This window comes from Haloferula helveola, from assembly GCF_037076345.1.
GTDB lineage: Bacteria > Verrucomicrobiota > Verrucomicrobiia > Verrucomicrobiales > Akkermansiaceae > Haloferula > Haloferula helveola.
The window spans coordinates 4,317,390-4,432,732 of the sequence record NZ_AP024702.1 but is presented as its reverse complement, the minus strand read 5'-3'; the positions used below and the strand labels follow the sequence as shown (position 1 = coordinate 4,432,732).

The 115,343-nt window shown below is 63.5% G+C and carries 74 protein-coding genes, 1 tRNA gene and 1 pseudogene (2 of these 76 cut by a window edge); 38 read left to right on the top strand and 38 right to left on the bottom strand.

Annotated elements, in window-relative coordinates; translation table 11 throughout:
• Positions 1 to 504: the beginning of a TMEM43 family protein gene (locus tag HAHE_RS16680; protein WP_338686015.1), read on the bottom strand. Its footprint begins 657 nt before the window's first position; the window shows 504 of its 1,161 coding nt (coding positions 1–504); the start codon lies at positions 502 to 504; its stop codon lies off the left edge, out of view.
• A 165-nt stretch (positions 505 to 669) separates the two neighbouring features.
• On the bottom strand, positions 670 to 3,024 hold the full coding sequence (ftsH, locus tag HAHE_RS16675; protein WP_338686013.1) for an ATP-dependent zinc metalloprotease FtsH: 2,355 nt from the start codon (positions 3,022 to 3,024) through the stop codon (positions 670 to 672).
• A gap of 162 nt (positions 3,025 to 3,186) precedes the next feature.
• On the opposite strand from ftsH, the gene HAHE_RS16670 reads away from it, so the two are divergent.
• Positions 3,187 to 6,693: an ATP-binding cassette domain-containing protein gene (locus HAHE_RS16670; protein WP_338686012.1), complete on the top strand. Its 3,507-nt coding sequence runs from the start codon at positions 3,187 to 3,189 to the stop codon at positions 6,691 to 6,693.
• A 2-nt stretch (positions 6,694 to 6,695) separates the two neighbouring features.
• Here the strand turns inward: HAHE_RS16670 and HAHE_RS16665 are convergent, their stop codons facing one another.
• Positions 6,696 to 7,325, bottom strand: coding sequence for a hypothetical protein (locus HAHE_RS16665; RefSeq protein ID WP_338686010.1), 630 nt, complete (start codon positions 7,323 to 7,325; stop codon positions 6,696 to 6,698).
• A 4-nt stretch (positions 7,326 to 7,329) separates the two neighbouring features.
• Entirely contained in the window at positions 7,330 to 8,118 is a 789-nt protein-coding gene (locus tag HAHE_RS16660; protein ID WP_338686008.1) for a ParA family protein, read from the bottom strand.
• Positions 8,119 to 8,238: 120 nt separating this feature from the next.
• Here HAHE_RS16660 and HAHE_RS16655 point away from each other — a divergent pair, with 120 nt between their 5' ends.
• From HAHE_RS16655 to hisH, 4 genes are all read left to right on the top strand, one after another.
• Positions 8,239 to 10,380 carry a DUF255 domain-containing protein gene (locus tag HAHE_RS16655; protein ID WP_338686007.1) on the top strand — a complete coding sequence of 714 codons (2,142 nt, stop codon included), beginning with the start codon at positions 8,239 to 8,241 and terminating at the stop codon, positions 10,378 to 10,380.
• Positions 10,381 to 10,428: 48 nt separating this feature from the next.
• Positions 10,429 to 11,472, top strand: a complete 1,044-nt coding sequence (locus HAHE_RS16650; RefSeq protein WP_338686005.1) for a PTPDL family protein — start codon at positions 10,429 to 10,431, stop codon at positions 11,470 to 11,472.
• A gap of 61 nt (positions 11,473 to 11,533) precedes the next feature.
• A complete protein-coding gene (gene hisB, locus HAHE_RS16645; protein ID WP_338686003.1) occupies positions 11,534 to 12,124 on the top strand; it encodes an imidazoleglycerol-phosphate dehydratase HisB in 591 nt (196 codons plus the stop codon).
• Between the two features lie 19 nt (positions 12,125 to 12,143).
• Positions 12,144 to 12,752, top strand: coding sequence for an imidazole glycerol phosphate synthase subunit HisH (hisH, locus tag HAHE_RS16640; protein WP_338686002.1), 609 nt, complete (start codon positions 12,144 to 12,146; stop codon positions 12,750 to 12,752).
• Positions 12,753 to 13,146: 394 nt separating this feature from the next.
• Here hisH and HAHE_RS16635 read toward each other — a convergent pair whose 3' ends face one another.
• Positions 13,147 to 13,452 (bottom strand): hypothetical protein, encoded by a 306-nt coding sequence (locus tag HAHE_RS16635; RefSeq protein ID WP_338686000.1) that lies wholly within the window; start codon positions 13,450 to 13,452, stop codon positions 13,147 to 13,149.
• Positions 13,453 to 13,585: 133 nt separating this feature from the next.
• On the opposite strand from HAHE_RS16635, the gene HAHE_RS16630 reads away from it, so the two are divergent.
• The 4 genes from HAHE_RS16630 to HAHE_RS16615 are packed head-to-tail and all read left to right on the top strand — an operon-like array spanning position 13,586 to position 18,570.
• Positions 13,586 to 14,941, top strand: coding sequence for a sulfatase (locus HAHE_RS16630; RefSeq protein ID WP_338685999.1), 1,356 nt, complete (start codon positions 13,586 to 13,588; stop codon positions 14,939 to 14,941).
• On the top strand, positions 14,938 to 16,305 hold the full coding sequence (locus HAHE_RS16625; protein ID WP_338685997.1) for a sulfatase: 1,368 nt from the start codon (positions 14,938 to 14,940) through the stop codon (positions 16,303 to 16,305). The genes HAHE_RS16630 and HAHE_RS16625 overlap by 4 nt, the downstream gene beginning before the upstream one ends.
• A 46-nt stretch (positions 16,306 to 16,351) precedes the next feature.
• Positions 16,352 to 17,098, top strand: a complete 747-nt coding sequence (locus tag HAHE_RS16620; RefSeq protein WP_338685995.1) for an alpha/beta hydrolase — start codon at positions 16,352 to 16,354, stop codon at positions 17,096 to 17,098.
• Positions 17,095 to 18,570 carry a sulfatase-like hydrolase/transferase gene (locus HAHE_RS16615; RefSeq protein WP_338685993.1) on the top strand — a complete coding sequence of 492 codons (1,476 nt, stop codon included), beginning with the start codon at positions 17,095 to 17,097 and terminating at the stop codon, positions 18,568 to 18,570. The genes HAHE_RS16620 and HAHE_RS16615 overlap by 4 nt, the downstream gene beginning before the upstream one ends.
• 46 nt (positions 18,571 to 18,616) lie before the next feature.
• Here the strand turns inward: HAHE_RS16615 and HAHE_RS16610 are convergent, their stop codons facing one another.
• The 13 genes from HAHE_RS16610 to HAHE_RS16550 all read right to left on the bottom strand — a co-directional run bounded on the left by HAHE_RS16610 (position 18,617) and on the right by HAHE_RS16550 (position 31,894).
• Positions 18,617 to 18,796: a hypothetical protein gene (locus tag HAHE_RS16610; RefSeq protein WP_338685991.1), complete on the bottom strand. Its 180-nt coding sequence runs from the start codon at positions 18,794 to 18,796 to the stop codon at positions 18,617 to 18,619.
• Between the two features lie 141 nt (positions 18,797 to 18,937).
• Positions 18,938 to 19,369, bottom strand: coding sequence for a hypothetical protein (locus HAHE_RS16605; RefSeq protein ID WP_338685989.1), 432 nt, complete (start codon positions 19,367 to 19,369; stop codon positions 18,938 to 18,940).
• A gap of 69 nt (positions 19,370 to 19,438) precedes the next feature.
• Positions 19,439 to 19,924 carry a hypothetical protein gene (locus tag HAHE_RS16600; RefSeq protein WP_338685988.1) on the bottom strand — a complete coding sequence of 162 codons (486 nt, stop codon included), beginning with the start codon at positions 19,922 to 19,924 and terminating at the stop codon, positions 19,439 to 19,441.
• 142 nt (positions 19,925 to 20,066) lie between these two features.
• Positions 20,067 to 20,141: transfer RNA gene (locus tag HAHE_RS16595), tRNA-Asn, on the bottom strand.
• 87 nt (positions 20,142 to 20,228) lie between these two features.
• On the bottom strand, positions 20,229 to 21,428 hold the full coding sequence (locus HAHE_RS16590; RefSeq protein ID WP_338685987.1) for a hypothetical protein: 1,200 nt from the start codon (positions 21,426 to 21,428) through the stop codon (positions 20,229 to 20,231).
• Positions 21,429 to 21,497: 69 nt separating this feature from the next.
• On the bottom strand, positions 21,498 to 23,030 hold the full coding sequence (locus HAHE_RS16585; RefSeq protein WP_338685985.1) for a hypothetical protein: 1,533 nt from the start codon (positions 23,028 to 23,030) through the stop codon (positions 21,498 to 21,500).
• 45 nt (positions 23,031 to 23,075) lie between these two features.
• Positions 23,076 to 25,565 (bottom strand): Amuc_1098 family type IV pilus outer membrane protein, encoded by a 2,490-nt coding sequence (locus HAHE_RS16580; protein WP_338685984.1) that lies wholly within the window; start codon positions 25,563 to 25,565, stop codon positions 23,076 to 23,078.
• A 70-nt stretch (positions 25,566 to 25,635) separates the two neighbouring features.
• The gene (locus tag HAHE_RS16575) at positions 25,636 to 26,568 is read right to left on the bottom strand and encodes a bifunctional riboflavin kinase/FAD synthetase (protein ID WP_338685983.1); all 933 of its coding nucleotides are present in this window, start codon (positions 26,566 to 26,568) and stop codon (positions 25,636 to 25,638) included.
• A gap of 50 nt (positions 26,569 to 26,618) precedes the next feature.
• On the bottom strand, positions 26,619 to 27,167 hold the full coding sequence (locus HAHE_RS16570) for a hypothetical protein (RefSeq protein ID WP_338685982.1): 549 nt from the start codon (positions 27,165 to 27,167) through the stop codon (positions 26,619 to 26,621).
• A gap of 9 nt (positions 27,168 to 27,176) precedes the next feature.
• Positions 27,177 to 27,911, bottom strand: coding sequence for a tRNA pseudouridine(55) synthase TruB (gene truB / locus HAHE_RS16565; RefSeq protein WP_338685980.1), 735 nt, complete (start codon positions 27,909 to 27,911; stop codon positions 27,177 to 27,179).
• An 11-nt stretch (positions 27,912 to 27,922) separates the two neighbouring features.
• The gene (locus tag HAHE_RS16560) at positions 27,923 to 28,906 is read right to left on the bottom strand and encodes a bifunctional oligoribonuclease/PAP phosphatase NrnA (RefSeq protein WP_338685978.1); all 984 of its coding nucleotides are present in this window, start codon (positions 28,904 to 28,906) and stop codon (positions 27,923 to 27,925) included.
• 166 nt (positions 28,907 to 29,072) lie between these two features.
• The gene (locus tag HAHE_RS16555; RefSeq protein WP_338685976.1) at positions 29,073 to 30,236 is read right to left on the bottom strand and encodes an AarF/UbiB family protein; all 1,164 of its coding nucleotides are present in this window, start codon (positions 30,234 to 30,236) and stop codon (positions 29,073 to 29,075) included.
• Positions 30,237 to 30,316: 80 nt separating this feature from the next.
• A complete protein-coding gene (locus HAHE_RS16550; protein WP_338685974.1) occupies positions 30,317 to 31,894 on the bottom strand; it encodes a phytoene desaturase family protein in 1,578 nt (525 codons plus the stop codon).
• 13 nt (positions 31,895 to 31,907) lie between these two features.
• On the opposite strand from HAHE_RS16550, the gene gluQRS reads away from it, so the two are divergent.
• From gluQRS to HAHE_RS16525, 5 genes are all read left to right on the top strand, one after another.
• A complete protein-coding gene (gene gluQRS / locus HAHE_RS16545) occupies positions 31,908 to 32,756 on the top strand; it encodes a tRNA glutamyl-Q(34) synthetase GluQRS (RefSeq protein ID WP_338685972.1) in 849 nt (282 codons plus the stop codon).
• Between the two features lie 138 nt (positions 32,757 to 32,894).
• Positions 32,895 to 33,395 carry a hypothetical protein gene (locus HAHE_RS16540; RefSeq protein WP_338685971.1) on the top strand — a complete coding sequence of 167 codons (501 nt, stop codon included), beginning with the start codon at positions 32,895 to 32,897 and terminating at the stop codon, positions 33,393 to 33,395.
• A 12-nt stretch (positions 33,396 to 33,407) separates the two neighbouring features.
• Positions 33,408 to 33,590 (top strand): 50S ribosomal protein L32, encoded by a 183-nt coding sequence (gene rpmF, locus HAHE_RS16535; RefSeq protein WP_338685970.1) that lies wholly within the window; start codon positions 33,408 to 33,410, stop codon positions 33,588 to 33,590.
• An 83-nt stretch (positions 33,591 to 33,673) separates the two neighbouring features.
• Positions 33,674 to 34,717: a phosphate acyltransferase PlsX gene (gene plsX, locus HAHE_RS16530; RefSeq protein ID WP_338685968.1), complete on the top strand. Its 1,044-nt coding sequence runs from the start codon at positions 33,674 to 33,676 to the stop codon at positions 34,715 to 34,717.
• A 144-nt stretch (positions 34,718 to 34,861) separates the two neighbouring features.
• Positions 34,862 to 35,347, top strand: coding sequence for a hypothetical protein (locus HAHE_RS16525; RefSeq protein WP_338685967.1), 486 nt, complete (start codon positions 34,862 to 34,864; stop codon positions 35,345 to 35,347).
• A 5-nt stretch (positions 35,348 to 35,352) separates the two neighbouring features.
• Here the strand turns inward: HAHE_RS16525 and HAHE_RS16520 are convergent, their stop codons facing one another.
• Positions 35,353 to 35,781, bottom strand: coding sequence for a YlbF family regulator (locus tag HAHE_RS16520; RefSeq protein ID WP_338685964.1), 429 nt, complete (start codon positions 35,779 to 35,781; stop codon positions 35,353 to 35,355).
• Between the two features lie 98 nt (positions 35,782 to 35,879).
• On the opposite strand from HAHE_RS16520, the gene HAHE_RS16515 reads away from it, so the two are divergent.
• Together HAHE_RS16515 and HAHE_RS16510 are read left to right on the top strand one after the other, a co-directional pair.
• Positions 35,880 to 36,893, top strand: coding sequence for an alpha/beta fold hydrolase (locus HAHE_RS16515; RefSeq protein WP_338685962.1), 1,014 nt, complete (start codon positions 35,880 to 35,882; stop codon positions 36,891 to 36,893).
• Positions 36,894 to 36,976: 83 nt separating this feature from the next.
• Positions 36,977 to 37,744 (top strand): succinate dehydrogenase/fumarate reductase iron-sulfur subunit, encoded by a 768-nt coding sequence (locus HAHE_RS16510; RefSeq protein ID WP_338685960.1) that lies wholly within the window; start codon positions 36,977 to 36,979, stop codon positions 37,742 to 37,744.
• A gap of 10 nt (positions 37,745 to 37,754) precedes the next feature.
• Here HAHE_RS16510 and HAHE_RS16505 read toward each other — a convergent pair whose 3' ends face one another.
• Both HAHE_RS16505 and HAHE_RS16500 read right to left on the bottom strand, forming a co-directional pair.
• Complete coding sequence (locus tag HAHE_RS16505) at positions 37,755 to 40,022, bottom strand: hypothetical protein (RefSeq protein WP_338685958.1); 2,268 nt, start codon at positions 40,020 to 40,022, stop codon at positions 37,755 to 37,757.
• Positions 40,019 to 41,278: a DUF3142 domain-containing protein gene (locus tag HAHE_RS16500; protein ID WP_338685957.1), complete on the bottom strand. Its 1,260-nt coding sequence runs from the start codon at positions 41,276 to 41,278 to the stop codon at positions 40,019 to 40,021. The genes HAHE_RS16505 and HAHE_RS16500 overlap by 4 nt, the downstream gene beginning before the upstream one ends.
• Positions 41,279 to 41,385: 107 nt before the next feature.
• Between HAHE_RS16500 and HAHE_RS16495 the strand changes: the two genes are divergently transcribed.
• The 3 genes from HAHE_RS16495 (at position 41,386) to HAHE_RS16485 (ending at position 46,249) form a co-directional block, all read left to right on the top strand.
• Entirely contained in the window at positions 41,386 to 42,345 is a 960-nt protein-coding gene (locus tag HAHE_RS16495) for a hypothetical protein (RefSeq protein ID WP_338685955.1), read from the top strand.
• Positions 42,342 to 42,806, top strand: coding sequence for a hypothetical protein (locus HAHE_RS16490; RefSeq protein WP_338685954.1), 465 nt, complete (start codon positions 42,342 to 42,344; stop codon positions 42,804 to 42,806). Before HAHE_RS16495 ends, HAHE_RS16490 begins: the two co-directional genes overlap by 4 nt.
• A 125-nt stretch (positions 42,807 to 42,931) precedes the next feature.
• Positions 42,932 to 46,249 carry a S41 family peptidase gene (locus HAHE_RS16485; RefSeq protein ID WP_338685953.1) on the top strand — a complete coding sequence of 1,106 codons (3,318 nt, stop codon included), beginning with the start codon at positions 42,932 to 42,934 and terminating at the stop codon, positions 46,247 to 46,249.
• Between the two features lie 10 nt (positions 46,250 to 46,259).
• Here the strand turns inward: HAHE_RS16485 and fabD are convergent, their stop codons facing one another.
• The 4 genes from fabD to HAHE_RS16465 all read right to left on the bottom strand — a co-directional run bounded on the left by fabD (position 46,260) and on the right by HAHE_RS16465 (position 50,587).
• Complete coding sequence (gene fabD, locus HAHE_RS16480; protein ID WP_338685952.1) at positions 46,260 to 47,186, bottom strand: ACP S-malonyltransferase; 927 nt, start codon at positions 47,184 to 47,186, stop codon at positions 46,260 to 46,262.
• An 81-nt stretch (positions 47,187 to 47,267) separates the two neighbouring features.
• Positions 47,268 to 47,729 carry an rRNA maturation RNase YbeY gene (gene ybeY, locus HAHE_RS16475; protein ID WP_338685950.1) on the bottom strand — a complete coding sequence of 154 codons (462 nt, stop codon included), beginning with the start codon at positions 47,727 to 47,729 and terminating at the stop codon, positions 47,268 to 47,270.
• Positions 47,726 to 49,456, bottom strand: coding sequence for an HDIG domain-containing metalloprotein (locus HAHE_RS16470; RefSeq protein ID WP_338685949.1), 1,731 nt, complete (start codon positions 49,454 to 49,456; stop codon positions 47,726 to 47,728). The genes ybeY and HAHE_RS16470 overlap by 4 nt, the downstream gene beginning before the upstream one ends.
• Positions 49,457 to 49,621: 165 nt before the next feature.
• Complete coding sequence (locus HAHE_RS16465; protein WP_338685947.1) at positions 49,622 to 50,587, bottom strand: PhoH family protein; 966 nt, start codon at positions 50,585 to 50,587, stop codon at positions 49,622 to 49,624.
• A gap of 203 nt (positions 50,588 to 50,790) precedes the next feature.
• Here HAHE_RS16465 and HAHE_RS16460 point away from each other — a divergent pair.
• From HAHE_RS16460 to HAHE_RS16440, 5 genes and pseudogenes are all read left to right on the top strand, one after another.
• A pseudogene (locus HAHE_RS16460) lies at positions 50,791 to 51,456 on the top strand (ABC transporter ATP-binding protein); the annotation flags it as partial.
• A gap of 124 nt (positions 51,457 to 51,580) precedes the next feature.
• Positions 51,581 to 52,315, top strand: coding sequence for an ABC transporter permease (locus HAHE_RS16455; protein ID WP_338685944.1), 735 nt, complete (start codon positions 51,581 to 51,583; stop codon positions 52,313 to 52,315).
• A gap of 33 nt (positions 52,316 to 52,348) precedes the next feature.
• Positions 52,349 to 54,367: a Gldg family protein gene (locus tag HAHE_RS16450; protein WP_338685942.1), complete on the top strand. Its 2,019-nt coding sequence runs from the start codon at positions 52,349 to 52,351 to the stop codon at positions 54,365 to 54,367.
• 24 nt (positions 54,368 to 54,391) lie between these two features.
• Positions 54,392 to 55,801, top strand: a complete 1,410-nt coding sequence (locus tag HAHE_RS16445; protein WP_338685940.1) for a DUF4340 domain-containing protein — start codon at positions 54,392 to 54,394, stop codon at positions 55,799 to 55,801.
• Between the two features lie 235 nt (positions 55,802 to 56,036).
• Positions 56,037 to 57,587, top strand: coding sequence for an NAD(P)/FAD-dependent oxidoreductase (locus HAHE_RS16440; RefSeq protein WP_338685938.1), 1,551 nt, complete (start codon positions 56,037 to 56,039; stop codon positions 57,585 to 57,587).
• A gap of 193 nt (positions 57,588 to 57,780) precedes the next feature.
• Here the strand turns inward: HAHE_RS16440 and HAHE_RS16435 are convergent, their stop codons facing one another.
• The 5 genes from HAHE_RS16435 to HAHE_RS16415 all read right to left on the bottom strand — a co-directional run bounded on the left by HAHE_RS16435 (position 57,781) and on the right by HAHE_RS16415 (position 63,488).
• Positions 57,781 to 58,251, bottom strand: coding sequence for a SixA phosphatase family protein (locus HAHE_RS16435; RefSeq protein ID WP_338685937.1), 471 nt, complete (start codon positions 58,249 to 58,251; stop codon positions 57,781 to 57,783).
• Positions 58,252 to 58,255: 4 nt separating this feature from the next.
• Entirely contained in the window at positions 58,256 to 59,002 is a 747-nt protein-coding gene (gene fabG, locus HAHE_RS16430) for a 3-oxoacyl-[acyl-carrier-protein] reductase (protein WP_338685935.1), read from the bottom strand.
• Positions 59,003 to 59,114: 112 nt separating this feature from the next.
• Positions 59,115 to 61,289, bottom strand: coding sequence for a sulfatase-like hydrolase/transferase (locus HAHE_RS16425; protein ID WP_338685934.1), 2,175 nt, complete (start codon positions 61,287 to 61,289; stop codon positions 59,115 to 59,117).
• Positions 61,290 to 61,407: 118 nt separating this feature from the next.
• Positions 61,408 to 62,946, bottom strand: a complete 1,539-nt coding sequence (locus tag HAHE_RS16420; protein ID WP_338685932.1) for a LamG domain-containing protein — start codon at positions 62,944 to 62,946, stop codon at positions 61,408 to 61,410.
• Complete coding sequence (locus HAHE_RS16415) at positions 62,943 to 63,488, bottom strand: sigma-70 family RNA polymerase sigma factor (protein WP_338685930.1); 546 nt, start codon at positions 63,486 to 63,488, stop codon at positions 62,943 to 62,945. Before HAHE_RS16415 ends, HAHE_RS16420 begins: the two co-directional genes overlap by 4 nt.
• 139 nt (positions 63,489 to 63,627) lie before the next feature.
• On the opposite strand from HAHE_RS16415, the gene HAHE_RS16410 reads away from it, so the two are divergent.
• From HAHE_RS16410 to HAHE_RS16395, 4 genes are all read left to right on the top strand, one after another.
• Positions 63,628 to 64,461: a hypothetical protein gene (locus HAHE_RS16410; RefSeq protein ID WP_338685928.1), complete on the top strand. Its 834-nt coding sequence runs from the start codon at positions 63,628 to 63,630 to the stop codon at positions 64,459 to 64,461.
• A gap of 46 nt (positions 64,462 to 64,507) precedes the next feature.
• On the top strand, positions 64,508 to 65,548 hold the full coding sequence (locus HAHE_RS16405) for a hypothetical protein (protein ID WP_338685927.1): 1,041 nt from the start codon (positions 64,508 to 64,510) through the stop codon (positions 65,546 to 65,548).
• 108 nt (positions 65,549 to 65,656) lie between these two features.
• Positions 65,657 to 68,545 (top strand): sulfatase-like hydrolase/transferase, encoded by a 2,889-nt coding sequence (locus tag HAHE_RS16400; protein WP_338685926.1) that lies wholly within the window; start codon positions 65,657 to 65,659, stop codon positions 68,543 to 68,545.
• An 81-nt stretch (positions 68,546 to 68,626) separates the two neighbouring features.
• Positions 68,627 to 68,935: a Dabb family protein gene (locus HAHE_RS16395; RefSeq protein ID WP_338685925.1), complete on the top strand. Its 309-nt coding sequence runs from the start codon at positions 68,627 to 68,629 to the stop codon at positions 68,933 to 68,935.
• A 4-nt stretch (positions 68,936 to 68,939) separates the two neighbouring features.
• Here HAHE_RS16395 and hrpA read toward each other — a convergent pair whose 3' ends face one another.
• Positions 68,940 to 72,728, bottom strand: coding sequence for an ATP-dependent RNA helicase HrpA (gene hrpA, locus HAHE_RS16390; protein WP_338685923.1), 3,789 nt, complete (start codon positions 72,726 to 72,728; stop codon positions 68,940 to 68,942).
• Between the two features lie 132 nt (positions 72,729 to 72,860).
• Here hrpA and HAHE_RS16385 point away from each other — a divergent pair, with 132 nt between their 5' ends.
• The 9 genes from HAHE_RS16385 (at position 72,861) to HAHE_RS16345 (ending at position 94,369) form a co-directional block, all read left to right on the top strand.
• Positions 72,861 to 73,547 (top strand): sigma-70 family RNA polymerase sigma factor, encoded by a 687-nt coding sequence (locus tag HAHE_RS16385; RefSeq protein WP_338685921.1) that lies wholly within the window; start codon positions 72,861 to 72,863, stop codon positions 73,545 to 73,547.
• The gene (locus HAHE_RS16380) at positions 73,544 to 73,804 is read left to right on the top strand and encodes a hypothetical protein (protein ID WP_338685920.1); all 261 of its coding nucleotides are present in this window, start codon (positions 73,544 to 73,546) and stop codon (positions 73,802 to 73,804) included. Before HAHE_RS16385 ends, HAHE_RS16380 begins: the two co-directional genes overlap by 4 nt.
• A gap of 5 nt (positions 73,805 to 73,809) precedes the next feature.
• A complete protein-coding gene (locus tag HAHE_RS16375; protein ID WP_338685919.1) occupies positions 73,810 to 74,235 on the top strand; it encodes a hypothetical protein in 426 nt (141 codons plus the stop codon).
• 225 nt (positions 74,236 to 74,460) lie between these two features.
• A complete protein-coding gene (locus HAHE_RS16370) occupies positions 74,461 to 79,860 on the top strand; it encodes a hypothetical protein (RefSeq protein ID WP_338685918.1) in 5,400 nt (1,799 codons plus the stop codon).
• Between the two features lie 37 nt (positions 79,861 to 79,897).
• Positions 79,898 to 83,191, top strand: a complete 3,294-nt coding sequence (locus tag HAHE_RS16365) for a hypothetical protein (protein ID WP_338685917.1) — start codon at positions 79,898 to 79,900, stop codon at positions 83,189 to 83,191.
• Between the two features lie 20 nt (positions 83,192 to 83,211).
• Positions 83,212 to 86,865: a hypothetical protein gene (locus HAHE_RS16360; RefSeq protein WP_338685915.1), complete on the top strand. Its 3,654-nt coding sequence runs from the start codon at positions 83,212 to 83,214 to the stop codon at positions 86,863 to 86,865.
• 183 nt (positions 86,866 to 87,048) lie between these two features.
• Entirely contained in the window at positions 87,049 to 88,530 is a 1,482-nt protein-coding gene (locus tag HAHE_RS16355) for a Gfo/Idh/MocA family protein (RefSeq protein ID WP_338685914.1), read from the top strand.
• A 188-nt stretch (positions 88,531 to 88,718) separates the two neighbouring features.
• On the top strand, positions 88,719 to 93,539 hold the full coding sequence (locus HAHE_RS16350) for a LamG-like jellyroll fold domain-containing protein (RefSeq protein WP_338685913.1): 4,821 nt from the start codon (positions 88,719 to 88,721) through the stop codon (positions 93,537 to 93,539).
• Complete coding sequence (locus HAHE_RS16345; RefSeq protein ID WP_338685912.1) at positions 93,539 to 94,369, top strand: hypothetical protein; 831 nt, start codon at positions 93,539 to 93,541, stop codon at positions 94,367 to 94,369. Before HAHE_RS16350 ends, HAHE_RS16345 begins: the two co-directional genes overlap by 1 nt.
• Before the next feature lie 17 nt (positions 94,370 to 94,386).
• Here the strand turns inward: HAHE_RS16345 and HAHE_RS16340 are convergent, their stop codons facing one another.
• Entirely contained in the window at positions 94,387 to 99,087 is a 4,701-nt protein-coding gene (locus HAHE_RS16340; protein ID WP_338685910.1) for a DUF6288 domain-containing protein, read from the bottom strand.
• A gap of 354 nt (positions 99,088 to 99,441) precedes the next feature.
• Here HAHE_RS16340 and HAHE_RS16335 point away from each other — a divergent pair, with 354 nt between their 5' ends.
• Entirely contained in the window at positions 99,442 to 100,239 is a 798-nt protein-coding gene (locus tag HAHE_RS16335; protein WP_338685909.1) for a hypothetical protein, read from the top strand.
• A 21-nt stretch (positions 100,240 to 100,260) separates the two neighbouring features.
• On the opposite strand, the gene HAHE_RS16330 is transcribed toward HAHE_RS16335, so the two are convergent.
• The 6 genes from HAHE_RS16330 to HAHE_RS16305 form a co-directional block, all read right to left on the bottom strand.
• Positions 100,261 to 101,658, bottom strand: a complete 1,398-nt coding sequence (locus tag HAHE_RS16330; RefSeq protein WP_338685907.1) for a tryptophan 7-halogenase — start codon at positions 101,656 to 101,658, stop codon at positions 100,261 to 100,263.
• On the bottom strand, positions 101,649 to 103,154 hold the full coding sequence (locus HAHE_RS16325; protein WP_338685905.1) for an FAD-dependent oxidoreductase: 1,506 nt from the start codon (positions 103,152 to 103,154) through the stop codon (positions 101,649 to 101,651). The genes HAHE_RS16330 and HAHE_RS16325 overlap by 10 nt, the downstream gene beginning before the upstream one ends.
• 140 nt (positions 103,155 to 103,294) lie before the next feature.
• Positions 103,295 to 110,344 (bottom strand): autotransporter-associated beta strand repeat-containing protein, encoded by a 7,050-nt coding sequence (locus HAHE_RS16320; protein ID WP_338685904.1) that lies wholly within the window; start codon positions 110,342 to 110,344, stop codon positions 103,295 to 103,297.
• Positions 110,345 to 110,687: 343 nt separating this feature from the next.
• Entirely contained in the window at positions 110,688 to 114,305 is a 3,618-nt protein-coding gene (locus HAHE_RS16315; RefSeq protein ID WP_338685903.1) for a hydantoinase B/oxoprolinase family protein, read from the bottom strand.
• Positions 114,302 to 114,850 carry a hypothetical protein gene (locus tag HAHE_RS16310; protein WP_338685901.1) on the bottom strand — a complete coding sequence of 183 codons (549 nt, stop codon included), beginning with the start codon at positions 114,848 to 114,850 and terminating at the stop codon, positions 114,302 to 114,304. The genes HAHE_RS16315 and HAHE_RS16310 overlap by 4 nt, the downstream gene beginning before the upstream one ends.
• 18 nt (positions 114,851 to 114,868) lie before the next feature.
• A protein-coding gene (locus HAHE_RS16305) for a hypothetical protein (protein WP_338685899.1) crosses the window boundary here: on the bottom strand, positions 114,869 to 115,343 show its 3' portion. It continues 329 nt past the right edge of the window; 475 of the gene's 804 nt are visible here — the last part of the coding sequence; the start codon falls outside the window, past its right edge — the gene reads right to left on this strand; its stop codon occupies positions 114,869 to 114,871.

The following is a 115,343-nucleotide window of genomic DNA, read 5'->3' as shown; positions in this document are numbered from 1 at the left end:
CTCGGCCTGCGACGAACCGCTCGGAAACTTCTGCTTCCCGGTGTTGTCGTGACCCTTCTCCTTGAACCCGGAGGAATTGACCGGCCCGTCCACCCACTCTTTGCGGTAGCTGTAGGTCGTCACCGTCTCCTCGCCTCCACCGAGCTTCTTCTTGGTCTCGGTGTCCTTCTCCTCCACCCACTGGTAGATCTCGGACTCCCATGAGAGCCGCACCGCGGTTTCCTCGATCCCGAAGTCCATGTTGCCGACCACATCGTCCGTCATCGCCGGACCGTTGAGATGCACCAGCTTTCCCTCGTTCCCGGGACTCACTTCGGCGTTTGGAACCGTGATGACCTCTCGACCGATCTCATTGTTAGCCTGGATGTCACGGACCGCATTGCGCTCGTTCCACACCATGAGGATCAACGAGACGATGATGAGCACGATCCCGAACAGGATGCCCTTGATCGAATCCCCGATCCGCCCGAACCAGCTGGTGCTTGTGACTTCGGTTACTGCCATAGAAGCAAACCTAGGTTGCGACCGCTTCCGCGACCAAGCCCCAAGTTGGATCACCCCTCAAAGCAGATGCTCGCGGCACTTCTGCCGACCATCCGAGGCCCTGAAAAACCAAACGCGCCGGCAGATGCCGGCGCGCTGGTAGAGACTTGTTGTTTGGATCGAGTGTCAGGCCGGGGCACCGACGACGGTTCCGGGAAGCGGTCCGTCGTCGTCCTCTTCCTCGCTGCCGGATGACGTCGCCTTCTTGTGCTTCGGCTCCTCGTCCGGGAGCGACGGCGGCTTCGGCGAGTTCGGCGGATCCTTCATCTCGCCGTACTTGATCAGGTCTTCGATGTGGTGGGCATCGAGCGTTTCGAATTCGAGCAGCGCCTCGGCGATCAACTCCAGCTTGTCGCGCTTCTCGAGAATGATGCGCTTGGCCTCGGTATATGCCCGGTCGATGACCCGCTTGATCTCGGCATCGATCTTCTGAGCGGTCGCTTCGGAGTAGTTCCGCTGCTGCGAAATGTCGCGGGCGAGGAAGACCTCACCACCCTGACCGGCACCGTACTCGACCATACCGAGATCCTCACTCATGCCCCACTCGCAGACCATTTGGCGGGCGAGATGGGTCGCTTGGCGGATATCGCCGGAAGCACCGCTGGTCACATCACCGAAGATGATCTCTTCCGCGACGCGGCCACCCATGGTGACGATCAGTTGTTCGACGCCCTGGCGTTTGTGGAAGTGGTACTTGTCCTCCTTCGGCAGGTGGAAGGCTGCACCCAGATACGGGCCGCGCGGAATGATGGTCACCTTGTGGAGCGGGTCGACGTGCTCAAGCGTCGCGAGCAGCAGCGCGTGGCCCGCCTCGTGGTAGGCGGTGGTCTTCTTCTCCTCCTCGCTGAGCGCCAGGCTGCGGCGCTCGCGACCCCAGCGGACCTTGTCGCGGGCTTCCTCGAGTTCGGCGAGAGTGACCGCCTTCATGCCCTTACGGGCGGCGAGAAGCGCGGACTCGTTGATCAGGTTGGCCAACTCGGCACCGGAGAATCCCGGGGTGCCACGGGCGATCACGCTGAGCTCGGTTCCCGGAGCCAGTTTGATCTTCTTCGAGTGAACGGTGAGAATCTGCTCGCGGCCCTTCACGTCGGGAAGCGAAACGGTGACCTGCCGGTCGAAACGGCCGGGACGGAGCAGTGCCGGGTCGAGAACATCCGGACGGTTGGTCGCCGCGATGATGATCACACCTTCCTGCGTATCGAAGCCGTCCATCTCGACCAGCAACTGGTTGAGTGTCTGCTCGCGCTCGTCGTGACCGCCGCCAAGACCGTGGCCACGATGGCGACCGACGGCGTCGATCTCATCGATGAAGATCAGGCAGGGCGCGTGCTTCTTGCCCTGCTCGAACATGTCGCGGACGCGGGAGGCGCCGACGCCGACAAACATTTCGACGAAGTCGGAACCAGAGATTGAGAAGAAGGGAACATCCGCTTCGCCGGCAATCGCGCGGGCAAGAAGCGTCTTGCCGGTGCCGGGAGGACCGACCATCAGCACGCCCTTCGGAATCGATCCACCGAGCTTCTGGAACTTCCGCGGATCGCGGAGGAAATCGACGATCTCCCACAGTTCTTCCTTCGCTTCCTGAATCCCCGCAACGTCCTTGAAGGTCACTTTGTTGTGGTCGCGCGTCAGCATGCGGGCCTTCGATTTACCGAAGGACATCGCGCCTCGACCCGCCGCCTTCATCTGCTGGCGGAAGAGGAAGAAGAGAAGCAGCACGATCAGCAGGACCGGCAAGAAGGTCAGCAGGATCTTGCCGAAGATGTCGGCATTCTTGATGTAGAGCGCGTTGCCCTCCTTGAGGATGCGGTTGAGCTCCTCGCCCTGCACCACCATCGAGGTGTCGACGATGAACTGGCTCAGCTCTTTCGGATCAATATCCGCCACGGCCGGCAGCGGAGGAGCCTCGCGGAACTTACCGGCAAGGAGTGCGTCGCTCTCGGTGGTGTAGAGGGTCAGCTCGTCGGTGTCGGTCACCACGAGACCGCGCGCCATCATCCGGCGGAAATCGGTGGGCGTCAGGCTTTTGCCATCGAGATCCTCGGGAAGCGTCTCGACCGTGGAGCGCTGCGGCAGGTGGTCGCCGAGGGTGTCGAAGACGTCCTGCTCCTGCTGCGTCCGGCGGCTGAAGCTCACGAGGAAGTCATTGGTCGGCGCGTCGTCCGCGACCGGGTCGGGATCCGGGCGCAACCAGCCGATGATCTTGGCATCGAAACTTCCCTGATCCGTCTCAACCTTGAGGCGGTACTTCGGATTTGAGGTTTCGGTAATCACCAACCCCTGATCCCATTTTTCACGGAATTCGTTGTAATTGAGCGAGTTGGACTTCGGCGACATGCCGTCCTTGAAAAACGCGATTCCGAGAATCATCAGCGCGGCGCCGAGGAAAATGGCAAGACGCCAGTTGAACCCGGGTGGCTCGTTTTGGCCGCGTTGACCGCGAGGATCCTGCGGAGGACGGGATTGGGGCGATTCGGACATGATGGATGTGACAGGCGCCCCGTTTCGGGTCGCGGCAGAATTCTAGCACGCAACACGCCAAGGGGCAAAGGCGGGGGAGCCTAGCCCCGGCCCGGGGAAAGGAAACCCCATTTTTTCCGGCCGTTCTTGCCCTCGAGAATCGCATCGGGGAGCATCCGCCCGATGGCAGAACCGCCCGCCCGGAACCCCGAAACGTCCCGCCCGAAACGGCGGCAACGCCGGGATTGGCTGCCACCCCGGGCACGGGGCGCGACGAGCGGGCGCGTGCTCGGCATGATGGTCGATGCCTTCGCAGGATTCGCGACGCTCGACGGGCGGCTGGCCCCCGGCGAGGCGGACCTGATTCTCGACCTTTTGCGCAACGCCTTCCCCGAGGCCGACCACAGCTGGCTGGGCCGGCGGGTGCAACGGGCCGTGCGCGATCCGAAACCGCTGGCGACCACCGCGGCCGAGTTGCGCGAGGTCCTCGATGACCCGGAGAAGATGGCGGTCGGACTGCAACTCTACACGCTGGTGGACGCGGTCGGGCGCAGCGACCGGAGCCGCACGGCCTTCGAGGTCTTCATGCGGCGCCTCGGCCGCCCGGAGCATGCGCGGCAGATCCTCGATGAAATGGGAGGGCTTCCGATCGAGTCACCCGTGGGCTTCGAGCGCGTGATCTTTTCCCGGCGCCACAATGCCGACGTCCGTTTGCCGCTCGAGGCCGCGGAGCACGGATTCCGGGTTTACCGCGCCGCTGACCTCGTCCTCGTCCGGAATACCGGTAAGGCTCCGCTTTGGGTGCGCGGTCGGTCGCTGGAGCCAGGAAACTTTCTGCGGATGCGGACCCGGCAGCAACTGGTGGTGCCCGGATGGACCCTGACTTGCGAGGACCTGATTTTCTTCCTCAACGTCGCGCTGACCGGCAACCCCTCGACCATCTTCCTCGTCGGCACCGAAGACGGCTGGACCAGCGAGCGGGCGCGAAGCCGCCAGAGCACGGTGCGGATCCGCTTCGGCCTCCATGCCGAGGTCGAAGCTCTCAAGCCGACCGCCACCGTGGTGATCGGCCGCGGTCCCTTGCAGCCGGGCGCTCCGGTGATTTGCGATCACCACGATCGCCTCAGCGGCGAGAATGGCTTTTCCGCATCCCTCGACGCCCTGCGGCGCCGCGCGGCGGAGGCCGGCGGACGATTCCGCCTCAGCGCGGACCAGCGGGACTTCCGCATTTCGAACGATCCGTCGGTTCTCGAACGCGGCGATCTCCTGCTCAGCCCGGGTCTCGCGCCGCGGGTAGTCCTCCGTGTCCGTTTCGATCCGGAGAAAAGGACAGGCGACGTTTTCATCCGGGAGGCAGCAGGTCCGGTGCTGGCAGATGGCTCGCCGGTCCGAGCTTCAGCGCAACTCCGCGAAGGATCGGTCATCCGGATCTCGCGCACGCAGGCGCTGCGATGCCGGTTCAGCGAAGGCATCATCGACGAGGAAAGGAACCTGATCGAGATGCTCCGGGTCGAGGACCTGATCCACGACTTCGGCCCTGAAGCCCGCGCGCTGGACAACATCAGCTTCGAAGTCCGCCGCGGCGAGATGATGTGCATCATCGGACCGAGCGGCTGCGGCAAGAGCACGCTGCTTTCGATTCTCGCCGGGCACCGCAAGCCGAGCCGGGGACGCATCCGGCTGAACGAAGCGTCCCTCTACGAACACCGCGAAAGCCTCGTCCGCTTTGTCGCCAACATGCCCCAGGAGGAAGCGCTGAACCCCCAGCTCAGCGTGCGCGAGCACCTGCGGCACGCCACGGCGATCCGGCGTGCCGCCCTCCCGAAATCGGAAATCGACCGTCGCGCCGACGGCATTCTCGCGGAGCTCGGCCTGCAGGGAATTTCCCGACGCCGCGTCGGCGCCCCTGGCGAGAAGACGCTCAGCGGCGGGGAACGCAGCCGTCTCAACCTCGGCCTCGATCTCGGAAGTGCCGCGGAAGTGTTCCTCTTCGACGAACCCATTTCCGGACTCTCGTCGAAGGACTCCGAGCACGTCGCAGAGACCCTTCGCTCGCTCGCCCGGGACAAGATCGTGATCGCCTCGCTGCACCGCCCGGGCGCGAATGTCCTGCGACTTTGCGACAAGGTGCTGCTGCTCGACAACGGCGGCAGACTGGCATTCTTCGGCACCCCGTCCGGGATGATCGAATACTTCCGCGAGGCCTGCGGCGAATTGTCGATCCCCCACCCCGCGGTCGATGCCAAGGCGCCGCTCGGAGCCGACTTCGTTTTCGACATCCTCGAAACGCCGCTCGCCCAAATTGGCGGAGGCCAGAGCCCGACCGCTGCGCGGCGGTTCCCTCCGACGTTTTGGCAGGAAAGATACGAAAGCCGGGTGCTCATCCACTCGCTTGGAGTGCAGGCGCCACCCTCGCGTATCGGATCGCTCCCCGAGCTCACCTCCGGCGCCACCCCGGCGATCCACACCGGACGGCGCAGGATCAGCGAGGCCATCCGCGTCTTCCAGACCCAGTTCGTCCGCTCCTTCCTTTCGAAGCTCCGGAACCGCGGCACCATCTACGCAACGCTCATCGAAGCACCGCTGCTGGCTGCCCTTATCGCGATCACCCTGCGCTCTTCACCCGAAGGCGCCTACAAGTTCTCCACCGCCCTCCACATCCCGGCCTACATGTTCCTCTCGGCCACGGTCGCGATGTTCCTCGGCCTGACCAACTCGGCGACCGAGATCCTCCGCGACAGGCCGATCCTCCGTCGTGAACGCAACGCGAAGCCGAGCCCGATCCTGTATGTCACCGCCAAATTTACGGCACTTGCCGTAGTTGCGGCCGTGCAGTGCCTGATCTACACCGCCGTCGGGCACCACATCCTGGAAATCCGCGGCACCCTCATCGACCAGTGGCAGTGGATGACGCTCACCGCATGCACGGGCACCTCGCTCGCCCTGCTTGTCTCCGCCCTGGTAAGAACGGAAAGGGCGGCACTGACCGCGGTTCCGCTGCTGCTCGTTCCCCAGATGCTTCTGGCCGGCGCGCTCGTTCCGTTCCGGGAGATGAACCGGGGCCTATTCGAGAACGCCGGCATCGAGCGCGAACGCGGCGGAATCCCGGTCCCCGCCAAATACATGCCGCTGCGCTTCGCTTACGAAGGCATGGTCGTGACGCAGGCAACCCGCAACCCGTTCGATCTCGAACGGATTCGCATCCAGCGCCGGGTCGACACCTTCAAGGAAATGATCGAGACCCGCGAAGCGCCGCTCGAGGAAGGAAGCAGCGAGCGGTTCGAGATCATGAAGCGCGCGCTGCAGCTCTTGGTCGGGGCGGACTCCACGAGCCACAAGGCCGCGGCCGACACAGCGGAGCGTCTGACCCAGATCGCGCGAGGCGGGACCATGCTCGAACTCGAGTCACTGGAGGTGCGGCCCGATTCACCGGATGCGAAACCGCTCTCCGACTACTTCGTCAACAAGCGGATCGAGCTGCTCGTCGAGGAGGCCAAGACCTTCCGCATGGACTACCGCAACGAGGAGATCGGGCGCCGCACCGAGATCTTCCTCGCCGACAAGAAACCATGGGGCAACCAGGACCTCCCCACCGTTTACCTTTCGGCGGTGATGCTCGGCGTCACGAATCTCGTCGCCTGTGTGCTGACCGCGATCACCCTCATCGTCCAGAACCGCAGGACCAAATGAGGTCAGCGGCGCTCGGGACGCGATGCACGTGACAGCGCCTCCGCAACCACCGCGGCCGATTCGGCATCGAGCGGCTTCGAAAGCACCGTGCCGAGCACGAGACGCCCGAAGGCGGTATCGACAGGGACGACGGTGAGGTAGGCCTCCGCTCCGACCTTGACATGAACATTCCCCACCTCGCCCTTCACCGGGCGATACGCCTGGGCAAGACTCCGAGCGAGAAAGTGGAGCTTGGCGTAAGCCGGATCGTCCAGAACGGGCTCTCCTTCTCGATCAAGAATGAACGCGCCGCGCGCGTCGAGATTCCTCACCATCCAGTCCCGGAAGCCCTCCATGCGGGCGACCAATGGACCTCGCACCGCATCTTCCGGCGCCTCCTCGGGCAAAGCCGGGGGAGCTTCGCGGGCGACAGGCTCGGTCGACAGGAAAGGCTTCGGCTCGGGAGCTTCCTCAGGCGAGGGCTCGGGTACCGACTTCAAGGCCGGCTGCCCCCCCGGAATGAAACCCTCGAAACCGGGACCGAATCCGGGGTCTTCCGAGCCGCGCGAAGGACCGGAACGGGGCGGCACAACCAACTGGCGGGCCAACCGCCGGACCGCATCGGCATCGATCCATGGCTCGACGGGATCCATGGCTTCAGCCGACTTGGGCGGCTTTGGAGGTGATGTTCAGCTTGGCTTCGATTTCAGACCGAAGGGAGTCAAAGACGGCAAGCGCGCCGGTCCCTTCCTCCATCACCCCGATCGGCAAGCCCCGCGCACTGGCCTTCACGAACAGCGGGTCGCGCGGAACCAGCGTTCGCAGCAAGAGCTCCTCCGGGAGAAGGTTGCGCAAGGCGATCACCGACTCGCGGCTTTCCTCCATGTTCTGCTGGACCATCGTCAGCACGACCCCGAGGACGGCCAACCCCGGATGAATCACACGCAGGCGATTCAGCCCCTCCAGCATTTTGGGAACGGAACGGATGCCGAGAGGCTCGGCCTGCTGCGGCACCAGCACCGCATCGCTCGAACAAATCACATCCGCCGTCAGGCCGAAGAGTCCGGCAGGGGTGTCGATCAGGCAGATGTCGAAATCGCGTGCCTCGACGGTTCTGAGAAAACTGCGCACTCGCGACAGGCTCGCTCCCGTCGGCGCTCCACCGACCTCGTAGTCGCCCGCCTGGCCACTCGCCACGAGGGAAAACGTATCAAGCCGGGTCGGCACGAGCAGACGCTCGAACGGGATCCCCGGATCCGCGAGATAATCGTAGAACCCGGAAAGCAACCGCGACTGCCGAGTCAGCGAGAGACCCACCGAACCCTGCGGGTCCGCATCCACCAGAAGAGTCCGGAAACCGGCCCTTGCGAAGGCGTGGGCGAGGTTGATCGAAACCGTGGTCTTCCCCACTCCACCCTTCTGACTTGATACCGCGATACTGATCACACTCTTCTTCTACGGATCGGAAATTGCTGCTGAGACTAGCTTGGGCTTGTAGGGGAGAAAGCCTTTTCTGCAGTGTGTCAGTGTTGACCGGATGCTCGCCCCGGCCGCCGCAACCCATCGATGAAAGCTCTCCCCACCCTCCCTGCGCTTATTACCGCCTGCTTCCTGATAGGCGGATGCGATCGGGCACCCGTCGACGATGAGACCTCCCGGGAACCGATCATCGCGCCGGAACTCCGGGCCAACCAAGTGGCGGAAGCTCCTTCGACATTCCTTCACCACGCCGGCAATTCGAAGATCCACTGGCAGCGCTGGAATCCGGATCTGCTCCAGAAGGCGGAGGACTCCCAGCGACTGATTTTCGCCCTCATCGGCTCCGCCCGTTACCCCGGTTCATACGAAACCCTCAGCGCCCTCGAGGGAGATCCTGACATCGTCAGCCGCCTCAACAACGATTTCGTCCCGGTTCTCGTCGACCTCGACATCTGCCGCGAGACCGCGCTGATGGCCTCCGCCCTCAGCGCCGAGGCCCGAACCGGGGTTTCTTTTCCGTTTCTGTTGCTGCTCGCCCCCGACGGCTCGCCAGTCAGCTGGCTGCCGATCCGCTACGAAAACGATCCCGCGCTGCTGCAGTTCTTCGACAACTCCGTGGAGGTGCTGGCCCGCCTTTGGGCAGAGTCGCCCAAGTATGTCCTCGAAGACAGCGCGGCCAAAACCACGCTCAGGAAGGCGAATATTCCCGCGGTCGATCCGGCGGTGGATGACCCGGACGAACGCGACACCCTCTACCGTTCATCCATCCGGCGGCTGACCAGTTTCTACGACGAGGACGTCCAGACCTTGGCCGGCACCGGCGGCCTGATCCCGCTCGGCGTACTGGAAGCGATCTCGGTCGCATCCATCCACCCCGACCTGCCGGATGACCTCAAGGAGCGGAGCACGCGCACTCGCGACGGATTGCTCGACGCCATCCTCCACAGCGCCATCATCGATCCCCTCGATGGCGGCATCTACACCGCCCGGCGAGGTTCATCGTGGAATCTGCCGATCTTCATCCGCGACTGCGCCACCCAAGCGAGAGCGATCCGGATTTTCTGCCGGTTGCATGTGGAGGGGGCGAATCCGGACACCCTCGACAGTGCGAAGCAGGCGGCATCCTTCGCCGAATCCCAGTTCCGGACTTCGGAAGGCCTCTTCGCCATGGCGGCGCAGCCCTCACCGACCCCGGATGGCGATTGGCTGTGGACCATCGAACAACTGAAAGCCGTTCTCACCGCGGAGGAATACAAGGTGTGGGACACCCTTTCCGAATTCGACCGCCTCGGCAACCTGCCTTCCGAAGCAGATCCCCAACGACGCTTCTTCCGGTTGAACTCCCTCGCTCTCCGCAAGAGCTTCGAAGACGCCTCTACCGAATCCGGCCTGACGGAAGCCGAGGTCCGCACGCTTGCCGAGTCGGGAAGGAAGAAGCTGCTGAAGGCCCGGGAAGAGAGATTCCCCTCGCCACGCCCCGATGGCACCCCTTCCGCGACCGCGAGTTTCCGCATGGTCTCCGCCTACGCCGCGCTCCATACCGCAACCGGCGATCCCGTGTGGAAGGAGAAGGCACAGAAGCTCGGCAAGCTCTGCCGCGAGTCGTTCGGCGACGCCCGGTTCCTGAACGAACGCCCGGGCGACAACCCGGAACCGATGAGCGACGGCCGCGCGCTCACCTACGCCATCGCCGCACAAGCTGCGATGGATCTCGGCGCCGTGACCCTGGAGGACGAGTGGAACCTCTGGGCGCAGGACCTCTGCACGCTGCTCGGCGAAAATTTCGTAAGCGGGGGCGACCGACTCGACGAAGCGCGCCCGGGAAGCAAAGTCATCAATCTCGACTACGAGGACAGGTCGATGGTGTTCGGTGACTCAACGGCGGGACTGACGCGACTCAACCTCTCGAGACTCGCCGCGCTGGGCTTTCAAACCCCGCCGGCCCTGCATCCGTGGACGGAATCGATCCCGCCGATCGACGAGAATCCCGTAATCTACACCGACAGCATCAACGCGCTGGCACACGGCAAACTGCGCCACCGCATCGCGGTCGGACCGGACGCCCCCGCTCCGATGGCCGATGCGATCGCCGCATTGCCGCTGGAACGGTTCGAACGACGCAGTGCCCGCCAGCCCGGCGGGACGGTCGAGATTATCGGACCGGACCGTCAAGCCTCGACACTGACGACGGTCGCGGAAATCAAGGCATTGGACTCGACGAAAGACTGAATCGATTTCCGCTCGCCGCCCGATCCCGGCCGCCGGTAAGCTTCCCGCATGAAGCCCAGCCTGCTCGCAATTGCCCCGTTCGCCCTCTCCATCGGCCTCGCCGACACCATCCGGCTCAAGGATGGCACGGAATTCGAAGGATTCGTCATCAGCGAGGAGGGCGGTGAGTACCTCGTCGCGGTCCAAGTGACCAAAACGATCCGTGACCAGCGCAAGATCCCCAAGGCGGATGTCCTGGAAGTCATCGCGGAGAAGAAGGACGAGCTCGCCTACGAGAAAATCAAGGACCTCGTTCCGACGCCGGACCTGCTGGAGCTCGAAGACTACGACAAGCGGATCGAAGCGGTCGAAGGCTTCATCGGGGAATACGGCTCGTCACCCATGGCCAAGAAGGCGTCCGAAATGCTCAAGACCCTCGACGAGGAACGCGAGGTGATCCGGGAAGGCGGCGTGAAGTTCGAGGACAAGATGATCCCGGGCGACGAGCGCGACGAGAAGGCCTACACGCTCGACGCGGAAATCGCCGCCTCGAAGGTCGAAAAACTCGCCTCACTCGGACAGAAAACCCAAGCGCTGCGCGCGTGGGAAGAACTGCAATCCGGCTTCCCGACGAGCCGCGCTTATCTCGATACGATTCCGCTCGCGATCAAGCTGATGCAGTCCCTGCAGACATCGGTTGAAAGCCAGCTCGCGACCCTAGACGAGCGCCTCAAGAAGCGGGCCGACGGCATCGCGAGAATTCCTGAGAAGGACCGCGCGCGAAGCCAGCAAGCGATCGACGAGGCCTCCGCCGCCTACGAGCGCCGGGTGGCGCAGGAGAAGGAGGCCGGCATCAAGTGGCTCAGCCTCGACCCGTTTCACAAGGAACCGCTCAACGCCACACAGACCCGCCTCCGCCAGGAGATCCAGCGGCTTGAGCGACTCGACACCGCCCAAGTGCCGGACGGCGACAACGTATGGGCCGAGAGCTGGGAGACGCTCAGCGGCAGCCCGACCATGGACGAAGCCCGAAAGGCGGTTTCGAACGCCAGAAGCGCCCGCTTGCCCGAGCCCTACCTCAAGAAACTCGAGGCCAAAATGCCCTCGAACTGAGAAGCGTCTTTTTCCTGCCGCGAATTGACAGACGGGCCTCCCAGCCCGCCAATGGGCGCGCATGCAGAGCCGGACTTCCAATCGCAGCCGATCCACTGCGGAAACACGCATCGAGCTGTCCATCGATCTCGATGGCAACGGGGAATCGAAGATCTCGACCGGGATCGGGTTCTTCGACCACATGCTGACGCTCTTCTCCCGCCACGGGCTCTTTGATGTGAACCTCGAGGCCGAGGGAGATCTCGAAGTCGATTTCCATCACACTGTCGAGGACACCGGAATCGTGATCGGTGAAGCGATGCGCGAAGCGCTCGGCGACAAGAAGGGCATCCGTCGCTACGGCTGCTGCTACCTACCCATGGACGAGACGCTCGCACGCGTCGTCGTGGACCTGAGCAACCGCCCCCATCTCGAATTCCGGGCGCCATCGGACACTCCGTCCGCACCGAACTTCCCGTTCACCTTGGTCGAGGAGTTCTGTCGCGCCCTGGCGTCGAACCTGAGAGCCAACATCCACGTCGAATTGCTCTACGGCCGCGATGGCCACCACATCGCCGAAGCGATCTTCAAGGGGCTCGCCCGCGCGCTGCGGCAGGCCTGCGAGAACGACCCGAGGGTCACCGGCATCCCGAGCACCAAGGAAGCGCTCTGAACGAGCCCCGGTCCTCCCCATGAAGGCAGGCATCATCGACTACGGCGCCGGCAACCTCCGGAGCGTCGCCAACGCGGTCCAGAGCCTCGGCATTGAACCTCGCATCGTCGCAGAGCCATCGGGCTTCGAGGGCCTGACCCACCTGATCCTTCCCGGAGTCGGCGCTTTTGGCGACAGCATCCGAGAATTGGAAAGCCGCGGCCTCGCCGAGCCGATCCGCGAGTGGGTTCGGGCCGACCGGCCGTTTTTCGGGATTTGCGTCGGCTATCAGCTTCTCTTCGAAGCAGGCGAGGAAAGTCCGGGTTCGACCGGACTCTCGATCTTCGACGGCAACGTCGTCCGCTTTCCGGATGACGGGCGCAAGATTCCCCACATGGGATGGAATGCGGCGACCGCCACCCACCCGGACGATCCGATCTGGGACGGACTGGGCGAAGCCCCCTACTTCTACTTCGTCCACTCCTACTATCCGGAGCCGGAGGACCCGGAGCTGGTTGCGATGTGGACCGAATACGAGGGCGTGAGATTCGCCAGCGCGATCCGTCGCGGCAACCTCCTCGCCACCCAGTTCCACCCGGAGAAGAGCCAGCAGGCAGGACTCCGTTTGCTGGAAAACTTCCTCAAATAGCGGTCGACATCACGGCGCCTGCGCGAATTCTGCGCATCGTTGTGAATAACTTGTGGAAGAAGTGACTCAACACCCCGCCATCCCTGAAGCACTTGTTTGAAATGAGTGAATTTCTTTGAGCGGATCTCAAAAAGTCATCTTCGCCTGCTGGCTGGAGCAGGGACAGTCAGCCCGACTTATTCGTAGTGAATAACTCGTTTCAAACGGCTGGAACACCCGGAGAATATGGGGGCGATGCAGATCTCGCCGCCCTTCTCAGATCTTCCACAGGTTATTCACAACCCATGTTCGGATGGGCAGGAAGGCACCTAATTCGTTTGAAACGAATACGTCACACAAATCCCACGACCTCTCGGACCCTCACGTGGATTGTGAATAACTTGGGTAAAAACCGTCAGCCACGGCTTAAACTCCCTCCGTCCGGGCCTCCGCCACTCCCGAACAACAGCCGCAGCACGGAACGGACCAAGGCGAAACCGAGATAGAGCAATCCGAACAACAGTCCGAAGACGATCGCGAGTCCAACGACCACGATTCCTAGAACCACCCACACGGGCCACCATCTCCGGTCCAGTTTCAGTGTCCGGAAACGTCCGAATCCACCCCAAGCACCACCGCTCGCCGAATCGTCGGCAGCAGCAGCCGGTTCCGGCGGCTTGCCGTCGATCTCGATGACCTCGGCTTCGATCGTCTCAGGCATGGGCGTCGAGCATGGAGCAGGATCGCCTCCAATCAATGGGAAGATCGGCTTTCGTTTCCAATCCCGCCTCCGAAGCGACGGAAGACTCACAAATCCGCGAGATTCGGTGGTCGGAGACCGTTTTAGTAGGCCCATGTACCGATATCTCCTTTCCCTCCTCCTGATCCTCATGCCGGCCGCCGCAGCGCCGCCGAATTTCGTCATCATCTTCACCGACGATCAGGGCTATGGAGACTTGGGCTGCTTCGGCTCCGAGAAGATCAAGACGCCGAACATTGACCGGCTCGCGAAGGAAGGCCGTCGCATGACGAGCTTCTACGTCGCGTCATCCGTTTGCACGCCATCCAGAGCCGCGCTCCTGACCGGTTGCTATCCGAAGAGGGTCGGGCTCCATCGCCACGTGCTTTTCCCGCAAAGCACCACCGGCCTCAATCCGGAGAAAACAACCACGATCGCGGATGTGCTGAAGACCGTCGGCTACAAGACCGCCTGCGTCGGCAAGTGGCACCTCGGTCACCATGCCGAGACGCTCCCCACCACCCAAGGATTCGATTCCTACTACGGCATCCCCTACTCGAACGACATGAGCCACCCCGACAACAAGAGCAAGTGGCGGGGATCGCTCGACCCGATCTGGAAGGCCCAGGCGGAGTCGTTTTCCAAGTGGAACGCTCCTCTGGTCGAAGGCACCGAGATCATCGAGGCGCCGGCGGACCAGCGCACCATCACCCGCCGCTACACCGACCGCGCCATCGAGTTCATCAGCGAGAACAAGGACCAACCTTTCTTCCTCTACCTCGCTCACTCGATGCCCCACATCCCGCTCTTCGTCCCGGACGACGTCGCCGATCCCGATCCGCAGAACGCCTACACCTGCGTGATCGAACATATCGACGATCAGGTCGGGCGGATCGCCGACAAGCTCCGCGAGCTCGGCCTCGATAAGAACACCTACCTGATCTATACCAGCGACAACGGTCCTTGGCTCCAGTTCAAGCATCACGGCGGATCCGCCGGGCCGCTCCGCGCCGGCAAGGGCACAACCTACGAAGGCGGACAGCGGGTGCCGTGTGTCGTTTGGGCTCCGGGTCGGGTTCCGGCCGGGACCGAGAGCGACGCCTTCACCTCGACCATGGACATCCTGCCCACCATCGCCGATCTCGCCGGAGCGAAACTCCCCGAACAACGGATCGATGGCCACAACATCCGCGGGAGCCTCACCGGCAAGGCCGACTCGCCGCGCAAGGAAATGGTCTTCTACACCGCAAGGGGCGAACTCGAGGGCATCCGCTCTGGCAACTGGAAGTTCTTGCTCAAGAACTCGAAGAAGAAGGCAACCCCCGAACTCTACGACCTGTCGTCGGATCTGGCCGAATCCGCCAATCTGGCGAAATCGAAACCCGAAGTGGTCGAGTCCCTCACGCAGCGCATGCGCGCGCTCGACAAGGAGATCACCGAGCACGCCATCCCCGTCTGGACCAAGCCATGACCGTGGTGAAGTACCTCCTGTTGGCGACGGCACTGGTCCTGCCCTGCCTCGCGAAACCCAACATCATCCTCTTCTACGCGGACGACCTCGGCTGGACCGACCTCGGCTGCCAGGGATCCGACTACTACGAATCCCCCAGAATCGATGCCCTCGCGAAGGAGGGCATGACCTTCAGCCAGGCGTATGCGGGAGCGGCCAACTGCGCGCCATCACGAGCCTGCCTCATCACCGGACTCTACACTCCCCGTCACGGCGTCTTCACCGTCGGCAAGTCGGATCGCGGAAAGTCGAAGGACCGCAAGCTGATCCCGATCGAGAACCGGACCGTCCTCGATCCGAAGTTCCCCGCCCTGCCCCAAGCCCTGCAGAAGGCAGGCTACGCGACTTGCGTGGCCGGCAAGTGGCACCTGTCCAAAGACCCGAAACCCTACGGCTTCGACCACAACATCGGCGCCTGCGATTGGGGTCACCCAAAGAGCTACTTCTCGCCGTACAAGTCACCCGTGCTGAAGGACGGTCCAAAGGGGGAACACCTTCCCGCGCGGCTGGCGAAGGACGTGTCGGATTGGATCCGCACCCGGAAAGACGATCCGTTTTTCGTCTACTTCCCGTTCTACTCGGTCCACACGCCGATCGAGGCCGAGTCCGAAGTGACGGCCCGCTACAAGTCGAAGACAGCGGGCACCCACCACGACAACCCGAAATACGCGGCAATGATCGACGCGATGGATCGGGCGGTCGGAACCGTCCTAGACACCCTCGCCGAGCTCGGACTGGAAGACGACACCATCGTGGTCTTCACCTCCGACAACGGCCCCCACGCCGGTTTCTCGACCGCGGATCCTCTGAGCGGCAGCAAGGGCATGTATCTTGAAGGCGGGATTCGCGAGCCGTTCATCGTCCGCTGGCCGGGCAAGACCAAAGCTGGCAGCAGATGCGACATTCCGGTGCATCAGGTCGATCTGTTTCCCACCCTCGTGAAGGCAGCGGGCGGAGAACTTCCCGAACTTTTGGACGGCGTCGACTTCGGCCCGTTGGCGGCTGGAGGAGCCATCGGATCCCGGAACCTTTTCTGGCACTTCCCGGGCTACCTCGAAGCGTATGGCCCGGTCCACGGCGATCAGTCGAAGCATTTCCGGACCACTCCATGTAGCGTGATCCGCAAGGGCGACTGGAAACTGATCGAGTATTTCGAAGACGGTTCGCTGCGCCTCTTCAATCTGGCTGATGACCCGTCCGAAAAGCAGGATCGCTTGCAGTCGGATCCTGAGAAAGCCGAAGAGCTGCTCGGCGAACTCAAGGCGTGGCGCAAGGAGACCGACGCACCGGTCCCGACCCGGCCAAATCCGGACTACAAGGGCTGAAGCTCTTTCGCATGCGCACTCGGGAAGCCGGTACAGTCTGATCCGCATGAGACGCTTCCTTCCCCTGCTCGGCTTTCTTCTGCTCCCCGCCTGCACCTTCCTGCCCCGGCCTGCACCCGTCCCCGTGCCGACCGAGACGCATGAGCCCGAGGGCAAGGCCGATGAGCTCGTGATCCTCCTCCCGGGCCGCCACAGCCTCCCATCGGAGTTCCGGCGCGAAGGATTCCTCGAACTGGTCCGGGGCAAGCACCCCTCGGCGACGATTGTCGCCCCGGACCTGCACATCGGCTACTACCGGAACCGTAGTGCGACCGAGCGTATCCATCGCGATCTCGTTGTGCCCGCGCGTGAGGCGGGCATCCGAGATGTCACCCTCGTCGGCATCTCGATGGGCGGGCTCGGTGCCGTGCTCTACGACCTCGAACATCCCGGAATGGCGAAGTCGCTCGTGCTGCTTTCTCCCTTTCTCGGGGATGAGGAAGTCATTGAGGACATCCGGGCAAGCTCCGGACTCGAATCGTGGAGGCCAAAAGGCCCTGAGCCCGACGGGTTCAGTCGCAGAGTGTGGATCGGTTTGCAGAAACAATGGCTTAACGGACATTCCCGTCCCGACCTCCTGCTCGGCTGTGGTCGCTCCGACCGCCTCGCCGCCACCAGCAAGCTCTTCCAACGCGAGTTCCTTAACCGTGGCGAGGCTGCTTGGCTGGCGGGCGATCATAATTGGCCGACTTGGAAGTGTCTGTATGCCGAACTGAATCGCCAACCCCGCGTCCCCGAAACCCTTGAACCATGAAAACACTCGCCCTCGCCATTCTACTGGCTTCCCCCCTGTCACTCTCCGCAGCAGGAAAGCGACCCAACTTCCTGATCATCGTTGCCGACGACCAGGCCACGTCGGACTTCGGCTTTTACGACCCCAAGTCGACCCTCGAAACCCCGAATCTCGACCGCCTTGCCGCCGAGGGCACGGTCCTTGATGCCGCCTATCACATGGGCTCGTGGTCGGGAGCCGTGTGCACTCCGTCACGCCACATGATCATGTCCGGCGCCTCTGTCTGGCATTTACCGCGAAAGAAGCGCGACGGAGCCGGAGCGAAGCTGGCGGCGAGCCTCGCAGACAACAGCCTCGCCGCGGTCTTCAACCGGGCCGGCTACGACACCATGCGTACTTGCAAGAACGGGAACTCGTTCGCGGCCGCCAACCGGAAGTTCCAGGTCGTCAGGGACGCCAGCAAGCGGGACGCCCCCGACCCGTTGGGCAGCGGATGGCATGCGCAGCAGGTCCTCGATTATCTGGCACAGCGGGAAGTGGAAAAGGACCCGGACCCGTTCCTGATCTACTTCGGCTTTTCGCATCCGCACGATACCCGGAACGGCAAGGACGATCTGCTGGCGAAATACGGTGCGAGCAATCACACCGACCGGTCCGTTCTGCCGAAACTCGGGGCAAAGTCACCACCGCTGCCACCGAACTATCTCCCGCGCCACCCGTTCGACAGCACCCACATGGGTTGCCGCGACGAAGTCAACGTTTCCGGGGTTTGGGACAAGCGGGACCCGGCGACGGTGCGGAACGAAATCGGCCGCGAGTTCGCCTGCAGCGAGAACATCGACATCCAGGTCGGCAAGGTGCTCGCGAAACTGGAAACCATGGACCAACTGGAGAACACCATCGTCATCTACACCTCCGACCACGGGATCGCAATCGGCCGGCATGGCCTGATGGGCAAGCAGAACCTCTACGAGCACACATGGCGCGTCCCGTTCATTGTCAAGGGCCCCGGGATCAAGGCCGGACACCGGGCACCCGGCAACGCCTACCTCATGGACCTGCTCGCCACCTGCTGCGACTTCGCCGGCATCGAGTCCCCTCCGACCAATGAGGGCACCAGCCTCCGCCCGATCCTTGAAGGCAAGAAGGAAACGGTCCGAGACACCCTCTACGGCGTCTACTGCGGTGGAACCAAACCGGGAATCCGCAGCGTACGAAGCGGCGATTGGAAACTGGTGAAGTACGAGGACGAGAAGAACGGCACCGTTCATACCCAGCTTTTCGATCTCGCCTCGAACCCGCTTGAGCTGCTCCCCGCCCACCATGACTCCGCCGTCTCGAAGCTCACGGGGATCAAGCCGGACGGAGTGCAGACCAACCTAGCCGCCAAGCCGGAGTTCGAAGCCAAGCGGAAAGAGCTCGAGGAACTACTGCTTCGGCAGATGAAGGATCACGACGACCCTTACCGGTTCTCCGACCATACCGGGAGCTGAAGCCGGCTCTGGCGCAGCCGACGATGACCCGCGAAGGGCCGTGGACTCACCTCCAACCGAGGCTTTCCCCGCGCTGCTCGTACTCGGAACGCCGGAACTGCTTCATCTCGTGTGCCTCCGGCGCGACCGCCTCTTCTTCGGCGGCCAGCCCGCCACGGGACCCGCAATTCGACAGGAGAAGGGCGGCGAAAGCCGCAAGCAATCCGAACAGCAAAGGTGACTTCATGGGCGGAGCATCCCAAACATCGGCCAATTCACAAGCCACCAGTTGTTGGATTTCGGAAAATCCCCCCTTTCCACGGACAAGGTGGGCAAGCCCGACCGTCTTTCCATCCCTGCCCAGCCCGACTCCCTTCGACCCGGGATTTCAAGAGGCGCGATCCTCCGAGCACAATGCCGAAACTTCACCGGAAAGCCGCTGCTCGACGGTGGGAATCCGCAGCAACCGCATGAGCCAGGACGACGATGTGACCTTCGCATATCGAAACATCGGTCTCCCGCGCAATTCCCCAGGCCAGAGGATCACGCTCGCGAAATCGGTGGAGAAAAAGAGTCCGGGTGAAAGCGCTTCTCCCAAACGGATGCCGAGCTCGTGCAGGAAGTCACCATATCCGCCTGCGTCGCCCGAAACCTCATACCATTCTCGGGGACCAGTTGCGAAACAGAGGAACCAATCATCCGCGAACGGGCCGTTCTGGTTTGTGCACTCACCGATTACCACCACATCCGATAGGGCCAGTTCCCAACCGTCGCCGGCTTGCCCTTCATAGCGAATCAGACCTTCTTCGAAGCGGATCACTCCGGAACTTCGGACATGACCCTCATCCGCCTCCGAGTCGACCATTACCCGACCAGCCATACGATCGCTTCAGTAGCTCGTGTTCGGATTACTCCTCAGTTGTGGCTGGTTGTACTGCAGCCGCCTCGCGGTGTCGTTGTCGAACATCCGCTTGTTTCTCTCAAGCGCATCATCGTACGAGCTGGTTCCACCTCCCGAAGGCTTCGTGTAACCCTGTGAGGAGCCCGATGAGGAGTTCGCGACGGCGGCCGCCCATGCCCGGGACCGTTCCTGCCGCTGGAGCTCCCTAGCCTGATCCTTCTTCACTTGGCAGTAGATCGCGAACAAGTGGTCCTTCTCGGCCGGCGTCGCATGGGTGTAGGCCGTCTCAAGATCCCGCAGTTCCTCGTCATAGGTGAGGTGGCGATGCATCCCGTCGCGATTCGAGATCACGAAGTCCGTCCAAGTCCTGCCTCCCGCCCCCCGGGCAACCTCCCTCTCCTCCCTCCAAGCCGAACCGGCACAGGATACCAGCATCAGCACCACCACCATCGCCCCGATTCCGCGCACCTTCATGTTCGCTAGGCTAGGAAAGCCACCCGCACGAGCACAGCCTCGAAAGCAACCTCATCACCAACGGCTCACACAAGGTGCCGACACCGCCACAGAGACCGAAAAAGGCGAAAGGCGCGACCCGTTGAGGGTCAGCGCCTTCCATTGGCTCCGGCGGTTGGGATCGAACCAACGACCTAGTGGTTAACAGCCACCCGCTCTACCGCTGAGCTACACCGGATTATTTGGGTCGCCCCTTGCGGGGCGGGCGGAAGATGAGGTCAGGGCCCGACCCTAGGCAAGGGAAAAATGGGCCGGTTGACAGGCTTCAGCGCTCTTCGCCGACCGTCGCCAACGGCGAGTCTTCCACCTTCTCGAATGGAGCCGGTTCTTCGTCCCCATCCTCGGCTTCCGATTCCTCCGCCGGCGAAACATTCAACTCGGGTTCCCGCTTCAAGAGATCCTCCGCGAGCCGCAGCACTCTCCGCGAATACCGGTCTTCAGGCCGCAGTTCGAGCCGGTTGATGATTTCACGGGCGTTGGAGCCGTGACCCCGCGACGCCAGAAGCGAGACAATCTTGTCGTCGTCCAGCGCATCGAGGCGGATCGGAACTTCCGATAGCCGGTCGCGCAGACCACCGCTCAGGGCGGGCATGAACGAGCTCTCCCAGACGTCGTCATTGATCGACACGACAATATCGATGCGCGGCGCATCCTGCCGGACGCTGGCGAGGAATCCCGCGACCCGGCGGGCTCCGCCGGGATCGCCATGCACGCCTTCAAGATCGTCGACGACGAGCACCACTCTCTTGAGCCGGGAGATCAGCGCCAGGAAAGTTCCGAAACGTTCCGCGTCGGCACCGTCCGCGGCGTGTTGGAGCAAGGTTCCGGCGCGTCCCGGATGCTCGGGCGAGGCAATTGCGAAGCGGAACAACGCGGCAACCCAGAAGGCTACCTGGTTGAGCGATCCTCCGGTCGACCGGCTGATTTCCAGCGAAAGGCGGGGTCCGAGCACCTCGAAATTCTCACGCGTCCAGTGCGCGGTCACGGCCTGCGGGTGATGGAAGTCGAAGGTCTCGACCGGGCGCTTCCGCAACGCCATCGCGGCCGCCTCACGATCCTGGCAAGGGACCTCCCCTGACACGACCAGAGGCTGGAGGCCATGGGCGAACAGGTGGCGGGCGTGGATATCGAGGCTGGTCAGCCCACCCGAAGCCGGAAGCTGGCGGGTAAGACGTCTCAAGGCATCTTCGATGGCTGCGCCGGGATGCACATGCCGGCCGTCAAGAGGCCTCAAGGGAAGGAACTCATGAGTCCCCGAGAGGCCTTGCCGAAGCTTCTCAAGCAGGTGGGTTTTACCGTATCCCGCGCGGGGCGAACGGAGCAGGAACCCTCTTCCCGGAGCGTCGACGGGAGCCCGGAGCTCGCGGTCGAGAGCGACACCCGCCGCGGCGTTGATACTGCCGGCGTGAGGCGCTCCCGGTTGGCCGAAATTCTCGAAGTAGGGTTGGAAGGAGGACGCTTGCATTCGCTTGGAGGAATCCTCCCCAACTTGAAAGCCAAGGCCTGTCTCCACAAGCAAAGAAAGGGCCGGAGATCAGTTCTCCGGCGCCGTCAGGTCCCGGAATTCATCCTCAAGGCCGCGGTCCCCTCCCGAAGTCGCGGGAACCGAATCAAGAGCCGACTTGAGGAGTTCCTCGAGATTGTCCGAGGGCGCCTTGCACGTCCCCGAGAGCTGGACTTTCGCCCACAGGTAGCCGCCCTCGAGACGATTGAAAACCTGGGGCAAGGCACGGGATGTCGAGACGGCGATGAATGACTCTGCCAGTCCGATCTCGATCTCGCCGCCCAGCTTGCCTCCGGCACCTTCCCGGATTTCGCCCCGCAGGCGAAGCATTCCCTCGGCTTCCAGATCGATGTCGCTGAGCACCACCTCGTCCGCCGTACGGGTGACGCGCAAAGAAGATTCGTTTCCGAAGCTCGGCTGGGTGAATCGGGGGCTGTCCAGCGCCTGACTCAAAACGTCGAACATCTTGAAGCGATAGAGTTTCAGAACCGAGGCCCTGCTGCTGCGCAGAGGAGCATCGATCCGCAACTTGGAAATGTCGGACACATCGACGAACGCACGGCCCGTGCTGTCTTCCGACGGGGTTTCGAACGTTCCCTCGATGAGAGCACCCAAGCCGGGGCCGAAAAGAATCAGCGAAGGCATTTCGCGGATGGCGAGACGGAACTCCGACTCCCCACCGTGAATCCGGATCGGAGGAAATCCCTCCCCGAAAAGCTGGAACTCGGCTGAGTCTTCCGAATCGGGCGAAAGCTGCAACGAACCGAGCGTAGGACCGCCCTTTCCGAGTTTGACCGAGGCGAAGTTGACGTCGAACCGCCCCCACCCTTTGATCTGGCAGGTGCCGTCCTGAAGCATGATATTCGGCTCCGGATGCTCGGGATCCGCCACACCCAGCGTCGCTTGGGCCCGGTAGACCGCGAAGGCGGCTCGCTCACCGTCGCCGAACCGGACATTCAGCTGACCCACACTCACAGGCATGCGGAAAGGCAGCGTGCCGCTGGCCGGCACCTCCACCTTGCCGGGAGGTGCCGCACGAAGGGTCAGCTCTCCACTGCTGCCGCCGAGTTGCTGACCCGACCAAACATCGGTCACGTGGCTGGATAGCATAAGATCCGTATGCAGATGGTGCACCCGCAGCTTGGCCGCCGGCCAGGTGTCCGGCCAATTGAGCTCGATGTAGTCGGCCGCCGCACTGACCGGGGTGGCACGGAACGACCGGATCTCCACCTCAGCCCCGGTCCACTCCGCCACCCGCGCCGAGACCTGATCGCGGTAGCCTCCGCTGTTGAGGTAGAGCACCCACGCCAAGCCTCCAAGTCCGATCACCATCACCGCGACCGTCACCAAGGAAGCGACCACCAAGGTGCGCCGACGCCGCTTGGCCTCGGCTTCCTTGTGAGGCTGGCGGCTGCGACGCTTGCGACGCTTGACCTTGATCACCTGGCTGCCATCGGCCCGCGTGACCAACTGGGGCTCCCCTTCCGATGACTCCTCGCTCCTGGAACGGAGCCGGCGCATCATGTCATCGACGGTGTAGTTATCCGGTTCGGTGTCGGACATCGTTCGGAAATCTGCGACGCGGTTCTCGGAGACGGTCGCTCCCGCTTACGGATTGAAGGGGCGCCCGGCAGCATCGACCACACGGACTTTGACGAGGAAGATGATCGCGGTTTTCACGGGCGCCGAGGCATTCGACTGGAACAATCGCCCGACAACCGGGATGTCCCCGAGGATCGGCGTCTTGTCATTCACTGTCTGGCTCCTTTCCTCCAGCAACCCGCCGATGACGATCGTGGCTCCGTCCGCGACCGTAAGTGCGGTCTCGGTGCCCATCTTCGAGAAGACCGGCATCAGGATCTCGTTCGGTGTGATCACCTGCGGTGTCTGCGTGAACAAGCCCGCAAGTCCCTGACCACCGCCGAACGGATTGAGCTGGAAGGTCTGCCCCGCAAGAATCGGTGTGCCATAGTTGATGAAGCCATCGAACTCGACCACGCTCGGCTTGAGGTTCACGTCGACGTAGCGCTTGTCCTTGCTGGCAGTCGGGAGCACGTCGAGAATCACACCGACTTCTCGCATCTCGAAGTCGGTAGGTGTCGCCGGGGTCACCGGAACCAGACCGATTTCCTCTTGGAAGGCCTCTCCCGTGTTGAGGTCGATGAAGCCGCCGCCGCCGACCTGGTTCGGAAGTTCCGGCGGCTCGTATTCGGTGGGATAAATGAATTCCCGCGTCACGCGGACGGAAGCCTGCTGGCCGCTACGGGTGGTGACCGACGGCACGGCAGCCAGATCGGATCCCTTCTTCTGGTCGAGACCGCGCATCAGCATCGAGACGTAGGCGTCGTTGAAGAAGCCGTTGACCCAAAGTGTTCCCGGAGCGCGGGCGCGGATGCCGCCGCTGCGGTTGTTGATCGCGTCATCGATCGAGTCGCCGGTGATCGCATACGAACCGCTGCGGTTACCCGCGGTCACCGGGTTGCTGAAAAGGGAACCGGTGCCACCATTCACATCGGTAATCGGCGCACCGTTGCCGGTGGTGCCGCCACCGAGGTAGCCAGCAGCGGTGCCGGGAACTCCCCCGCTTCCTCCCAAGCCGAAGTTTCCGAGCACCCAGTCAAAGCTGATTTCCTTCAGCGTCCGTTCCTGGGTCTTGATGATCTTCACCTCGACGATCACCGAGGTCGGCTCGTCACTGGAAATCGCTTCGACGATCTGCTCGACCATCGATTGGTTGGTCGCCGTGTTGAGGACCCGGAGCGTGCTGGAGCCGGAATTGAAGGTCGCCGAGGCTCCCTCCGGGAACGGCACACCGCGGCTCTTGAGCTTCTCTTCCGCGGTCAGGCGCTTGGCGAGAAGCCCCGGCCCACCTTCGGGCTTGGGTGCGAAAGGATCATTCACCGCCATGGCGTCGTCGCCATCAACGGCTCCCGAGGTCAGGAAATCGGGCGGCACGCGGTAGGTCCGGACCACCATGTCGGTCGAGTCGGCACCCGCGGGCTTGAAGACCACCGCGAACGGCTGCTTCTTGACGACCGTGCGCGTCGCTTCCGCGATGTAGTCGAGAAGCTGACCCAGCTTCACGTTGCGCAGGTTGAGGCTGAAAGTGATTCCCCGGATCGTCTTGCCGACGTCCGAGTCCGGGCCACCGACATCGACCACAAGGTTGATACCGCGCTTGGCGGGATCGAGCTCGAAGGTATCCAGAGCGATCGACTGCTGACGTGCGAACTCGACCGCCTCGGCGAGCGTGACGTCTTCCAGAGCGACCACCGGCAGCACGATCGACTCGAGCTTGTCGATGTAGTCGACCACCGCGCCACCGCCCTGCGAAATCGGGCCACTCCGGACCTCATCCGGTGCCGGGACCTGAAGCTCCCACTCGGCGTCGACCATTGAAAGCATCTCAGCGCGGGTGTGGTCGTAGGCCGCCCGGTAATAGTCACCACGCGCCGCCGCGACCCGCTCCATCCCACGTCGGGCCGCCGTGTTGTAGGGATCCACTTGCAGCACGTCTTCGTAGACCGCGTGAGCTTCGTCGAACTTGCCCAGTTCGTAGGCGCCATCCGCCTTGTAGAGAAGCAGGCGGACTTCCTCGATGTTCGCCGTATGCTCCTTCGAACTTGCGGGATTCGTGCGGATCGGGTCGAGCAACTGCTCGCGCATCGCGAGAACTGCGGAATCGTTCGGCGCCACATTGTCGTCAAGGACGGCATCAAGGGCGGCATTCGCACCCTCGAGGTCTCCGAATCGACGCAGCTCGCGAGCCCGCTCTACCGACGCCTGCGAGTAGCGTTGGAGCGCCGCCTGACGTTGGGCGGCTACCGCCGGCGCATTCTCCGGCAACAAATCAATCGCGCCCCGATAGGCTTTGGCCGCTTCATCATAGCGGGCGGCTTCGTAGGCTTCGTCCCCCTTGAGCAGCAGTTCCTGAGCTTCCGCGGCATTGGCGGCCCGCCGGTTCAGCTCGGCTTGGGCGAGATCGGACAGACCTTGAGCCTGCACGGTAGACAGAGCACCACCCATGCAAACGATGGCCGTCGCGAGGAGCGATGCACGGCTGGCAGACAGGGAAACCGGAAAACGAAAAGCAGGCATGCGGGGTTTCCGGGGGCTTATAGGGGCCAGCCCCCGCCAGAGTAAGCGGAAAATCGGGAAAATGCGTCCTTCAGACACCCTCCGCACCACGCAGTATATACATGGCCTCCGCGCGGTCTTCGCCGATCCGCTGCTTCAGTTCCTCAAGCGACCCGAATTTCTCCTGACCCCGGATCCGGCGAACGAACTCGACCTCCATCGTCTGGCCGTAGAAATCCGCGTCGACATCGAAACAATGGACCTCCAGCAGGCGATCCTCACCGTCGATGGTCGGACGGATGCCGAGATTGGCGACCCCATCAAGCTGGCGCCCTCCGATCGACACACGCACCGCCCACACCCCGTCCGGCGGGTATTGTTCTTCGCCCCGTTCCAGATTCGCCGTCGGAAAGCCGAGTTCACGGCCCAGCTTGCGGCCTTCGATCACCGTGCCGGCCACCGTGTACGGGCGCCCAAGCATCCCGGCCGCGGCGTCGAGATTGCCATCGCGGATCGCTTGCCGGATTCGGGTGCTGCTGATCCGCTCGCCATCCATCATCACCGGCGGTACCGCCTCGAAACGGAATCCGAGTCGCCCCGCCAGCTCGCCGAGCAACCGGCTATCCCCGCTCCGCTTGTGCCCGAACCTCCAGTCCTCGCCGGCACAGATGGTCCGGGCGCCAGCCCCGACCAATGCGCTCACGAAGTCCTCAGCCTCGACCGAGGCCTGTCTCCGGTCGAACGGCAGAGCGAGGAGGAAGTCGACGTCGAGCGGCTCGAGGATGCTCGCCTTGTGGTCCAGTGACGCGAGAAGCCGCTGGGGCGCCTTCTCCGGAGCAAGCACCCGGAGCGGATAGGGATCGAAGGTCAGCACCCCCGCCGTTCCTCCCGACGCCCGTGCCGCCGCGACCGCCTTCGCAATCACCGCCTGATGCCCCAGATGCACGCCATCGAATACCCCGAGGGCTAGGTGCACGGGTGCCTCGAGCGCGGCGAGTTCGGAAATCGAGCTGAGGCGCTGCATCGGCGGAATCGTGTCTTGACCGCGGCGTTCTTGCCACCGCAAACCCGGCTTCAAGCGAAGAAGAGCGGCGCCAGCAGCCCGACAACGATCAGCACGATCACCAGCAGCAGCACGATCCACATCCAAACCGGTGTCCGGTACTTCACGTGAGGCGTGCTGTTGATGATCTCCCGGTAGGCGGGTGAAAAGATCGTCTGCCCCTTCGCACTGAGGATCAGATAGAGTCCGTATCCCCCGATCAGCGTCCCGATCGGTATGTTGATCAGAGCAAGCGCGCACAGGATGATGGTGGGAATCCTCGTCCATGAGGCGAGCTTCCCGAGCGAGTAGCCGACCACGATCTGGAAAACCGCCAGCACTCCGACGATCCCCATGATGATGAGTTCCGACCCGCCGAACCCACCTGGGGAACCTTGGACGAAGAACAGCGGAAATACCATGAACACCACCACCAGCAGCCCTCCGAGCAGCATCAGGCTCCCGAGGCTCTTGAGCGATGCCTCGTGCTTGATGTGCTCCAGGCGGATGGCCTCGGCGTCGCTCTGCACCGTCGCCGCAACCTCGGCAACGGCCGGGGCCTGGTAGGGGTTCTCTTCCATGGAGGAATCCTACGCTCCGCGCATCAGCGAAATCTCGGCGAGACTGATGATGCTCTTGAAAAGATCCTCGCGAGGAGCGGTCTTGAGGGTATCGACCGTGATCGCCCGCTCCAGGGTGAAGCGGCCGGAACGCACGCGACGCAAGGCACTGAGGTGCGCTCCACAGCCGAGTGACTGGCCGATGTCGTGGGCATACGTGCGAACGTAGAACCCCTTCGAGCACTCGACCCGGAAGTCGACCTCGGGCAATTCGACGCGGCTGATTTCGTACTCGTTCACATACACCGGACGGGGATCGCGCTTCACCTCCTGCCCTTTCCGGGCAAGCTTGTAGAGAGGCACACCGTCTTTCTTGATCGCCGACACCATCGGCGGGATCTGCTCGAAGTTGCCGGTGAACTCGCCGAACGCCGCATCAATCTGCTCGGTGCTAAAGGCGGGCACTTCCTTCTCCTCAACCGGCTCACCCTGACGGTCCTGCGTGGTCGTAGAGACACCAAGGGTCAGCGTGCCCTGATACTCCTTGTCCTCGCTCATCAGCAGGTCCTGGATCTTGGTCGCGCGCTCGACCACGAGCATCAGCAGGCCGGTCGCCATCGGATCGAGCGTGCCGCAGTGGCCGATCTTCTTGGTGCCGAGCGAACGGCGTGCGATCGCGACCACGTCGTGAGAGGTCATGTCAGGCGCTTTGTCCACCACCAGCACGCCAGCAGGGACTCCGGAAACGGGATTGGGTCGGCTCATGAAATCGAAAATCAGGAATCGGGAAGCTCGGCAATGACGGCATCGAGCACCTTGCGGCGGGCGTCGCCGATCGGTCCGGCCATGCGGATGCCGGCCGCCAAGGCGTGGCCACCGCCGCCGAACTGCATGCACACCTTGCAGGCGTCGACCCGCCGGTCTTTGGAGCGCATCGAGACCCGGATCTTGCCGTCCGGGAGTTCCTCGAAAAACAAGGCCACGATCACGCCTTGGATCGCACGGATGATGTCGATCAGTCCCTCGCTGTCCTCGGGCTTGAGCTGAAGACGCTCAACGGTGTCACGCGTCAGCTCCCAGTGCGCGATTCGGCCATCGCCCTCGACCTCGAGGGTGTTCAGCAGCGAGCGCATCAGCTCGACGCGGCGCATCGGATGATTATCGTAGGTCAGGGCATTGATGCCACCGACATCGAGACCCCGACGCGTCAGGTCCGCCGCCATCTCGTAGGTGTCCGCGGTCGTTCCAGAGTATTGGAAAGAACCGGTGTCCGTCGAAACGGCAACATAGATCGCGTCGCGGCTTTCCGCCGGCAGAGGCAGGCCGAGTTCGGTGATCAGATTGTAGAGGATCTGACCGGTCGCGGGGCTCGAGTCGTCGATGTGATTGAGATCGCCGTAGGAAGGATTCGACTTGTGGTGGTCGATATTGATCCACCGTTTGCAGCCCCCGACGCAGGCCAGGGTCCGATCACCGAGCCGTGGCTTGGTGGCGGTATCGAGCGCGATCACCACATCCACTGCCACAGGTGTGTCCGGAGGAGTCTCGATCCGGTCCGAACCGGCCATAAAGGCGAGATTGTCGGGCAATCCGTCCTCATTGATCAGGCGAACTTTCTTCCCCATCGCCTCAAGCGCGAACCCGAGCGCGATCTGGGAACCGATCGCGTCGCCGTCTGGCCGCACGTGGCTGAGCAATGCGAAGGACTCGGCTTCCTCCAGCCACTGGCCGATCTCTTCGAAGGTGGAGTGTTCGCTCATGGTAGGGGTCCCGGGCTGCGGGGCGGCGGATTCTCCCGATGAAGCCCTCCGGGGCAAGGACAAACGCCCGGGACCGCCCCGCAACGGACCGCGAGCTTCAGCTCGCCCCGGAGCCAAAGATTCCCCGCAGCGAGCTGAAGCTTGCGGTCCATCCTCCTGTCCACCGCTACCGGAAATCCCCGGCAAACTTGGCCACATCGTCGAGCAGCTGCTTTTCGGGCGCACAGGCCAGTGCCATACCGTCGAGATACATCAGGCTCTTGATCACCGGAAACGCGCCTTTCGGAAACTCCATGCCGCACTCGACCGCCATCCGGATCGTCCGCATCATCTGGAGCGTCAGGCTCTGCTCGCCGATCGGCCGACCTCCGAAGTCGCGATAGAGCTCCGCGAACTTCCGCTCGAACTCCGCCGGGTCCTCCAGCGGCTCGATTGCCAGCGCCGCGATCGATTCGGCCGCCTTCCGGTAGTCGCCTTTCCCCAGATCTTCCATGAATGCCAGCAGGCCGCCCGAGAAGGCGCGGTCCACCTTCTCGACGTTGGCATTGTCGATGAACCAGAAACTCCCGCCGGCGAAATGGATGTTTCCCGGATGAAAGTCGCCGTGGAACTCGCCAAGGTGAAACAGGTAGTATCCGTGGATCCGGAACAACTTCAGCAATGCCTCGTAGGAGAACCCTCGCTCATCGAGCAATCGGCGGACGCTCGGTGCTTCGAGATACTCCGACACCATGATCCCCGGTGTGGTGTATTCCTCGAAGACCTTCGGAAAATGGAGATCCGACAGATGGGGAAGCCGAGCGACTCCCTGGTCGCGCAATTCACGCAGCCGCTCCGTGCCACGGATCTCGGCAGTGAGATCCATTTCCGTCTCGGTCATCGACACGATGTTGTCGAGCGTCCCGACCGGATCGGCCAATCGCTCGAGCGGGCGGTAGAAGAACACCGAGGTCTTCGCCATCAGGCGGACCGCTGCGGCATCGCGACGGAACTCGGCGGCATGATCGGCCCGCAGGACCTTCACCACCACCTCGGTGCCGTCGCTCAACCGCCCGCGGTGCACCTGACCGAGTGACGCGACCGCCAACGGCTCGTCGTCCAGATGTTCGAGATCGCGTTTCAGTGCATCGGGAGCCTCGGCATCAAACACCTCTAGGAAGCGCCCCTCCGGCATCGGGCTGGCCTCCTCGAAAAGCTTGCCGAGCTTCTCGACCTTCTCCGGGCCGAGCAGGTCGCCGCGGATCGCATACATCTGCGCGATCTTTACCGCCAGCAACCCCATCCGCTCGATCTCGGCGGTGTCCAGCCGGTCCGCCGGACCGAAGATCATTCGGAATAGCCTGATGAATCGCCAGACGCGCACGGAGAATCATCCCGCCGGTTTCCCCTTCCGCAAACGGAAAGCCGGGGTCACAGGAACGAGGGCGCCAGATCAACGCGCTCGTAACCGACGCCGTGGCTGTCGCACAGCAGATTGGAGGAAATACGACCACTCTCGTAGATCGTCGGGAGACCGCTGCCCGGATGGGTGCCGCCACCAACCAGATAGAGATTCTCATACCCCTGCATCCGGTTGTGCGGGCGGAGGTAGAGCATCTGGTCGAGCGTGTGGGCGAGATTGAATGTCGCCCCCATGAAGACATCCATCCCATTGCGCCAGTCGTCGGGATCGATGATGCGTTCCTCAACAATGTGATCCCTGAGATCCTTCATGCCGGTCCGCTGCTCGATCCTCGCCAGCACCTTGTCCCGGTACACGTCGCGGAACTTCGACCAATCGAGCCCGTTGCGCGTGTTGATCGTCGGAACCAGCACATACAGCCCGGACTTTCCTTCAGGCGCGACCAAGGGATCGGTCACGCAGGAATTGCGGACGTAGATCGACATGTCGTCGGAGATGTCCCGCTCGCTCTGGATCTCCTCGACGTTCCGGCGGTAGTCGTCGGCGAAGAGAATGTGATGGTGCGGCTCGTCCGCGTAGACCTTGTCGAGCCCGAGATAGAGCATGAAGGTCGAGCACGAGAACTTCTTCCGCTCGAGCCGTTCCGCCGGCACCGAGTGGCCATTCATCAGGGTCGACATGGCGTGCGCGTAGTCGGCATTGACGATCGCATCGTCGCACTCGAGCAACTCGCCGTCGGCCAACTCCACCCCGGTCACGCGACCGCCGCTGAAGCGCAGTTCCTTCACCGATGCGCCAAGGCGAAGTTTGCCGCCATGCTCGGTGAAGACCTCGGCCATCGCGTCGGAGATCCGGCAGAGCCCGCCCTGCACGTGGTAGATGCCATACTTGTATTCGGTGTAGGAGAGGATGCTGAAGAGAGCCGGACACTTCCACGGCGACATCCCGAGGTACTTCGCTTGGAACGTGAAGGCGAGCTTCAGGCGGTCGTCTTTGAAGTAGCGCTCCAGAACATCGACCACCGACTTTCCCGTGGCGACGTACGGGACCGCCTTCACCAGCGACGAACTCATGTAGGAGCCGAGCTTGTGGTAGGGTCGCTGAAGACATGGATAGATCGCCCGCAGCTTGACCGCGTGATCATCCATGAAGCGGCGGAACCCCTCCTCGTGACCGGGAAAGGCGCGTTCGACATTCGCCGCCATGCGTTCCTCATCCGAGGTCGTCTCCATCGAGAGGTCGCCCCACGTCAGCCGGGTCATCGGATCGAGGAGGACGAGATCCATGTAATCCTCCGCATTGCGCCCGGCTTCGCGGAAAACCTCGTCGAGAGTGAACTTCTGGTGGAGGAAAGTCGGTCCGGTATCGAATGAGAAATCACCGACCTTGAGCTCGGCATTGCGGCCGCCGACGCGGTCGCGCTTCTCGACGATGGTCACGTCGAAGCCCCGACGCGCCAGGATCATGCCCGCCGTCAGCCCGCCAGGGCCCGCGCCCACGATGATCACTCGCTTGTCTTTCATTCCCAAGTCTTGGCGCACCACCCTTAGGCTCAAGCCCCTTGTCGCGCGAACGAAATTTTGCATCCTGCAATCTCCCGTGACCGTCACCCGTTTCGCCCCCAGCCCGACCGGCCTGCTGCATCTCGGTCACGCTTACGCCGCGGGAGTCGCCAAGCACTGCGCGCGTCGCGAGAGCGGTGAATTCCTCCTGCGGTTCGAGGATATCGATCACACCCGTGTCCGCGACGACTACTACGAATCCGGCCGTCAGGACCTCGAATGGCTCGGACTTGGCTGCGACCGCGAGACCCCGCGGCAACTCGATCGCTCCGCACGTCACGCCGAAGCGCTCGATGCATTGCGCGAACTCGGCGTCATCTACCCCTGCTTCTGCACCCGCCGTGAGGTCGAAGCCGAGTTGGCCGGCATGGCGGCCGCACCCCAAGGCCCCGAAGGCCCGCTCTACCCCGGCACCTGCCGACGCTTGAGTGAGGCCGAGCGAAACGAGCGCCTCGAAGCTGAGGCCCAGCCCGCTTGGCGCCTCGATGCGGTAGCGGCAGCGGCACGAGTTGGACCCCTCGATTTCAGTGACCGGGTCCATGGGAAGATCCAGGTGGACCCGCAGCTGCTTGGCGACGTCGTGCTCGGCCGCAAGGACATCGGGACCTCATATCATGTCGCGGTGGTCATCGATGATGCCGACGACGCCATCACGCTCGTCACCCGCGGTGAAGATCTCCTGCCCTCGACTCACGTTCACCGTGTGCTGCAAGCCCTGCTCGACCTGCCGCAGCCCGAATACCTGCATCACATTCTGGTGACCGATGAGTCCGGCCGCCGCCTCGCCAAACGCGACGACGCGCGCTCGATCCGGCATTACCGGGAGTCAGGGCTTTCGCCCGCCGAGGTGTTGGCCCTGCTTCCGCCGTATCCTTCTCAAAGGTAGGGACGAGCGCCCCGCTCGTCCGTCGGCCGGTAGGTGACCCGAGCTTCCCACCGCGGACGAGCGGGGCGCTCGTCCCTACCTTGGTTTCCCCCACCCTGCGCATTGGACAATCCGCGACCGATGCCGGATGATTCCTCCATGAAACGCTTTCTCATCGATCTCCCCACCCTGCCGGAGGAAGGCAAGCAGTTCTCCGGAGAGCTACCGCCGGACATTTTCGACCTGCCGAAGGACGACGCCCAGCCGACCGGCCCGCTCTTTTACGACCTCTACGCCCAGCGCTTCGGCTCCGAATTGCTCCTCACCGGCACGCTTTCGACCCCATTTCAATTTACCTGCGTCCGCACGCTGCATCCGTTCGTCCAGACGATCCGGGTCGAAAACGCCGCGATCGCCATTGAAATCGAGGATTCCAGCCAAATCGACGCCACCGAGGCCCTGCGGGAGGAGGTTCTCATCCATTTTCCGTCGGATCCCCGCTGCGACGACGCCGACGAACCGCAGCAGTGCGAGATCGATCCGCGGTATTTGGCAGTGGACAAACCCGGGGACGATGCGGTAGAGACGCCGCCCCGCGCCGAAGGGGACGACCGCTGGGCCGCCCTGGACGCTCTCAAGAACACCGATTCCGAACGCTAACCCTTTCCAGTCATGGCCGTACCGAAGCGCCGTCAATCCAAGAGCCGTCAGAAGATGCGTCGTGGCGCCAACCGCTGGCGCGCACCGATCTTCAAGACCTGCCCGGAGTGCGATTCCCGCGTTCCTTCCCACATCGCGTGCCCGTCCTGCGGTTACTACCGCGGCCGCAAGGTGCTCGAAGTGGATGCCTTCTGAGGCAGCTCCCGGACCTTTTCCAATCGCCGCCCCGGGATTTCCCGGCGCGGTGATTTCTTGTATCCAGCCCTCGCACTGAACGCATGAGAGTTGCCCTCGACGCCATGGGTGGCGACCGCGCACCGGCGGTCAATCTGGAAGGTGGAGCCGATGCGCTCCGCCGCTACCCGTCGCTGACCACACTTTTGGTGGTCGGTGACGAGGAGATCCTGCGTGAGGAGGCACCGAAGCACGGTCTCGACCTCGCCGATCCGCGCGTGAAGCTGGTTCACGCCCCGGAAGTCATCGGCATGTCCGAACCCGGAGCAAAGACGGTACGACGCAAGAAGCAGTCGTCGATCTCGGTCGCGATGGACCTCGTCAAGGCCGGCGAAGCCGACGCCTTCGTGTCCGCCGGCAACACCGGCGCCTGCGTCGCCGCCGCCCAGCTCAAGCTGAGACTGATTCCGGGGATCGAGCGCGCCGGCATCGCCTCCGGCCTGCCGAACGAATTCGGCCCCTGTCACCTGCTCGACGCCGGTGCCAACCCGGAAGCCAAGCCCACCCACTTGCTCGGATACGCCATCATGGGCAGCGCCTTCGCCAAGGGCGTCTATGGAGTTGCATTGCCGAAAGTCGGCATCATGTCGAATGGCGAGGAGGACGAAAAAGGCACCGCCTTCACCAAACAAACTTTCGCCCTGATCAAGGAGTTCGTCGCCACCGGCCGGGCTCCTTTCGAGTTTGTTGGCAACGTCGAGGGCCATGACCTTTTCGAAAGGCAGCTCGACGTTTGCCTCTGCGACGGATTCACCGGAAATGTCGTCCTCAAGAGCTGCGAAGCCACCGCCAAGGCGATGTCCAAGTGGCTGAAGCAGGAACTGCTCGCTTCACCCGTCCGCAAGCTCGGCGCGATGATTGCCAAGGGCGCGTTCGTCAACCTGAAGGAGCGCGCGAATGCCGAAGCCTACGGTGGCAGCCCGCTGCTCGGTGTGAACGGCGTCGTGATCATCGCCCACGGCGGATCCACCGCCACCGCGATGCGCAACGCGATCCGCGCGGCAGTCGAGAGCGTTAACCACAAGGTCAACGACCACATCATCGAGGCGCTCGAAGGCATCTCGAAGATGGAAGGCGGCGAGAGCTGAGGAAACGGACCGCGTGGCTCCAGCAGGTAGGGTCGACCGCCCCCGGTCGACCGCTGTTTCAAAGCACGGCTGAACCCCACGCCCCATCACATCGCCAACTTTTCCCGTGCATTCGCCACGGGCCGCGCTTGTCTTGGGTCGGCCATGTCCTTCCGACCGACACCGCCCCAACTGTTTGACGAGTTCGACGCCGGGCGGATCACCCGCGAACAACTCCACGCCGGGCTGTCATGGCATGCCGAGGGACTCGTCGAGGAAATCGTCGAGGCCCACGAAGACCCGGTCACCAACTGGTGGGAAGCGATGCTCGCAAAACGCGCCGCGGCACGGATCACCAGCCGACATGGAACATGGCGCATCCGCCACGTCCTCGCCGCGCTCTCCCGGCTGCCGGACTTCGAGCCGTCGCGCTACCTGTGGAACGCCCTCCACCCGGACGTGCCGCTGCACTGTTTTTTCCGGATGCGACGCGAACCGTTATTCCGTTTGCTGAAGCTCGAAAACCGCAACGGCCTAATCCGCGCGCTCATCGAGCACGGACCGGTCGACGGCAAACTCGTCCGCGAAACGTACGTGCTCGAGCATGGCCGCGACGGACTCGTCGCGCATCCTTCGCCACTCGAAGTCTGAAGGGGTCAGCAGCCGCAGCCACCACCACCTCCGCCCCCGCAGCAGCCGCTGTCGGCTTCGGCGAAGTCATCCGCGGTCGGCACGCGACCGAGTTCGAGGGTCATACCGACATACTTGCCGATGGCACGCTGGACGGTCTCCAGCTCGCCTTGGGCATCGAGGAAATCGCGGGCGACCGGGTTGTTGAGCAGTTCCTCGCGGGCGCTCTCGAACTCCGAGATTTCCGCCGCTCCGAGTTCCACACCGGCGCGCTGCTTCTGCTGAAGCTCGCTGCCCCGCTCGTGGACGCTCTGATACATCAGCTTGGCCGAGTCATCATCGAGGAACTTCTCCACCTGCTGCTGCAATTCCAGATAGCGGGAGTCTTCGGTGATCGCGGCACACAGCTCACGGGCCTTGACCATCACGGGCGAATCATCGGCTAGCATCGACATGACGTCCCCTACCCCCCTGCCCCCGGTAATGCAAACGCCTTTCGCTTTCATCTCCGCTTCATCAGCGTTTCACGGACCTCCCGGATCCTGCCTCGGCGATGATGAAACGCCTGCGCACCCTGATTCGGGTCCTGCTGATCCTGGTCCTCGTGCTCGCCATGGCGGCAACGGTCGCCGTCGGATGGATCGGCTCGTCCCACATGATCACGCCGCCGCGACGCGTCCTGCAGGATTACCATCTGGAAATCCTCGCCGACCCGGAGCGCCGCGGACTGTCCGTCGAACCGTGGACCGGACCGCAAGCCACCCCCTGCCTGATCGTGACTCCTTCTCAGATTCCCGCGGTGACCCCGAAAGGCCAACAACTGCGGTCGATGGTCGACGAGGTCCCGGCGTGGGGTGACATCCGGGGCACGGTCGTCCTGCTGCACGGACACTGCGGCCGAAAGGAGGATCACCTGCCGATCTGCGAACGCTTCTGCGCCGCCGGATTCCGCTGCATCCTCGTCGATCTGCCGGGGCACGGCGACAATCCCGCCCAGTTGGCGAGGTTCGGTTGGAAAGAGGCGGATCTGATCGGCTCGCTGACCGATGCCTGCGCTGCGGAGTTCGGCTTCGTCGGTTCACCGGCATTCCTCTTCGGCGTTTCCCAAGGAGGAGCCATCGCGCTGCAGGTCGCGGCCAAGAACCCGGCCCACTGGGCAGGCGTGATCAGCGTCGCGGCGTTCGCCTCGCTTGATGAGCCGATGCGTTCGGCTCTCAGCCAGGCAGACCCGAAACTCCAACCCCTCGGCCCCGTGGCCCTGACCGCCGTTTCATGGACGACCCGGGCGAGGGCCGGCTTCTTCCCGGATCAGATCCGGCCGGTCGATGCCGCCCGGAAGCTCACGCTGCCCGCGCTCGTCTTTCACGGAGGCGCGGACCGGTTCGTGTCGCCCGACCGGGCACAGCGGATCTTCGATGCCATTCCGTCACCTGACAAACGCCTGCGGATCATCGAGGGCGCGGGACACGGGAGGGTGCTGTCCGCCGACGCCGCGAATACCTACGCCGACTGCTGCCGTTTCATGCTCGCCGCTTGCGCGGAAATCGACGCGAAGCGTTTCCGTTGAGCAAGGAACGCCCAGCTTCCCAGAGGTTTTTACTAGCGGACCCCGGCTCGGCCCCTAGATTGGCCCCAGAGACCGATCGACTCATGGCCAAGCTCAATCTCACCCTCAAAGTCTGGCGCCAGTCCGCCCCGAACGACACGGGCCGCATCGAGACCTACGATGCCAAGGACATTCCCGAAGAAGCCTCGTTTCTCGAGATGCTCGACATCGTCAACGAGCGCCTGATCAACGATGGCACCGAGCCGATCCACTTCGATCACGACTGCCGCGAGGGCATCTGCGGCATGTGCTCGCTGACCATCAACGGCGTCCCGCACGGCAAGGAGCGTGGCATCACCACCTGCCAAGTCCACATGCGGAAATTCCGCAGCGGCGACACGATCTGGATCGAGCCCTTCCGTTCCCGCGCGTTCCCGGTGGTCAAGGACCTCGTCACCGACCGCAGTTCGTTCGACCGCGTTCAACAGGCCGGCGGCTTCATCAGCGTTCGCACCGGGTCGGCCCCCGATGCCCACGCCGCACCGATTCCGAAAGATGCCGCCGACTCGGCCTTCGCCGCTGCCGCGTGCATCGGCTGCGGTGCCTGCGTTGCCGCCTGCAAAAACGCCTCCGCCATGCTCTTCGTCGCCGCCAAGGCGTCGCACCTCAGCCACCTGCCGCAAGGCCAGCCGGAACGCGACCGCCGCGCCCTTGCGATGGTCCGCCAGATGGACGAGGAAGGCTTCGGTGGCTGCACCAACCAGTACGAGTGCGAGGCTGCCTGCCCGAAGGAGATCAGCGTCGATCACATCGCGCGCCTCAACCGCGACTACGGCAAGGCGATGCTCAAGGAGCAGTTCGTGCCGGCCTGAACCAAATCCGTCACTCCGCCTTCCGCAGCTGCTCGAGCGGCTTCGGTCGCAGCGCCTCCGGCAGCGGTCGCCATTCGGCCGGCCGATCGAGATCGGGCAGAAACCATCGGCGCTCGTCGGCCCGCCGGCCTTCCTCGGTTCCGGCACAACGCCGAACCAGCAGCTGATAGTAGGGATCGGCCGTTTTTGCATCGAGATTCGAAATCCAAAGCCCCGCCGAGTTGTAGATCGCGGCGAGCTGCGGATGATTGCGTGGAAGTTCCGCAGCGGCCTTCGCTGCGATCTCGGCGGCGGTGAACCGGTAATGGAAGCGGTGGCGGCGTCCCACCGGCAGCTGGTGCGAGCGGACGCGACGTATCTCCTCGACACTCACCGGAAGCACCGGAGCCTCCTCCTCGGCAAACAATTCACCGGGCGCCACGCCCGCATCTCCGGCCCAAGACAACCTGGTGGCAGCGAAGTCCTCCGCTTCGAACGATCCTCCATGGACTCCGCCGTCCGGCGCCGACTCGGTGCCGAACAGCGCCATTCCACGATCCCGATGGATGCAGGCCTGACGCCAGCCGATGACGGCCCGGGTTTCGCCACGGTAACGCCCCGATAGCCGCGCGCGGTGCAGCGCGACGTAGTGATCAAACAGCGGCAGTTGCGAAGCCGGCATCCATTCGCGGGCATCGTCGAAGCGCCATTCACGGGCCAGCCGGCGTCCCAGCAGGTAGCGCAAAGAGTCGAGGGGCGTGTACGGTCCGTCATCCCACCTCCGGAGCGACTCGTTGTAGCGGGCCGGATCGATCGGGCCATCGTAACGATAGGTGCCCCATCCGACGTCCACAGGTTTGCCCGCCCAGTAGTTCGTCATCTGCGGCGACCACTCCGGGGCGATCTCTTCCAAATGCTCCCGCAGTTCATCGGAGGAAAGCACCCACTCCGCGACATAGGCCGCATCTTCCCAAAAACCACCCTCCAGCAGCGAGTCCAGCGCCCTCGTGTATTCACCCCTCGATAGCGCCACGCTACCAAGGTCGGCAAGCAGGCGGCCCTGCGACAGGGACCGGAGCTCGTCGCCGGAATCGTACCAGAGCAGGTTCACGTTCGACGGATTGTCGGGGTGCCAAGCATCCTTCTCCATGCGTGAGCCGTCGACCGAGACCGCGAACTCCTTCTCCGCATCCTCGAACCGCCCTTCCCTCAGCGCGAGCTTGCCACGCAACCACGCAGCCCGGGCATCGCCTTCCACCGCACGCTCCAGCCACTCGCCCGCTTCCTCGAAGCGACCTCGGGAGTAAAGCGCCCACGCGATCCGCGAGGCATCGGGGTCCGCCCCGGCCGCGTTCGCGCCCAATGCCTCGATCCAGCGGGAAAACGGATGGTTCTCCGCCTCCTTGACCGCGGCATAGCGCGGGCCGTCAAAGCGGGCGTAGATCTCGATATTCACCAGCCTCCGCACTTCGGGATCCCTCGCGGCGGCCGCCAGAACCGCGTCGTCCTGACTCTCGGCAAGGCCCGCGGAGCGTCGACGGAGGTCGGTGAGACACCGCGTGTTTCCGGCCTTCACCGCAGCATAAGTCAGCCGGATTCTTTCGACGGGATCGATCTCTTCATCAAGCGTCGAGAGCCATCCGTACGAGCCGCCAACGAGCCCGAGCACATCCTCCGCACCGGCATCGCGCATCGCGATCACCTCGCGATGCCACCTCACCGCCTCGGCGCGATCGGTCGCGGTCGAAGCCAACATCCATGCCGCCCAAACCCCGCGCAGCTTTCGCTCGTTGGCCGGACGCGCGCACAGTTCCTCCCAGACCTTGTGCGCGCCCTTCTTGTCGCCGCTGGCCAGGCGACGCGCCCCCTCAAGGTAGTCGACGACATCCTTCGGAAAGCGGTCGTCCAGCATCAGCTGCGCGGGCGGCACCACCTCCGGCTTGTCCGCCTGGGTGGCCCAGCCGTCGGGATAAAAGCAAAGCAGGATGGCTTTCCTTTGCTTCTCATAGAGCGCCGAACGGAGCCCGATCTCCTTTGCGTCGACTCCCTCGGCCCGCCACAACTCTTCCAACTCCGCGACTTCCAGGGGAATTTGCGCCAACCTGTCGACCGAACCCGGCATTTCAAGCAACGCATCCGTCCCCATCAGTTGGGCCAGCTCGTGAAGATAGGACACCGGCGGCACGTCGAGAGCCGCATACGGAACATCGAGCACGGTATCCGCGAAGAATGGTCCGCAAGCCCGGCTCGGGCCTTCGCCAAGCAATACCGCACCCGCCAGCAAGCTGATCCGTTTCATTCGATTTCCAACGTGATGGAAGCGTCCTTATCCCGACTCGTGATCCAACCGACGATAACGCGCTCACCCGGTTCGATCCATGACCATTCAGCGCCACCGAAGCGGAAAACCGTTTCCCTTCCTCCCTTCTCCAACCGATATCCGCCAACCGCGTCCGCGGCCACGATGGCACCGCGGGCGATGACCCGCTCCGGCAAGCGGACCGGAGCGCTGCCCTGGTTGAGGATCGTCACGTCGCCCGCCCGGCCGTTCACCTTTCGTTCGACCCGCACATCAGCCGTCGGCACCTCGCCCCGCGAGACTTTCTCAAGCGTCTGCCACGGCCAATTGCGACGGTCGGTGGAGATGGGCAGCCGGTACCAGATGATGCCGGTCAGGTTCACCGGGGGTGATTGCATCCATTCCGCAACCAGCTTGGCACCGATCGCCGGATCGACGTAGGCGTACGATCGCTTCGCGGGAGTCACACCTTCGGGCGGCAGGTCTTCAGAGATCACATCAATGACTTTTCCGTTCCGATCGAACCAGACCTCACACCCGTATGTCGGCATCGCCACGCGGAACGGCACCCCGATCGCCGCGGCCTTCGCCACCGCGCCTCGCGCCAGATCGGGATCAAGAAGGACCACCGGATCGTCGGGCGTCCGGGGCAGCGTGAGCGAATGAACCTGAACCACGTAGCCCGGTGACTCCCGCGCCAGCTCGGCGAATTCCTTCTCCGCCAGCCAGCTCGGCAGCGCGGTCGGAACCACCGGCACACCCTCCGCCGCCTTCCGCACGCGCGCGAGAAGCCTGCGGTAGACACCCAACCGCCGCTGCGGGCAGTCGTAGTCGAGTTGGATCTCCGACGGCCCGAGTGCCGCGAGCGAAGCGACCACCTCTTCGAGGTCTTCGCACTGGGCAGCGCTCCAATCGAGCGCCGCCGCCGACTGGCCCACCCTGACAACGAGACCGCAACCCGGAACCGGCAACCGCTGCCGGATGACCTCTTCGACTTCGAATCGATTCTCCCGCCAGCGCAACTCGGCCGCGCGGAACTGCAGGCGGCCGATGGCTCCCTCGGCACGCCCGACAGCTTCCTGAACTTCCGGCCGACCGGGGGCCTGCCACACATAAGCTTCGGTCGTCAGCGGATTCGCCGGAACGGTGGTCACCTCGCGTTTGCATGAGGCGGCAAGCAGGCACATGAGCACCGCCAGAAGGGCGGGCACCGCCGGGTTGATATTCTTCCCAAGCATGCTCTGAAATCGATTCATGCGATCATGATCAGCCGACCGGGCTCCGGCAAGGCGATGAAGGCGGTGCTCAAGGAACAGTTCGTGCCTGCTTGACCCAGGCCTTCGAACCCGGCAGAGGATGAATCATGCCATCCTCGGAAAGCAGCTGCTCCATCAGTCGCCGGTCCTGGATCCAGCTCTCGCTCGGGTCCGTTGCGGCATTGTCCGCGTCTTCCGCGCTCGCCCGCGAGGGCACGGGCAGATGGGACGACGAGTCGATCGCGGAGTATTCGCAGCGGCTGTTCGACTGGCTGACGAAGAACTTCGAGGAGCGCGCCAAGAGGATCGGCGACGAGCGCGGTGCTCCATTCGACCTGCCCTACAAGTATCTCGCTCCGACCGACGACCGGAAGAAGCTGCGGATGCTTGAGAAATTCAAGGAAGGCAGCCTCTCAAGCCGAGCCGCCGAAGAACACATCGGGGAGACCCTCAAAGAATTCGAGGCCGTCCGGAAGCTCATCGCGGCCGAAGAGGAGAAGCTGGCGAAGACTTGGAAATCGGACGACGCCAACCTGGTCGTCAAGGACGGCAAGATCTACGACCAACGTGTCTCGGCCGCACGGCTTGGAGTCATCCTCGACAACAGCCCGAGCATGACTCCCTACCTGCCGAAGCTGCGCGAAGAGATCGGCCGCGAGTTCACCGACGCCCACTTCGTCGAGGTCGACGGCTGTCGCCTCACCCACCTCAGCGACAACCAGTGGTTCTTTACCAAGCCGGTTTCGGGCATCAATCCCTTCACCGCCGACCGGCACATCCCGCGTGTTCCCCAGCTCGGCGAAACTCCCCACTCCACCTACATCCGCTGGACCCGCGACGCGGTCTCCGCGCTGATGAGCAGCGTCGAGAAGATGCACTGCGACGCGCTCTACTGGTTCTGCGACTTCGAAGACTCCACCGACGACGACCTGCTTCGCACACTCGGACGGACCATGCTGGCGAAGAAGGTGACCGTCTACGTCCACACGCTTTCCCGGCGTCCTCCGGAGCTCATCAACGAGCTCGCGAAACGCTCCGGTGGCGAAGTCATCCGCAAGCGGATTTGATCACCCTGCCCCACGGTCTCGCCCTGACGCTCGCCGATGCCTTGGCACCGGCTATGGCGAGATGGTCAGAAAGGCGCGAGCGCGAGATTCTGACGAGAGGGATTCCGCTCGAAGACTCCCTGCTGGATTTCGCTGCCAGACTCGGAATTCCGGATCCCGGCCGGGTGCGGATTGAAGTTCGGTCCGACATCCCCCTACCGCTGCCCGGCGGCGTGGTGGGCTTTCTGCAAAGGATCGGCATCCCTCTGTTCCGGCCTGCGGGAATGGCACTCGGAAACGGGATCAGCGCGATCCATACCGACCCGCAACTCCTGCGGCACGAACTGGTTCACGTCCGCCAATATGCCCGCCTCGGCGGTCACTTTCGCTTCATGCGTCAGTACATCTACGAATGTCTCCGCTACGGCTACGCTTGCGCCCCGCTCGAAACCGAGGCAAGGGAGCGCGCCGTCACCCGCTGAGACCGCTTGGCTCGACGCGTGCTATCCGTTTCCGACGAGGCAACTTCAGCACCAAATTTGCTTTAGTTTCCTTAATTACCTGCGATAAATCCGCAACTGCTGTCCCGTAGTCCCGCCGCCTCCGTATGCGATTCGGCACCGCCCTTACTCTTACCACCCTGATCTGCACCGGTTTCACCCGGGGTGCGGCCGACCCCATTCCCGAGGGCGCCGGCAAGGTCCAGATGGCGTCGTGGCCCACGGTCTCACCGGAGGGCGACACCCTCGTTTTCGAGTGGCGTGACGACCTGTGGTCGGTGGCGACCGATGGCGGACGCGCCACTCGCCTTACCGCCCACCCGGCACGCGACAGCTATCCGCGCTTCTCGCCCGACGGCAAGACGCTCTACTTCTGCTCGACCCGCTCCGGCGCCCTGCAGCTTTTCTCGATGCCGGTCGACGGCGGCCCGGCCACCCAGCACAGCTTCCATTCCGAGGGTGGCATCCTCGAATGCATCGCGCCGGACGGCGAAACCGCGATCATCCGCGGACTCCGCGACGCTCCGGGCTTCCGCCCGTTCCGGTTGATCGAGATCGATCTCCGCCGCGAATCGCCCGAGACCTACGTCTTCGACGAACGCGGCGACTCGTCGAACTGGTCGCCCGACGGATCGCGGATCTTCTTCTGCCGCGACGGCCAACAACTCTACCGCAAAGGATATCGTGGCCCACAGGCCGCATCGATCTGGTCGTACGAACCCGCGACCCAGACCTTCACCTCCCACGTCAAGGAGGGGCAGGAAGCCCGCTGGCCGATGCCCACACCCGACGGCAAGGGCTTCTACTACGTCACCGACCGTAACGGTGCCTTCAACCTGTGGCTGCGCACGCTCGAGGATGGCTCGGACAAGCAACTTACCCGCTTCGAGGATGATGGCGTCATGCTCCCGTCGCTCGCCCGCAACGGCTCGGTGATCGTCTTCCGTCGCGGCTTCGACCTGTGGTCGTTCGACCCCGCCAAGGGCGAGCCGAAGAAGCTCGACATCTGGCAGGCCGAGGACCTTCCCGACACGACCAGCGAGGTGCGCAAGATCACCGGCACGGTCGACGCCGACTTCTCCAAGAGCGGCCTCGAGATCGTATTCAAAGCCGAGGGCGAGCTCTGGGCAATGGACACGCTGCTGCGCGAACCGAACCGGATCACCCGCACCGACGGCATCGAGGACGACCCGGTTTTCTCGCCCGACGGGAAATACATCTACTACGAGTTCGATGACGGCATCGAATCGAACGTCTGGCGGATCTCGCGCCTCGACCCGGAAGACTTCTGGTGGCGCGCCGAATCCTTCGCCACCGAGCAAGTCACTTTCGGCCCTGAACCGAAGCGCCGGTTCTCCATCAGCCCGAACGGCCGCTTCATCGCTTACGTCTCGGGCAGCGGCGACCTGACCGTCGCCAACTACGACGGATCGGATCCCAAGGTGATCTTCTCCTGCTGGGATCCGCCGACCTACGACTGGTCTCCCGACGGCGAGTGGATCGCATTCGCCGCCCAGGACCAGAACTTCAACCGCGACATCTACATCGTCCCGACCGACGGATCGCTCGAGCCCTTCAACGTGTCCCGCCACCCGGACTTCGAAGGCTCCCCCCGTTGGTCGCCCGACGGTCGCAAGATCGCCTTCACCGGGCGACGGCTGAACAACGAGATGGGACTGTTCTACGTCGACCTGCGGCTTGAAGAGGCCGTCCGAAGCTCGCGGAATCTCCGCGAACTCGAAGCCGAGGCGATGATGCGCGACGACCCGTCTTACCAGCAGGAGGACGCGACCGAAGCCGATGAGGAACCGACACCGTCGGATGACGATACCGACGTCGCCGACGTCCGGGACGACTCCGCCCCGCCGAAACCCAAGAAGCTGGAGGCAAAGTCGCGCAAGCGCCTGCCAATCGACTTCCACGGACTGAGCGAGCGAATCGTCCGCCTGAACACGCGCGGCATCGAACCCGAGCGCGTGATCTGGTCACACGATTCCGAGGCGATCCTGTTCCAGTCGAAGAACAGCACCAACGACACGCTTTACCGCATCGATGCCCGCCCGAACGCCAAGATGGAGGACTACGATGACCATCGTGGATTGCCGATCCGCACCGACGAGGACGGCAGCTTCTACTGGATCGTCGACCGCTCACCGGCCGTCCTCAAGAAGGGCAAGCTCTCCAGCTACAAGATCTCGGCTCGCATGGTTCGCGACCGCGTCGCCCACCAGCGGCTGTCGTTCCGCCTCATCTGGCGCACCTTGCGCGACCGGTTCTACGACCCGACGATGAACGGCCTCGATTGGGACAAGACCCGTTCGAAGTATGAAGAGACCGCCGCCAAGGCACCCGACTCACGAACCTTCGACCGGGTGGTCAGCATGTTGCTCGGCGAACTGAACGCCTCCCACCTCTCTTTCGAGTCCGAGGAGTGGCCGAAGGCTTGGGAAAACGAAGGAGCCGAGTTCCAGACGACCCGTCACGTCGGGATCGTCTTCGGCCGCAAGGGTGCCGGCGACCCGCTGTTTGCCGCGAAAGTCATCGCCGACAGTCCCGCCGCCACCTGCAATCCGCCGGTTCGCGAAGGCGACACGATCGTCCGGGTCAACGGCCGCCGTGTCGATGGCTCCACACCGGTCCACCGTTTCATGAACGGCCGCATGGACCGGCAGATCGAGATCACGGTGCGTGACGCCGACGGCGTGGAGCACACCCACGAACTCGAAGCGATCAGCTACAACAAGGCGACCCTTCTCGCCGAGGCCCAGGTCATCGTCGAGAACCGGAAGAAGGTCGAGGAAATGTCAGGCGGCAAGCTCGGCTACGTCCACATCGCCCGCATGTTCTGGGACGAGTTCGAAAAGTTCGAGCGCCAGATCTACGCCGCGGGCCATGGCAAGCAGGGCCTGATCATCGACATCCGCGACAACGGCGGCGGCTTCATCACGGACCACCTCCTCACGGTCCTCTGCCAGCCGCGCCACGCCGTGACCATCCCCCGCGACGGCGGACCGGGCTACCCGCAGGACCGCAAGGTCTATGCCTCCTGGCACAAACCGCTGGTCGTCGTCTGCAACCAGAACTCGTACTCGAACGCCGAGATTTTCGCCCACGCGATCAAGACCCTCGACCGCGGCAAGCTGGTCGGCGTGCAAACCGCCGGCGGTGTGATCTCCGCCGGCAAGGACCGGATTCTCGATGCGGGCACGCTCCGTGTTCCCTTCCGCGGCTGGTTCCTTCCGGACACCGGCGAGGACATGGAGATGAATGGCGCCAAGCCGGACGTGGTCATCTGGCCGACGCCGGGCGACATGGTCGCCGACCGTGACCCGCAGCTTAATACCGCGGTCAGCACGCTGCTCAAGGAGGTCGCGCAAGCGGTTGAGAAACCGTTCAAGCCGGTCTACCGCAATCGCGACAAGTAGGGCTCTTTTCCTAGCCTAGCGCCTCGACGCAAGCTTCGAGTGACGGCAGATCCTCAACCGAGTGCACCGTCACATCCTTGGCGATCTTGCTCACCAAGCCCGCGAGCACCTTGCCGGGTCCGAGCTCGATGAAGGTCGTGTGACCCTTCCCGACCAGCAACTGGATCGAATCCGTCCAGCGCACCGATCCGGTCACCTGCTTCTCCAGCATCGAACGGACCGCCGCCGGGTCGCTGACTTCGGTCGCCCCGTAGTTGCAGACAACCGGGATCGAAGGGGCAGTCATCTCGACGGAGCCGAGTTCGACCGCCAGCTTGTCCTGCGCCGACTGCATCAGCCGGCTGTGGTAAGCACCCGCAACGTTCAGCTTGATCGCCCGGCGGATACCCTTGTCTTTCGCCTTCTCCACCGCGGCATCGATTCCCTCGACGCTTCCGGAAATGACGATCTGCCCGGGGGCGTTGAAGTTCGCGACGTCCACGCCGCACTCGTCGGCGAGCTCGACCACGGCCGACTCGTCGCCGCCGATCATCGCGGCCATCGCGCCAGTGGTCGCCTCACACGCCTCTTCCATGAAGCCGCCGCGCTTGGCGACCAAACGAAGGCCGTCCGCCATCGAGAAGGTCCCGGCTGACGCGTGGGCGGTGAATTCACCGAGCGAGAGACCGGCGGCCGCCACCGGATTCAGCGAAGGCACCCGCTCCTTGAGCAGCGTCATCGCGACCAAACCGTGCAGGTAGAGCGCCGGCTGGCAGCGCGAAGTGCGGGTCAGTTCCTCATCCGGCCCGTCGAACATCACGCCGCTCAGATTCATCCCGAGGCTCTGGTTCGCCTCCTCGAAGAGCTTCCGGGCCGATTCGGATGCCTCGTGGAAATCCTTGCCCATGCCCACCTTCTGGGCGCCCTGACCGGAAAAAAGTAGTACGACGTCGCTCATGCTCGGCCCCGTCCTACCCACGCCCCGGCGCGATGATCAAGCCCCGGAACTGTCGTCAGAGCCTTGCCCGATGCGTTTCCTTCAGGATGGATCGCTCAGCCGGGGCCACAACTCCGCGACCAGCGCTTCCTGCGCCGCCTCCATCACGGCCCGGTCCGCCTCGGCTTCATCCTCGTGACCGGCGAGATGGAGCAGGCCGTGCACGAGATACCGCAACAGCTCACGCAGTTCCGGCTCGTCATACTCTCCCGCCTGGCGCTTCGCCACCTCGACACCGATCACGATCTCTCCGTGCTCGAAGGTGATTACATCGGTCGCGCCCTCGATCCCCATGAACTCGCGATGCACGCGGTCGCTTTCGGAATCATCGACCAGCGCGACCTCGACGCACTCCAGCTCCGCCAGCGGTGCCTGCGGATCGATGAGAAAGCGATTCACGATCTGGTCGGCCGCAGCGACACCGGCCTGCTCCATTCCGACCAGCCAGGCCGGCGGCACCGCCACCCGGCTCTGATGGTCGCAGACGAGCACCTCACGCTTCATGACCGGGCGGACTCGGCAGCCTCTCCAGTGACCGGCTGAGTCGCGGTCGCCTTCGGCTTCGGAGCCGGCGGCTTGGCGCCCTCGGCTTTGGCGGATTTCTCCTCCGCCGCCTTCTTGCCACCCATCGTCCGTTGTTCGAGGTCGGACTTGCGGCCCTTCTCCTCGTCCTTCGGATAGTCGATGCGGCTGTGCAGCATGCTCCGCAACGTTTTGCAGAACATGTCCTTCACGACCGCGAGATCGCGGATGGTCAGGTCGCAGTTGTCGAGCTGGCCGTCGCAGATCCGGGTCTCAACGATGTCCTCAACCAACGCGCGGATCTTCGCCGGGGTCGGCTTCTTCAGACTGCGCGACGCGCTCTCGACGGCGTCGGCCAAGCTGATGATCCCGCTTTCACGCGTCCGCGGTGTCGGCCCCGGGTAGCGGAAATTCTTCTGATCGATCTTTGGCAGGTCTTCCGGGTTCTCGAGCTTCTTCTCGACCTTGTCGATCTCGGCCCGCTTCTGCTCCTGCGCGCGACGGTAGAAGTAACTCACCAAGGAATCGCCGTGGTGCTCACGGATCACGTCGATGACCCGCGGGTTGAGGTGGTGCTTGATCGCTAGGTCCACACCGTCCTTCACGTGGGCGATGATGATCAGCGCGCTCATCGTCGGCGTCAGCGAGTCATGCGGGTTCTCGCCGCCCTCGTGCTGGTTCTCGATGAAATACTCCGGCTTGTTGAGTTTGCCGACGTCGTGGAAGTAGGCGCAGACGCGGCACATCGCGGCATTCGCACCCACCGCCTCGGCGGCCGACTCGGCCAGCGACGCGACCACCAGGCTGTGGTGGAAGGTCCCGGGTGCCTCAAGCTGCATGCGCCGCAGCAACTTGTGGTTCAGGTCGCCCAGTTCCAACCAGCTGATGTCGGTCGTGAGCTTGAACATCCCCTCGAGGACCGGAAGGAATCCGCTCACCAGAAGCGAGGTTCCGACGCTGACGCCGAGCGCTGCGGCCACCGCCTGACCCAGCAGCTTCCAATCTTCCGGACGGCCGCCGTTCACCAGCTTCCCGAACTCGATCTGGCCGAAGATCATGGAGAGCAACAAGGCCATGATGCCGGCATAGACACCGGCACGCAGCAACTGCACCCGACGCCGGGTCTTGCGCAGCGTCAGGGCGGCTACGAGACCGCAGAGCAGGCTGACCGTGAGAAACAGGGCCTTGTCCGCGTCGGGCACCAGAAGCGTCCCCAGCAGTGACACATAGACCGCCGAGAAGACACCCCCGCGTCCGCCGAGCAGCACCGCATGGATCATCGGAGCCACGATGAAAGGTGTCAGTAGCAGTCCGAGAACCGGAGCATAGGAATTGAGGCCCGCCACGATCGCGACGGCCCGGATCAGTGCGAGCTGACCCAAGATCCCGAACAACAGCAGGATGACCCGGCTGTTGCGCTCGATCACAGTCGGGTGGTTGAGCTCGACCACCGTCACCGCGCTCAACGCGAGGAAGAACGCGTAGAGCGCTCCGGTCAGCGGTCCCGATCCTTCGTCACCCGCAGCCAGTGTTCGCAGGACCAATACGGCCGCAGCGACACAGAACAGCAGGTAGAGCGTGAAGCGGACCCAAGGCGAGCGGTCCAGCGAGACGGAGACGGACGAGTCGTTTTGAACGCGGCGCTTCTTGCCCGAAGACATGCCCTTCCGGGCGAGGCGCCAGCGTTTGAATGCATCGATGAATCCCACAGGCGAATGGCTGAGATTGTCTGGTAGAGGCGCCAGCCGGCGCGGACGTGCTTGATACGCTGGAGGGGCGTGTGTGACACGCCCCTCGACGCGGGAGTAGCTACCGCAGCCGACCCCGTTTTGCAATCGGCAAAACCAGCAGGCGCGTCACTTTGACGCACCCGGTCAGGAATCCCTCCAGCGCCGGTAGGCGGCGATGATCCGGCCGACCACCGCATGACGGACGACATCCTCGCCGGAAAAGCGCACGAAGCCGATTCCCTCAACGTCTTCGAGCGCCCGCTCGGCCTCGGCGAGTCCGGACGGAATGTTCGGCTTGAGGTCCACCTGCGAAGAATCTCCGGTGACCACCATCCGCGACTCCTCTCCGAGCCGGGTCAGCGCCATGAACATCTGCTCCTTGGTCGTGTTCTGGGCCTCGTCGAGGATCACGAACGACCGAGCCAAAGTCCGTCCCCGCATGAAAGCGAGCGGCGCGATCTCGATCGTCCCGTCCTCCAGATACCGCTCCCCCTCTTCCGTGCCGATCATGTCGTGGATCGCGTCGTAGAGCGGGCGCAGGTAAGGCGCTACCTTCTCCCGCAGGTCACCGGGCAGGAAACCCAGCGCCTCGCCGGCTTCCACCGCCGGGCGGGTCAGCACCACTCGTTGGATTCGCTTCTCCTTGAGCATCGCCAGCGCCATTGCCATCGCGAGGTAGGTCTTGCCGGTGCCCGCCGGTCCGAGACCGAAGCAGACATCGTTGGCCTCAATCGCCCGAAGATACTCCAGCTGGCGTGGCGTCTTGGGCACCACAGGCTTGCGACCGCGACGCCCGAGCAACCGGACCTCGGTGAGCTCGCTCACGCCGGTATCGCCGCCACTCGCCGCGACCTCGACCGCCATCCGGAAATCGCGCGGCGTGATCTCGGCTCCACCGCGCTTCGCCTGCTCCAGATCCATGAAGACCCTCTGCGCCGACTCGACCCCGTCCTTCGGACCTACCAGCAGGATCCAGCCATCACGAGTCACGCTCCGCACCTGCAGGCGCTCCTCTAGCAGCTTCAGCTCGCGGGGGTCGTTGGCGAAAAGGGAATGCAGAAACGGAGCTGTCTCGAACTCCAGTTTCACCTCGATCTCGTCCGCTATCATCGGCGGATGCCTAGCCAAGCCGGGCCACCGCCTCAACCGCAAAGCGCCCTGATGCTTGCCCTGCCCCTCCAAACCCGCCTTGATGCCGCTCCACCCGTCGATTTTCGCTTGAAAAATCACCCTCCAGCTTTTTTCAAACAGCGCCGTTAGGCCGCGTCGCTTGGCCGATGTCGGTCAAGACACCGTCCATACCCAGTTTCACCATGATCGAAGTCGAGAACCTCACCAAACGCTTCGGATCCAAGACCGCCGTCGACCACCTCAGCTTCTCCGTGAAGAAGGGCGAAGTCCTCGGGTTCCTCGGACCGAACGGAGCCGGCAAGTCCACCACCATGCGCATGGTCACCGGGTTCCTCCCGCCGACCAGCGGCAGCATCAAGATCTGCGGCATTTCCGTGATCCAGAAACCCACGGAGGCCAAGAAGCGCATCGGCTATCTCCCGGAGTCCGCACCGCTCTACAACGACATGACCGTCACCGGATTCCTCAATTTCGGTGCCGAAATCCGCGGCCTTTCCGGCGCCGCCAAACGCGAGGCCGTCGAGAAGGCCATCGAAACCTGCTTCCTCCAGGGCGTCGCCCGCCAGTCGATCGATACCCTGTCGAAGGGCTACCGCCACCGCACCTGCCTCGCCCAGTCGCTGCTCCACGATCCCGAGGTGCTGATCCTCGACGAGCCGACCGACGGCCTCGACCCGAACCAAAAGCACGAGGTCCGGCAGCTCATCCGTCGGCTAGGCGAGAACAAGGCGATCCTCTTTTCGACTCACATCCTTGAGGAGGTCGAGGCCGCCTGCACCCGCGCGGTGATCGTCGACCGCGGCAAGATCGTCGTCGATGGCACGCCGCAGGAACTGATCGAGAAATCCGGCACGGGCTCGCTGACCGACCTGTTCCGCGAGGTTACCACCCGCGACACCGAACCGGCACCCGAGGAAGAGGAAGCCGCCTGACGGCCACCCCCGATCTCCCATCCACGATTTTCCGACACCCATGAAAGACGTCTGGACCATCTACAAACGCGAGCTCTCGAGCTACTTCGGGCAGCCGATCGCCTACGCCATCATCGTCATCTTCCTGCTGCTCTCGATGGTGTTCACCTTCACCCTCGGGAACTTCATCGAAGCGGGCGACGCGTCCCTCACCTACTCCTTCTTCCTTTACCTGCCCTTCGTCCTGATGGTGCTGGTGCCCGCGGTCGGCATGCGGTTGTGGTCGGAGGAACTCCGCAGCGGCACGGTCGAGCTTCTCGGCACCTACCCGATCTCGATGTGGGCCGTGATTCTCGGCAAGTTCAAGGCGGCCGCAACCGTCTGGCTGCTGGCCATCGCACTGACCTTCCCGATCTGGCTGACCGTCAACTGGCTTGGAAGCCCCGACAACCTCGCGATCTTCTCGGGCTACATCGGCGCCTTCCTGCTGGCCTGCACCTTCCTCGCGATCACCCTGCTGGTCTCGGCCTTCACCCGCGACCAGGTCGTCTGCCTGATCGTCTCGTCGGCAATCTGCATCGGGCTGGTGTTCGCCACCTTCGACCCCTTCGTCCGCCAGTATTCGAAGACCTTCCCCGCTGAGGTGAAAGACGCGATCACCGCCCTCGGCGTGTGGGAGCACTTCCTCTCGCTGGCCCGCGGCGCGTTCCGCCTGCAGGACTTCATCTGGTTCTTCTCGATCATCGTGGCGTCGCTTCTCGGCACCAGCGCCATCCTCTCCGCCAAGCGCTCCTAACCCTTTTCAACACCCATTCCCAACCCTGATCTCATGAGCAAGGAAGGAAGCAAACTCCACCCGGCCGGCCGCGCGATCCTCGCGATCATCGCCCTGGTCGTCATCGTCATCTCGGGCAACATGCTCGTCGCGTCGCTCGGCATCGGCCACAAGACACTCGACCTCACCGAGGACCGGATCCACACGCTGTCCGACGGCACCAAGAACATCCTCGAGGAGCTCGCGGCACCGGTCGAGATCCGCTACTACGCATCCCGTGGCTCGCGCTACATGTCGGAGGAGGTCAAGCTCCAGATGCAGCGTCTCGACGACCTGCTGGCGGAATACGAGAACCTCTCCGGCGACAAGCTCCGGATCGAGGACCTCAACCCCGAACCCGACACCGACGCCGAGGACTCGGCGAACCTCGACGGGCTAACCGGCGCGTCCTTCGACGGCGAGAACCTCTATTTCGGGCTGGCGGTGTCGTGCCTCGACCGCATCGTGACCATCCCGCTTCTCAGCCCCCAGACCGGCCGCCTGGCGATGGACGAGACCATGCTCGAGTACGAGATCTCCCGCGCCATCGCGGAGGTCAGCGCCACCCGCAAGCCGGTCATCGGCCTAATGTCGGCCCTTGATCTGGCCGGCGGCCCTGCCGGCATGCCGGGCCAGCGCCCGCCCCAGCCATGGGTCATCTACAACCAGCTCCAGCAAGCCTACGAGGTCGATGACCTGACCATGACTCCGGGCGAGATCGATCCGGACAAGTACAAGCTCGTCCTCCTCATCCACCCGGCCGAGATCACCCCGGAGGCCGAATTCGCGATCGACCAGTATCTGCTCAAGGGCGGCACGGTGGTCGCCTGCGTCGATCCGTTCTCCGTCGCCGCGCAGATGACCGGCGGCGGCAACCCGATGATGGGCATGCCCGGAGCGCCGACGTCCTCGAGCCTCCCCACCCTGATGAAGGCGTGGGGCGTCGAGATGGCGACCAACCAGGTCGTCGGCGACGGCCGCTACCAGACGGTGATGAACGGCAACCGCCCGGGACTCGCCGTGCTGACCGTCCCGCAGGAAGGAATGCCTCAAGAGGACAGCATCATCACCAAGGATCTCACCAGCGTGACGCTCTTCCTTCCCGGAGGCATGACCAAGACCGGCGGCGCGGGCATTTCGATCGACACCTTGGTCAAGGCATCGCCGGAAGCCGGACTCGTGGACAACATGCCGGCTTCGCGACTCGACCCGTCGCTGGTCACCACCTTCCGGCCGGACGGCAAGACCTACGACCTCGTCCTTCACCTCCACGGTTCGTTCAAGACCGCATTCCCGGATGGTGATCCCGCCGCGAAGACGGAAGAAGCCGCCGGTGAGGCCGAAGAAGAGCAGGACGGCGATGCCGCCCCGGCTGAAGCCGCCGACACCACCCCGGCTACGGAAGCAACCGACGGGGATGCGAACGAAGAGGAGGCCGCTCCCGAGGAGCCGAAGGCAACCTCACTGACCAAGGCCGAGAAGAATGGCAACGTCTTCCTCATTTCGGACGTCGACGCCTTCTACGACAACTTCGCCTACCAGGTGCAGCGGCTCGGCAACATCCAGCTTGCCCAGCCGATCAACGGCAACTCGTCGCTGCTCTTCAACGTGATCGACCAGGCCGCCTCGTCGACCCACCTCATCGGATCGCGCAGCCGCGCGGCCACCAGCCGGCCGTTCACCGTGTTCCGGGAAATGGAAGCCGACGCCAACCAGAAGGTCGGAGCCAAGATCCAGGAATTCCAGGACGAGGCGAACGAGGCCCAGCAACGCCTCAACGAACTGCAGTCCCAGAAGACCCGCGGCACCGAGCTCTACCTGACTCCGGAACAGGAGCAGGAGATCAAGAAGCTGCGGTCGCAGGAGGTCGATGCCCGCAAACAGATCCGGGAGCTCGAAAAGGGCCTCCGTCGCGAAAAGGACGCCATTGCCGCCCGGATCATCACCTACAACATCGCCGGCGTCCCGCTGGTCATCATCCTCGTCGGCCTCGGGCTCTTCGCCACCCGCCGTGCCCGCACCCGCGCCCGCTAAAACCAAGATCCCACCTTCAAGACCATGAACCAACGTCAAGTCATTGTCCTTTGGATCATCGCCCTCGTGCTCGTCGGCTCGCTGGTCGCCGTGAACTCGACCAAGAGCGACGGCTACCAGAGCGCCACCGAACGCAGCCGCGGTGAAACGCTGCTCGCCGACTTCGAACCCTCGGAAGTCGCGTCGATCGTGATCAAGCAGGGAGACGAAACCGTGAGCCTGTCCAAGAAAGACGGTCAGTGGACGGTCGCCGAGCGTGACAACTACCCCGCGAACGCCAGCTCGATCAACGAACTGCTCCGCACCATCGACGAAGTCGAAGTGACGCAGGGCATCGAGGCCGATCCCGAGTTCGCCCCGCGCTTCGGCATGGACCCGAGCGCCGAGGACGATGCCGAGAAGGGCGTCGACCTCGTGATGGGCAACGACGCCGGCACCGAGCTCGCCCAGTTGACCTTCGGCAAGAACCTCGAGAGCGCGTCCGATCCGATGAGCCCGTTCGGCGGCGGCGGATCGACCGGCCGCTTCGTCCGCAACCACTCCGACCCGTCGGGCATCTATGTCACCAGCGAGCTCTTCCCGAACCTCAGCGCGGATCCTTCGGCGTGGCTCGATGAGGATTTCCTCAAGGTCGAGAAGATCCAGACGATCGCAGTCAGCCAGCCGGGCAAGGTCGACGAAGTCGCATGGAAGATCACCCGCGACGACGAGGAAGGCGACTTCTTGCTCGAGGGCAAGAAGGACAACGAGCAGCTCGACACCACCGCGCTCAATCCGCTCAAGAACCTCTTCTCCTATGCCCGCTTCGAGGACGTCGTTCCCGCCGCCGAGGTTGAAGCGGCATGGGACAAGGAACAGCGCCGTCAGGCGGTGATCGAGACCTTCGAAGGATTCACCTACAACGTCACCTTCGGACCCGAGAAGAGCGAGACCACCGAAGGTGAGGACGCGCAGCCCCAGACGTCCTACCTGATGCGAGTCACCGTAACGGCCAAGATTCCGGAGCAACGGAAGGCCGAGGAAGGCGAGTCCGAGGAGGACGCCAAGAAGAAGAAGGAGGCGTTCGACACGCGGAAGAAGACTCTCGAAGAGAAACTCGAAACCGCCAAGCAGCTCGAAGGCCGCACCTATCGCGTGACCAAGTTCACCGTGGACGCGCTCGCCAAGGACCGGGTCGGACTGATCAAGTCCGCACCCCCCGCAACCACCGGCGCACCCGGAGCAACCACTCCTCCGATGGGACTCGGCCCGATCGCCCCGGGAGCTCCCGGCCCCGGAACCGCCACACCGCCGCGGCGTCCGGCGCGGGCGGTCACCCCGCCGATCGCCATTCCTCCCCGCCCGACCGAGGAGGAACCCGACAAGCCGGAAGCTCCGGAGCAGCCTGCTCCTCCGGAAACGTCCGACACTCCGGAAGCGCCCGAAGGCGAATGATTCCAAAGGCCCGCCGCATCGGCGGGCCTTTTCTTTGGGCCGCAGGCGGACCCTGGCCTCGACTGACCGGCGAGAATCTTCAGATCTGCGGGCCGTTTCTCTGGGCCGCAGGCGGACCGCGCGGCTCCGACCGCGCACCTTGGGTTTCGGGATACCCTGACCATCACCCCTTGCGCCTTCCGGGAAGCCCACTAGAATGCGGGCAGCAATGGTTTCGCAGGCAGAACCTACCCCCATGTCGGAGTCCTACGACGTCGTGATCCTCGGCGGCGCGTTCTCCGGCAGCTCGCTCGGGCTCCTCCTCAAACGGGCCCGCCCCGAAACCCGCATCCTCATCATCGAGAAGTCGACCAAGTTCGACCGCAAGGTCGGCGAGTCGACCTCCGAGGTCGCCGGCTGCTTCCTGACCCGCGTGCTCGGCCTGTCGAACTACCTCGCCCGCGAGCATTTCCAGAAACACGGCCTGCGGATGTGGTTCAGCACGCCGGACAATGACTGTCCGAACTGCTGCTCGGAGATCGGCCCGTTTTCCCAAGCCCGCTTCCCAACCTACCAGCTCGACCGGGAAAAGCTCGACCAGCACCTGCTCGATCTCGCCGCAAAGGAAGGCTGCGACGTCGTCCGGCCCGCGAGCGTCAAGGACATGAGCCTCGAAGGAGCCGGCAAAAGCACCGTTACCTACAAGGCCGATGGCGAAACCCGCACCGTCCGCGCCGGATGGGTCGCCGACTGCTCCGGCAAGGCCGCGCTGGTCGCCCGCCACCGCGGCACGCTCGAGACCCTCGACGAGCACCCTGTCCACTCGATGTGGGTGCGCTTCCGCAACGTCCGCTGCCTCGACTCCCACGAAGCCCGCATGCTTGCCCCGGCTCTCAAGGAAGGCCCGTGGGTCGCCCGCGCCAGCGCCACCAACCACCTCATGGGCCACGGCTGGTGGTCATGGATCATCCCGCTCTCGAACGGCGACTTCTCCGCCGGCGTCACGTGGGACGAACGGCTTTTCACCCCCCCTTCCGACGGCCCGGTCGGACAGCGGGTTCTCGAACACCTGAAGAGCCACCCGATCGGCAAGCTGATGTTCGAAAACGCAGAACCGGTCGAGAACGATGCCCGCATTTACAAGCACCTTCCCTACTTCTCATCGGAAGTGTGCGGCGACGGCTGGATCGCGATGGGCGACGCCGCCGGATTCATGGACCCGCTGTATTCCCAAGGCCTGGATTACTGCGCCCACAGTACTTACACGTCGCACAAGATCATCCTTGAGAGCTTGGAAGGCGAGTGCGTGAAGGAGCATCTTGCCCATCACAACGTCGAGTTCGGCGACTCCTACCACCGCTGGTTCAAGGCGCTCTATCTGAACAAGTACCAGTATCTCGGCGACATCGACCTGATGTATGCCGCCTTCCTCCTCGATATCGCGACCTACTTCGTCGGCCCCGTCCAGCTCGTCTACAACTGGACGGACAAGGAGTTCTCCAAGATGCCCTACAATGGGCCGGTAGGCGCCAATTTCGGCCGCTTCATGGCCTTCTACAACCGCCGGCTCGAAAGGATCGCCCGCAAGCGCCTCCAGAACGGCACCTACGGCAAGAACAACCTGAAGAAACGCCGCTACGTGAAGATCCCGTTCGAAGGCAGCCCGAAGGCCCTCGGCCACGTGATGCGCGGCATTCGCGCATGGCTCAAGCTGGAGATCCAGACGGCCTTCACCCGCCCGGTCGACGCCCTGCCGCGCAAGGAGAAGATGCCCGCTCCGATGCCCAAGGAGCAACCCGCCGCCTGACCCTCACAGCTCGCCATCGGGGTTTGTAGTTCCCCGTTTACGGGGTCGAACCGGTCGGATGCAGAGCCCGAAGATCAAACCCCCACAGCCCGCCACTGGGGTTTGTAGTTCCCCGTTTACGGGGTCCCACCGGTCCGGAAGCCGCCTGAAGGCGGAACTACGAACCCCTGATTCGGGCTCACCGGTGATCCGGTCACCGCATCAGCTTCGGCGGCACAAGGAAGAGCAGTCGCGCATGCCAAGCCGGAGGATGAACTTCCATTGCCACCAGCGCCCCCTTCTTCACCTCGACGCCGCTTCCCGAAACTCCGAGCAACCACTCGACACAGCTGGAAAAGTCCGGTTCGTGACCGACCAGCATCACCCGCTCGAAGTCGATGAACGCCGCCAGCTCCTTGATCGCTGTCTCCGGGTCCATCCCACAATCGATCCATGGCTGAATCACCGGACCCGGCATCTCGGCCGCTTCACAAAAGTGCTCCGCCGTCTGCTTCGCCCGAAGCCTCGGGCTGGTCAGGACCACATCCGGCCGACGGTCGAGCTTCAACAGCAGCGCGCCCGCCTGACGGGACTGTTTGATTCCCTTCTCCACAAGCGCGCGATCACCATCGCCGCCGGGATGGAAATCCTCGGCCTTGCCGTGGCGGAGAAGGATCAGCTCCATCGCGTCACATCGTCATGCCGCCATCGACCGCGACCACCTGCCCGGTGATGTAGCGACCCGACGGACCGGCGAGGAAAAGCGTCACGGCTGCGATGTCGTCCACCGTCCCGAACTCACCCAGCGGAATCTTGCCCAGCACGTCCTCGCGCACCTTCTCGGGCAACACGTCGGTCATGTCGGTGGTGATGAAACCCGGAGCCACCGCGTTGCAGGTGACCTTCTTGCCGGCAAGCTCACGGGCCACCGACTTGGTGAAGCCGATCAGGCCGGCCTTGCTCGCGGCATAGTTCGCCTGGCCGGCATTTCCGATGAGTCCGATCACCGATGCGATGTTCACGATCCGCGGGTCCTCGGCCTTCATCATCGGGCGCATGAAGGCCTTCACGGTGTTGAAGGCACCCTTCAGGTTGGTATCAAGGACCGCCATCCAATCCTCTTCCTTCATCCGCATGAGAAGTCCGTCGCGGGTCACGCCGGCATTGTTGACCAGGATGTTCACGCCGCCGAAGTCCTCGACGATCCGCTTACCCAGCTCCTGCACCGCCTCGTGGTCGGCCACGTCCACCGCGTAGGCCTTTGCCGCTTCCGGGAACTGCTCGTTGATCTCCTCCGCGGTCTTGCCGCAGCTCGACTCGCTGCGGCTCACAACAGCCACCTTGGCGCCACGCTCCGCGAATGCCTTGGCGATCGCGCCGCCGATTCCGCGACCGCCACCGGTCACGACCGCTACCTTGCCTTCGAAACTCTGCATCGCCGCGAGGCTGCGACGCGCCGCCCGCGATGCCAAATCCAAAGTGTGACGCCCCGGTGCCCTTCGGGGCACCGATGAGGCGGTCACCAAACGTCAGACAGCCTTCCGAAACTTACTCTCCGAGCAGCTCCTTCAGCTTCGGCTCCATCGCCTCGGCCCAGATGCGGTAGCCCGGTCCCTTCGGATGGAGGAAGTCGGGCATGACCTCCTTCGTCAGGACGCCCTCTTCGGTCAGGAACTTGTCGGAAATGTCGAGCCAGTGGACCTGCTTGCCGTCCGCCAGCTCCTTGATCCGCGAGTTCACGCCGTCGTTGATCTTCCGCAGCTTCCCATCCGGCTTCTCGTCGCGGGGGAAAACCGCCAGCAACAGGACCTTCGCGTCGGGATCCCGGTCGCGCAGCATCTCGACGATCAGTTCGACACCAGCCGCGGTCTTGTCCGGGTCGTCCTGGCGGTGACCGGTGTTGTTGGTGCCGATCATCAGCACGTAGACCTTCGGGTCGACCTTGTCGATCTCACCCGCCAGCAGACGCCACATCACGTGTTCGGTGCGGTCGCCGGAGAAGCCGAGGTTGAGCGCCTTCCGGTCGCCATAAAATTCCTCCCAGACCTCCTTGCCGGCACCTTCCCAGCCTTGCGTGATCGAGTCACCGACGAAGACGAGGTCGTAGTCGCCTTTGCGAGACTCCTTCATCTTCGCCTGATGGCGATCCTTCCACCACTTCTCGCCAAACCGGTTGCCCGGAAGGGTCGCGTCGCTCGCCTGATACTGATCACGAAGCTTGTCGTAGAGCAGCTTCATCTCGGAAAGCACGGCCGCGTATTCCGGGTCGTCGTGGAACGACTTCATCTCCTTCGGATCCTTCTCGAGATCGAAGAGGTTCCACGAATCCGTGGCCGGGAAATGCATCAGCTTGTAGCGACCGTTCCGCACACCGTCGTGCGCCGCAACCGCATGGGTGCGCTCGCCGCTGTAAAAGTAGTAGATCCCCTCGCGCCAATCTTCAGGCGTCTCGCCCGAAGCCTTCAGGATCGGAAGCATGCTCCTGCCCTGAACCGTTTCGGGGATCTCCGCGCCACCGATCTCGAGGAAGGTCGGCGCGTAGTCGATGTTCTGGATCAGCGCGTCGCTCTTCGAGCCCGGCTTGATGACGCCCGGCCAGCGGATGAGGAAGGGCATCTCGAGACTTTCCTCGAACATCCAGCGCTTGTCGTACCAGCCGTGCTCGCCGAGGTAGAATCCCTGGTCCGACGAATAGATCACGATCGTATTCTTCGACAGGCCGGTCTTGTCGAGGTGGTCGAGCAGGCGCCCGACATTCTCGTCCACCGCACGGATGCAGCGCAGGTAGTCCTTGATGTAGCGCTGATACTTCCAGCGGGTGATGTCCTTGCCCTTGAGCTTGCCCGACTTCAGGTCGGCGAGCATTTGCTGGTTCTTCGGCTCGTAGGCGGCGTCCCACTTCGCCTTCTGCTCGTCGTTCATCCGGAAATACTCGCCGTTCTTCATCTGGCTGGTGAAGTGATCGGGAAACTGGTTCTCGCCTTTCAGCTTCATGTCGTGCCCCCACGAGAAATCCTTCTCGATGCTCATCGCCTGCTTCTTGAGCGACTCGTCGCGGTTGGCGTAGTCGTCGAAGAGCGTGTCCGGCTCCGGCATTTCCATGTCGTCAAACAGCGTCAGGTGCCGGGGCGCCGGGGCCCAGTTGCGGTGTGGGGCCTTGTGCTGGCACATCAGGACGAACGGCTTGTCCTTCGCGCGATCCTCATCGAGCCACTTGATCGCACGGTCGGTGATGATGTCGGTGCAGTAGCCGGAGTACTTCGTCTTGCCTGCGGCCGTGTAGAAGTCCGGATTGTAGTAGCTCCCCTGCCCCGGGAGGATCTCCCAGTAGTCGAAGCCTTGCGGATCCGAAACGAGGTGCCACTTGCCGACCATCGCCGTCTGGTAGCCGACCTTCTGCAAGAGCTTCGGGAAGGTCGTCTGGTTGCCGTCGAACTTCGAGTTGTTGTTGTCGAGGTAGCCGTTGATGTGGCTGTGCTTGCCGGTGAGGATGGCGGCGCGCGACGGCCCGCAGATCGAGTTGCAGCAGAACGACCGGGTGAAGATCGCGCCCTCGTCGGCGATCCGGTCCAGATTCGGGGTCGGCGCCGCCTCTTTCAGGGGTCCGCCGTAGGCCGAGATCGCATTCTGCGCGTGGTCGTCGGAGAAAATAAAGACGATGTTCGGTCGCTCGGCGGCGAAAACGGCCGGCACGAACAGGCTCAGGAGCAGGGTTTTTCGCATGATGCGGCTAGATACGCCCGGAGCCGGTCGGTTTTACAAGACAATCCCTGGTTCAGGGGCTGCGTCAACCGACATGATCGAAATCAAAGAGATGCGTTCGAATGAGTGCGGGACGGGCTCACCACCCACTTCTCATCACCTCACGAATCCCTTCTGGGGCAAGAGCGGCCGAAAAGATGTAGAGTTCATCGATGTCCCCTCTGAGTGTCCCACGGTGGGGGTCATCCACATCGAAGAAGCGACCGATGCTGAGCCACGAGTCCTCGTCCGTACCGAGAACCGTATCGGGATCGCCAGCTCGAGTACCGCTCGCGGTTTCCACAACGCCGTCCACATAAAGGGTGACTCCCATGCCGTTGTCCGGATCGGTGGAGCCCCCGAGAACCACTGCCACATGATGCCACTCGCCGTCCCGTAGATCCGTCTCACCCACCACGTTGCCGCCGGCAGAGTTGAAGCGAAGGGCACCCAGATTGCCGGACTGGGGAAAGAAGTTCCAGTTCACCACGAACTTCCCACCCGAGTCGTGCGTGTCGCCCCAGAGCACGATACCTTGGAACTGATTGGCCTTCGCATCCGTCGGCAAACGGAGCCAGAAGGCGACGGTTCGCGGGCTCCGCCCGCCGATTCCCGGCCAATTCGTCTGCACGAATTCGCCGTTCCCGGAAAGCTGGAGAGCCCGACCAAACCTGCCATCCGTCAGCCCGCTTTCTCCGCCGTTGGGCAAGAAATGCACCAGACGGGCTGAAACATCCGCAAGATCCTCGAAATTCCCGGTCACCGGTACTTCCGTGCCGTCGATTGAGTCGAACGGAAAATGGATGTACGGGATGCTCTCCGCCAATTCACTCATGAACTCGTCGGGTCGAAGGGCCGTCTTCTCGAGGGTGCCTGTGGGACCGGCGACGAAGGCCTGGGGTTTCGCAATGACGGATTCTTCCCGCTTGCCCACTTTCGAACGGACCTCAATCGAACCCTTGAGAAGATGCACTTCGTCTGACTTGCCGGCTCGGGAAATCACGCCGAATTCGGTACCCAGGTCCTTGATCCGGAGCTGGGGGGATTCGACCTGAAATCCGATGGCCTCCTTTGGAACCCGGTAGTGGATGACTCCGAGGTTCTGAAGGATCTTGTTGTCCGCCAGCACGGTGAGGTCGGCCGGTGCCTTGGCGCGTGCCGTCACCCCACTCGGCATCGTGAACTCCACGGAACCCTGCCGGAGCTCGAGCCGCGATCCCACGGCCAGCACCGAGGCAGCCTTCGGCTCCTCCCCATCGCGGTGGGCGACGCTCCAAATGGATCCTTCGCTGGCGCGAAAGGTCACGGTGGGCTGCCGGGCGGGCGCCAGAAACAGAGCGAGGATGACCCCCATCAACGCGAGGACGGCCGCTGCCCCTATGGCCGAATACTTCATCGCCCGACTCCGCTGGCGGGCGAGAACCTTATCCACCGCGATCACCCCCTCCCACGAACCTGCCGTGAGGGGCGGCGCGGACAGGCGCAGATCGAGAATATTGTGAAGCTCGATGTGCTCGATCAATACCGCCCGAGCATCCGCGTTCGAGCTGAGGTAATTCTCCAAATCAACAAACTCTTCGAGAGAGAGTTCGCCATCGAGCAACCGCCAGAGATAGTCTTGAAACTGGTCTCCGTTCATCCGGCACCTCCTTCATGGCCCAGCCGCCCCCGGACGCATTCCCGGAGAACACCCCGAATGCGGCTGAGGGTGACGCGGAGGGACTCCCGGGTTCGCCCGGTCTCTTCCGCGATCTCTCCCATCTGGTTTCCGTTGCGATGGTACCGGGCCTCCAGCAGCCGTCGATGCGGGGCGGAGAGCGAGCTCAGACAGTAGTCCAGAGCCTGCCGTTTCTCCTCAATATCCGAGGGCATTCGATCGGCCATCTCGGTTGCCAGATCCTCGGAGAGCTCGTCATTGAAAACCAGCAGACCCCGGAGCCTCGACTCCTTCCGTAGATGCTCAAGCACCTTGTAACGTGCCACCGTGCAGGCCCATGCCCCGAAATTGGACCCTCGCCGGAAAGCCTTCTGCTTTTCCCACAGCACGATGTTCACCTCCTGGAGGATGTCGCGCACATCGGGGCTGCCCGGAATCTGGGTGATGATGTACGCGCGGATCACCTCCTGATGATTGATCAACAGGCTGTTGAATTCGAGAGCGGTGGCGGACCTGCGTCCCATCTGCTGAGGATGACCCGGCCAACGGGATCGTTAACAGACCAATCCTGGCGAGGTGCTTCCGGGTAATCCGAGAAATCTCGTTAACGCCCCGCGATCGCGAGCATCCCTAGGTAAAGACTGGTATCCGATCGACCCATCCATGAAAACCGCTCTCTCTCCCGCACTCATCACCGCTGGACTCGTCCTCGCGGCCGTCCATCCCGCTTCCGCCGTCACGACCCTGCTCGATGATACATTCGGCAATGGCAACCTCGCCACCAACCCCGATACGGGCGGCGGCTTTGCTGCGCTGGGAAACGGGATCGCCAATCCGGGCTCGGTCACCGAAAGCGGTTCTCTGGCCCAGATTACCGAGGGTGATGGCAGCAACACGTTCGGCATGATCAGCAGCAACACCTTCGACCTTTCCAATCCAAGTCTGACCTACACGACCACGTGGGAGATCGACAGCGTGAACTTTGGAACAGCCGGCAGCATTGAGAGGATGTTCTTCACCTTGCAGACCAACAACGACTTCCTTTTTGCCGGAGGCGCCGAGGAAAGCAGGCTCTTGCTCGTTCTCGACGCGCAGAATGACAATGCCCTTCTCCGGTATCAGAACCGCTCATCGGGCGCGAATGCCAATTTCGATGCGGCAACATTCAGTCTCGGCAGCGACTTCACGGGCGATGCCGACGGATTCACGGCCACCATGACCTTGGATGCCACCGGCTTCACATTCACGACGATCGGGCTCGATGCCGCCAACCAGGTGAGCATCTTCGACACATGGGCGAATATCGGCACTGATTTCTCCACAGTTCTCGGCACCGATGGCGACATGCACGTCGCGACTTATGTCCAGGACACGGGCACCACCGGCAGCACCCTCGGCATCGACCGCATCACGCTGACTTCGGTTCCCGAGCCAAACGCCGCTCTCCTTGGTGCAATCGGCGCCCTGATGCTACTGCGCCGCCGGCGGTCTGACTGAAGATCTGAGACTACGGGATACACACTTCCCAGCAAAACAAAGACCCATGACAAGCTCCACGCACGCTGCCTTGCTAACGGCGGGCACGATCCTCTTCAGCAGCTACCTCGCATCCGCAAACACGCTTCTGGATGACGACTTCGATAACAATGACCTCGCCACCAATTCCGGCATCGGCGGCGGCTTCGTCATGCAAACCAACGGGGTCAACACAGATGGCTCGGTTGCTGAAACCGGCACGATCGCCCGAATCACAGAGGGTAACGGCTCCAATACCACGGGCATTCGAAGCATCAATACCTTCGATCTATCCGACTCCGGGCTGACTTACACCGTCACATGGGAGGTGTCGGGCTGGGACTTGGAAGACACCACCGGCACTGTGAGGAGGCTGCTGTTCGCATTGCAAACCAACGACAGCTTTCCCTTTGCGGGAGATAATGAGGAAAGCAGGATCATCGTCGATCTGGACGCGGAGGCCGATCGAGCCTATCTCCGCTACCAGAACCGGTCCGGGGGAACCAACAACAACTTCACCACGGCTGACTTCAGCGTCGGGGCATTCGCGACTGACACCGATGGCTTCACGGCGACGATGACCCTCGACTCAAGTGGATTCAGCTTCACCACAACCGGACTCGATGCCACCACCCAGGTCAACATCTCCGACACTTGGGCGAATCTGCTGGATGATGATGACCCCGGAACTTCTGCCGATTTCGCCACCGTTCTTGGGACCGATGGCCCGATGCATGTTGCCATTTACAACCAGAATATCCGAACCACCGGTCAGGTGCTCGACATCGACCGCATCAGCATGGCGGATTCGATCACATCGTCTCTCCCCATCGTGCTGAAGATCTCCCCGAACGGCGCAAACTATGACTTCGAGTGGAATAGCCAGGAAGGGAAGGTCTACCGCCTGGTGAGTTCCACCGACCTCGCGGCCGCGATCAGCACCTGGGCGACGTACAACGACGGTGTCACCACCTACGACAGCATTGCTCCCTCGGGGACGGGCACCAACACGCTCATGAATGTCATCCCCATCGGCACAAGACGCTTCTTCGCGGTGATCGAGGATTAAGCCCGAAACACCGTGCTCCCGAACCGCCCCAATAGGAGCCTCGAAGATCGGAACGTTCCGACCGGCCGCGGCACAAGGTGCACCTCCGAACTCCTTTGACCCTCAAGCATGACCCATCCGGAGAAACTTGCCCTTGGACTTGCCTTGATGCTGATTGCCGGATCCGCATCCGCAGCGACCGGCACACTGCTCGACGACGACTTCAACAATGGCAACCTCGCCACCAATGATGATACGGGCGGCGGCTTTGTCATTCAGGATAATGGGGTAAACACCATTGGCTCGGTCAGCGAGAGCGGGTCGTCGGCCCAAATCATCGACGGCAATGGCAGCAATACGACGGGCATTCGCAGCGCCAACGCGTTCGACATTTCGAATTCGAGTCTGACCTACACCACCACGTGGGAGGTGGACGGCCTGGACTTTGGTTCGGCCGGTGGCATTGAGCGGGTATTCTTCAGCTTGCAGACCAACGACAGCTGGCTCTTCGCGGGAGATGCCGAGGAAAGCAGGCTACTGGTGACGGTCGATGCGCAGAGCGACAATGCCCTGTTCCGGTATCAAGACCGCTCGTCGGGCATCAACGCCAATTCTGATGCCCCGCTCTTCGGTCTTGGCGGTGATTTCTCGGGTGATGCCGATGGATTCACGGCCACGATGACGTTGGATTCTACGGGCTTCACCTTCACGACCAGCGGACTTGGTGCCCCCAATCAGGTGAACATCTCGGGCACATGGGCGGATCTGGGCACTGACTTCGCTGCCGTTCTCGGCACGGATGGCAGCATGCACGTTGCGGCCTATGTCCAGGACACCGGCACGACCGGCTCTTCGTTCGACATCGACCGCATCACGCTCACCTCGGCAACCGCTCCGGACGTGCCCGTCATCAGTTCCTTCACCGCCGATTCCTCGTCAGTTGAGGCGGGAGGAACGGTCGAACTCTCCTGGGAGGCATCCAACTTCGACACCCTCACTCTCGACCCCGGAGGCATCGATGCGGCGGCTCTCACCACGGAAGGAGGCGGTTCGACCGTCGTCACGGTTAACGAAGCCACCACCTACACCCTTACCGCCACGCTGGGCACCGAAAGCGTGCAGTCCCAGGTCACGGTGAATCTTCAGGTGGTGGCAGACCGTCCCAACGTCCTGGTTTTCCTCGTCGATGACATGGGGATCACCGACACTTCCGTTCCCTTCATCCATGACGGCTCCGGGAATCCCGTGTCCTACAACTTCAACAACTTCTACGTCACTCCGAACATGGAAGCCCTGGCTTCAACGGGGATGACGTTCACCCAGGCCTACGCCACTCCCGCTTGCAGCTCCACGCGTGTCAGCCTGATGACCGGATTCAACACGCTCCGCCACGGAGTGTGCATGCAGGTCAATCCGGCAGGCGTCATCGCCCCCAACGCGGTGGCACCGTTCACCACCACCCATAGCACTCCCAACAACTGGAGGAGCACCGGAATGGCGGCCGCCGACGCCTCCACCTCCATGCCCAAGGTACTCAGTGATGCCGGCTATCGGTCCATCCACTGCGGCAAGGGCCACTTCGGCTCGAACGGGAGCTATGCCTCGGATCCCCTTGCGGTCGGATTCGACGTCAACCTCGGCGGCAGCTACCGAGGGCAGCCCCCGTCCTACACCGGAAACTACGGGGGAGACCTACCGAACATGGACCCGTGGGAGAACACCGGGACCTTCCTGACCGATGCCCTCACTCAGGCCATCAATAGCGCCATCGAAGACGCGGTGAATGATGGCGTCCCGTTCTTCGGCTACATGTCGCACTACGCGGTCCACTCGCCATTCACCACCGATCCGAATGCCACTGGGGATTACTCGACCGGGGTGAACAGCAACCACCGGGCCTTCGCCACCATGATCGAGGGTATGGACCAGTCGCTCGGCGGCATTCTCACCAAGCTCGACCAACTGGGCGTGGCGGAGAACACGCTCGTGATCTTCCTCGGCGACAATGGTAGCGATTCACCTGCGGCGACCCCCGATGGCTTCGCATCCGGTTCCTTCAGCGATTTTCCGCTGCGGGGCAAAAAGGCCACCGAATGGGAAGGCGGCATTCGCGTGCCGATGCTTGTCTCGTGGGCCAAGCCGGACCCCGGAAATGCCTTTCAAACGGCTCTTCCCATCGCTGCCGGGAGCCGACAGGACGACATCGTGACGGTATGGGACATCTTCCCGACGGTCCTCGGAGTGACCGGTGTGACTCCGCCGCACGCCCTCGATGGACATGATCTCTCGCCCTACTTGCAAGGCACGCCCGGCACCCACCGTCCGCAGGAAATGTTGATGTATTGGCCGAATGATCATAACGAGGACTACTTCGCGATCTACCGCGAGGAGAACTGGAAGCTGATCTATCGCTTCGCCCCTGATTCCTTCGAACTCTACGACCTCGACGCCGACCCGACCGAGTCGGTTGATGTCTCCGGCACGAATCCCGAGCGGGTCATGACCATGGCCCGCGGGATGGCGCGCAGCTTCGACGGTGGCTGGGGTCCATTGGGAACTCTCTGGCCGACCTTCAACGAGTCGTCCCGGCCCTACTCCGACGACCCCTTCCACACTCCTCAACTCCCGACGGTGGATGTGGATATGGACGGCATCCCCGACAACGACGAGGACATCAACGACAACGGCCTGGTCGACAACGGCGAAACCTCGGCAGACAAGTCCGACACCGACGGCGATTCCACCGGCGATGGCGCGGAGGTCCGGCTCGGGCTCGATCCCCTGGATCCGACGGAGGCCTTCCGCGCAACGATCACACCGCTGCAGGCGGGCGATTTCCGGTTGTCATGGCCATCCGCGCCAGGCACGAGCTTTCAGATCCACGGCAGCTCCGGCCTGACGGAATGGCTGCCTTTCGGAGGAATCGTATCCGCCGATGCGGGGACCGAGACAATTCGTGAAATCACGATTCCCGGCTCGCCCGACAACTACTTCTTCGAGATCGAGCTTCTGCCGTAAAAGACTGCGGCGCCGCAACGGCTCGGGAGCGTCGAGCCCAGCTCTTGCGCGCTCCGGCTCCGCCCGCTATGCCCCCGGGGCATGGAACACCACGTCTATTTCTGGCTGAAGGAGGAGCACAAGAACGAGGCCGACCTCGCCGCCTTCGAGGCGGGGCTCGACGAACTCCTCAAGATCCCGCTCATGACCGGCGGCATCTGGGCCACTCCGGCGCCTGTGATGGAGCGGCCGGTGGTCGACCAGTCGTGGGACTACGCGACCTCGGTAAGCTTCGCCAACGTCGACGATCAGGACGCCTATCAAAGCCACCCGGACCACCAGGTGTTCATCGACAAGTTCTCGACTTGGTGGGAGCGCGTGCAGGTGCGCGACCTGCTGCCCGGCCGCTGAAGGCTCACCAGCCTTTCTTCAGGGCCTTCTCGCTGACCTTCATCGCCACCGGCACATCCGGGGCGAACAGCGAAATCCGGAACTCCTCGAGCAACCAGCCGTAGGCCCACAATGCCGGATCATCCGGCTTGGCGGTCCACGCGACGAACCACGGCTGCCAGTAGTCGCGCACGCGGTCCATCTTCTCGAGATCCTTGGCGATCGGCAGGCTCTTGAGTCTTCCGATCCGCGACAGTATCGCCTTCGGGAAGCGGGCGTAGTCGGTCAGACGGGCGAATCCCGCGTGCCACGCGAAACGGCTGCGGAAAAGCCACGCCAGTTCCTCATCGAGGTCGTCGGCGATCTCTCCGAGGTGACGGTCCTCGCGCATGCCGTGGAGCTTCTCGCGCACCGGCTGCAGGGCCTCGACCGTCGCATCCATCGCCTGCCCGATCTTCAACGCCGCGCCCCACCACTCACCGCGCGCGATCTCGGCCCGGCGCTCGAATTCCTCCGCGGTCGCGATGCGTCCCGTCCCGAGCGCACCTTCCGCCGCTAGGGCGATCAGATCCGACGGGTCGCAGTTCATGCGCGGCAACTCGACCTTCGCCATCAGGCCCAGCGGCATCTTCTTGCGCACGTAGGCGACCTGCTCCGGTTGGCGGAGCATCAGCAGCCGCGCGACACCCGCCCGATGCGACTCCGCCGCTTCGGCCGGCTTCGAAAAAGCCCGCGTCCCGACGCAATCCCCCTCGTCGACCAACGCGGGATAGGCCGTCCCCGAGCCAAGTTCCACCTCCGATGGAATCTCGAACTCAGGCCACGTCTTCAGCCCGCTGCTTTCCCACTCCTCGTTCGCCGACTCCTCGAACCGTTCGGTCACCAGTCGACCGAGTGTCCGCTTCAACCCCGGAAGATCCGAACTGAAACCCAGTTCCTTGCCATCGTCGTCGCAGATCCAGACCTTGGTCACCAATTCGTCGGGCAAGCGTGACACATCGAAGTCGCCCGCTTCGATCTCGAACCCGGTCACGCGACTCAAATACTGCGCGAGCCGTAGTTCACACGGGGCATCCTTCTCCCGATCCCGCCACTCGTCGGAGAAGCGCGCCGCATTCTCCGCCACCGGCTGGCACGAACGGCGCAGGTCCTTCGGCAACGAGCGGATCATCCACTCGGCACGACGCTCAAGCTCTCCCGGAACCCCCCACCCCGGCAGCCAGTCCGGCACATGCGGCAGTTGGTCAATGTGCACGCCAAGCGTCACGCCGTCGTCGCGGGCCCCGGGGTCGCATTGGTAGTAAACCGCGTATTCCTGCCCATCGTGCCCGACCCAGTCGGGAAAGCCCGTGAGATCCAGTCCGTCCAGATCCTCCAGCACCACATCCTCGCGACCGGGCAGGTTGGTCTCCTCGTGATCCTTGCGCCAGCGATGGAAGGCCTTCGCGGTGCTCATCCCCTGCGGCAGGCGGCTTTCGTAGAAATCCAGCACCGCCTCCTCGCTCCAGAGCCCGTTGCGACGGCGCAGCTTGTGCTCGATCCCCTCGATCTCCTCACGCAGTTCCCGCAGCCTGTCGACGATCCGCGACTTTCCCTTCACACCGCCCTGCATCAGCCCCTCGCGGATGAAGATCTTCCGCGCCGCCGACGGGTCGATCCGCCCGAAGTGCACCCGGCGACCGCTCACGATCGGCAGACCGCCGCAGATGACCGTTTCCTTGGCGTACACCGCTCCCTGGCCCTCCTCCCAGTGGCCGTCGGAGTAGCGGCTGCGGCAGAGATGCGGCGCCACTTGCTCGACCCATGCGGGATCGATCCGCGCGAGGCGTCGCGCCCACAGCCGGGTCGTCTCGACCAACTCCATCGCCATCGACCACTCCCATCGTTTGCCGCCGAAAAGTCCCGAGCCGGGAAACACCGCGAAAAACCCGCCGCTCGCCGAGCGATACGCCTTTTCCTCGCGATCCCACAACCCGAACTGCCGCGGCACCCCGGCCAGCAACGCCCGGTGGAACGCCGCATAGTCCGGCAACTCCACCGTAGCTGGAGCGTCCCGCTCCAGTCCGTGCAAGGAGCGTCCCGCTCCCCTTTGCCTTTTCCCCCTTCCCCGACCGACAACCTCCCCACCAAACTGCTCCGCCAGTTCGTCATGCACGTTCCGCCACTCCGTCACGCGACGGTAGTTCACGAAGTTCTCGCGACAGAACTTCCGCAGCCGGTTGCCATGCCAGCCACGCCCCTTGCGGAATGCCTGCACCTCATTCCACAGCCGCAGCATGGAAAGGAAGTCGCTTTCCTCGTGGCGCCACTTGCCGTGCGCCTTGTCCGCCTCCTTCTGCTTTTCCTTCGGCCGCTCGCGCGGGTCCTGCGTCTCCAGTCCCGCCACCACCGGCAGCACTTCGGCCAGCACTCCTTCGTGCTCGGCCTCCATCAGCATCCGCGCCAGACGCGGATCGACCGGCATCCGCGACATCATCCGGCCCGACTCGGTCAGCTCCTTGTCGCGGTCCAGCGCTCCGACCTCGCGCAAAGTACGATACCCTTCGGAGACCGCCTTCGGTGCCGGCGGATCGAGAAACGGAAAGCTCTCGATCTCCGGCAGCCCGAGCGACTTCATCCTCAGGATCACACCCGCCAGCGAACTCCGCCGGATCTCGGGATCGGTGAACTCCGGCCGCGTATCGAGATTTTCCTCGTCGTAGAGCCGCACGCAGATTCCCTCGCTGATCCGGCCGCACCGCCCTTTCCGCTGCCGGGCGCTCGCCTGGCTGACCTCCTCGATCTGCAGACGCTGCACCCCCCGCCCCGGACTCCACCGGCTCACGCGCGCCAGCCCCGAATCCACGACGCAAACGATCCGTGGAATCGTCAGCGAGGTCTCGGCCACATTCGTCGCCAGTACCAAGCGCCGCTTCGGCCCCGGGTGAAATACCCGCTGCTGATCGCCCAGGCCGAGCCTCGCGAACAAGGGCAGCACCTCGGTATTGCGATACCGCCGCCCTTCCAGTGCATCGGCGCAGTCGCGAATTTCCCGCTCGCCGGGAAGGAATACCAGCACATCCCCCGACTCGCCGGTATCGGTCAGCCAATCAACCGCCCGCACCACGCCATTCGCGAGATCCTCGTCCTCGTCACCCGGCAGGAACACCTCATCCACCGGAAAGGTCCGCCCTTCGGCCTCGATGACCGGCACCGTGGCTGGAGCGTCCCGCTCCAGTCCGTGATCGGAGCGTCCCGCTCCGAAAAACCCCGCGAACGCCCCCGCATCGAGCGTCGCCGAGGAGATCACCAACTTCAGGTCCTTCCTCCGCTCGAGCAGCCGCTTCAGATATCCAAGCAGGAAGTCGATGTTCAGCGAGCGCTCGTGTGCCTCATCGAGGATCAGCGCGTCGTAGCGTTTCAGATTCGGATCCCCCTGCGTCTCAGCCAGCAGGATGCCGTCGGTCATGAATTTGATCCGGGTCTCCTTCGACGTCCGATCCTCGAAGCGCACCTGATACCCGACGAACCCGCCCAGCGGCACCTTGAGTTCCTCCGCCACCCGCTCCGCCACACTCGCCGCCGCGATCCGCCGCGGCTGCGTGCAACCGACCAAACGGGGCGAGCCGGGAGTCTGACCCTGCGCTCCACGCTCTTCGCTCTCCGCTTGCAGCGCCTCCACCACCATCTTTGGGAGCTGCGTGGTTTTTCCGGAGCCCGTCTCGCTCACCACCACCACCACCTGCGAGCGCCGGATCGCGTCCACGATCTCCCCGCGACGCTCGACCACCGGCAGCGCCTCGGGATAATTCAATGTCGGCAGTTTCCGATCCATCCGCTCCGCGCGCGGACTAAAGGCCGGTCGGGAGGGCGTCTCAAGCGTGAAGCCAAGCTGGGCAGGACCACTTCAGAAAAAAATGACGACTTCGCTGTAACACCCGCCCCTCTCCGTCGTCACCGACTCTGGATGGCCCAGGCTCTGACATTTCCGGTCGCGGATGTCGCACGTTTGTTCTTCACGCGTTGCGAGAGCCCTGCCCAGCATCGTGCGAGTTCCCCCGTTTTGGCAGAAGACCCGACCCCCGCGACGAGCGAATTGCTCCGGAGCTGGCTCGGTGGCGATGATTCCGCCGCCGAGGAGCTGGTCGAGCGGCTCCACCCGCTGGTGGCGAAAATTGTCAATGCCCACCTGCCCCGCCGCGAGCAGGTGAACGACCTGCTGCAGGAAATCTTCGCCAAGGTTTTCTCCCGTGCCTCCCAGTTCAAGGAAACCAGCCCGCTGGAGCACTGGGTCGCCCGGATCGCCGTCAGCACCTGCCGCGACCGCCTCCGGCACCACTCGCGCCGGCCGCACCTGCTGTGGTCGGAGCTCTCGCCCGACGAACAGCTCGCCTACGACCGCTTCGCCAGCGACGCGTCGGCCGTCCTGCTCTCCCCCGATGAAGCCCGCTCGCTGCTGGAACGCCTCCTCTCCCGGCTTCCGGTGGCGGAGCGGGCGCTGGTCGTCTGGCTCGATCTCGAGGAACGCCCCATCGCCGAGGTGTCCGACCTCACCGGCGCTCCCGCCGGCTTGGTGCGGGTCCGCGCCTTCCGCGCCCGCCAGCGCCTGCGCCAGATCGCAGCCTCACTCCCCAAAGACCTCTACCTGCCATGAATCCCGTCGATTCCCTCATCGCCCGAGCCCGCGAAGCCGGAACACCCGAACCCGGCGCCGCCCCGCCCGGACTCGCACGCGCGGCCCTCGCCCGAGCCCGTGCACTCAAGTCGGAACCGCACTTCGTGTTCCGGGCATCACTGGTCGGTGCCGCATGCGCTTGCGCGGTCGCCGCCGTCGCCATCGCCACAGCACCGCCGTCGGTACCCGATGACCTCTTCGACCTCGGCCGTCCCTCGTCCTCCTCCCCATTCTGACCCCCATGACCTGGACCCAGCGTCTCATCTCCGGCGCCGCGATCGCGCTGATCTTCGCCGCGGGCTTTCTGACAGGCAGCCGCTGGGGCGGCACGTCCGCACCCGAGGCCGAGGAAGCGGACGAGAGCTCAGGTCGCCGCACCCACGAGGAACGGCTGGCATTCATGGACGAGCGCCTCGGGCTCGATGACTCCCAGAAGGAGGCCGTTATGGCGTCATTCCTCGAGTGGGAGAAAAACCTGCGGAAACTTGAAATCGACGACGACGAAGCGCGGTTGGGGCTGCTGATGGATTGCTTCCAGGAAATGCGCACCGTGCTCAAACCCGAGCAGGAGGACGATTTCGAAGCCATGTTCCGCGAAATCCGGCGCCGCAAAACCAACGAGATCCGGCGGATGCAGCGGCTCTTCGACAAGACCTACGGACCCTAATTGCCAACGCCGCTATTCCGCAATCAACCACCCCCGAATGAGCTCGAAGTCCCACCCAACCACTGCCCTGCAGTCTGCCTCCGCAGGCCGGGCGTCCCAAATTCGTGTCCATTCGCGTCCATTCGTGGTTCCGCATCGCGCCGGTCCGGACCGTCAGGACTGACAACTCTCATGCTTTTCCCGATCCCCGCTCCCCGATAGCCTCGATCCTTCCCCTTTCCCGCCATGACTTCTCCCTTCGCCCGCGCCATCCTGGCCAGCCTCGCTCTCACCGCCGCCGCCTTCGCCAACTACACGCCGAGCATCCTCAACTTCACCATCGACTCCGGCGACTTCGTGATCGACTCGGATGCCAGCCGCGGAGGCGTTTCCTACGAACGCGACCTGATCAAGGTCTCCGCCAACCTGTCGTTCACCTACACCGGCAGCGGCCCGACGTCGGTGAACTACCGCTGCGACTACCAGCTCCTCGATGCCAACGACAATGTGATCCTGCTCAACAACGGCTTGGGCGGCACGACCACCACCTACCAAGGCAGCACCTTCACCGTGAACGGCTCGATCGGGCTGTCGGTGAATGACGAATTCCAGCCCGCCGAAAAACTGGAGTCCTACCAGCTCTACCGCGTCCGGATGCTACTGAAGAAACAGAATCCGCCCCTCATCATCTACCAGACTCAGACCCAGGAAGACACGGCCTCGAAGCGACTCATCCACTTTACGAACACGGCGTCCGGCGATGCGGCGGTCAATGTCCGCGGTTACATCGACTCGCTTGAGTGGACCAAGCGCTACGCCTGCGACACCGATCCTTCGAACGACAAGTTCACCGCGACCGCCACCCTCAAGCTGTTCCGCTACGACGCCTATCTGGCGGCCTCACCGTCCACCGACATCGTTCCCCACCGGATCACCTACGAGTTGGTGGATGCAGGCGACCAGAGCGTGATCGCGATTGCCGGAAATACCACCGGACCGGGCTACAGTCTCGATCAGCACGACACCGCCGGCAGCGTTGAGATCCCCTACGAAAGAACGGTCGTAAGGGAGTTCAACGTCAACCCGAACGTCCAACTCGACCCGGTCAACACCACCTACTACGTCCGCGCCGTCCTCAGTCACGAGGAGGTGCCCGGCGACCCCTACATCGACGACACCGGAACCTACGGCTCCCTGCCAAGCACCCTGCTCCACTACAACGGCACCGTCATTGCCGACAACGAGACCGATGAGATCGTCATCACCTCGCTCACCAACGATCCCTACACCCGCGGGTTCACCCCGACCCCCGGCTACATCATCACCATCGTCACCGTCGGCGACTCGCACATCGAAGGCAACGAAGACTTCGAGGTCGATTGGGACACGCTGGAGTATTTCCTCTTCCTCTACCCCGACGGCACCGCGCGCTACACCTCCGCAACCGACCTGACGGTGATCGCGCCGGACGACCCCGACATCGGCACCAGCGCCAACGTCCGCTTTCAGCGGGACGACATGTATTTCGACAACGATGGCCTCCACGGCAACGTGAAGGTCTTCCTGCCGGCCGGCATGGGCGCCTATGCCGGAGATCCCACCGCTCCGTCGAACCATGTGCTCCAGTCGATACTGGATACCGGAGCCCGGGTGTTCGACCAGGACCTGACGCCGGAGGCCACGGTGATCATCATCAACCCGCCCGATCCGGGTGACGTCTGGCACATCCGCGAGGAAACGAAACCGGTCGAGATCACCGCCAACAACATCCTGTGGAACGTCAACACCGGCGAGTTCGCTCCGGGAACCCCCGTCGGCGGCGTCGATCGCGCGCGCTACGTCCGCCGCTTCGAAATGGACTTCCTGGCTGCCGCACCGATCCCCGCCGCCGAAAAGGAGCTGTTCTCGAACGAGCTCTACTACAACCACCTCAACCCGACACCGGCGGCGCTCACGACTTGGAACACCGACGGCAACGGCGTGGCCCAGCTCGACACCACCTTCGCCATCGATCCCGGCGATTTCCTCACCCACTTCCCCTATGGCGCCGAGCTTTCCTGGACGACCCAGGGCTCGGTCGAGATCGATGACGACCTGGTGGTGCCCGCGACGTCTTCGCTGCCCGACGCCGGACTGGTGACGATGGATTGGAAACGCCAGTGCGACGACACATGCGGCACCATCTCCAACGCGACCACGGTCCTCGACCCGACCGTCGCCACCGCCGCCTTCCAGTTCACCCGCGACGGCGGACTGGATGTCGCCGGCCCCTACATCAACCTGAGTTCGCGGCGCGACCTTGTCATGGGCTACATCGACGCGCTCTCGACGAGTTCGAACATCTACGCCCACGACACCACCACCTTCGACAACGGCCGCTTCCTGATGGCCGGTCACGCCATCGACGCTGCCGACTTCAGCCAGACCGAGGACGACGGCCCGGGCGTGCTGCTCAACACCGGCTACGACACCGCCGACCTGAACAACCCGGAGCGCCCCGGCGATGCCGACTACGCCGACGGCCTCGGCGATTACCCGGGCTTCAACTATCGAGTCGCCGATGAGACCGCCGCTCCTACGGCGGTCTCCGTACTCGGCGGTGAGCCGACCCCGACGTACACACTTGGCTCACGATCGAAATACTACACCCGCCTCGGCGGCGTGTCGGGCATCCACGAGCCGGCATCGAATCCGTTCACCGGGCCGGTGATGATCTACGGCTACGAGTTCGAGTTCACCAGCTTCGGCCTCTCGTTCCTCGACAGCGAGGTGCATGACTCGATCACCGCAGGGAACGTCGACATCCCTTCGCCCTCGAACTTCACGCTCGATTTCGACCCGCTTTACTTCAACTGCCTCGGCGGCCTCACCACCGCGGAAATCCCAGGAGGTTCCTTTGATGAGGATCTCGACTTCTGGAACGCCGACTTCACCGGTATCTCGGCTCACTTCCAACCGGCCATCGGCGCCGATTGCGATCCGTCCGAAGCCAATCTGGTCGTCGGGGTCCGCACCTACGCGTCCAACATCGCTCCAGCCCTCGCCGGCTCGCTGGGCTTCCACCCGGACGGCAACCTGATCACCGAACAGGACGCACGACTGGAAGGCATCGACTCCCGCCTCAGCCTGCCCTCCTCCATCGAGTTGGCGGGACCCGACGGCGAGATCTACAACTTCTTCCCGACCCACGACGCCTACTACGAGAACTTCGAGCACTCGTCTTCGGTGGTCGGCCAGCTTTCCTTCCCCGGCCTCCTTGACGTGCCGTTCTTCGAGGATCTCGAGGTCCACTTCCAGACCGGCACCACCGAGGCGAACACCACCGACACCATTCACATGATGGGCGGCTGGCCGACCGATGGCGTGATCACCGCTGCCGACTTCGATACCGACAACCGATCCTACCCGGCAACCACCACGCTCGATGCCTACCGCGACCTCACCGACCCGGACCACCGGATCCATGCGCTCCAGACTTGGATCGGTGTGGTGGACTTTGACTACTCGCTGGACTGGGATACCACCACGCGCTCGTTCAGCGCTTACGAACCGGTCGAGAACGACTTGATGGTCGTCACGACCGAACACGAACTGACCTATCTCTCCGCCGAGAATGCCGAGATCGACTTCGGAGCCAACCTCGACCTCGGGTTCCCCGAGATCAACCTGTCGAACATCGCGATCGATCTCGTTGAGAACACCGGCGTCCAGTCGGCAATCGAAACGGCGATCTCGGAGAACGTCACCGGCGCGCTGATCAGCGGCATCGACTCGTCCGCCGAGCTGCTCAACGACCGGATGGACGAGTTCTACGACCGGATCTTCGACGAGGCCATCGAGCCGATCATCGACGATCTCTACACCGACATGGACGCCGTCACCGGGTTCGGAGCGACCACGGCCCGGATCACGCTTGTCGAGGACTACCTCTGCAACAACGTCGATTCCGTCGTCGACACCCTGCTGGCCATCGATGGCGCGGTCGGCACCGCCGGCTCGGTGATCGACGAGGTCGACCAGGCCCTCGCCCGCCTGCAGATCGCGATCCGCACCGTAATCGGGCGCGTCGAGGTCTCCGGCGGAGAGGTGATCATTTCCACCGGTGAGATCACGGTGCCCGAGGAAGCCGTGATCACCGCGGGCGGCATTCTCACCGAAGGCATCTTCGCGGACACCGACGGCGACGGCTACGACCTCGCCGAACTCCTCACCGCCGCACTGATCGAGGAGCTTGCACCCGACATCGCCGACTCGCTTTCCGCGGTCCTCACCGACATCGCTGGGGACCTCGCCGCAAAACTCGGGGACGAACTCACCGCGCAGTTCGAGGACGCCGGGCCGACCATCGAGCAGGTCAAGCAAGTGCTGCTCGAGCTTCACAATACCATCCAGGATGTCCGCGACGCCGGCCTGCTTTACTCCGAGATTTCCGACGTAATCCTCGCCGCCACCTCCGACATCGAGAACGCGGTAACGAGCGCGAAGGATGACATCACCAGCTTCCTCGATACCACCCTGTGGAGTGAATACACCGAGGAGGAAGTGAAGGAGGTGATCCGGCTGGCGATCCGTGACCGCTTCAACGCTTCGCCGGCGATCGCTTCGGTCCAGGCGACCCTCAAGGCCTACATTTACGACATCGATGCCGCGATCAACGAGGCGATTTCCTCGGCATTCGGCGAGGTCAACAAGATCATCGGCCGCCTGCTCGACGACGCCCTGCCGGCCGACGGCGCGCTGGCCGGCATGCTCGACGACGTCGCCGACATTTCCGCGACGGCCAACATCGACGGCTACGCCCACATCAATGGCGACGCCTTGCGCACCCTGCGCCTCGACACCGACATCCAGCTCAAGCTGCCCGACGACTTCGAGTTCGCGGGCTACATCGAGATCAACCAGCTCGACTCCGACGGCGACGCCTCGTGTTCCTTCATGGGTGGCGAGGGCGAATACGCCGCCGAGGTCAAGATGGGCGCCACCGACATCCCGGTCGGCTGGGGCGGCGAGGGCTTGCGCTTCGATGTCGGCACAAAGTTCACCTTCGACACGTCCTCCGGATTCGCGCTGCGCGGTTTCGGCGGCTCGTTCGAGATGACCCAGGGCGAGATCGGTTTCGAAAGCATGGCGGTCACCTCGCTCGGAGCCGCGGCGATGTTCGGCAAGGACGAGAACTACCTCGCCGCGCAGGTCGGTCTGCAGTTCGACAGCTACGAACTCGAGGGCGGGATCTTCTTCGGCCGCACCTGCACGGTCGAGCCGCTCGAACTGGTCGATCCGGATGTCACCAAGGTCCTCGGCGATCCCCCCTTTACCGGCATCTATGCCTACGGCGAGGCTCAGATCCCGATCGTCAACGCTTCCTGCTTCTTCAACCTCTCGGCCAGCGCCGGCGCCGGCGTGTTCTGGTTCGAGGAAGGAAACACCTACGGCGGCAAGATGACCGTCGGCGCCACCGGCCGCGCGTTGTGTGCAGTCGGAGTCGGCGGCGATCTCACGCTGGTCGGCTCGAAGAGCGGCAACAACTACTCCTTCTTCGGCCGCGGCCGAGTATGGGGCGAGGTCGGCAAGTGCCCGATCTGCACCTCCTTCAGCGAACAGGTCGAGCTCACCTTCAAGAACAACAAGTGGAGCTACGACTTCTGATCCCCTTTTCCCCGAAGCCCTTTCACCACCTCACAAGATGCGACGCTTCCTCCTCAGCTTCCTTGTCCTGATCACCGGCCTGCACGCCCAGGACGACCTCCGGTTCCTATCGGCCACCACTTACAACGATCCCGATTCCGGTAACAACTTCGCTTACCTGATGTGGCAGGCCGAAGACCCGGAGAACCTCAAGAACCTCGACTTCGAGGTCTACGCCAAGCCCGGTCAGCCGACATCGGCGGCACCCTTCACACGTCGCGGAACGATGTCGTTCCAGACCAACACCGCGGTCATCTCGGCGCTGCTCGACACCACCCCCGACGTGCTCGTCGACGCCGCGCTCCTCGAAGAACGGATCGACGGTCTCTTCGGTTCACTCCTTCCCGCCGCCGGTCTGACGCTGCCGATGAAGATCTCCGGCGTGATGCAGGTCGCGCAGTCCGACCCCGACGTCTTCCGCCGGCTGCTCTTCTTCTCCCGCTCGCATCCGTTCATCGGTATCGTGATGGGCACCGCGGGATCCTACCGGGTCAACAACAACGCCGTGACCTTCGAGGTCCGCTCGGCCGACGGCGACGCGGTTTCGGTGGAAGGGCGCGTGACGACCGACCTCACCAATCCGACTCCCATCCCCAAGCCAGGACCGCCGGTCCACCTTCCGGACGAATCCGCCTCGGGTCACCTGAACGTGAAGCTCCGCTGGGGTATCCCGGATGCCCTCGCCCGCCGCACCGCACTGACTTACGGCTTCAATGTTTACCGCATCAGCCGGGCTTTCGCCGAAAGCGGCGGCCTCCACACGACGCCCCCCGATCCCGAGGTGATGACTGGCCTGCTCACCACCGACCCGGACGACGTGGTGCTTGCCAACCAGGTTCCGATCATGCCGATCGCCGTGCTGACTCCGGCCGAGGCCGCGGTGCTCGGACCGGATGACCCCGCCTTCTTCACCGACGACAACGGCGTGATCCTCGACGGCGGAACCCCGCTCAATGATGGCGACGAGTTCTACTACTACATCGCCGCCCGCGACCTGCTCGGGCGTCCCGGCCAGATTTCCGACGGCACCCTGATCGGCATCTGTGATCGCAAGCGCCCGAACCCTCCGGTCCGCGTGCGCGTCAACCACATTCACGAGAACGGTTCCACACCCGAGGATTTCTTCCGGATCTCGTGGCAGGCACCGACCACCGGCGACACGCCGGATTCCTACTACGTTTACCGTTGGGAGAATCCCGAGGCGATGCTCAAGGCCGCCTACCCGTTCGACCCGCTTGCCAATCTGGTCGCCGGTCCCATTCCCCACGATCCCGCGACCACGCGCTACAGCGTCGACGACACCGGAGTCGGCGCGCCCGCGATCGTTCCCGGTTCCTACCGGACCACCGGCGACGACGGGAAGACCTACTGGTATTCCGTCCGAGCGGTAAAGAACACGGCCTGCGGCGACCTCCCGAGCGCCAACTCCAGCCCGGCCTGGGGAGTCCTGCGCGACCGCTTCGGGCCCGATGCGGCGGGAACCAAGTCGGTCGTATTCACCGAGATCGGCCCGGAAGTGACGCTCGGCACGATGACCACCCGCAGCGCGCTTCCGGGCGAGGCGAGCACCTACACGGGAAATGGCGACCATTTCATGCGGATCACCGTGACCCGCGTCGACCCCCGCATCGACGGCGCCATCATCTACCGCGGGTTCGATAACGGCACCGATCCGCCCACCTACAACAAGCTTGGATCGAAACTCTTCTCCGTGGGCGACGACGAACTCGAGGTCAAGGTGGCCGTGCCGGCCGACTACTTCGCCCGACAGGACGAAGGCCTGCTGGTCATCGCCCGCGATGTCGAAGGCAACTTCGCCTACAAGGCACTCCTCGCCGACGATATTCCGAATCCGGACAACAACCGGGTCGTCGAGGTGCCGTTCTTCGCCGACATCGCCGAGACTGTATCGTCCGTGACGGGAGGTGGCGTCGAAGGTGTTGGCACCCACACCACGGTCGACCCCGGAACCGGAGACACCGTCCCGACGGTCGTAGCCTTCGATCCCTCCGACGACGCCAGGGAATACAAGCTCTACAAGCGCATCGACGGCGCCCCGCTGCTCCTCGTCGACCAAGGCGAAGTGACCGATCCTGCAATAGAAATCACCGTCGAGGACTACGCCCTCCCCGCCAACTCCTCGGAGGTCTGCTATTTCCTCCAGTACTTCGACGAGCACGGCAACCCGAGCCCGCTGGTCGATCTCGGCTGTGTCCGAACCACCTCGAAGGTCGAGATGCCGGTGCCCATCCTTTCCCAACCGGAGAAGACCGGGACCGAAGCCACCCCTCAAGTCATCCTGCGCTGGTTCTGCGGGACGGAAGGCGTCCAACGCTTCCGAATCTACATCGACGACGGCGACACCAGAATACCGGTGAACTACTCGAACGAACTGTCGCTTGCGACGCTGACGAGCACCGTTGCCGTTCCAAGCGGAACCCCGACTTTTAGTGACCCGCGTTTCGGCGAACCCCTGAGCGGATCCTTCGGCGGCGAGGCCCAGGGATTCACCCCGTATCTGACCGGTCGGGTCGGAGGAAACTTCGGCAACCCCGCGACACCGAACGAGTTCGAGATCACGCTGAACGTCGCGAGCGGCCGCGAGTACCAATTCTACATCGAGAGCGTTTCACCCGCCGGCGACCGCTCCCTGCCATCGAACACCGCGCCCTTCCTCTGGACCCCGAGCGACCCGGTCGTCGGCCCGGTCGTTCCCTGGCCCGCGCGTTCACTCCCGCCCAAGGACCCCGGCTTCATCACCGGCATCGAGGCCGCGTACAAGGAGAACCTCACCGAAGACCGCTTCTACCCGGTCGTGAAGATCGGCGAGATCGTTGCCGAGAACGGCGGTGGCGCGAACTCTAGCGAAAGCGGATCGGAAGGCGGATCACCGTTCCGGATTCCGGCCCGCTACTTCAGCGACTTCGCCGAACTCAAACTCTACACCAGTTCCGGCGGTGAGGAATCGCTGCCCTTCGTCCTCTACCGTTACCAGGTGGCGAACGAGTATTTCCCCGATGTCTCCGGCGATGTCGTCCAGGTCTCCCCGCTCATCGACCGCATCCGCACCGCGCCCGGCGCCGGTGACGCGTCGCCGATCGAGATCCACGATCCGTTCATCGACCTCCTCTTCGAATCCGAGAGCGACTCCTACGGCGTCTACGTCAAAGACACCCAGGGCGCCATTCGCGGATCGACCTACGTCTACGTGCTTCTCCGCTTCAAGGACAACGGCGAGATCGACCGCGCGATCCCGACCAACGAAGTCTTCATTCCCTTTGTCGATCCGTGAACGCCTCACCCCTTCCCATCATGCGATTTCTTCCCTTCATCCTCCTGAGCGCGCTTCCGGCGTGGGCCCTGAACAGTCGTCATACGTACACGACGCCCGAAGAACTCCAGGGCTTCGGAGACTTCAACAACGACGGCCATCTCGATGCGATCGTCGTCGAGCGTTCGTCCGGACTCTACCGGATCGGCAATGGCGCCGCCGACGGCTCGCTGACGTGGTCCAGCCCGAAACCGACCGGCTGCCCGGGCGCTGAGTCACTTGCCGTCGGCACGGTCACTTCCTCGACTGTTCCCGTCTTCATCGTGACCGGGAAGTCGGCGAACCAGGTGTTCCTCATCGATCCCGCGGCATCCTACACGAGGCCGCTGACGATCTCGCCATCGGGTGTCGGCCCGGCGTCCGTGGCGATCGTCGACCTGAATCTCGTCGGCAATGATCCGACGTTGATGGACCTCGTCGTTGCCACTCACTGGAACTCGCCGCCAACTCCGAACCAGCGTCACGTATTCCAGTCGCTCAGTTCCGGCATCACCGAAGCCGGAACCATTTCGACAGGCAGTACCCCTCTCGAGCGCATCTCACGGATCATTCTCGATGACACTTCGGGCGGAGAGACGTTCTCGACTTTCACCCGTGGCGCAACCGACAGCTACCGGATCCTCGATGCGTCCGGTGCTTCACTTCCGCTCATCGACTCGCTCACGGGGCTCGCTCCGGGAACCGACTTCGTTCACTCGCCCTTCCTCGGAACGAATCTCTCGCAGTTCGTTTTCTTTGTCCCGGGCACGGCGGGCATCCAGTTCTCCGAGTGGAACGGAGCCAGCCTGACCTCACCGGCCGCCAAAAGCATCGGGCCCGATCCGGTGCGGTCAGTCCACCTCACTTTCGACGGCTCCGACGTCGGCATCGCGGTGATCTACAACGACGGCGACTACGCCCGGATGTTCACCTTCGACGCTTCGGGAAATCCGGTCTTCGAGGGCAACTTGTCGCCGCCCGCCGGCGAGAAGCTCACCGGAATCCTCGGAACCTCGGCCGGACATTTCTCCGCGCTCTCCGGTCCGCCGGGTGGCGGATCCACCACCACGACTCCCTACGAGCACGATGGCTCCGATTGGGTACCCGGCACCCCCACCGCGCTGCCTTCGCTGACCAGTGTCTCCACCCGGGCAAACGTCTTCGTTTACGACAAGGAACCGATCGTCAACGCCGACGCGAAACTGGTCGAAACGATCCACGTCCCCGACTGGACCAGCACCTTCAGCATCACCGGTGGCTCGCCGGGAAGCATGGACATCAATGTCGAGACCTTCACCGACGAAGCGACCGGGCTGGATCCAGCGGGCGCCTCTTCGATTCCCGGCCCGCTCTCGACCGCCAACGACGCGCTGGTGAACCAGAATTTCCCCGAAGTTTCCGTTTCGACCGCCTCGTCGTTGCTCGGCGCCGTGCCGATCCAGATCACGATCGATCCGCCGGCCGGAACCTATTCGCGCTACATCACGCCCCGACTGTCGGTGCCGGACCCGACGGGAATCACCGCCTACTATCGCACAGACCTTTCGGATCCCTGGACCACCTACGGCACCGGCAATCCGATCATCCCGCCGGGAGACACGCTGACGCCGTTCACGGTTTGGTACTACGCCGAAGACGGCAGTCGCAAGTCACCGATCCACCAGGCCGACTACGCTTTCACCGGCGATCCCGGATCGTTGGATTCCGATGGCGACGGCGTGCCCGACTTCGTCGAAATCAGCAAAGGTCTCGACCCGCTCGCGGGACCGGACAGCGACGAGGACGGCCTGACCGACCTTGAGGAGATCCTTCTCGGCTCCGATCCGGCGAACGGCAGCGAGACGGCAACCTATGGCGGCGGCACCCTCGACCTGCCCCCCTCCCGCACCAACGACGAGGACGGCGACGGCTTCTCCGACTTCGACGAGTGGGCGTCCGGCTCGGATCCGTTCGATCCGCTCTCGACCCCCGCCGCGTCGTCACTGGTCGAATACCGGAACACCTTCGACCTGAATGTCCGCCCGCTGTCCCACTCGGGAACGACCGGCGACCAACCGGACCGCGAGTCCTTTCCCACGACCGACCCGACCTTCTCGCCAACCGACATCCGGGTCCATGACCTCGGAGCCTTCCTTCTCGGATCCGCTCCGACCGACGACCACACGGCGGCGGCGCTGACGAACCCCTACGCCCACATCCCATCCCTGCCGGCGACCGGCCGCGACCTGTTCGTGATGGTCTCCACACCCACCGCCTTCGACTGCGACCAGGACTCCAGCCTTCCCGGCTGGGGCCGCGAGCTGATCCGGCTGATTCCGATTCCCACGCTCGACGCCGGCCCGGTGCCGTTCAGCGGTAGCGAGACTTCCATCGCTGCCGACTGGATCGCCGCCGCACAGGCCCACTACGCCTCGCTTCCCCATGAGGAGGTCTCCGAAGAACTCGATCTCTACGACACCCTCGCCTACCTCGTTTGGGAGCGGATCACCGGTCTGAAACTTGAGGATCGCGGCATCCTGACCGACCCGCTGCCGCTCGGGCTCGCGACGTTCCGCGACACGGTGGCCGATCAGTCGCAATCCGCGACCATCGACCAACTACTGGAACTGCAGTCTTACGTCGGCCCTGCGGACACCGGCTTCCTCCTCCAATCGATCGAAGCCACCCTTCGGTCGGAGATCGACTCCCCGACGGGCTCGCCCACCCTCGGCCTCAAGAAGCTCGCCAACGAGATCTATCGCATCTCCGCAGGCCTCAACGACACCGATCCCGGGCTCTATCCCTCACCCTTCGAGACACTCCGCACGATCATCCGCGAACTGCCCACCGACGCCGGCGGCATCGATGGCCAGATTGACTTCCCGGGCACCGACGCGATTCCGGTGACCAGCTATGCGGCCGCCCACACGCTGACAGGCGCCGACCTCAACCGCGCTGACGCATCACTCGTCTACCTGCTCGGTTTGGTCAGCCCCCGCCCGACGATGACCTACGAGGCGACCGTCACCGCCACGACCTTTGCCGGACCCGTGCCGGTGCTTGAGGACGACGACACCATGCTCGGGCTGCGTCTCTACGACGCCGATGGCAACCCGTACGTCTTCCCCCAGTCGCTCGACCTTCCCGTCGGCACGACTCTCGAAATCCTCGCCTTCACGGATCGCACGGATCTTCCCAGCGGCGACGGCAGCGCGCTCGAGACCATCTCGGCGACCATCACCGGCTTCCCCTCGGGCTCTCCGGGCGACACCAACCAGAACGCGATCGAGGATGCCTACGAGGACTACTTCTTCGGCGGCGGGGTCGATCCTTTCGGTGACGAGGATGGCGACGGCTACATCAATCTTCAGGAAGCCCTCGAGGGCACCCACCCCGACGACCCCGCCAGCACGCCAAGCGGCCCGCCGCTTCCCCACAGCATCCCACCGGTCAGGATCACGACCGACGGGGTCAACCTGACGTTCACGCTCGAATTCCCATCCGAGTATGGCGACCAGATCCACTTCCTGATCCAGGACTCCGGCAATTCCCTCTCCGTGCCGTTTGTTGAAGGCACCGACGCCGCCACCGACGAGGGACTTGATACTTACTCGCTGACCATTCCCCGGCCGATCGGCACCCGGAACTTCTACAGGTTCCGGCTCGCCCTCCGCTAACCTGGCCCAAGTGGACCGCGAGCTTCAGCTCGCCCCTGCGTTCCGGCAGCGAGCTGAAGCTCGCGCTCCAAGCTCGATCCCGGCGATCGCGGCGCGCATTTTCGCCGCTCGATTTCGCACGGGCAGGGTTGCTAAGTGAAAGGCGCTTGCCTAAGTCATGCGTATCGAAACAGCACCTAGACCATGAATTCCGAACAAAACATGAGCATTTCCGCCAACGGACGTCGACGCTTTCTGAAACAATTGGGCGGCCTTGGAGCCGGATTCGCCGCTGTCGGCGCGGTCGCCCGCGCTCAGGAGGGAGCCCCGTCGCGACCTGCGGGCGCGAAATACATGGGCGACTACGGCGCCCCCAAGCTCGACACGGTCAAGGTGGCGATCATCGGATTCGGCGCTCGCGGGCCGACGCACCTCTCCCACGCCGCGGCCGCCGAGGGAACGAAGTTTGTCGGGATCTGCGACCTCTACGAGGACGCCGTGAAGCGGGCCAAGGACCGGGTGCTGCAAGCCGACCCCGAGCGTCACAAGGACGTGAAGACCTACCACGGCGACAAGCATGCGTACAAGAAGATGCTCGCCGAGACGAAGCCGGACGCGGTCTGGATCGCGACGCCTTGGGAATGGCACGCACCGATGGCCATCGACGCGATGAACGCCGGTGCCCACGCCTTTGTCGAAGTGCCGCTCGGTGTCGGCATCGAGGAGCTTTGGCAGATCATCGACACGTCGGAGAAGACCGGCCGTCACTGCATGATGCTCGAGAACGTCAACTACGGTCGCGAGGAGTTGATGTTCCTCAACATGTGCCGTCAGGAAGTGTTCGGCGAGATCCTCCACGGCGAGGCCGCCTACATCCACGAACTCCGTGGCCAGATGAATCAGTACGAAAGCGGTCGCGGCACCGGCTCATGGCGAACGCTCCACTGGGCCAACGAGAACGGCAACCTGTACCCGACCCACGGCCTCGGCCCGGTCGCGCAGTACATGAACCTTGCACGTGGCGACGACAACTTCCGCCGCATCGTCTCCTTCTCGTCCCCGCCCCGGAACCATGAGCTCTACGCCAAGGAAGTGCTGGGCCCCGATTCGAAGTCGGCCAAGCTCGACTTCTCCAAGGGCGGTGACATGAGCACCTCGATCATCAAGACGGTGCTCGGCCGGACGCTGATGGTGCAGTGGGACGAAAGCAGCCCGCGCCCGTACAGTCGCCACAACCTCATCCAGGGCACACGCGGAACCGGAGCCGGTTTCCCGAACCGCATCGCGCTCGACTACACGTGGAAGAACGCCACTCCGGCGCTGCGCAAGCTGCTCGACCTTCCGGAGAACCAACCGAACAAGCACTCGAACTACCACGGCTGGCTGCAAGGTGGCGGCTTCGATGCCTTCTACGAGTACTTCGACCACCCCCTCTTCAAACGCATGCAGGACATCGCCAAGAAACACGGCGGTCACGGCGGCATGGACGCGATCATGAACTTCCGTGCGATCGAGTGCATGCGCAGCGGCCAACCGCTCGACCAGAACGTCTACGAAGGCGCCTTCTGGTCCGCGGTCTCCCCGCTGTCCCGCAAGTCGGTGGCCGAAGACGGCATGCCCCAGGATTTCCCGGACTTCACCCGCGGCAACTGGAAGACCACCAAGCCGCTGGGCGTGGTTTCCTGAGCGTAAGTCCACTCTTCCGATTGCAAGGCCTGCTCCCGAGACACGGGAGCAGGCCTTCTTCGTTTTCGGCATGAAAGCGCACTCGTGAGACTATAAAATCACAATAATTACATCGAAAGTTCGCGCTTTGACGTTATTTCTGGTGCGAGCGTGATCTGCCCGTCACGCCTATCCTTCCAAACCCCGCCATGAAATTGACTGCCCTCGTTCGTGGATGCCTGCTGCTGGCCACGCTGCCCCTGGCGGCCCAATCGCCACCGGCATCCTTCACCCGCACCGTCACCGACGGCTCTGAAACCGTCACCGTCGACTACGTCCTTCATCCGGTCCGAAGCCCGAACTTCGAGGTTCTCGTCCAGGACGCGACAGGTGCCCTGAACCCTCACACCCCGGCGGAGTCACGCATCTATCTAGGCACGGTCCAAGGCCGTCCCGGAGCGATGGCCGCCGGGCTTCTGAAGGCCGACGACACCTTGATCACGCGGATCACTTTCGAGAACGGCGTGGAGTGGAGCAGCACCGGGGGCAACGCCTCGATCCGGGGCAACACGAACTGGACTCCCCGTTGGCCAGGCGCAATCCCCGGCAGCGGAGGAGCCGGGTCGGATGTCTTCGCGGCCGAGGTCGGAATCGACGCGCCGCACCACCAGTTCGTCGCCGCAGGGTCGAACGTCGATAACGTGGTCGAGATCTCGGAGTTCTCGGTGATGGCCACCAATCTTCTCTATCTCCGTGACGCCGCCATTCTCCACCGGATCGGACGGATCGTGGTGCGCACGGACGCCACCCAAGACCCCTACGAACCGATGGGTGGCGACACCGGACAACTGCTTCCGGGCGTCAAGGACCAGTGGAACAACGTTCTGCCGGCCAGCACGCACGATGTCGCGCTGGTCGCCCGGCCGAATACCGGAGGCGGACTCGCCTGGGTCGGCTCGGTCGGCACCGGCAACCGCTACTCCGCCAACGGTGCCTCCGCCAACGGTGACTTCACGGTCGTCTGGAGGCACGAGGTCGGACACAACTGGGGATCGTCGCACTTCGAAGGCGGAACGCCCGAGGGACCGACCATCATGTCGGGTAACTCGCTCGGACGGATCTCGAGCTCCGAGTTGGTGAAGATCCTCAACCACCGGAATTCGAAAACCGGCATCCTCGACAACCTCGGGCCCTACTCTTTCCCGCTTCCCCCACGGGCATCGGCGGACCGGGCCAAGTTCGAACCTTCCGATTCCTCAGTGACCCTCGACGTGCTCGACAACGACAGCGATTCGAACGGAGACACCATTTCGATCACGGGATTCGACACGCTCAGCGCGCGCGGCGCGACGGTGTCCCTCTCCGCCGGTACCGGACCCGGCGGCCGGGATGAACTCGTTTACAGCCCGCCCGCCGGCCTGCTCGACGGAACCGACTACTTCACCTACCGCATCAGTGACCCCGGCGGCCGCGAAGGAGTCGGCTATGTGATGCTTGAACCCCAGTTCGAAGGCGAACTCGCCGCGCACTGGAATTTCAACGAGGACAGCGGCTCGGTTGCCCACGACTCGTGCTGCAACCAGCTCCACGCAACCATCGCCGGCACGCCCGGTTGGGTGAGCGCCGGAAAGGAAGGCGCCTGCCTGTCGATCAACGGAGCCGACAATCCCGCGACGGCTCCCCCGCTCCTGCTCGAAAGCAACACGGTCACAATCTGCGGCTGGATCAAAAGGTCCGGTGACCAGAACGACTGGGCCGGTATCGCCTTCAACCGCACCGGAGGTACTGCGGGCCTGAACTTCGGAACCGGCAATGAACTGCGCTACCATTGGGGAGGCGGAGGCCACTCGTCGTATAATTTCAACTCCGGCCTCGTTCCCCCCGACGGGACGTGGACGTTCTGCGCACTGGTGATCGAACCGACGCAGGCGACGATCTACATGCGGCCCGACGGCTCCGCGCTTTCCAGCGCGACCAACTCCGGCACCTTCGCCGTCCAGGGATTCAGCGGCGACTTCTTGCTCGGACGCGATCCGAACAGCGCCAGCCGGACCTTCAATGGCGAACTCGACGAGTTCCGCGTGTTCCGCAGGGCGCTCACGCTGGCTGAAATCACTTCGCTCTCCGATGGCGCCGGCACGGCTTCGGACCCCTCTCCGGAGATCGCGGGCGCGCTCCTCCTGCCGGCGACCACCGACCTGACATGGACCCCTGCTCCGGCGACCACGGACCATCACGTCTATCTCGGCACCGACTACGCGGCCGTCCGCGACGCGACGACCGCGTCCCCCGAATTCCTCGGAAACACGGCGACGAACAACTGGACTCCTCCCCTGCTATCGAAAGGGCTCTACTTCTGGAGGGTCGACTCCGGCGACGGCACCAACACCTTCGCCGGACCGGTTTGGTACTTTTACGCCGACACGGACATCGTCGACGGCATCCGCGGTTGGTGGAAAATGGACGATGGCAGCGGCCTGACCGCAACCGATTCATCCCCCAGCGGAGCGGACGGCACTCTCGATCTTCCGGCATGGGCGACCGGCCGGCGGGCCGGGGCGCTCGACTTCGACGGAAACGACCGAGTGGAGTGCGGAAATCTCGCATCCCTCTCCGGAAGTACGGCATTCACCGTGGCAGCATGGGTCAAGGTGCCAAACCTTCACTCCAGCACCGGCATCATCGTCCAACAACGGGCGGCGAACGGCTTCAACGGCCAATACCAACTCCGGGTCAATGCCGACGGCACCGCCGGATTCTACGTTTACGGGAACTCATCGACGCAGTTCGACTTCAACGGTTCGACCGCCATCAACGACGGCAACTGGCACCATGTCGCAGCCAGCCGCGACACTTCCGGAAACGCGACGATCTACATCGATGGCGCGGTTGACGGCTCGGTCAGCGGCACCACGGTCCGCGATCTCGGCGGTTCTATCGATGTCGGGATCGGCTGCGACATCCGCGACAACGTCCGGCACTTCGTGGGCGGCATCGATGATGTCAGGATCTACGAAAGGGAATTGATCCAAGCCGAGATCGCCGAAGTGATCAACCGCGCGCCCTTCTTCACGGCAGACCCGATCCCCGTCGCGGCGGCGAGCGAGAACACAGCCTATTCGGATTCCCTTGCCGGATGGGTGTTCGATACCGACGCTGGCGAAAGCCTTTCCTTCAGCAAGGTTGCCGGGCCCGACTGGCTCACGGTTGATCCCGCTGGAGGACTTTCGGGAACACCCACGCCAGAGGATGTCGGAAGCAACGCCTTCACCGTTCAGGTCACCGATTCCGCAGGAGCTTCCGCCGTCTCGGCGCTGACCATCGAGGTGGCGAACCTCAACGATCCGCCCAGCTTCAACAGCGATCCGGTGATCCTTGCCGGTGCAATCGAGGACAGCCCCTACTCCCAGACCCTCGACGGCACCGCGTCCGATCTCGACCCGGGTGACACCTTGCTCTTCTCCAAGCTCTCCGGACCAGCATGGCTGACCGTTGATCCTGACGGCGAGGTTTCCGGCCTCCCGGCGAATGGAGATGTCGGACTGAGCTCGTTCCAAATCGAGGTCACCGACAGCCAGGGCGCCAGCGACACCGCAACTCTGGAAATCTCGGTGATCAACACCAACGACCCGCCCTCCTTCAATGTCGATCCGGTGACGGGCCCGACGGCCACGCAGGGCGTCTCGTATGCGGCCGACCTCGACGGCACCGTCGACGATGTGGACGCCGGGGACACGCTGGAGTTCTCAAAGGTATCCGGACCCGCGTGGTTGGTCGTGAATCCGGACGGCTCTCTCGACGGAACGCCCGGACCGGGCGACGTGGGCCTGAACTCCTTCACCATCGAAGCCACCGACAGCGGCAGCCTGAGCGACTCCGCGACGCTGGAGATCACCGTCCAGAATGTGAATGATCCACCCGCGTTTTCCGCCGACCCGATCGACGCGGCCGACGCGACGGAAGACAGCCCTTACTCCGGTTCGCTGGCAGCACTCGCTTCCGACCCGGACGCTGGAGACGAACTGACTTTCCTCAAAGTCTCCGGACCCGCATGGCTCAACGTCGGACCTGATGGAGCACTCTCGGGGACGCCTGTCGAAGCGGACATCGGCGCCAACAGCTTCGTCGTGCGTGTCGCCGATCTCGCGGCCGCGCAGGACGAGGCCGTCCTCAACATCGAGGTGATCGGCGTCAACGAACCGCCTGTATTCTCATCTGCCCTCATCACCAAACCGGACGCGACCGAAGACGAAGCGTACTCAGGAGAAACCCTCGCCGGCACCGCCAGCGATCCGGACACCGGCGACTCCATTTCCTACTCGAAAGTTTCGGGGCCTGCATGGCTGACCGTCGCTCCCGACGGCGCACTGGGTGGCACGCCTCCTCCCGGAAGTGCCGGAACGCAATCCTTCGTCGTCCGGGCGACCGACCTTGCGGGTCTTGAGGACGACGCCACGTTGGAAATCACCGTGATCGCAGCAGGCTTGCCCCTGCCTTGGGATGAAAGCTCGATCGGTTCGGCACTCGCCGGAAGTTCGTCGCACTCGGGTGGAACCTTCACGCTGTCGGGAGCCGGCCGTCTGGAAGGCACTGCGGACGGCTTCCACTTCGTCTGGCAGGAACTCGAAGGCGATGCGGAGATCATCGCCCGGATCGCTTCGCTTGAAGACACCGGAGCGGACGCCCGGGTCGGCATCATGGTCCGTGACACCTTGGGATCCAACTCCCGCCATGTCTTCCTCGGCACCAACGGCAACGGCGACTTCCGATGGGTGCGCCGGACCAGTCCGTCGGCCCGCACCGCGACATCCACCAGCGGCAGTGGAACGCCGGGCAACACGTGGCTCCGTCTCGCACGGAGCGGCGGCCGCATTTCCGCCTACAAGAGCGATGACGGATCGAATTGGATCCGCTTGGGCAGCCTCGGCGCGGTGCTGCCATCGACCTGCTACTTCGGCCTCGCCGTTGCAAGCGGGTCCGACGCGGTGCTCAACACCTCGTCCTTCGACAACGTCAGCGTGACTCCCTGATGAGATCTTTGTGGTTGGTCGTGCTACTCGGCGCCGCCCTGTGCGGTTGCCGACGTTCCGACGAGCCCGCAGGAGCCGCACCAAGCAAAGACGACGCCGAGAAATCCGGCGCGAAGATATCGAAGCGGACCGAGTTCGAACCCCAAGAGGATCCGGTGATCCGCGTTCGCGAGAAATACAATGCAGCGGAGCAGATTACTGACCCGGAAGAGCGGACCAAGGCCCTCGAAGCGGTGGCATGGGATGCACTCGAACTCGACCCCGACCTTTCGCTGGAGGCCGTCAACCAGCTTGCCGCCGGCAGTGACGGGTCCCGCCGACTGATTGGTCACATGGCCATGCGCCTCGCGGACGAAGATGCGGAGCAAGCCCTCCAATGGGTGCGGGCCCTTGAAGATCCGGCGGAACGATCCGACGCGATCGGCAGGGTCACCGTGGTGATGGCCAACGAGGATCCACGCCGCGCGGCGGATTTGGCCGTGAACGAAATGGCGGAAGGCCGGGCAAAAGACAAAGCCGTGGTCCAGATCGTCCAACGCTGGGTTCAGATCGAACCCGCTGAGGCCGCCGCCTGGATCATCCTCTACCCCGACACGAATGTTCGGACCGACGGCGTGCGCTCGATGCTCGACATCTGGCTCTCGAAAGATTCGGCGAGCGCAGGCAGCTGGGTGGGAAACCTTGCTCCGGGACCGGTGCGAGACCACACGCTAGAGACCGCGGAGGAACTCCTGCACGGCCGGTTGGCCGACCGCGCACCCGCATTCGTCGGTGCGTTGAACGATCCCGAGTTGCAGACGCAGTTCCAATCACTCCGCAATGCGAAGTGAGTCTCCCCACCCGGCGGTCACTCGATTGCCTCGATGCGCACAAACAGCCGGCCATCCACCGCGCTCGCGGAGAGGGTGACCTCGACCGTTTCCACACCGTTCGCGTCGGGCGTTCCCGCCGACTGGCTGGCTCCGCCGTCCTCCGTCCACGTGACAAGGTCCGTCGAGACCATGACCCGATAGGTGACGCCGGTAAGGGCTGGGCTCCGCCGGGTATAGCTGAGCGACGAACCACTCAATCCATCGATGGATACGAACGGGCTTGAGGAAGATCCATCTGTCGGATCCAGACCCCAGATTCGCTCGTCATCATTGGAGAAACCGTCACCGTCAAAGTCAGCCGACGGATCCTCTAGCACCGCGGGCGGGTATCCTGCGGCCCAAGCGGTGTAGTCATCATCGATGTATTGAAGAACCGACAGGTTCACGGCGATCCCGTAGGTGGCAGAGGTTTCCCCCGAGGGACTTTGGGCGGTCACCTCGTTGGTTCCGGCGTCCGGAGCCCGCACGACGGTCACCTGACCGACCGACAATCCGGCCGCCACCACGATCGACTCGGCGGTGCTCCGCGGCATCCCTATGACGTTCGGAACGGTGGCCTGCGCGGGAATGGTGGCTGTGGCTCCGATGGAAGGCGCTGTGGCATTCTGAGCCGGACTCAGATCACGGGCGCTGACCGTGTAGGTGTAGGCGACTCCCGGAGTGAGCCCGGTGTCGGTGTAGGTCTCGGAGCTCTGCCATCCGCTGTCGCTTCCTCCGCCCGATGTACAGGTGAAGTAGTACTCCACTCCCAGAGCATCGAATGCGGTTGCTGCCGTCATCGTGATCGATGACGGGTCGACCGCGTGAGGAGCAACCGCAAATGCCATCGGATCCGGGACTGGCGGAGTAGAGTCGGCCGCCATCGCCACCGTGCCGAACAGGACACTTTCGTAGGTCGCACCGAAGCGGATCTCATCCATGAGCACCTGCTCGCCGCGGGACCACGTCAGAGTGTCGTAGGTGCTTTGATCGACCGAAACCGTCAGAGTCGAGATCACCGGGCCGAGGTTGAGATCGGTATCCGGTTGGTAGAGCTCGATCACATCCTCGGTGGCACCCCACACGATCTTGCCGACGTACAGGGCGTGGGCACCGCCTCCGATCGTCGAGCCGGTTCCCTCCCAACTGCCTTGGACCATTCCGGCGAGGGCGTCGCCCGAAGCCAGGTCGCGGTAGTGGGTCGCAATCGCCCGCCCGTTGGTTCCATTGATCCGCCCGAGCATCACGCCGACTCCGGAACCCAGTTGGGCGCCGTCGTTCTTGATCCAGTAATCGTAGTTCCCGGTGCTGAACGAGTCATTAGCGAGTGCCAGCGTCAGCCTCGAGTTGGTCACATTCGCGAGGGAACTGTAACCGAGCACCACGCTGAACCAGAGTGTCGTGTCGTCCTCCAGAAGCCCGTTTCCCGCAAGAGCCGATGGGTCAATCGGTCGGGCACCACCGAAGTGGTTCGAACCTGCGGTGAGGTTGCCGATTGAGTTCCCGGTGACGGGCAATGGTCCATGTGTCAATGACCCGGCCGCGATCGAAGCGGTCCCTCCGGCCGACCAAGCCCCGCCAAGACCCACTTCGGATGTGCCGCTCTGCCCCGACAGCGCGCCAGCCGGATAGTCGAAGGGTTCATAGATCGCCACTCCATACGAGGACACGAGCGAGACATCGATATCCACCGTCGCTGCCGAGACCTGGCCCTCGCTGTCCATCACTTCGAACGTGAAGCTGTCGGGACCGAGATAGCCCGACTCCGAAGTATAAACCAAATACGGCACCGTCCCGGAGAGGGAGCCGTGGCTCGGCTGGGACGTGACTTGGAACTGCAACGCGTAGCCTTCGGGATCGACTCCCGAGAGCGTCACCGGGTGCGGGGTGGACTCGGCCACCGTGACCAACTGGGGAGTCGCCACGGGAGGATCGTTCGCCGGAAGGCTCCCACCGGTATCGAGCAGGGTCACTGCCACGGTCTCGCGCACTTCGGTCAGCCCGCGGGAGTCCGACATGGTCACCTCGAAGAGATACTCGCCGGGAACTCCTTCGAAGAGCACCGTGGTTTCCGCGCTGTCACCCCTTGCGTTGGGAGTGAAGGAAACCGAGCCGGCACCATGCACCTTCCTCCAGGTGAAAATGCTGTCTCCCTGCGCCAGATCCGATGCAGCCGCCGTGAGCACCGTAAACTTGTCCGGAAGAGTGAGCGTGGGAGAGCCCGACACCACAGAACTGATGCTCTTCAGCGGCATGAGCAAGGCAGGCGACGGATCCGCGGCGATCGCATCGAGAACCGCTTGGGCTTCGGCGGCCTGGCCGCCGGTCAGCATCTGGTTCAGGAAATGGATCACATCGGGATCCGGATCCACAGTCAGGCAGCCGCCTCCATAGAGCTCCATCACACCCAGAGCCGACGCCTTGTTACCACCCCGCCCGTCGTCCTCCATGTAGATCATGCTCAGCGGAACGCCCTCGGCGAAACCATACCTCTGCAGCACCTCGATCCCTCCCTGCCGGACTCCGGCACTGAACATCTTGTCGGCCGGGGAGCGAACCAGGACCGACTCGACAATCGCGTCGGCCACCGCCTCGGCATCCACCTGCGAGAGCTTGTCGTAAATGTGCCCGAGGGTGCTGCGGGCCAAGCCGACGGGAGTCGCGGCGACCGCCCGGATCGCCGGATACAGCAGCGCGCGGTCGACGCCGTTGATGCTGCTCGCGAGAATCCCCTTCGGGCCGTAGGCATTCCCGTTGTAAAAGAGAAGCATCGCGATCTTCGCATGGGCGAAGTGCAGGGGATCGTCCTCATCGAAGGGAAACAACGGTTTAGCAGTGCTCGCCGCCGCTTGCAGCACGGTATCGAGTTGGGCCGTCCTCGCGGCATGGGGAAGATAACGCAGCGCCTCGGCCGCCATGAAACGTACCTCGTGGTCGGGATCGGTAAGCAGCGCGGCCAGCACAGACCCCGATCCGGCATCGCCGATCTCTCCAAGGGCCCGGCACGCACCGAGCCGGGAACTGCCTGCCGGGTCATTCGCCAAGTCGGTGATCTGGGAAAGGGTCGCGGCATCCACTCCCCGGTCGCCCAACTCCGCGGCAGCCTTCTTGATCACGACCGGTGACCAGTCCCCGAGATCCGTTACCAGTTCCGCGACCGAACGGGATGAGGCATCGTATTCTCCCGACGCCGTGGCCTCCGCCACCGCCGTCGACATGAGCACCCTCGAGCCATCATGACCGCGGCCGGTGACGTGAAGCTTACGGAGCGGTAGCGCGTAGGTCAGGATGGCCGCCGCCGTCATGCGGAAGTTGTTGTACTCGGACCCGCTGTTGGGCCCCTCACCCGTCAGGCAGTCGTAGCCGATGGATCCGTCCCACCGGCGGGCCAGATCGAGGTGCCAGCTGATCCTGGAAAAGTGGGCGGCGGCAGCCTCCTCGCCTCCGCACGCGGCACCGAGAGGCGCCCACAGGTAATTGAAATAGGACCCGGTGTGTCCGGTCTCCCTCACCGCAGGAGAGGCCGTGCACATCCGGGTGAAGAACTCGCACTCCTCGGTCCGGCCGGGTTCGAGCATGAACGAAAGCGCCGCCAGCCCGCTCTTGCCGTTATTCTCGTGACTGATGAACGGTTCGTGCTCGCCGTAAGGCACCGCACCGAGTCCGGCATAGAATCCGAAGAAGCGGCTCATCCGCTCGATCGCCGGCCCGATCTCCGGATTGGCAAGACCGCACTCACGGGCGAGGAGCAGCCCGAGATAGCAGGGCATCCCGGCCGAATTGACCGTTCCATAGACGCCGCCCATCGGTCCGTTGTTAGCGCCGTCGGCGGTCTTCTCCGCGAAGATGTGGCCCATGGTGCCGAACAGGCTTTGGTTCTTCGCGATGTTCACCGCATAGGCCTCGATTCCGGGCATCACCTCGGTATCGCCGGTCCGGAGGAAATACTCGGTGAGGACGATCAGTGTGTGACCGCGTTGCCATGTGATCATCGAGTTGCCGTCCCTCTCGTCCGACATCATCTGAGCGATGGTTGCGGCATCGGGAACCAGCGCGCGGGCTTCGTTCTGCGCACGGGTCTGGTGGGCGGTGTTGTCGGCGATCGACGGGTCATCGGTGGCGAGCAAAGCCAGCGTGCCGAACGAGTAGCGCCCCGAGTCCTGATTGGCATAGAAGTGGGCGATTGCCTCCTCGAGGATCTTGGCCGACTTGGGGCAACTGTAAGGAGCGGTCGCGCTGTAGGCTCCCATCGTGCGGAGAGTGATATCTACGGTATCCGTCGTACCGGCCCTCCAGCGAAGCAGGCGCAGGGTCGCCGGGGTCCGGGCCTCCGCCTCGCCGATCTCGATCGCGAGACGATACCGCGCGTCCCCGGTGAAGGCCACGGGTGCGGCACCCGTTCCGTCCGCCCCGAGAATCACGTCCCCCACCGCGATGATGCCGTCAGCCGGCGAGCCGACATCCACCGAATCGATCAGGATCTGACGACTCTCGCTCGTGTTATTGCGGACGTGATACACCCACCCGCGCATACCCGTCGCTCCGAGATTGGTGGTGATGGAATCCCCGGGGACTTCACCTGCGGTGAGGTCAGGAGGCGCCGCATTGGTGGGGCTCCCCCAGACGACCGCAAGAATCAACGCGGGAAGCGCAACCGGCCACAGGCGGCGCAGAGGAGACAAAAGTGAAGATCTCATCGATATCTGGTTTTCCGGAAGAAATGGCAGGAAACGTATCTTGGTCGAGATAATTCAAACCCGTAAAACTCGCTCGGAAAGCCATAACCTACTCACAACCTGAGAACTACGTATACTGGCCAACCAATACCCCGCTCGAGACCTCGATCCCGACACGAATGACTGGAATCACGAAGCTCACTTCTCCCCAGCCGGACGCGGGTAGAGAACCGGACGAGTGCGTCGGAGGCCTCGAGGCCGATCCATGCATCGGGGAATCGAGACTCCCCGTGGAACATCCCGATTCGCCGTTGCCAGTGGAATCCCGACCTCGCTACCTTGAGGGCGATGGTTGACCGTACCTCAAAACCCTGGGTGATTTCGTCCGCGATCCTCGCCGCCTTCCTCCTGACTCACTGCGGAGAATCCGACAAGGAGACGTCGCCAGAGGAAGAGAATACGGATGCCGGACCGACCCCGATCGAGGAACGGACGATCCCGGGCCGCACCAACCCGCCGGAAGACCTGATGAAGCTTCAATCCGAAGCGAAGGCCATGCCGCCCGGACCTCAACGCAATCGCGCCATTGAAGCAGTCGCATGGGACGCCGTCGGGGTGGATCAGCGGATGGCGGCCGAGTTGTTGGAGGAGCTCCCCGCCGGATACGCGAGCCGGGTGCGGATCGTGAGCCGGCTCGCTCTCAAGATCGCGGACAAATCGGTCGATGACGCGATCGCTTGGGCTTCATCGCTAAATGACCCGAGGGAGCGGGACGAGGCATTCTCCAGAATCTCGGTGGTCATGGCCGACGACAAGCCGGCCGACGCCATTGGCCTGCTGACAACCGAGGTCGAGGAACAGAGACTTCGCGACCGGGGCACGGTGCAGATTGTCGAACGCTGGGCCAAGTCGGACCCTCGCGCGGCGTTGGAGTGGGTCGCAACGCTTCCGAAGAACCGCGTCAGGAGCGGCGGCATCACCCGGTGCCTTTCACAGTGGATCAAGGACGACCCGGCATCCGCGGCGAACTGGATGCAGGACGTTCAGGATGCGCAGTTGAGCCTCGATACGGTTCGGGCCGCCCGTTCGATCCTCACCGCATCGACACCGGAAGCACGCGAGGAGTTTCTGGAGCACGTGGACGACGCGTCATTGAAGGAGAAACTTCAATAGACTGCGGAGCCGAAGCCGCTCTCACCCCTTTCTCGATCGGGCGGCTACCAAAGCGCGCTCGGAGTCCGCACCTCTGCGGGCATTGGCCTCCAGTTCCCCGAGGCTCGTCCGCCACACCGCGCGATCAGCCTCACTCACCTCTCCCCTCCCACGGAAAGGCACGCCAAGCCCGAGGAAAGTCGCAACCCAACTGTTGATCCCGACAACTCCCGGTATTGTTGGGAGCGCATTGACGAGCTTGGCGGAGGGCCCGATCGATTCAAAAACTCCGAGAAGCTCTTCATGCTCGCCCAAGCCAGTGGTGGACGAGACCTTCTTCCAGCACTCCGAATCTGGGTCATCCGGGTAGCGGAAGTGCAGCGCTTCGAAGTCGCGGATCTCGTCCCGGGCCCGGCCGATGACGTCTTTGTAGAGCCTGCGGCTCTGCTCCCCCGGCCTCATTCCGGTCTCGATCATGAAGCGGCACATCGTCTGGACCTCGTGGACCAGAAGCGACAACCGCATTCCCGACAGAGGCTGCACGAAACCCGCTGCATCCCCGATGTGGACCGAGTCGGCTTTCCACGGGTTCGACGTCCGGCCACCATGCCAATCGGTGACCCGGAGCTCTCCGGCCGGCTTTCCGAGTCGTTCCAACAGCCACTCCCGCGCATCGTCGTCACTGACGCACTCGGGATCATAGGCAAAGCCGATCCCCATCGAATCGTCGTGATCCATCCGCCAGCTCCAGCCCGAAGGGTGGGCCTGCACCGTGCAAAATGGCAGCATGCGCTCGTTCGAACGACGCCGCAAGCCGGTGACCGAACGCCAAGCCACGGTGCCGTCCTTCGGCTCGATCCAATCGTCGCGATCGGCAGCTGCGTCCGTCCGAACCAGCAGCCCGCCGTCGGCAATCTCGCCCTCCGGCGTCGTCTCCACACCCACCGCCGCGCACGCTCTCTGGAGCAGATCGGTGAATGGCTCCGGACGGACCTGAAGACCGGTGATGCCGTCACCGGATACTCCGGGAGGCAGCACCTTCTTCAGGCGGATCAGCGCCTCGCCAATACTGAAGGAGCGCTGGTCATCGGTGGCCGAGAGAAAGCCCGCCTCGATCTCCGACTTCGGAATCTTCCGGAACGGTGCCGTATCGAATGACTGGATGAATTCACCACGAGCCCCCCAGAGGAACCGGAAACCCAGGCACCATGTCGGTCGGCCGAAAGTGTGGAGGTCGACCTCGCGGATCCCGAAGGAACCGATGAGCTGCCGGAGAAGAAATGGACTCGCGACTTCCCCGATCGGATTGCTACTGCCCTCACGGCACCGCACGCCCACTTTCAGATCGGGCAGCATGCGCTTGAACGCAAGTGCGGCAAGATAGGGGTCGTAGCCGCTACCCTCCACCACCACCGAGCGAATCTCTGAACCTAGCTCCATTTCCATGTTGGCTTTCGGATTGCGTTCAATGCCTGGCTGACCGTCACACCGGCCGACGCGGCGCGGCCCAGCCTGCCACGTGCGGACTCCCATGCCGCCCGTTCCTCTGCCTCCGGCTCATAGCGGTTGGCGTAGGGAACCTTCATCCCGACCAGCATCGCGAGAAAACCCTCGATTCCGTAAATGTTCGGTCGCGTGGGAAGGCTCTCCACCAACAGTTGGGACGGGCCGATCTCGCGGTAGGCATCGTACAAGCCCTGATAGTCTCCGAGACCCACGTCTTCTCGACAGGCTTTCCAGAAGGGAGTCTCGAGCCGTGTGTTGAACTTGTAGTGGTAAGCGAGGAAGTCGCGGATCTCATCCCAAGCGGACGCGACCTTCTGATTGAAGAATTCCCGCATCCTGTCGTCCGGCATCCGGTCGGTCAGTTGCAGGGTCTCCGCCAACCATCTCACCTCGTAGATGATCTGGGCGATCGCGGTTGCCTCAAGCGGCTCGACGAAGCCGGACGCGTTACCGATAGCAACGACATTCCCCACCCAGTTCCTCTGATGACGACCGCTCCGGAAGCGGACCACACGGGGATCACCACCCACCTTCGGATTCTTGCTGCGGAATTCCTCCACCGCCTCGTCATCGTCGACAAAACGGGAACTGAAGACGTAGCCCCGGTTGATGAAATTCTCGTGCTCGATCTGCCAGCACCACCCGTGATCCATCGTCTCCGCCGTGGTGTAGGCAAGCAACGTCTCGTCCTCGCGCTCCCAACCGCCGATCACCGCCCGGTCGCAAAACAGCGCGCCCGAGTAGTCATTGAAGGGTTCCTCAAGCGCCTTGCCGATCAGCTCCGCCCGAAATCCCGATGCGTCGATGTAGAGATCCGCACTCAGGGCACCCGACTTCTCGAACCGCACTTCCTTCACGCCGTGAGCATCGCGTTCGACTCCCTGCAGGGTATCGTCGACAAACTTCACACCAGCCTCCCGGGCAAGCCGCGTCAGGCACTCGACCAGCTTGTGGTTCTCGATGTGAAAGGCGTAGTTCCCTTTGACCAGAGGCTTTCCGAGAGGCCCCGAGGCGAAGGCTTTTCCCCGACTCATCAGGGCGCAGGCCGACGAGAGATCGGTGCAATCTTCCTCCGCGTAGTAGCCGTTGGGTTTCGGCAACCCGTCGAAGCGCCAGTCATACTGCTCTTCGAAGTCGTAGAAGAACCAGTCCCTCGGCCCCCAGACAAACTTGATCCCCTGCTTCCAGGTCGGCTCGGCCTCCCGGTAGAACTCGGCAGGATCAATCCCGAGCGTCGTGAACAGATGATCGGGGAACACCGCGGTGGTTCCCTCCCCCACTCCGATCACGCCGATCTCACTGCTGTGGACCAGAGTCACATCGATTTCAGGAACCAGACGCCTGAGGGTGAGCGCGGCCAGAAGCCCGGCACTGCCTCCTCCCAATACAATAGCCGACTCGGATCGGCCGACTGCTTGATCACTTTCCATCGTCTGAAAATGTAACCGTGGTTTGTTCTCGGATTGCAACCTGCGAGTCCGGCAGAGCGGGTCAACAGGCCAAAGAAAAAGCCGCCCGGACAGCTGTCCGGGCGGCTTGAGTCACAACCATTGCTGTGATGCGTAATCGATCAGGGAGTCGGGATATCGACCGCAAGGCGGGCGAAGAACGAGCTGCCCGTCGCGAGCGAACGCGGAATGCTCACCGTCACCCGGTCAACTCCGGCTCCGAACGCATCCGGATAGAAGTCGTCATCCTCATCGATGATCACTCCATCCACACCGGCCTCGGCGGTCGTCCAGTCCAGCGCATCCAGCGTCGAGCTGTATTCGGCGAACGGATTCTCACCCGCGGCATTGTCGGAGCGGCGGTAGGTGAAGATCAGGTAGGTCGCATCGACGGTCACCGTCGGCATGTCGCCCAGCGAGTTGCTGGCCGGGTTTGCCGGATCCGAAATGGTGCCGAGCACGAACTCGATGCCGTTCGGGATGGTGTCGTTGTCCGAGTCGGCATCCGGGCCGGCACCAACGATGTTGTTGGCGGCCTCGTAGGCGTCATACGGATTCGCCGGAGCGGGCACGATCGCGACCTGGTCGCCACCACCGTAGGTGTAGTCAACCGTCCAACCCAGCGGCACCGAAGCGAAGGTGCCGACGAGGCTGCCGTAGTTGGCGATGACGTAGGCGGCTTCGCCCGCGACGCCGGTCAGGTTGACGCTCAGCACGGCGTTGGTCAGGTCGAGCACACCCGTGACGTCAAGCGAGTCGGACTTCGGAGTCAGGGTATCGTCGACATCGATGAGCAGCGTGCCGCTGCCGATGGTCACGTTGCCGGTCACGTCGAGGTCGCCGATGGAATCGCCCGGGGCGATCACGCCGGCGCCGGCGCTTCCGATGTTACCGGTCACCGAGCCGTCACCCGTGAGGGTCTGGCCGGCGCCGACATTGAACGGCGAGAGCAGGCCGGCGACGTTCAGCGACGCTCCGGACTCCACGTTCACCGTGGTGCTCGTTTCGATGCTTCCCGAAGTGCCGAGGCTCAGCGTCGCACCCGTGTTGACGACCGTGTCGCCCGTGTAGGTATTGGTCGAACCGAGGAGCATGGTGCCCTCGCTGACCGTGACGGTCGCGCCGCCCGAGACCACTCCGTTCAGCACCATCGTGCCGGCACCCGACTTGACGATCGGCGCCACACGGCTACCGCCGCTCGGATTGAAGGTCACCGTGGCACCGCCATCGACGATATCGAACACGCCACCCGCACCGCGGTCGACCCACAGGGCGCGAGTCGTCGCCTGAGCGCCGGTTCCGGTGTATTCGAAGGTGCTGCCCTCGTTGACTCCGAGGTATCCGGTGCCGATCGCACCCAGTCCACCGGCGTCGTCGACCGACGATGCGGCGAGAATGCCTTCCTCGACATCGGTGCCACCGCTGTAGGTGTTGCTGGCTCCGGTAAGCTCCATCCGGCCTGCGCCGAACTTGCGGGGCTTCGATCCGCCGGTCATGTCTCCCGAGACGAGCAAGTCGGTAGCGGGAACCCCGTCGTCCACGTTGAAGGTGATCGCACCGATGAAGCTCGTCCGGGCTCCCAGCGTGCTGGTCACGTCACCAGTGTGGTTGATCGTGCCTCCACCCCGGATCTCACCAGGTCCTGCAGTGCTGCCGCCGGAGATGTTGGTCGCCGTGGTCGGCAGGTACTGCTCGTTGTTGAGATACCAGGTTCCCCCAGCGTTGAGGTTGATGACCGCCGGACGGGTTGCACCACCCAGACCGCCGAGCGAGTGGGTCACGGTGTCCAGTGTGCCACCGGCATTCACGGTGATCGTGTCACCGCCTGCCACCGAGGTGCTCCAGTTACCGCCGCGGGCGAACAGGGTGCCGCTGTTGACGGTGAAGTTGACGTCGTTGTTGGCCACCGTGGTCAGCGAGCCGCCGCCGTCGAAGATCACCTCGCCACCGCCGATGAAGGCGCGGCCGGGCGTCTGCGCGTCGCTACGATCGAAGGTCAGGCCAGCCCCGGCGCTCACCGAGATGCTGCCGCCGCCACCGAGCGTTCCGGTCGTGCCACCGTTACCGACTACCACCTGGCCTTCGGTGATGTTGACCGGGCCGGTGTAGGTGTTGTCGGTCAGCAGCGTCAGCGTGCCCAGACCCGACTTGAAGAGGTCGGTCGTGCCACCGATCGCACCCGAACCGGAGAACGTGTAGTCCTGGTCGGCACTGACGGTCACCTCACCCGGAGTGAGGGTTCCGACGAGGTTGATCGGCGAGGCATTGGAACCGGTGTCGTCGAACTCGACGGCGTCACCTTGGAAGAAGGTCTCATCCGCAGTTCCGAAGAGATCCCAGTTCTGACTGGTGTTGACGTCCCAATCGAAGTTGGCCGGCGTGCTCGACCAGAACAGATCCTCGTTCTGGAAGGTAACGTCGATCCAGACTTCGCCCGGTGTGCTGAAGTCCAAGGTGGTGGTCGGTGTCCGGAAGTCCGAGAAGAACTGGTTGTCGATGGTTGGCGCGCCGGTGAGCGTGCCGGTGTAAGTCATCAACAGGTAACTTTCTGTGGCTCCCGGAGTTGCCGCACCGAAGAAGCGGGGCGAGATGGTTGATCCCGCACCGAAGGTCAGATCACCTGCGACATCGATCACGTCACCCGCGGCGAAGCCGGATGCGTCGAGGTCAAGCGTCACATCGCCGTCCACCTGAAGCGAACCGGTCGAGAACGCTCCGACAACCGATGCATTGCCATTGGTGCCGGCGCCGATGCTGCCGGTCGCAGCGATGGTGGCGTCACCGATCGTTCCGGTGCCGACAAGCGAACCGGTGTTGACCGTCGTCGAACCGCTGTAGGAGCTGGTTCCGTTGAGCGCAAGAGTTCCGCTGTCGACGGTGAGACCACCCGCACCGGTCAGATTACCACCGAGGGTGATCGTGTGGGCACCGGCCTCGAAGCTGGTGTCCCCGTTGATACCCGTGAAGGTGATCGGCAGGTTCGTGCTCCAGTCACTGGACCAGTCGTAACCCGGCTCGGCCGAGGAAGAGGTCGTTCCGACCACACCTCCACCGAACTCGATGGCGTAGTTGGCGCCGCCGTTGCGGATACCCCACTTGCCGACGTTGAGCGTTCCGCCGGTCAGCGAGAGCGTGTGGGTGCCAGCGGTCGTGCCACGGCCGTCGATCACGATCGAGGTCGCGTTGAGCGTTCCTCCGCTGATCGAAAGGTCACCTTCGCCATCAATGCCGAGGAAGACGTTCGCCTGACCCTCGTTGGTCGGGCTGGTCACCGTGTCCGGCATGCTCAGGCTGCCACCCGAGATATTCAAAGCCGAGGTGGAGCCACCCCAGTGGCCAATCCGAACATCGGTCGAAGCGAGGACATCACCTGCGAGAAGGTTCGAGGTGTGCGGTTGGTTGCCACCTTGACCGAGTTCCCAATCATCGATCACCAGCGTTCCTCCGACGCCACCACCGAGGTTGACGTTGGTCGTGCCGGTTCCGAGGTCGAAGCCCTGGGCGATGACACCATTGGACGAGTTGATGTTCACCGTGCCTCCGTTCTGAACGCGGAAGGCTTCGGTGAAGTCGATGTCGCCGTTGAAGGTCACCGTGCCGCCCTGGGCGAGCAGGCGACCGTCCGTGACGATGTCACCGTTGAAGACCAGGTCACCCGTGTTGTTGTCCTTGATGATGTCACCGGCACCTCCGGCACCGCTGCCGTCGATATCGCCATTGACGGTGAAGGATCCACCGTTGCCCGGGTTGAAGTAGGCGAGGTCGGTGACTGTAATGCCACGGTTCGCGGCAAGGACCAGTGTTCCCGGTCCCGAGCGGTCTCCCGTCTGGATCCGGATGTTGTCCATGGTGATGGAATCCGCGGTCGGTGCGGCAGGAACCGCGCCAAAGGACAGGTCATCAACCGCAACGAGCGTGTTCGCATCAAGGAACCACTTGCCGGTGAATCCGGAGTTGTCGGCATTCTCGAGGTAAAGCGTGCCAGCCCCTTTGGTAATCGTGCCGGTGCCGCTAAGCGCGCCGGTAAGGACGATGTTATTGTTCGCATTTCCGATTTGAACCGGCCCCGTAACATCAACACCACCCGTCCATACGCCGGTGCCTCCACCTTGGTTGTGGAGGACCGAACCGCTCTCAAGGGTCACCGGGGTCGCAATGGTCCGGTTGCCGTAAGTTCCGGCGACCGCGCCACTCTGGACGGTCAGTGTTCCGGTCGCACCGCCGTAGGCGTTGTCGTTGTTCTCGGCCCAAACCGTTCCACCGGCGATGACCACATCGATGGGAGAAACGCTCGCATCACCCCGGAAGGCCACTTGGCCCGATCCCACCTTGGTGAGGGTGAAGCCGTTGCCGGTGATGATACCGTTCGGCTGGGGCGCGCCGTTGGCGAGGCCGATGTCAAAGCGCCCGCTGGTGCTGCCGATACTGGCATTGCCGGTCAGCGTGATGTCACGAATACCCGCGTTCGAAGCAACTCCGCCACCGGAGTTGGTAATGGCGCCGTTGCCGCCACCATCTCCTTCAATGGTGAAGTCGTAGGCGCGGGTGGCGTTGCCAAGCGCGTTGCCAGCGAGATCGAGTTGGGCACCGGTGGCGATCGTAACGCCGGAAGTGGCACCAAGCGCGTCGACCGAGCCGGCGATTACCTTGCCCGCCTGGATGTCAACCGGACCGGTGAAGAGGTTCGAGCCACCGAGCGTGAGATCCGCGGAGCCTTGCTTGGTGATTCCGGTGGAACCGACGATGCCGACGCCGGCACCGCTGATCGAGTAGGCGTTGGCGCTGTTGTTCACCACCACCGAGTAGGGGCTCACATCAGCCTGGATCGCGACCGCGAAACTCAGAGCGGTGTCGTCGAAGACCACCGAGTCACCGTCGTAGAACAGATTGTCGGAGGTACCCCAGTTGGTGGTCGCGCTGTCCCAGAAGGTGGGATTGGTAGCGTCGCCACCGACCCACGACCCGGTTTCAGCACCGAGATCGGCGGTGATCGCCGAGCCGGTATCGGTGAAGGTAACCGAACGGAAGGTCGCCGAGCCAGGAGCGACAACGAAGTTGTTGTCCACCCCGTCCGCATCGGTCGCGTCCGTCGCGGTGCCGCCGTAAGTGAGCACGGTTGCTGCCACACCCGGAGCCGGGAGAGCATTGAAGAGAACCTCCTGCGTGCCGTTGACGACCAGATTGTTGGTGATCGCCAGCGGACTGTTGAGCGTCAACGCGATCGCCGAGGATCCGTCGAAACCGAGTTCCAAATTCGCTGCCGAACCACCGTTCAGAGCCAGCGTGTTGCCGTCGTCGATGAGCACGTCACCGGTGACCGCACCCGCCAGCGAGATATCGCTCGGGAAGTTGAAGTCGGTGGTGACGTCTCCGGCGACACTGGCGCCGACGTTGATGTTGAGAACACTGTCGAAGCTGAACACCGGGCTCGTCACCGTCGCGCCGGCATCGAGATTCACGATGCCGCCGTCGAGAGTGAACGTTCCGGGAACGTTGCCCGAGAGGTTTGCCGTGCCGTTGGTCGCGGTCAGGCCGCCACCAAGTTCGCCAACGGTAAGAAAACCGCCTTCGACAAGGAGGTTACCGGTGTAGCCGCTGGCGTCGCCCGAAAGGACGATGCTGCCGTTCGCGGTGGCGTTGCCGGGAATGTTGATTTCGAGATCACCCGAACCCAGCAGGCTCCCGCTGATCTCTCCGCTGGTTCCATTGTAGCCAACGACACGCGAACCCGAGGGATCCACGGTGACGTCACCTGCAATGACGTTGTTGCCGAAACGGATCGCTCCGAGGTATCCGGCGCCTTCCTGCCAACCGATACCGGCGATGCTGATGTCGTTGGTGTAGGTATCGGCGAGCGTCGGCCAGAACTGGCCACCCGCATTGACGGTGATGCTGCCGGTGCCCATGGCCGCCACATCGGCAGCGTTGACCCGGCCTCCGTTGATCACCGTTCCACCGGTATAAGGGCTCGCCACGTTGAGACGGCTCTGACCGACGCCGCTGCCGCCCGCTCCGTTGTCGAAGACGAGGCTCAGCGGAGTGCCTCCGTCGAAGTCGACGAATGGAAGGCTGTAGTCATCCTGACCACCGATCGGATTACTGATCGTGAGCGTTCCGGTCGATGAGGTCAGGTTACCGGCGGCACCGGTTGCGGTCGCAAACGCACCGCCACCACCAGCTTGGCTGAGGCTGCCGGATGTGAGATTGAGCGTCGTTCCGTTGTTGACCCGGATCTCATTGTCAACATTGAGCGCACTAACCGCCAAGGTGCTGCCATTGTCGAAAGTGATCGTTCCCCCGATCGCCTCGAAGGTGGTCCCGGCCCAGTCGGTCGACGTAACGCTCATCGTGCCACCACCGTTGCGAACCGTGCCGGTGAAGGCCGATCCGTCACCGGAAAGGATCACGTTGCCGCCGTCCGTGCGGCGCAGGATGGTCGAGCCGGTCAGGGCTCCGGAGAAGTCAACTTCGTTCGCTCCACCGTAGAGACGGAGTGTGCCGCCCGCCGCTCCCACTGCGATGTCGCGGGTGAGCGTGGTGGATGAGCCTTGGTTCCAGAGAAGTCCACCGCCGTCGAGGAGGATGGAGTTACCCGGATCGCCGAGAGCGTTATCCGAATTCCACCCGACCACACCCGAGGTGATGGTCAAACCGCCTGTGAACGTGTTGTTGCCGTAGAGCCGAAATTCCGCGCCATTGCCACCACCGTTGTCACTGGCAGCATCGCCGTGCGCGGCGATGGTCAGACCACCCGTGCCGGTGACTGTGGACTGGATCGAGAGATCATAGACGCCCAGACCCAGCACGCTGGAGTCGATCACGCCACCGCCGGTGATATCAATCGAGCCGCCGGTGATCGTCTTGTTACCGATTTCCTCGAAGGTCACCGAGTTGGTGGCCACCGTGCCGGAAATGGTGACGGTCCAGTCACCCGTGCCGTCCGTGCCGGCCGAGAAGTTCACTTCGTCACCGTTGGCGAAACCCGTCGCAGCGAGTTCCCCGTTGGGATCGGTCGACCAGTTGTTATCCACCAAGCTCCAGATGCCGCCGGCATTTCCGGAACCGGTCGTAACATCATTGGTATCCCAGTAGAGCACCGCACCTGAAGCGGTGCCGATCGCCGTTACGGCCGCAATGCATGCCGCCGGGCAATACGCGAATCCTGTCTGCATGGCAGAACGCAGCAGGTTTGAGCGGAGGTTTTGATTATTTGGGCAGTTCATAAGGCAGACCTACTTCATCCAAAATCCCCCAAATCATGACAAGGATATTTCTAAACAGGCGTAAAAATGCGTATTCTTGCATACGAGGTATACTCGACGCTGCCTACGTGGATCTACTTGCGTCTCAAAAAGACACCCTTCAGGAATACCTGCAACTTACTCATTATCAGAACGCTACATTCGTTTGGAGCAGTTTAGAAACGCAGACCAGTCGAGGCCTCAAAGCCGCAAAAAACCCGAAAAAAGTCGCAAAAGTGCCACCAAATTTCTCGAACCCGACCATCTCCCGGTCTCAAACCGCCCCCCAACCACCCCCTCCGGGCGTCTCGATCCGCACCCGGTCCCCGACTTCAAACTCCTCGGTGCAGATTCCAGGCAACTCCCGTGTCTCGCCCTGAGCCGTGATGCGAACCTGACATCCGGGCTTTCCACTCGCTCCGCCCGCTCCGCCGCGCGGGCCGATTGCCCTCCGTTGGGTGAGGAACGAAACCGTGAGGGGCCGGAGGAACTCAACCTCGCGGACGACTCCGTCTCCTCCACACGAACACCCCTCCCCACCTGACCCGCGCCTCAATGCGTGACGGATGAGTCGGACGGGATACCGGTGCTCAAGAATCTCCGGATCGGTGATCGCGGTGTTCGTCATGTGCACCTGCTTGCCACTCGTGCCATCGAAGCCAGGTCCCGCTCCGGAACCGCCACCCAGGGTTTCATAGTAGCCGAAGGTTTCATCCCCGAAGAGGAAGTTGTTCATCGTTCCCGGGCCGTTGGCCGACAGACCGAGAGCTTCGCAAAGGAGGTCCGCAATCCGTTGGCTTGTCTCGACATTGCCGCCTACGACTGCCGGAGCATGTTCGGCCCGCGCAGGAAACTCCGGATTGAGGATTCCTCCAGGCAGAATCAGATCGACCGGTCCCAACAGGCCTTCGTTGAGCGGGATGTCATCTGCCACCCAAAGCCTCAAAACGTACAGCAGCACACTTCGAACGATGGCTGGAGTCGCGTTCAGGTTGCCGGGATGCACAGGCCCGGTTCCGCAGAAATCGACCTCCATCCGGCCGGAACGAACCCGAACCGAAACTCGGAGCGGTGTCCCGTCGTCGAGCGCGTCTTCCGCTTCAACGTTGAAGTCCCTTTCGCCGAGCACCGACCCCATCAACTCCGCCGATCGCTCGACAATTCCCCGCAACTCGTCCCTTACGACATCGCCTCCCTGATCCCTGGCAAGACCGGCGATCGACGTTCGCCCGAGGTGACAAGACGCGAGCTGTGCCGCGAGATCGGCGAGATTGTCATCAGGACGACGCGACGGGTACGACGCTTCCCGTAGTAGGGCGTCGAGCCGGTCCCACCGGGCGGCACCATTCTCCACCAGAAGCATCGGTGGAATCACCACACCTTCCTCCGACAGCTTCGTAGCTGCGGCAGGCATCGACCCTGGCGCCATGCCCCCCAACTCGGCGTGGTGGGCACGATTGGCGACGAACCCGATCCGGCGTCCGCTCGGATCATGGACCGGCGCGATCAGGGTGATGTCGGGAAGATGCGACCCGCCGGCCCCGGGATGGTTCGTGATGATCACGTCGGACGGACCGGGTTCCAAACGCTTCAGACATTCCCGAACACAAACGCCAAGGGCACCGAGATGCACCGGCACATGCGGAGCACTCGCCACGAGTCGGCCATCCGCATCCAGAAGGGCGCACGAATAGTCGAGGCGCTCTTTCACGTTGGTCGACAGGGCGGTCCGCTTCAACTGCTCGCCCATCGCCCCGAGTATGCCCTCGAAACGGCTTCGGAAAAGACCCGCCCTTACTACCGCCGACTCGCCGGAGATGTCGGCCTGCTCCAGCGGCTGATTTCGCTCCAGCAACAGCGTCCCGCGATCTCCCGACCGGGATGTCCAGCCCGCCGGGACGACACATGTCGAAAACCGATCCTGCCGAAGTTGCGGGCCGGGCTCACCGGTCGGTCCGAAATTCTCTTCCACAAGCGCGTTTGCGGACTCTTCCGCCACCACCCTGAGGCTTACGACCTCGATCATGGACCCGGCCGCGGGATCATATCCGAAGATCCTGCGGTAGCTTTCCCCGAACCGCTCGCCGAGAGCGGCCGTGGCCCCGTCCTCGGACTCCACTTCGATAGTGGAGTCCTGGCCTTGCAGTCGAAGCGATGCGATCCAACGCAGCACCGGCCCAGAGCCACCGAGCGCCTCTGTCGCTTCTCCGGCGATGTCCTGCCAAAGCCCGTCCAGACCACCCGTCCCGAGCGGAAGGAGCACCTGCCTGACCCGCTGTTCCTGGCGCACCGCCCGCTCCAGCCCCCATGCGCTGAGCAAGCCGGCATCGGCGGGCACCAGCACGGATCGGACCCCGAGCCGGTCCGCGATCGCACAAGCATGCTGGGGCCCCGCTCCCCCGAAGGCTAGCAGGGCGTAATCCTCAACCTCAACCCCATCCCGAACGCTGACCGAACGGATTGCTTCAGCCATCTTCTCAATCGCCACCTCGCGGATGCCGGCCAGCAGACCATCGGGATCGCCAACGTCCTCACCCGAGCGCTCCATCTCGGCGACCAATTCCCTGAATCGGGCACGTGAAGCCCCCACATCCAGCGGGATGCCCGCCTTATCGGCATCCATGAGACCCAGCAGCAGGTTCACATCCGTCAACGTCAACGGACCACCACGACCATAGCACGCCGGCCCGGGATCGGAGCCGGCGCTCTCCGGACCAACCTCGAGCCGCCCGTTCCTCCATTCGCAAATCGAACCGCCACCCGCTGCCACCGTTTCGATCTCAAGCGCGGGTGCCATCACCCGGGCCGGTCCGATCCGCTGTTCCTCGCGATACCGGAAAGGACCGTCAATTCGAGCCACGTCAGTACTCGTTCCGCCCATGTCGAAAGTCAGAACCTTCGGGTAGCCGGCCGCCCTCGCGAGTTCGGCGGCGCCGATGAGTCCTCCCGCAGGACCGGAAAGCAACGAGTCCTTGGGGTGATAACGATCGGCCGGAACGAGCCCACCGGCACTCGTCATCAGCCATGCCGACTGGTCACCCAGAGGCTCGGTCACACGACGGATGAAGTGGCGCATCACCGGCGCGAGGAAGGCATCGGCCAAGGCCGTCTCCGTTCTCGGCAGGAGACGGATCAATGGAGCCACCTCCGAGGACAGCGTCACTTGCTCGAAACCCTCCTCAATCAGCCAGCGACCGACCAATTTTTCATGGTGCGCGTCCCGCCACGAATGGAGCAGCGCGACCGCAGCCACCCGGCATCCGGAATCGAGGGCCCGACGCGCCACTTCGGCAATCTGGGAGCGGTCGGGCGGAACCAGTTGGGCACCATCCGCCGACAATCGACTAGAAACCCCGTAGATCGTTCTGGCCAACCGGTCGGCTGGTGGCTGCTTGAGCTCGAACAAGCGTTCCCTCCTCTGGTCCCCGATCAGCGTAAGATCCTCGAAGCCCTCCGTCACGAAGAGCGCAACGTCCGCACCCTTCCGTTCCAGCAGGGCATTCGTGCCGCGGGTGGTCGCGACCCGGAAGTCCATCGATGGCAAACGAACACCACTCGCGGTCCGGGTGAGGATTCGTGCGGCGACCACAGGCGCTTCCTCACCGCCATCCAGCTCGACCATCCCTCCATTGCCCGGGAGTTCGAGAGCACCCGACTCATGAACCACCACCGTGCGACCGTCCTCCGTCCGCCACCCGACCAGAAGTCCGTCAGGAAGTTCGGCGGCAGGCCCTTCGAGTGGACGCCGGCCATTCCGCAACTCGCCGAGCCGGACCCTCAACCGCCCGTCCGACAGCACCTTGCAGCGGCGTTCCTCGCCGTCCGGGCCGATCGCCCACGCATCAGTGAACGTGCCGCCGGTATCGACGCGTACCCTCCACCGGGCACTCATGCGGCCTCGATCCTCTTACGAACCGAAGCGAGCAACGCGTCAAATGCTCCACCGTTCGCATCGGGGACACTGTCGGGGGTCACGAAACGCGGCACCGAATGGGTCGGCACGCCGAGCCAAGCATCGAGCTTCGCGGCATCGAACTGCGGATGCCGGTCCGCCCGGTGATACTGGAGAACGAAGGGAATGGCTCGCAGTTCGAAACCGTTCCTCCGGGCGTTCTCCGAAGTGACGACGAGAGAATCCCACGCCGCCTGGAGGCAACGCGGTTCGACATCCATCACGCACATCACTCCGATGGCCCTGTGGAGAAGCAATTCTTCCGATGCCCGATACTCCTGGGGCCCATGCAGACAGGCGACCTCGAACCGCAGTCCGTCGACTTCCAGATCGAACTTCGCCGTCTCCCAGAATCCGACCCGGACCGCTTCCGGCGGTGGTTCGCCGAAACGGGCCGCGACCGATCGAAGAATCTCAAGTTTCCCGCAGCCGGGCGCTCCGACAATCACGAGCTTGGGGGCACGGATGTCGGATGAGCGCCTCATGTCGGCACAGGATGGGGCTTACATCCGCCCCAATTCGCGGGCGACGAGGATCAGCGTCTCACGAACGCCGGGTGCGAAGCTGCCGTCAGTCTGAACCGCCAGCAGAACCGAACCTTCGCGAATGAAGTCGACCGGAGCTTTGCCGGCATACAGGGTCACCGCACCATCACCGAAGCCAAGTCCGCCGATCACCCGTTTGATGGCTTCAACCGCACCTGCATCCGCCGAAGAAACCCGGCCGAGGTTGCGGATACCGGGAAGCGATCGCGACCGCTGGAGGATCTCGGATTCCGACAATTCGCGATCCACACCGAAGATGGCGCGGAGCTCCAACTGACGAATCGCGGTGGATTCGCTCTCAACGGCGCTTGCCGGGGCTGGCGTCGGAGCCGGAGCCGGAGCCGGAGCCGGAGCCGAGGCGGCAGGTGCCGGTGCGGGAGTCGCAGCGGGTGCCGGATCACCGAAAGGCGCATTCGACTCGGAACTCTCCTTG

Bases quoted from the DNA above. Each gene is read 5' to 3' on its own strand.
- ftsH (WP_338686013.1), bottom strand. From the start codon at position 3,024: ATGTCCGAATCGCCCCAATCCCGTCCTCCGCAGGATCCTCGCGGTCAA.
- HAHE_RS16670 (WP_338686012.1), top strand. From the start codon at position 3,187: ATGGCAGAACCGCCCGCCCGGAACCCCGAAACGTCCCGCCCGAAACGG.
- HAHE_RS16665 (WP_338686010.1), bottom strand. From the start codon at position 7,325: ATGGATCCCGTCGAGCCATGGATCGATGCCGATGCGGTCCGGCGGTTG.
- HAHE_RS16655 (WP_338686007.1), top strand. From the start codon at position 8,239: ATGAAAGCTCTCCCCACCCTCCCTGCGCTTATTACCGCCTGCTTCCTG.
- HAHE_RS16650 (WP_338686005.1), top strand. From the start codon at position 10,429: ATGAAGCCCAGCCTGCTCGCAATTGCCCCGTTCGCCCTCTCCATCGGC.
- hisB (WP_338686003.1), top strand. From the start codon at position 11,534: ATGCAGAGCCGGACTTCCAATCGCAGCCGATCCACTGCGGAAACACGC.
- hisH (WP_338686002.1), top strand. From the start codon at position 12,144: ATGAAGGCAGGCATCATCGACTACGGCGCCGGCAACCTCCGGAGCGTC.
- HAHE_RS16635 (WP_338686000.1), bottom strand. From the start codon at position 13,452: ATGCCTGAGACGATCGAAGCCGAGGTCATCGAGATCGACGGCAAGCCG.
- HAHE_RS16630 (WP_338685999.1), top strand. From the start codon at position 13,586: ATGTACCGATATCTCCTTTCCCTCCTCCTGATCCTCATGCCGGCCGCC.
- HAHE_RS16625 (WP_338685997.1), top strand. From the start codon at position 14,938: ATGACCGTGGTGAAGTACCTCCTGTTGGCGACGGCACTGGTCCTGCCC.
- HAHE_RS16620 (WP_338685995.1), top strand. From the start codon at position 16,352: ATGAGACGCTTCCTTCCCCTGCTCGGCTTTCTTCTGCTCCCCGCCTGC.
- HAHE_RS16615 (WP_338685993.1), top strand. From the start codon at position 17,095: ATGAAAACACTCGCCCTCGCCATTCTACTGGCTTCCCCCCTGTCACTC.
- HAHE_RS16610 (WP_338685991.1), bottom strand. From the start codon at position 18,796: ATGAAGTCACCTTTGCTGTTCGGATTGCTTGCGGCTTTCGCCGCCCTT.
- HAHE_RS16600 (WP_338685988.1), bottom strand. From the start codon at position 19,924: ATGAAGGTGCGCGGAATCGGGGCGATGGTGGTGGTGCTGATGCTGGTA.
- HAHE_RS16590 (WP_338685987.1), bottom strand. From the start codon at position 21,428: ATGCAAGCGTCCTCCTTCCAACCCTACTTCGAGAATTTCGGCCAACCG.
- HAHE_RS16585 (WP_338685985.1), bottom strand. From the start codon at position 23,030: ATGTCCGACACCGAACCGGATAACTACACCGTCGATGACATGATGCGC.
- HAHE_RS16580 (WP_338685984.1), bottom strand. From the start codon at position 25,565: ATGCCTGCTTTTCGTTTTCCGGTTTCCCTGTCTGCCAGCCGTGCATCG.
- HAHE_RS16575 (WP_338685983.1), bottom strand. From the start codon at position 26,568: ATGCAGCGCCTCAGCTCGATTTCCGAACTCGCCGCGCTCGAGGCACCC.
- HAHE_RS16570 (WP_338685982.1), bottom strand. From the start codon at position 27,167: ATGGAAGAGAACCCCTACCAGGCCCCGGCCGTTGCCGAGGTTGCGGCG.
- truB (WP_338685980.1), bottom strand. From the start codon at position 27,911: ATGAGCCGACCCAATCCCGTTTCCGGAGTCCCTGCTGGCGTGCTGGTG.
- HAHE_RS16560 (WP_338685978.1), bottom strand. From the start codon at position 28,906: ATGAGCGAACACTCCACCTTCGAAGAGATCGGCCAGTGGCTGGAGGAA.
- HAHE_RS16555 (WP_338685976.1), bottom strand. From the start codon at position 30,236: ATGATCTTCGGTCCGGCGGACCGGCTGGACACCGCCGAGATCGAGCGG.
- HAHE_RS16550 (WP_338685974.1), bottom strand. From the start codon at position 31,894: ATGCAAAATTTCGTTCGCGCGACAAGGGGCTTGAGCCTAAGGGTGGTG.
- HAHE_RS16540 (WP_338685971.1), top strand. From the start codon at position 32,895: ATGAAACGCTTTCTCATCGATCTCCCCACCCTGCCGGAGGAAGGCAAG.
- rpmF (WP_338685970.1), top strand. From the start codon at position 33,408: ATGGCCGTACCGAAGCGCCGTCAATCCAAGAGCCGTCAGAAGATGCGT.
- plsX (WP_338685968.1), top strand. From the start codon at position 33,674: ATGAGAGTTGCCCTCGACGCCATGGGTGGCGACCGCGCACCGGCGGTC.
- HAHE_RS16525 (WP_338685967.1), top strand. From the start codon at position 34,862: ATGTCCTTCCGACCGACACCGCCCCAACTGTTTGACGAGTTCGACGCC.
- HAHE_RS16520 (WP_338685964.1), bottom strand. From the start codon at position 35,781: ATGTCGATGCTAGCCGATGATTCGCCCGTGATGGTCAAGGCCCGTGAG.
- HAHE_RS16515 (WP_338685962.1), top strand. From the start codon at position 35,880: ATGATGAAACGCCTGCGCACCCTGATTCGGGTCCTGCTGATCCTGGTC.
- HAHE_RS16510 (WP_338685960.1), top strand. From the start codon at position 36,977: ATGGCCAAGCTCAATCTCACCCTCAAAGTCTGGCGCCAGTCCGCCCCG.
- HAHE_RS16505 (WP_338685958.1), bottom strand. From the start codon at position 40,022: ATGAAACGGATCAGCTTGCTGGCGGGTGCGGTATTGCTTGGCGAAGGC.
- HAHE_RS16500 (WP_338685957.1), bottom strand. From the start codon at position 41,278: ATGAATCGATTTCAGAGCATGCTTGGGAAGAATATCAACCCGGCGGTG.
- HAHE_RS16495 (WP_338685955.1), top strand. From the start codon at position 41,386: ATGCCATCCTCGGAAAGCAGCTGCTCCATCAGTCGCCGGTCCTGGATC.
- HAHE_RS16485 (WP_338685953.1), top strand. From the start codon at position 42,932: ATGCGATTCGGCACCGCCCTTACTCTTACCACCCTGATCTGCACCGGT.
- fabD (WP_338685952.1), bottom strand. From the start codon at position 47,186: ATGAGCGACGTCGTACTACTTTTTTCCGGTCAGGGCGCCCAGAAGGTG.
- ybeY (WP_338685950.1), bottom strand. From the start codon at position 47,729: ATGAAGCGTGAGGTGCTCGTCTGCGACCATCAGAGCCGGGTGGCGGTG.
- HAHE_RS16465 (WP_338685947.1), bottom strand. From the start codon at position 50,587: ATGATAGCGGACGAGATCGAGGTGAAACTGGAGTTCGAGACAGCTCCG.
- HAHE_RS16455 (WP_338685944.1), top strand. From the start codon at position 51,581: ATGAAAGACGTCTGGACCATCTACAAACGCGAGCTCTCGAGCTACTTC.
- HAHE_RS16450 (WP_338685942.1), top strand. From the start codon at position 52,349: ATGAGCAAGGAAGGAAGCAAACTCCACCCGGCCGGCCGCGCGATCCTC.
- HAHE_RS16445 (WP_338685940.1), top strand. From the start codon at position 54,392: ATGAACCAACGTCAAGTCATTGTCCTTTGGATCATCGCCCTCGTGCTC.
- HAHE_RS16440 (WP_338685938.1), top strand. From the start codon at position 56,037: ATGTCGGAGTCCTACGACGTCGTGATCCTCGGCGGCGCGTTCTCCGGC.
- HAHE_RS16435 (WP_338685937.1), bottom strand. From the start codon at position 58,251: ATGGAGCTGATCCTTCTCCGCCACGGCAAGGCCGAGGATTTCCATCCC.
- fabG (WP_338685935.1), bottom strand. From the start codon at position 59,002: ATGCAGAGTTTCGAAGGCAAGGTAGCGGTCGTGACCGGTGGCGGTCGC.
- HAHE_RS16425 (WP_338685934.1), bottom strand. From the start codon at position 61,289: ATGCGAAAAACCCTGCTCCTGAGCCTGTTCGTGCCGGCCGTTTTCGCC.
- HAHE_RS16420 (WP_338685932.1), bottom strand. From the start codon at position 62,946: ATGAACGGAGACCAGTTTCAAGACTATCTCTGGCGGTTGCTCGATGGC.
- HAHE_RS16415 (WP_338685930.1), bottom strand. From the start codon at position 63,488: ATGGGACGCAGGTCCGCCACCGCTCTCGAATTCAACAGCCTGTTGATC.
- HAHE_RS16410 (WP_338685928.1), top strand. From the start codon at position 63,628: ATGAAAACCGCTCTCTCTCCCGCACTCATCACCGCTGGACTCGTCCTC.
- HAHE_RS16405 (WP_338685927.1), top strand. From the start codon at position 64,508: ATGACAAGCTCCACGCACGCTGCCTTGCTAACGGCGGGCACGATCCTC.
- HAHE_RS16400 (WP_338685926.1), top strand. From the start codon at position 65,657: ATGACCCATCCGGAGAAACTTGCCCTTGGACTTGCCTTGATGCTGATT.
- HAHE_RS16395 (WP_338685925.1), top strand. From the start codon at position 68,627: ATGGAACACCACGTCTATTTCTGGCTGAAGGAGGAGCACAAGAACGAG.
- hrpA (WP_338685923.1), bottom strand. From the start codon at position 72,728: ATGGATCGGAAACTGCCGACATTGAATTATCCCGAGGCGCTGCCGGTG.
- HAHE_RS16385 (WP_338685921.1), top strand. From the start codon at position 72,861: ATGGCCCAGGCTCTGACATTTCCGGTCGCGGATGTCGCACGTTTGTTC.
- HAHE_RS16380 (WP_338685920.1), top strand. From the start codon at position 73,544: ATGAATCCCGTCGATTCCCTCATCGCCCGAGCCCGCGAAGCCGGAACA.
- HAHE_RS16375 (WP_338685919.1), top strand. From the start codon at position 73,810: ATGACCTGGACCCAGCGTCTCATCTCCGGCGCCGCGATCGCGCTGATC.
- HAHE_RS16370 (WP_338685918.1), top strand. From the start codon at position 74,461: ATGACTTCTCCCTTCGCCCGCGCCATCCTGGCCAGCCTCGCTCTCACC.
- HAHE_RS16365 (WP_338685917.1), top strand. From the start codon at position 79,898: ATGCGACGCTTCCTCCTCAGCTTCCTTGTCCTGATCACCGGCCTGCAC.
- HAHE_RS16360 (WP_338685915.1), top strand. From the start codon at position 83,212: ATGCGATTTCTTCCCTTCATCCTCCTGAGCGCGCTTCCGGCGTGGGCC.
- HAHE_RS16355 (WP_338685914.1), top strand. From the start codon at position 87,049: ATGAATTCCGAACAAAACATGAGCATTTCCGCCAACGGACGTCGACGC.
- HAHE_RS16350 (WP_338685913.1), top strand. From the start codon at position 88,719: ATGAAATTGACTGCCCTCGTTCGTGGATGCCTGCTGCTGGCCACGCTG.
- HAHE_RS16345 (WP_338685912.1), top strand. From the start codon at position 93,539: ATGAGATCTTTGTGGTTGGTCGTGCTACTCGGCGCCGCCCTGTGCGGT.
- HAHE_RS16340 (WP_338685910.1), bottom strand. From the start codon at position 99,087: ATGAGATCTTCACTTTTGTCTCCTCTGCGCCGCCTGTGGCCGGTTGCG.
- HAHE_RS16330 (WP_338685907.1), bottom strand. From the start codon at position 101,658: ATGGAGCTAGGTTCAGAGATTCGCTCGGTGGTGGTGGAGGGTAGCGGC.
- HAHE_RS16325 (WP_338685905.1), bottom strand. From the start codon at position 103,154: ATGGAAAGTGATCAAGCAGTCGGCCGATCCGAGTCGGCTATTGTATTG.
- HAHE_RS16320 (WP_338685904.1), bottom strand. From the start codon at position 110,344: ATGCAGACAGGATTCGCGTATTGCCCGGCGGCATGCATTGCGGCCGTA.
- HAHE_RS16315 (WP_338685903.1), bottom strand. From the start codon at position 114,305: ATGAGTGCCCGGTGGAGGGTACGCGTCGATACCGGCGGCACGTTCACT.
- HAHE_RS16310 (WP_338685901.1), bottom strand. From the start codon at position 114,850: ATGAGGCGCTCATCCGACATCCGTGCCCCCAAGCTCGTGATTGTCGGA.